This is a genomic window from Dickeya oryzae, from assembly GCF_020406815.2.
Taxonomy (GTDB): Bacteria; Pseudomonadota; Gammaproteobacteria; order Enterobacterales; family Enterobacteriaceae; genus Dickeya; species Dickeya oryzae.
Window position 1 is genome coordinate 1,211,101 of record NZ_CP162670.1, and the last position, 115,343, is coordinate 1,326,443.

Below are 115,343 nucleotides of genomic sequence, written 5' to 3' on the forward strand. Positions count from 1 at the left end.
CGTTCCGTGATGCATTGGGTAAACTCAGCCTGAATGACGCATCGTTGTTCTACGAGCCGGAAAGCTCTACCGCGCTGGGCTTTGGTTTCCGTTGTGGTTTCCTGGGGCTTTTGCACATGGAAATCATTCAGGAACGTCTGGAGCGTGAATACGATCTTGACCTGATCACCACGGCACCGACGGTGGTGTACGAAGTGAAAACCACCAGCAACGAGGTTATCTATGTCGACAGTCCGTCCAAACTGCCGCCAGTCAATAACATCGAAGAACTGCGTGAGCCGATAGCCGAGTGTCATATGCTGTTGCCGCAGGAATATCTGGGTAATGTGATCACCCTGTGCGTGGAAAAACGCGGCGTGCAGACCAATATGGTCTATCACGGCAATCAGGTGGCACTGACCTATGAAATTCCGATGGCAGAAGTGGTACTCGACTTCTTTGATCGCCTCAAGTCCACCTCACGTGGTTATGCATCGCTGGATTACGGTTTCAAACATTTTCAGGCATCAGACATGGTGCGAGTGGATGTGTTGATCAACGGCGAACGTGTGGATGCGCTGGCGCTGATCACCCACCGTGATAACTCAATGTATCGCGGTCGTGAGCTGGTGGAAAAAATGAAAGATTTGATTCCACGCCAACAGTTCGACATCGCGATTCAGGCGGCGATCGGCAACCATATTATTGCCCGTTCTACCGTCAAACAACTGCGTAAAAACGTTCTGGCGAAATGTTACGGCGGCGACGTCAGCCGTAAGAAGAAACTGCTGCAGAAACAGAAGGAAGGGAAGAAACGCATGAAGCAGGTAGGGAATGTCGAGCTGCCGCAGGAAGCGTTTTTGGCCATTCTGCATGTTGGAAAAGAAAGCAAATAACCCTGAGGAGTTGGCATGGCCAATATGTTTGCCCTGATTTTGGCATTGGCAACGCTGGTGACCGGCGTTGTCTGGTGTCTGGAGCGGTTCAAATGGGCGCCGGCTCGGCGTGCCAAGATTTCTGCGTTGAGCCAGCAGGTGGGTGGTGCTCTCGACGAGAAAGCGCTGGCGAGCAGCATCAAACAGCCGGGATGGGTGGAAACGTTCGCATCAGTCTTTCCTGTGCTGGCGTTGGTGTTTGTCGTGCGTTCATTCATCTTTGAACCGTTTCAGATCCCTTCCGGTTCGATGATGCCAACACTGCTGATCGGGGATTTCATTCTGGTCGAAAAATTTGCTTACGGCCTCAAGGATCCGATAACGCAAACGACGCTGATTGAAACCGGGCATCCGAAGCGTGGCGATATCGCGGTATTTAAATACCCGGAAAATCCGCGTCTGGATTACATCAAACGTGTGGTGGGGTTACCGGGTGATCGTGTGAGTTATGACCCTATCGCCAAGCAGGTTACCATCCAGCCGGGATGTGGCGATAAGTCGAGCTGCACCAGCGCGTTACCGGTGACCTATAGCAACGTTGAACCCAGCGATTTTGTACAGACGTTTAGCGGCAGCGGACGTGAGATGACCAGCGGTTTCTACCAGATTCCGGTGGGCCAGAAAAGCGAAGGCATTCGCATGGCGACCCGTAAGGAAACGCTAGGCGATGTGACGCACAATATTCTTGCTGTACCCGGCGCTCAGGACCAACTGGGAATATACTATCAGCAACCCCGTCAGCCCCTGGGGAGTTGGGTGGTGCCCGCTGGTCATTATTTCATGATGGGGGATAACCGCGATAACAGTGCCGACAGCCGTTATTGGGGATTCGTTCCAGAAAGAAACCTGGTGGGTAAAGCAACGGCTATCTGGATGAGTTTTGAAAAACAGGAAGGTGAATGGCCCACAGGTGTGCGTTTAAGTCGCATCGGTGGTATTCATTAATCGAATGTAAATAAACTCGCAGCATATTTGCGACTTCCGTTGTAGAATATTTCTGAATAATAAATGCTGGCTCCCGGGCGGGAGCCACTGCAAACGAAACAGTTTTGACTTAAGTGTAGTGGCAAGGCAGGGCTGTTCCGTATGCTGTTGTTTAAAAAGGCATTATAGATCTATTGGTAGCACATGAACCCCATCCTGATAAATCGTTTACAAAAAAAGCTGGGCTATACTTTCCAACAATATGACCTTTTATTGCAGGCACTGACGCATCGTAGCGCCAGCAGTAAACATAACGAGCGACTGGAGTTCCTGGGGGATTCCATTCTGAGTTTCGTTATTGCCAATGCGCTGTATCACCGTTTTCCCCGCGTGGATGAAGGTGATATGAGTCGGATGCGTGCAACGCTGGTGCGTGGTAATACGCTGGCGGAAATTGCCCGAGAGTTCGAATTGGGCGAATGCCTGCGTCTTGGTCCTGGTGAATTGAAAAGTGGTGGCTTCCGCCGTGAGTCTATTCTGGCGGATACCGTCGAAGCATTAATCGGCGGTGTATTTCTGGACAGTAATATCCAGACTATCGAGAGGCTTATTCTGTCGTGGTATCAAACCCGTCTGGATGAAATAAGCCCTGGAGACAAACAAAAAGATCCGAAAACCCGCCTGCAAGAGTTCTTGCAGGGACGCCACTTACCGCTGCCGACCTATCTGGTGGTGCAGGTACGTGGCGAGGCGCACGATCAGGAATTTACGATTCATTGCCAGGTCAGCGGGTTTAGCGAGCCGGTAGTGGGTACTGGGTCTAGCCGTCGTAAAGCCGAGCAAGCGGCGGCGGAGCAGGCCCTGAAAAAGCTGGAGCTTGAATGAGCGAAGAACAGACCTACTGCGGCTTTGTCGCGATCGTTGGCCGACCGAATGTCGGTAAATCCACCCTACTGAACCAGTTGTTGGGGCAGAAGGTGTCTATTACCTCGCGTAAGCCGCAGACGACGCGTCACCGTATTATGGGGATCCACACTGAAGGGCCGTATCAGGCTATCTACGTGGATACTCCAGGGCTGCATATCGAAGAAAAACGCGCTATCAACCGCCTGATGAACCGGGCGGCCAGTAGTTCAATCGGTGACGTGGAACTGATCATCTTCGTGGTGGAAGGTACCCACTGGACTGACGATGATGAAATGGTAGTGAACAAGCTGCGCGATCAGAAAACGCCGGTGCTGTTGGCTATCAATAAAGTGGATAACGTCACGGATAAAACGAAGCTGCTGCCGCATATCCAAATGCTGAGTGAAAAGATGAATTTCCTCGATGTGGTCCCGATCTCTGCAGAGAAAGGCACTAATGTCGATACCATCGCCGCGATTGTGCGTAAGCATCTGCCGCAGGCCATTCACCATTTCCCGGAAGACTATATCACCGACCGTTCACAACGTTTCATGGCATCGGAAATCATTCGCGAAAAGCTAATGCGTTTTCTGGGTGAAGAACTGCCGTATTCGGTGACGGTGGAGATTGAGCGTTTTGTCGCCAATGAACGTGGTGGCTACGATATCAATGGCCTGATTCTGGTAGAGCGTGAAGGCCAGAAAAAGATGGTGATTGGCAACAAAGGCACCAAGATTAAAACCATCGGTATCGAAGCGCGTCAGGATATGGAACAGATGTTTGAGGCCAAGGTTCATCTGGAATTGTGGGTGAAGGTTAAATCTGGCTGGGCGGACGATGAGCGTGCGCTGCGTAGCCTGGGTTACATTGACGACCTGTAAGGCATACGCCGATGGAAGGCTGGCAGCGCGCATTTGTCTTGCATGGGCGACCTTACAGTGAAACCAGCCTGTTGCTGGATCTGTTTTCTGAGAATGAAGGCCGTGTTCGGGTGCTGGCAAAAGGTGCCCGGGCGCGGCGTTCCAGCCTTAAAGGGGCGCTTCAACCCTTTACACCGCTGCTGGTACGCTGGGGTGGACGAGGTGAAGTGAAAACGCTTCGTAACGCTGAGCCTGTTTCTCTCGCATTGCCGTTGAGTGGTTCATTGCTCTATAGCGGTTTGTATGTGAACGAGCTACTGACGCGTGTGCTGGAGCTGGAAACCAATTATTCCGCCCTGTTTTTCGATTATCTCCACTGTTTACAACAATTGGCTGCCACCAACGGATCGCCAGAACCGGCATTGCGTCGTTTCGAGTTGGCGTTGCTGGAGCATCTGGGTTATGGCGTCGATTTTCTGCACTGTGCCGGTAGCGGCGAACCCGTTGCCGATACCATGACCTATCGTTACCGTTCGGAGAAAGGCTTTATTGCCAGCCTGGTGGTAGATAATGTCAGCTTTACCGGGCGTGAATTGCAGGCGCTGGCGTCAAGAGAGTTTCCCGACACCGATACATTGCGTGCTGCCAAACGTTTTACTCGTATGGCGCTGAAACCTTATCTTGGCGGCAAACCACTGAAGAGTCGGGAGCTGTTTCGCCAGTTCATGCCGAAACCCTATAAAGCGGTACCGGATGAAAAGATCTAGAACCGGCCGGGTACCGCCAGCGCTGGCCGGGGTGTACACTGCGGCGAAGACTTAATTATTGAAGGATGGATCATGGCTGAGTTGTTGTTGGGCGTAAATATCGATCATATTGCCACCCTGCGTAATGCTCGTGGTACGGCGTATCCCGATCCGATTCAGGCGGCATTTGTTGCAGAACAGGCGGGAGCAGACGGTATCACCGTGCATTTGCGTGAGGATCGCCGCCATATTACCGATCGCGATGTGCGTTTATTACGTCAGACCATCCAGACCCGCATGAATCTGGAGATGGCCGTAACGGATGAAATGCTGGCGATAGCCTGTGAGCTGAAACCGCATTTCTGCTGTCTGGTGCCGGAAAAGCGTCAGGAAGTGACGACGGAAGGCGGGCTGGATGTAGCGGGGCAGCTTGCGCGTATTACATCGGCGGTAGCGCAATTACGTGAAGCGGGGATTCAGGTTTCGTTATTCATCGATGCTGATCGCACACAGATAGATGCCGCCGTTGCCAGTGGGGCACCTTATATTGAAATTCATACCGGCGCTTATGCTGATGCGCAAGACGATGTGGCCCGGCAACAGGAGTTTGAACGCATCCGCGATGCGGCGACCTATGCGGCGTCTCGTGGCATCAAGGTTAATGCCGGTCATGGTCTGACTTATCATAATGTCCTGCCGATTGCGGCGCTGCCGGAAATGCATGAACTGAACATCGGTCACGCGATTATCGGGCGTGCGGTGATGAGCGGGTTGGCACCGGCGGTGGCTGAGATGAAAACACTGATGCGGGAAGCTCGTGGCTAATGGCAATTTTGGGTCTCGGTACGGATATTGTTGAAATCACCCGTATTGAAGCGATCGTCGGTCGTTCCGGCGATCGCCTGGCTCGGCGAGTGCTCAGTCCCCAGGAATGGATACAGTATCAATCCCACTCTCAACCGATTCGCTTTTTGGCTAAGCGCTTTGCGGTTAAAGAAGCCGCCGCAAAAGCGTTAGGCACCGGTATTCGCGACGGTTTGGCCTTTGCCCAGTTTGAAGTGGTAAATGATGCGTTGGGTAAACCCTGTTTGCGGTTTCTGGCGCGTGCCGCTGAACTGGCGCAAGCCTTGGGAGTGCAGCATGTGCATGTGTCGCTGGCGGATGAGCGACACTACGCCTGCGCTACGGTGATTATCGAAGGGTAAAGTTGAATGGCATTATGCTGAGCGGGTATTACAGCTGGTCGGCATGGTGCAACAGGACAAATTTTTCCCACAACTGCTCGTGATTTTCTGGGTGATTCGCGTCTTTGATAATGGTGTTGTCGATAGGGCAGACCTTTTGGCAGGTCGGCGTATCGTAATGCCCGACGCATTCGGTACAGCGTAGTGGGTCAATTTCATAGATCTCATCCCCCATCGAGATGGCTTGATTGGGGCATTCCGGCTCACACATATCGCAGTTAATGCATTTCGCGGTAATCAGTAGCGCCATGTTTTCTTTCCTTTCATCAATCAGCCGCCGATTATACTCTTCTACGGGCCAGTTACACAGCGTGGTTATGGTATAAACAATGCCGCTAGAGAAGGGCTCAAAAAGCGAGTTTATTCGATTGATTGACGGACTATACGACAAAGACATTAATCACTATTATGCGATCGTAGTGCATAATTTCTCATAGCTTTTTGATATAAAAAAACAAAAAAGTCCCATGCAATGTGTCCGTCATATTCGCTTTGTACTGTAACTTGCATTACAGTCAACCCAGATGAAGATTGTCGGGGTGAAGCCGATAAACTCATGCGTGCATGTGGTATACTTGATCTGTAAGCATCTCCTTCAATGGCGGAACACATAGTGCAGCAAAACAGTCACTTTAATCAGCCCGGCTCTGCAGCCTCTATTTCCGGGGAGACACTGCTTACAGATGCTGATTACTGTCACGGCTGCCATCGGCGATACAGATTTCAGCCCATTTATCGCACGTCAGGTCGTTTAATGGGCATTGAGTTACTGACCGCCGTTTTTCATCCATCCATGCCGCAGACGTTTTTATCTCCTGAACAGTATTTTGCCCGCTTGAGTGTTGAAGAGCGCTTGCAAATTGTCATTGAACAGCTTCAGCTACTTAACCAGTGGCACGATCGCTTTGTTCGTGATGGGTTACGCGCCTCTGTCAATATTGATGGTCTGACGCTACTGGCTTTGCAGGAAAGTCGCGAGGCTAAAGCACTGTTGGCGACCATGCCCTGGCTGCGTTTTGAGTTAGTTGAGAGTCTGGCTGTATTGCCCCATGACGTATTGGCATCACTCCCCGAAGCGAACCAGCTCTGGCTGGATGATTTCGGCTGCGGTGTCGCGAATTTTTCCTCGTTGGCGCAAGTAAAATACGATTGCATCAAGATTGCTCGTGAGCTTTTCATTATGTTGCTACAAAGCGAAGAGGGCAGAAAGCTGTTCCCATCGTTGGTTTCTTTGATCGCCACTTACTGTAACGATGTGGTGATTGAAGGGGTTGAAACGCAAGAAGAATGGGAGATAGTCAGGCAATCGAATGCTTCTGCCGCCCAAGGGTATTTCCTGTCTCGACCTCAACCGTTTGAAAATATAGAAGATCTTCGTTTAGAACTGTAATTACGTCTGCTTAATATTACTGAGTCACTACTGCTTATTTGATTAGAGTAAGTCCTCACAACTCCCGCAAACCCTATCTCCGGCTCAATAATCCCTTGAGGGGAAAAGAAAAATTCATCTTCCCAAAATATACCGTATAAAATAAATGATTAGATTGCTAGCCATGGACTTTTCATTTTTTATGCCTTGTTTTTTATATAAAGATAGTGTTTTATGTGGCCGAGGCGCTGTTTTCTGAATAGGCAAACTGTGATGATAGCTGAAAAAAACAGCAATCATAAGAGAAAGAATTGGCTAAATTTTAAAGATATAACCATTTGATTTATAAATACAAAAAAATAAATGTTTGCTACCAACGATCAAAAATCGTCTGGTGATAGTTTTTTTTGATTAAAATGATGTGACTTATCGGTATAATTGATTTGCTTACGAAAAATTGATAGTCAAAATACTGCGCTACGAAATCTGTAAAGAGCTGTATCAAAATATTAGCCAGGCTTATGTCTATAACGATCATTAATATAACTGATTAAGCTAATTCTCTTGATTTTATTATTTAGGTCTGCACACAGCGATATAATGGAGGCTTTATGCTGTCGTTTTTATGGCTATGAACCTGTCCTGCAGAGCTGGATAGTTTTTTCATTCATCCTTTCTACTCTCCGGAAATGTGCCAACCCTGAAAATCCATACGAGGGGAGTTATTACCGGGATTTTTCGTCTTCAGTGATGCGATTTGTTCGTTCAGGACCGCTCCGGGCCTGAGGAGAGTGTTATTGTGTATGAAATTATAATAACCCTATTAATAGTGCTCTTGGGGATTTCTACTGCAAGAAGCCGTAAATTTCAGGAAAAAGCCGACTCAGAACAAAAAAAGCAAGACTTCCTGAATATGGTGTTCTTCGCCGCCGAGTACAGCCCATCATCCATTATGATCGCTAATGAGAGCTGTGAAATCGTGTACGTGAACCGTCAGTTCACCGTGATGTCGGGTTATGAAGCGGAAGAAGTGATCGGTCGTAAAACCAATATATTAAGTTCGGGCATGACCAACGCCAGCGTGTATGAAGAACTGTGGTCTACCCTCAATAAAGGTGAGATTTGGAACGGCGAGTTCGTCAACCGTAAGAAAAACGGGCAGTTATATTGGGAAAAAGCCAGCATCGTCAAAATATATAATAAAGCCAGCGATGCGCTTCAATACGTCAGCATAAAAATGGATATCACTGAGCGCAAGACTCAGGAACACCATGACAACTCCTATAACCGTGCGCTGGAGCTGCTCTCGAGCGGTGCACCGTTGAAAGATATCCTGGACGCGATCATCTTCAGCGTTGAGGAGAAAAACCCTGGGCGGATCGTCTGTTCCGTGCTGTTGGTTGATAAGGAAAAGAAATGCCTGACGTTGGGGTCTGCGCCCAGTTTGCCGGGCTTTTACAAGAATGCGATTCACAACGTGAAAATTGCCGATGGGGCGGCGTCGTTTGGTTCGGCTGCGTACTCTGGTAAACGTGTGATTGCCGAGGATATCTCCACGCATCCGCATTGGGCGTTGTATAAAGGTCTGGCATTGTATGCTGGCCTGCGTTCTTGCTGGTCTGAGCCCATCTTCGGGCAGAACAAAGAGATTCTGGGGGTACTGAGTGTTTATCACCGTAAAGTGTATTCCCCAACGGAGGATGAAATCGCCTCTATTGAGAAATCGGCACAGTTGGTGGCTGTCGCCATCGAGCGTTATCGGGCGATTGATATGCTGCGTCGTAGTGAAGAGCACTACCGGCAGCTGGCTCATTACGATTCGCTGACCTCGCTGGCTAACGGACTGACCTTCGCTGAGCAGATGGAGCAGGCTATCCAGTTATCACGGCAGACGGGCCGGAAGATCGCACTAATGTTCCTCGACCTGGATAAATTTAAGCAAATTAACGACACCTTTGGCCATGCGACCGGGGATTTACTGCTCAAAGAGGCGGCAGCACGTATGCGTGGTGCGGTACGTGAAACGGATACGGTGTACCGCCGTAGCGGTGACGAATTTATTATTCTGCTGCAGGGAATCAAGGAAGTTGAAAATACGTTGTATGTCGCGGACAAGATTCACCATGCCCTGAACGAACCTTTTTATATCGAGGGCAAGAAACTGGATATTTCATGCAGTATTGGGATCGCACTGTATCCTGAACATGGAACGGATTCGCTGACATTAGCCATTAACGCAGATGCGGCAATGTATCAGGCGAAGGCATTAGGACGAAGCCAGACCCAAATCTACCATGATCTGAATACACACCAGTAGCGCCGAGGCGTTATCTCTCCCGCAAGGCTTCCATCCGGGCCTGTCGTATTGGCTTTAGCAGATAGCTGAGCAATGTCTTCCTGCCAGTAATAATATCCACATGCGCTATCATGCCAGGAAGGATCAGTAGTGGTTTGTCGATAGTCCCCAGGTAGTTGCTCTGTGTGCGTAATCGAACCATGTAGAAGCTGTTACCGGTTTGGTCTGTCATTGCATCCTGGCTAATCTGTTCGATATATCCTTTCAGGCTGCCAAATGTGGTGTGATCATAAGCGGCGAAAGTGATTACCGCCTCCTGACCTGGGCGTAAAAACGCCATATCCTTCAACGAGACTCGGGCTTCTATCAGTAGCTTGTCATCCAACGGTGTAATTTCCACCAATGTGCGGCCCGGTAACACTTGCCCATTAGTGGTATCGACCAAAATATGTTTGACCATACCCCGCACGGGCGATACGACCAGTGACAGCTCATCCGGGGCATTTACTGAGGCCTTTTCCTGTTGTGGGCTATGATCCAGCCGCATCAGTGGGTCGCCGATGTTAACGATTTGCCCTTCTCGGATGTATAGCTCATTCAATTCACCCGTAACTGTTGCCTGTACCCGGTATTGTGGTGATTGACTGAGAGTCTTGCCCGTCGCACTGACGACTTCATCCACTTGTGCTATGCCCGCCCAGCCAACCAGAAACATGGTGAAGGCCAGCATAATCCAGATCGATAACCGAATGAGGCGGGGCGTATCTTCCACCAGTGCCTCCCCGATTGCGGGCAGTGCGTGCGAGTCATGCTGGTGATGGTTGGATAAATACGCGTTGAAATAGCGAGTGAATTTAGCGAGACGCATTGATCTGCCCCTTCTTTAATGCATCCAGCACGATAGCTTTGGGACCGTCGGCGATAATACGTCCTTTATCCACGATAATCAGTCTATCCACCAGCGTCAGCATGGATACCCGGTGTGTCACCAGCAACAATGTTTTGTTGGTAAGGATGGCTTGCAGGGCCTGTTTAAAGCGATCTTCACTGCTGTTATCCATCGCACTGGTGGGCTCATCCAGAACCAGGATAGGTGGATTAAGCAGCAGAGCTCGGGCAATGGCTACCGCTTGCTTCTGTCCTCCCGACAGGTTCATTCCACGCTCGCCAACCTGCAGGTTATAGCCATCCGGGTGTAACCGGGCGAAATCATTGACACCCGCGATATCGGCGACCTTCAGCATGGCGTCGTCCTCAACGTAGCGGGCACCACAAATAAGGTTATCCCGCAGCGTACCGCTGAAGAGATGGATATCCTGCGGCACGTAACCGACATGATGGCGGAGATCGGCAACATCGAGCTGGCGTGCATCGACACCGTCAATCAACAGGTTGCCGTGGGTGGGGGGATAGAGGTTGACGATTAACTTTTCCAGCGAGCTCTTGCCCGAGCCGGTCCGGCCTATGATGCCGACTTTTTCACCCGGCTGAATAGACAGGTTAATATCGATCAGAGCACGGCTTTTCTGTTCGGGGTAACTAAACGTGACGTCACGAAATTCGATACCACCCTGGATGTTTTCTCGTTTTAGTGCCGCGTGTTGCTCGCCACGCTCCTGCGGCAGCATCATCAATTCCTGGGTGTCTTCCAGCGTTAGCCTGGCGTGCTGATAGCGGATAACCCACTCGGATAGTGGCCCCAGGGTCAGCAATGCACGACTATTGAGCAGGTAACAGGCAAACAGCGTACCCAGCGTCAATTGGGCGTTTTGCAACTGGTAGACCCCAACGACTATCACGATGACACTGGCGAGGTGTTGGCAGGCTTGTGTCAGATGCAAGGTGCAGGCTGACAACGTTTTCACCCTTAACTCCAGTCGACTAATCTCACCGCTGATGTGTTCCCACCGGTGCTGGCGTTCGCCTTCTGCGTTATTGATTTTAATAGCGTCCAACCCACTCAGTGTCTCGGTCAGCAGCGCCTGGCGTTCATCCGTTAGTTGTCGGGAATGGACTTGTGCTGTCAGTATGGGTTTTTGAAACAGCCAGTTAATCACCAATACCAGTGGTATCGTCAGCAATGGTACCCAAAGCAGTTGGCCACCTAAGATACCGAGTAAGATCAACATCAGCAGTGCGAAGGGAAAGTCTATCAGGCTACTGAGCGATTGCGACGATAACGTATCACGCAAGGCATGAAACTCCCGCACCCGATGCGCTACAGCACCGATTCGTGCCGGGAACGCTGAGCGCATCATGCCGGTCAGCCGTTCGAATAGCGTGGCAGAAAGAATTAAATCGGTTTTTTTACCTGCAATATCCAGGCAGACGCTGCGCAATATGCGCAGAATAAGGTCGAATAGCAGTGCAATACCGAGGCCGGAGGCCAGCACCCATAAGGTGGCTGCAGTTTGATTGGGGATAACCCGATCGTAGACCTGCATAACAAAGAGCGGAATGAATAGCGCGATGATATTGATGAGCAGACTGGCGGCGATGGCATCAAGATAAAGAGGGCGAGACAGTTTCAGTGTGTCACGCAACCAGGCTTTGCTGCGTGCCAGTCGTGTCGCCGTCGGGGCATCGAAACGATGGGCCGGCTGCGCGAACATGACCAATCCCAGATAGTTCTGCTGCAGCGTATTGTGGTCGACCATGATTTCGCCGCCTTCGGTTTCGCCGGTCATCAGCCGGGCATTGCCGTCTTCAGTCCAGCCCAGCAGGATGGCTGCCCGACCTTCACGCAGCAGCAACATCGCTGGCAGCGACATGCTGGGTATCGCGCTTAACGAGCGTTTGAGTATGCGGGCGCGTAAACCGGCACGCGCTGCGGCACGGGGCAGCAGACTGGTGGATAAACGCAGATCTTCCAGGGGTAATCCTGCCGTCAGTGTGGCGCGACTGGTCGGCTTCCCCTGCAATTGGCACAAGGCCAACAGACAATCCAGCAAGGGATCATCATGACGGGCGCGAGGGTCTTGATGTTGTAGAGAATGCGGACATTCTCCGCCGCCTGGTGGCTGCTCATGGTGCGTATTCATGTCGCTGCACATTCCTTAGCTATCGTGACTGCTTGCAGGCAAGGCGATCACAGATAAAAAATAACAATAAACAAAAGTGAGCAATATGGCCTGATTTTGTTGTTTTTTCTGGTTTTGACTGGCAAGCATTATTCATGGCGAACCTTATCAGGCGCAACCTTTCATTTCAGTTGTATCAGGCCGTTTGACGAGGCAGAAAGATGCCAGCCAGTTTCTCTGCTCAGGTCCGAACTCTCTGGTATTGGTCAATATAACTGACATTTTGATGCGATATAATACGTCCATTAATTCTTGTATTGATCACATTTTAGCGGGCTATCGACTCTACTCGATACGTGAATAGCGACGGATAATATTCTGGATAGCTTGCCGGGGGCTGGCGAAAATGCCATTCTGATAGGTGGCCTGACGGTGTAGCGGTAGAAAATCGTAGTCACACCGTCAGGCTTAGTCGCCGGGTATATCGCCCATGCGGCGTGACAAACTCCATCCAGCGGCGGTGCGTTATCCATTGATTCGGCTGCCTTGCTCGGGTGAAGACGATGGATTCTCGTGTCGGTATCCTCTGGCAGACACAGCAGTAATACGGGCTTAGCAAGGTTGCGCCAGTGCGCAGCCCTGTGCACCGTGGGCGTGTGTTTGAAGCCGTTATGTCTATCGGCTTGCAGCGTGGTAATAAAATGAAATCCTAATCAAGAGCGGAGGTTCCTCCTGTCGTGGGATTCTCTTCTATTGCTAATAAAAAAGGGCTTGGTATGTTTTACATTTTGCGTGACAGCAACGGGCATCTTATCAGGGTAGAAAGATCGCCGTTTCCGGAAATGAATGGTGAACTGCCGGATAATTCAGTCGAGGCAGCGGCATGGCTGCATAACCAGCGGGCTATTCTGGCTAAAATCGAGCGCTTGCGCAGCAGCGATCTGGAAATGGTACGCGTACTTGAAGACTTGATTCAGGTGCTGATCACCAAAGGACAGATTAGTATCACGGATTTTCCAGCGGCGGCGCAGCTTAAACTCGTCAACCGGGCACGGGCGCGTGAAGAGCTGGGTAATCTGGAGTCACTGATCCGTGAGGATGAAGATAAAATCTTCTGATGCTGATAAGTACCGACAAAACGGCTTGCCAGTTACCTTGCAAGCCGTTTTTTATTGGTCCGACAAACGGCAGAGTGATGATCACCTGCCGATGACACGGAGCAAACCGCTAATCAAGGTGGCTGATAATGGTAAACGATGAGAAAAGTATCGATTTTGGTACGCTGGTTTCGGAGACACGTCATCCTGCATCCATGAATTTGGATCAGTTGTCCACGCTGGAAATGGTCTCCTTGTTCAATCAGGAAGATCACCGGGTACCGGAAGCGGTGCGCAAAGTCCTTCCCGCTGTTGCTCAGGCAGTGGATGCGGCTGCAGGTTGCCTGAAGGCGGGAGGACGAATGATTTATCAGGGCGCGGGTACCAGCGGTCGCCTTGGGGTGCTGGACGCATCCGAATGTCCACCTACCTTTGGCGTGCCGCATGGAGTGGTGGTGGGATTGATAGCTGGTGGACCCGGCGCGTTGCTAAAGGCGGTGGAAGGGGCGGAAGATAACCCCGCACTCGGTGAAGCGGATTTGGTTGCGCTGACGCTGACTTCTCGCGATATCGTCATCGGCATTGCCGCCTCAGGGCGAACACCCTACGTGATTGGTGGCTTACGTTATGCCCGGACGTTGGGTTGCCGTACCGTTGCCATTTCCTGCAATCCCCATTCACCAATTGCACAAGAGGCGGAGATTGCGATTTCCCCATTGGTGGGGCCTGAAGTGTTAACCGGTTCCACCCGGCTGAAATCCGGTACAGCACAAAAACTGGTATTAAATATGATTTCCACCGGTGCGATGGTGCGACTGGGGAAGGTATATCAGAACCTGATGGTGGATGTGAAAGCCACCAACGTAAAACTGGTCGATCGAGCCTGCCGTATTTTGATGGAGGCCACCGGGGTTGATCGGGAAACAGCACAGCGATGTCTGGCGCAAACCGATTATGACGTCAAACCGGCGATAGTCATGGTGGTGGCCGGATGTGATGCACAACAGGCCAGGCAACGGTTAGTACAGAGCGATGGGTACCTGCGTGATGCGTTATATAAAGAAAATGCGAAAAACCAAGAGGAATAATGAGTAGTCCGATGGATGATGAATTCTGGATGCGCCACGCCTTGTCATTGGCACAACGAGCCTGGGATGAAGGTGAAGTGCCGGTTGGCGCGGTGTTGGTGCAGGGAAATCAGGTGATTGGCGAGGGCTGGAACCGGCCGATTGGTCGCCATGATCCCACTGCCCATGCAGAGATTATGGCGTTGCAGCAAGGGGGACAAGTGCTGCAGAACTATCGCCTGTTAGACACTACCCTGTATATCACGCTGGAGCCATGCGTGATGTGTGCTGGTGCCATGATTCATAGTCGTATCAGTCGGCTGGTGTATGGCGCGGCGGATGCCAAGACAGGTGCCGCTGGCTCGCTGGTGGATATTTTGCGTCATCCAGGAATGAATCATCAAATAGCCATAACCGACGGTGTGTTGGCGGAAGAGTGCTCAGCACTACTGAGTCGTTTTTTCCGTATGCGCCGCCAGCAGCAGCGTGAAGCGCGTGCCGGGCGTGATACTTCCGCCTGAATGGGGCCGCGCAGAATAACAAGGTCCGAATCGTAGCGACCCGAACCGTAGTGAATAGGGTTGCAGGAACCGCTTAGCGGGAGCGTGTGGCAGTCAATTGCTCTGGTGGTACGGCAGGGTAGGCGCTGCCGGCCAGTTGCTGTTGTAACGCCCGGCTTTCTTTCTCTGAAAGATACCCCACCAGACTGACCATGTAGCGTCGGATATTTTCCACATAGTCGTAAGCTTCCTGACCACGTGCATAACCGCTGGTGGTCTGGGTGTAGTAGCGTTTTTGGCTCAACATCGGCAGACGTATTTTAACGTCTGCCCAACTGTCTGGATTTCCCTGCTGTTTTTCTGTCAGTTTACGGGCATCCATCATATGCGCGTACCCCATATTATAGGCCGCCAGCGCAAACCAGATACGCTCGTCCACCGGGATAGTGGCAGGGACTTGCTGCATCATTTGGCTTAAATATCTGGCACCGCCGCGAATGCTTTCCTCCGGATTGAGTCGGTTGACCACATCCAGACTTTCAGCGGTATTGCGCGTCAGCATCATCAAACCACGTACCCCGGTTGGCGAGGTAGCCAGTGGGTTCCAGTGCGATTCCTGATAAGAAATCGCTGCCAGCAGTTTCCAGTCGATTTCCCGGGCGTATTTCTCGAACAGCGGACGTAAACCCGGCAATGTGTTGTCGATAGCGCTGAGGAACGTGGTGGTATCCACATAGTCGAATCCACCGACATGCCCCAGATACTTCTCTTCCAGACGGGCAAGGGTGCCGTCTTCCATCACCTGACTAAAGAAGTCGAGCAGTGCGGCAGAAAGACTGTCATCGCGGTTTTGCCGCATATACCAGGTCACCGGTTCTTCGTCGCTAAGATCGAATGACACCGCTAACTGAGGGTGGATTCTCTGCATCAGACCAATGTTGATTGAGTCAGCGATGGTGTAATCCAGCTTCCCCTCAGCGACCTGTTTTAGCAGATCCAGTTCAGATACATCGGTGGCAACTTCCCAGCTCAGTTGCGGATATTTTTCGGCTTTCAGATCACGCAAGGTAGCCGCATGTGCCGAGCCAGACAGTACGGTCAGTTTACCCTGCAATTTGTCCAACGAGGTGGGACGCGCGCTCCCCATTCGGTAGACCAGTTGCTGCGATACTGAATAATAGGAAGGGCCTGCCTGGAAGCGGTTCAGACGCTCCTGGTTATAGATGAGGCCTGCCGCCAACAGGTCAGCATTGTCGTTATCCAGATCGCTGAATAAATCGTCAACATTTTGACGCGCCGAAACCACCAGCCGCACGCCGAGGTAGTCGGCGAATCGCTTGGCCAGTTCATAATCCAGCCCGGTGGGGGAACCGTTGCTGAGGGTATAGGTCAACGGAGAGGTCACGGTGCTGATGCGTAGCTCGCCACGTGAAAGGATTTGCCTTAACTGGACGTCCTGATGACTGCGCCAGGGAATATTTGGCCACAGTGCCAGCGTCAACAGCAAAGCGATTACCCCGATGAAAACATAATTTATCGTTAAACGCTTCAATGAGTTGTCTCTCGGCGGCCAGTCGGCCTGTCTGTCTGTAACGGCAGTTTCTTATTACGTCTGTCCCAGAGTCGGGGGGCATTTTGCTTAACAAACCGCCAGTGTGCAACTGTTATTCGTTTGTCTATTGTTTGACCATAGAACCTCTGCAATGTTTAACAATCGCTACGCAAACGGTTTCGTCACGCGTCACTATTCTCTATAATAGCCCGCGTTTCCCCCCTGTAGCGCCCTGACGCACTGTCTCCGGTGCCTCGAAGACGAGAGAAATTTAGATGATGGAAATACTGCGTGGTTCACCGGCCTTATCGGCTTTCCGTATCAATAAACTGTTGGCCCGGTGCAAGGAATACCAACTGCCCGTTAGCGACATTTATGCCGAATACGTCCACTTCGCCGATGTGAACGCTCCGCTAAACCATGAAGAACAGTCACGACTGAGCCGCCTGCTGAAATACGGGCCTTCTCTCGCTGAGCATGAGCCTACCGGGCGGCTGATTCTGGTGACCCCGCGTCCGGGCACCATTTCTCCCTGGTCTTCCAAGGCTACCGACATTGCGCACAATTGCGGCCTGCAGAAAATTCGTCGTCTGGAACGTGGCCTGGCGTTTTACATTCATGCACCGACATTAAGTGATGTCCAGTGGAAAGAACTGGCGGCACTGCTCCATGACCGCATGATGGAAAGCGTTTTTGACGACCTGCAACAGGCTAACCTGCTGTTCTCTCAGCACCAGCCGACCGCGCTTAAGCGAGTCGAAATTCTGCTGCAGGGCCGTCCGGCGCTGGAAGAGGCCAACCTGCGTTTGGGACTGGCGCTGGCTGATGACGAAATGGATTATCTGCTGGAAGCCTTTACTAAACTGGGGCGCAATCCAACCGATATCGAACTCTATATGTTTGCTCAGGCGAATTCTGAGCACTGCCGCCATAAAATCTTCAATGCCGATTGGGTCATCAACGGTGAAACACAGCCGAAGTCGCTGTTCAAGATGATCAAAAACACCTTTGAGCATACACCGGACTATGTGTTGTCTGCCTATAAGGACAATGCGGCAGTGATGGAAGGATCGGCTGTAGGCCGTTTCTTCCCTGACCCACAAGGCGCTTATGCCTACCATCAGGAAGACGCACATATCCTGATGAAAGTGGAAACCCATAACCATCCGACAGCTATTTCACCGTGGCCGGGTGCTGCGACTGGCTCCGGCGGTGAAATCCGTGATGAAGGCGCTACTGGGCGAGGCGCGAAACCGAAAGCCGGTCTGGTCGGGTTCTCGGTATCTAACCTGCGTATTCCCGGTTTTGTTCAGCCGTGGGAGCAGGATTTCGGTAAGCCAGACCGTATCGTCAGCGCGCTGGATATCATGACCGATGGCCCACTGGGTGGCGCGGCCTTTAATAATGAATTTGGCCGTCCGGCATTGACCGGCTATTTCCGTACCTATGAAGAAGCGGTAGACAGCCATAACGGCGTTGAAGTACGCGGTTATCACAAACCTATCATGCTGGCAGGTGGGATCGGCAACATCCGTGCGGAGCATGTCAAGAAAGGCGAAATTAGCATTGGCGCCAAGTTGATTGTGCTGGGCGGGCCTGCAATGAATATCGGTCTGGGGGGCGGTGCTGCATCGTCTATGGCATCAGGCCAGTCTGACGCGGATCTGGATTTTGCCTCGGTGCAACGTGATAACCCGGAAATGGAGCGCCGTTGTCAGGAGGTTATCGATCGCTGCTGGCAGCTTGGCGAGCAAAACCCGATCCTGTTTATCCATGACGTTGGTGCCGGTGGCCTGTCCAACGCCATGCCGGAACTGGTCAGCGACGGTGGTCGCGGTGGTCGTTTCGAACTGCGCGATATTCTGAATGATGAACCTGGGATGAGCCCGCTGGAAGTCTGGTGCAACGAATCACAGGAACGTTACGTGCTGGCAGTGGCTCCGGAACAACTGGCGCTGTTCGATGAGATATGCCGTCGTGAACGCGCGCCTTATGCCGTCATTGGTGAAGCGACGCAAGAGCAGCACCTGACACTCAGCGATCGCCACTTCAACAATAAGCCGATCGATATGCCGCTGGACGTACTGCTGGGCAAAACGCCGAAAATGCTGCGTGATGTCGAGCGTAAAGACGTTGAAGGTACCCCACTGAATCGCGAAGGCATTTATCTGGCGGAAGCGGTTGAACGCGTGCTGCACTTGCCTGCGGTGGCTGAGAAAACCTTCCTCATTACCATCGGTGACCGTACGGTGACCGGGATGGTGGCGCGTGACCAAATGGTTGGGCCGTGGCAGGTACCGGTGGCAGATTGCGCCGTGACAACCGCCAGCCTGGATAGCTATTACGGTGAAGCGATGTCAATTGGCGAACGTGCGCCGGTGGCATTGCGTAACTTTGCCGCATCGGCACGTCTGGCGGTAGGTGAAGCGCTGACTAACATCGCCGCGACGCATATTGGCGACCTGAAGCGTGTGAAATTGTCTGCCAACTGGATGGCTGCGGCTGGGCATCCGGGTGAAGACGCTGGTTTGTACGAGGCGGTGAAGGCTGTTGGTGAAGAACTCTGTCCGGCGCTGGGGTTGACGATTCCGGTGGGTAAAGACTCCATGTCGATGAAAACCCGCTGGCAGGAAAATGGCGAAGATAAATCGGTAACTGCGCCGTTATCGCTGGTGATTTCTGCGTTTGCCCGCGTAGAAGATGTACGCCATACCGTTACACCGCAGTTGCGTACCGACAAAGACAACGCACTGCTGATGATCGATCTGGGTGCCGGACATCACGCATTGGGCGCAACAGCGTTGGCTCAGGTTTATCGTCAACTGGGTCGTAAAACGGCGGATGTGCGTAATCCGGCACAGTTGGCTGGCTTCTTCAATGCAATGCAGACATTGGTGGCGAACAAGGCACTGCTGGCATACCACGACCGTTCAGACGGCGGTTTGCTGGTCACGTTGGCTGAAATGGCGTTTGCCGGCCATTGTGGTGTTAAAGCCGACATCAGTTCTATGGGTGAAGATGCGTTGGCCGTGCTGTTTAACGAAGAGCTGGGCGCAGTTATCCAGATAGAGGCTTCTCGCCGTGCCGAAGTTGAACAGGTGTTGGCTGAGCAGGGTCTGGCTGAGTGCGTGCACTATCTGGGACAGGCACAAGCAGGTAACCACTTCATCATCCACAGTGGCAATGAGGTGGTGTATCACGAAAGCCGCACTACGCTGCGTAACTGGTGGGCAGAGACGACCTGGCAAATGCAGCGCCTGCGTGATAACCCACAGTGCGCGGATCAGGAGCACCACGCGAAATCTGATGACAGCGATCCAGGGCTGAATGTCGCACTGACTTTCGACCTGCGCGAAGACATTGCCGCACCATTTATCAGCCGTCAGGCGCGTCCGAAGGTGGCGGTCTTACGTGAGCAAGGTGTCAACTCGCATGTAGAAATGGCGGCGGCGTTCCATCGCGCTGGGTTTGATGCCATTGATATTCATATGAGCGATCTGCTGGCTGGTCGCCGTAATCTGCAAGACTTCCAGGCGCTTGTTGCGTGTGGCGGCTTCTCTTACGGTGATGTGCTGGGGGCAGGTGAAGGCTGGGCGAAATCCATTCTATTCAACGATCGGGTGCGTGATGAATTCGCCGCATTCTTCCTGCGTCCGCAAACGCTGGCGCTGGGGGTCTGTAACGGTTGTCAGATGATGTCCAACCTGCGTGAGTTGATCCCAGGGGCAGAGCACTGGCCGCGTTTTGTTCGTAATAAATCTGACCGGTTTGAAGCACGTTTCAGCCTGGTGGAAGTGACCAGCAGCCCATCACTGTTCCTGCAGGATATGGCGGGTTCCCGTATGCCGATCGCTGTGTCACATGGCGAAGGTCGTGTAGAAGTCCGTGACGACAGCCATTTGTCTGCACTGGAACAGCATCAGTTGGTGGCACTGCGCTACGTGAATAATTATGGCCAGGCAACGGAAGATTACCCGGCTAACCCGAACGGATCGCCGAATGGTATCACGGCGGTGACCAGCGTGAGTGGGCGCGCCACGGTGATGATGCCACACCCGGAACGCGTGTTCCGCACCGTGAGTAACTCATGGCACCCGGAAGAGTGGGGCGAAGATAGCCCGTGGATGCGTATGTTCCGTAATGCTCGCCGCCAGTTGGGGTGATGTGTTCACATACTCTGTTATAAGAAAGGGGCTTTGGCCCCTTTCTTTTTTGTCTATAGAAAACCCCAGTTAGGCTGTGGGTTCTGTTTGTCTCAAATCAGCGACAACAGCATGATAGTCTGTCTCCAAAAGGTGACATTTATTTTATTGATTCTAAAGTGTTATTTTTAATGGGCATTAGGGTGTCTTTTTTTAGCGACAAAAAGGCCTGATTTCACTGAGTAGTGGGAGAATAGCGAGAACAGTTCAGGCCGTATTTTTAATATCTTCGCTGTATTATTTTTATTTTTCCTTTTATTTCAATTAATTGGTAATTTTTGTTGATAACTGGCACGATGAGTGCATAATGGGTGCGCTGCTCATTCAACTGGTTATGATGCCAATCTAACAGACATGCTCATAACACCCGGAATGATGCCAAAAGATAAGGTGCCTATCGTCCACATTATTGATAACTGCCCTTGGGCTTTATCACACATCGGGCGACACGTTGAGTGAGGCACCGCCTATTCAGAGACCCGGTCAGACAGTTACTGTGTGACCGGGTTTTGTTTTTAGGGCGACTTCACCGTGTCACTCCCTGCGCCTATTGCGCGCTCGTTCCTTTCTGGCTACCGCATGTTGCAAGGTTACATGGCATGATTGCGGCCATCTTCCCAAGATATTGATGGTCTGCATTTGAGCTGATACTGATAACGCGTACAATGGCGGGCGAGGTATCAGACGGTGTACTTTCGCAGGTAACGATATGATTTCGTTGAAACGTTGGCGGTTTTTTCCACGCTCTTTGCGGCAATTGGTCATCATGGCATTCCTGCTGGTGTTGTTGCCGTTGCTGGTATTGGCTTATCAGGCCTATGAGAGTTTGGATCACCTCAGTGAACAGGCGGCGGGGATCAATAGCACCACACTGGCAGATGCACGGCGCAGCGAAGCCATGACCAGTACGGCTATCAGCATGGAGCGCAGTTATCGTCAGTTCTGCGTACTGGGCGATCAGACCTTGTCGCAGCTGTATCAAAATCAGCGTAAGCAGTATTCCCAGATGCTGGACGTGCATGCACCGATTTTGCCTGACCCTTCTTATTATCAAAACCTGCGGCAATACCTGACGGAACTGACCGATATCCGTTGTCAGAACAACGGCCCGGCAGCCGCGTCTATTACCGTACTGGATAACTTCTCTCGTACCAATGCTCAGATGGTACAAGCCACACGTGAAGTCATTTTCTCACGGGGGCAGCAGTTGCAGCAGGATATTGCTGAGCGTGGCCGCTTCTTCGGCTGGCAGGCACTGGTGTTGTTTCTGGTCAGTGTGCTGTTGGTGGTGCTGTTTACCCGGATGATCATCGGGCCGGTAAAAGGCGTCGAGAGAATGATTAATCGGCTGGGGGAAGGGCGTCCACTAGGCCAGCTCGTCAATTTTAAGGGGCCGACGGAAATTCGCTCTCTGGCACAGCGGATCATTTGGTTAAGCGAGCGCCTTTCCTGGCTTGAAGCGCAACGTCATGAGTTTTTGCGTCATTTGTCTCATGAGCTAAAAACGCCTCTGGCGAGCCTGCGTGAAGGCGCGGCGTTATTGGCTGATGAAGTGGTAGGCACGCTGACGGACGACCAGAAAGAGGTGGTCGCGATTCTGGATAATAGCAGCCGCCACTTGCAGCAACTGATCGAACAATTGCTCGACTATAACCGTAAACTGGCAGATGCACCGGCTGGACTAGAGCAGGTTGATGTCAACGATATCGTTAATATGGTGGTTGCCGCGCATAGCTTACCGGCTCGCAGCAAGCTGATGCAAACGCATGTTGAATTGAATGCGAAGACGTGTCGGGCGGAAACGACATTGTTGATGCGGGTGATGGATAATCTCTATTCCAATGCGGTGCACTATGGTCAGGAATCCGGTAACATTTGGATCCGCAGCCGTCAGATAGAGAACCGGGTTCAGATTGACGTCGCTAACAGCGGTACTCCCATTCCTGAATCAGACAAAAGTATGATCTTTGAACCTTTTTATCAGGGAGCCCACCAGCGTAAAGGTGCGGTAAAAGGCAGTGGTCTGGGGTTAAGCATTGCACAGGATTGTATCCGCCGTATGCAGGGTGAACTGAATCTGGTGGCGGTGGAGTATGCCGATGTCTGTTTCCGTATTGAATTACCATTAAACACTGAGAATTAACCATGATTGCACGGTTGTTGAGCCTTCTGCCGTTACGAAGCCTGGTGGTGCTGTTACCCGGCCTGGAGGTGATTGCTGTGCTGAAAAAACTGCTGACCGGTTTACCCTTGCTGTTTTTGCTTGCCGGTTGTGCTCAGGACAGTGATAACCCACCTGTTGGTCGGCGAGAGGCTGAAATCGTCAGCCCGCCTAAAGCACAAGTTGCAGACTATCGCACCATGTCATGTGAGCAGGTGTGGCAGCTTCACAACACCGAGGCGATGAATAATGCGCTGTACTGGTTGCGCGTCATGGAATGTGCCTCACGTATGACGCCGATGCAGGCCCGGCAACAGACGCTGCTGGTCGGTGAAAATGACTGGAGTGGGTTATTCCGTCAGGCCATCTTGCTGGACAATGCCGAAACCACCCTGCAAGAACGTCAACAGATTATTGAACAACTGAATCGTCAGCGGTTGAATGTGCCGCTGACGTTATTGCCGCTGTTTCAGGTCTGGCTGGATAAACAGAATTTGATATTGACCCTGGCGGATGAGCGTCAGCGTTTTCAGCGTGCGCAGGAAAACAGCGATAAACAGCTGGAAGCGATGCACGAGCAGCAGACGCAATTACAGTCACAACTGGAAACTACGACACGCAAGCTGGAAAATTTGACCGATATTGAACGCCAACTGTCATCGCGTAAACCGACACAGGGGGATTTGCCTGATGGTGAAAGCCGTCGGGGGAAAAGCGCTGAGAGTGACGCACCGCCGGCTGTGGCGAAAAAAGGAATGAAAAGCGAATGACCACCAGAAAATCCGCCACCCTGCTGTTGGTAGACGATGACCCCAGTCTGCTGAAATTACTGGGGATGCGCCTGACCAGCGAAGGATTTACCGTAATTACGGCAACCAGTGGTCAGGAAGCGCTGCGATTGCTGCTGCGGGAAAAAATTGATCTGGTGATCAGTGACTTGCGCATGGATGAAATGGATGGATTGGCGTTGTTTGCTGAAATTCAGAAGAATCAGCCGGGTATGCCAGTGATCATTTTAACTGCCCACGGGTCTATTCCTGAAGCGGTGGCGGCAACACAGCAAGGGGTGTTCAGCTTTCTGACGAAACCGGTCGATCGTGATGCGCTGTATAAAGCGATTGATGATGCACTCAAGCTTTCACCGCCGACCAGCGACGAAAGCTGGCGCGCCGCGGTGGTGACTCGCAGCCCAATTATGCAACGTCTGCTCGAACAGGCCAAAATGGTGGCACAGTCAGATGTCAGCGTGCTGATTAACGGCCAGAGTGGTACGGGGAAAGAAGTTCTGGCACAGGCGATTCATGCCGCCAGTCCGCGTGCGGGACGGCCATTTATCGCCATCAACTGCGGTGCGTTACCGGAGCCTCTGCTGGAATCTGAATTGTTCGGCCATGCCAGAGGCGCTTTCACCGGTGCTGTCAGCCAGCGCGAAGGGCTATTTCAGGCGGCGGAGGGCGGGACGCTGTTTCTGGATGAAATTGGTGATATGCCGCTGGCACTGCAGGTGAAGCTGCTACGTGTGTTGCAAGAGCGCAAGGTCAGGCCGCTGGGAAGCAACCGGGATCAGGATATCAATGTGCGGATCATCTCCGCTACGCATCGGGATTTGCCCAAGGCGATGGAAAAAGGCGAGTTCCGTGAGGATCTTTACTACCGGCTCAATGTGGTGAATCTCAAGCTTCCGGCATTGAATGAACGTGCAGAAGATATTCCATTGTTGGCGAACCATTTGCTGCGTGAAGCCGCGACCCGGCATAAGCCTTTTGTGCGCAGCTTTTCGACCGATGCCATGAAACGCTTGATGGCGGCCAGTTGGCCTGGCAATGTGCGGCAACTGGTCAATGTCATTGAGCAATGCGTCGCGCTGACCAGTGCGCCGGTCATTGGTGATGCACTGGTAGAACAGGCGCTGGAAGGGGAAAATACGGCGTTACCTACGTTTGCTGAAGCGCGTAACCAATTTGAGCTCAATTATCTGCGAAAATTGCTGCAAATTGCGAAAGGCAACGTCACGCAGGCCGCACGTATGGCCGGGCGTAACCGTACCGAATTTTACAAATTGTTGGCACGGCACGAACTGGACGCCAACGATTTTAAAGAATAGTGTTAAGTTATTGTGAATTGCATGGCCGATCATGATTTCGCCGTGCTGGCTTTTGCCGCTACATAGTGATGATTAGGATTTCACCATGAAAAAAATTGATGCAATTATTAAACCGTTCAAACTGGATGATGTACGCGAGGCGTTGGCTGAAGTTGGCATCACCGGGATGACCGTAACAGAAGTAAAAGGATTCGGGCGCCAGAAAGGCCATACCGAACTGTACCGCGGTGCCGAATACATGGTGGACTTTCTGCCGAAAGTAAAAATCGAGATCGTTGTGTCTGACGATATCGTGGATACCTGTGTGGAAACGATCATGAATACGGCACAGACCGGTAAGATCGGTGATGGCAAGATCTTTGTATTTGATGTCGCTCGCGTGATCCGTATCCGTACCGGTGAAGAGGATGAAACCGCTATCTGACCGGTTACTTTCGGCACATCGAAAGTCAAACAGCCAGCCGTTATCGGCTGGCTGTTTGTTATCAGCAACACGGTAATCGGTCAGGGGAGTGTTGGCGTCCAGTCACCCAGTATTTTGCTTTGGGTGTACTCTGCTGCCTGCGCGTCGGTCAACTGCCGACGAGCTGAGCTTTTTGCCGCACCGGCACCATAAGACTTGTACTCGAAGAAACGGGAGTCTTCCGGATAGAACCAGATGGTATTACCGTCTTTGTCTTTGCCAGACATCTTGTCCCAGCTGTAAATATGGTTATCCATGCTGGTGTTCAGGAATACCGTCTGTCCAATGGCGTTCGGGTCTGCGTAACGTCCATCAGAGAAGGTCGTTGTCGGATGCCAGGGCCGCCCCAGCCCGTAGCTCTGTGCGGGAACCGAGTCGCTTTCTTTAATTACGCGGCTGTTGGTGATCACCAGACCATACTTCTGATTGATGTTGGTGCTGGGTGCGGTCAGGTAGCCAGAAACGCCACTTTTCACATCGGCACGATAGCGTGAAACCAGGTCGCAGTTATTGAACAGAGCCGTGCCGTCGCCAAAGATAAAGTCAACGGTGCCGCTGATTCGACAGTCAGAGAAGAAGCTGCGCCCACCAGACACATACAGCGTGTCCTGATAGCCGACCAGGCTCACATCGTTGAAGTAAGTGCGGTCGCCACTTTTGGTCACGTAAAGCGCAACGGCCTGAGTATCCTTGATTTTAGTGCTGTCACTGTCACTTTTGGCCTGGTTGGCCGGAAAGTCAAAGTCGTTGCGGATAGTCAGTGATTGGGCGCTGAAATCTTTGGCGCTGATGGTCACCGTGCTGCTGCCTGCGGTTCCCCATTTGCTGCCATCCGACTTCAGTGTTCCTGCGGCTATCGCTGCGGCGATAATGGTGCCGTTACGGCTTTCCCCTTTCAGATGCAGGTTATTACGGGTAATGGTCAGGCGCTCGTTATAGACGCCATTTTTGATCAGAATGACAAATGACGAGCTGCCAGCCGGTGCGCTGGCGATAGCATCGGCGATGGTTTTAAACGTTTTGCCGTCGCTGGCGGTTTTCGACACCACGGCATTGTAGGTGGTGGCGGCCTGAGCCTGATGAACGCTGATGGCGACCATCAACGATAGCGCAAGGGTTCCAGAGAGCGTTTTTAACATACACATATTCCTTTAAGTGGTAGGTAACAGAAGTCCAGATGTTTTATGAACAGATAACATCCAATAAAACGTTGCTTTGCCTAAAGCGTGATTTCTCCGTGTTACTGAGTAGTTGCCTGCAGCTTACCGGCCAATTCCCGTAGTGAAGGGGTCGCTTTGATCTGGTCTGCGACTATCGCGGCGACCGCCTGTGCGCCTTTCTGCTGGAAATGGGTGGTATCGGGTTGGGTCAGGCTGCCAGCCTGATTACGGTAATAAGGGTAGCGATCCGGATCGACGGCCAGCCAGTATTGTTGCCACTGCTGTCCATCACCCTGATTCGCCAGCGCCAGTGTTGCGGTTTCGACATCCAATAGCGGTACCTTGTTCTTGCTGGCGGTATCGCGGATGCTCTGGCTGTAATCACCAACAAAGGCATAGCCGCCGGCTTTGTTCTGTTTTGTCAGATGGCTGTGAACCGCCGGTGTTCCATTTTTTCCGTCAGCGTTTTTAACTCGAGCCGTCGGGGTCAACAACACCGGTATCATACGATGCGCCCGGGCGTAACGGATGTAACGTTCCAGCGAAATCTGGAACGACATATCCGGTTTACCCTGTGGGTATTGCGGTTTGCCATCTGCACTGTTGGGATAGGTGCAAAGGTTGGCGACATCGGCAGCTCCGCGAACGGCTTTCTGGCTATCGCAGTTTTGATCGTTATGCCCCATACCGATGAACAGGTAATCACCTGGCCGCATGAATGGCTCCATCTGACGGAACCATCCTTCGTAATAAAAATCGCGCGAACTGCGTCCTGAACGAGCACCGTTGACGACGGCGACATGGCTGTCTGGACGCAGTTGTTGTTCAAACACCTGTCCCCAGCCCATGCGCGGAAAGCGCGCTGTCTCGTAGGTTGCCGCCGTTGAGTCACTCACAATGAAAATACGGGTGCGAGCCTGTTCCAGTGCTTTGCGCTGCTGGCTGGCCCTGGCGAGATCCAAGGGTTCATAACTGCCGGAGGCGTTTAGCCCGACAATCGGGTGGAATCCAATATCGGTCAGCACCGTGTGACCAGCCTCGCCGCTATCATTGTGATAATTACGGGCATGGTTGGTCACCTGGAGGATCTTGGTAAAGGCCGGTGTCAGGGGATTCGGATAGGTTAATGGATCGAACTGGTTAGGGTCGGTAATACCCGCCTGTTTCAGTGCATCATCAAACCCGGTATGGAATTCACGATAAGCGGTTTCCCAGGAGGCGACTGACAAGGGGGGCAGCATGGTGGCATTGAGCAGTTGCTGCGGGCCAATATAGCCGGCTGATGCAGCGATGTCAGATAAAATACGATCGGTCAGCGGATTGATATTGATACGATTTTCATGGCCGTCACGCAACTGAGGTACCAGTGCGCCCAGGCAAACGGCGCGAAGCTGATTACTCGTCAGGCAATTCTGTCCGCCCGCTTCTATAGCGGACAGGCGTAGCGGGGTGACCATTGAAGAAACATCGGCATAAAACCGTCCCTGGATATCGGTTTTCAGGCTGCGCTCTGCGCCACGCTGGTCTTTGATAAGCAAGGTGGCTGGAAAGCGTATGTCACGATGCATCACCTGACCGCTAATCAGCGTGTTGGGGGCAAGCGTCGTGACAGTTAACACCGGCTGCGTGGAAGGAGACGGGGTTTCTGGTGCGGTGGCTGCCGCCAGCACAACAGCAGAGGGCATACAACAAAGCAGCGTGCTGAGAAAAAGCGTCCGTTGCCAGGTAGTGGTAAACATGGTGGTGACCTCTTCTGCCTGCGATTGATGCAGTAAGCGGCCACTAGCTGGAGTGGCCGCTGTTGTTGGCAAGGGAATTACAGTTTGCCGTAGCCTGCGCTGCTGGTGATGCTGCTAGCCAGACTGCTGGTCATGGTCTGAGCCGAATATTTGTACGGCAGAGTCGGTTTGTACGCCGTCAGACCACAAGTATCCAGTTTAGTGGTGGTCGAGCCGTTAACCAGCGAACCTTTATCGGAGAACACCTTGCTGTTGAATTGCTTCACGATGCTACACTCAGGGTTCTTACCGTCAATGCTCTTCAGGTTGGAAAGCGTAAAGGAGTTTGACTCAGACAGGATGCTGCCGCTGGTACCCAGGCCGAAGCTGTACAGGTACGGATAGACGCTGTGCTTCACGTCACCCAGATAAACGTTGTTATAAGCGTGGATGCTACCGAAACGTACGCGTGGAGTACGTTCGGTTACGCGGTCAAACACGTTGTTGTGGAAGGTGACGCGCAGTTTGCCGGAATCCTGAGAGCCGTTACTGTCGCTGTGGCCGATCAGGATGGTTTTGTCGTGCAGTTCGAAGCGGCTGTAAGAAATAGTGACGTAGTCAGACCCTTTCTTGATATCCAGTGCGCCGTCGTGTTGAACGTATTTTTCACCATCTTTGGTGGTGTATTTATCGTCAGTGAAGCTGCCATCGCTGATGGTGACATGGTCAACCCAAACGTTGGTTGAGTTGTCGATAACGGCTGCATCCCACTCGGCGTTCCAGCCATCCCCACTTTCATAATGTGGAGCGACGTCTACCGGCGTTTCGATATACAGGTTACGCAGGATAACGTTGCTTACGCCTTTGATTACCAGCGAACCGTTGGTGAATTTACCATTGCTACCAACACCGATAATGGTGGTATTGGATGGGATACTGATCTGGCTACGGGCCTTCTGGTCGTCAAAGCTGGTGTAGGCTTTGCCACCGCTGATATCAATCGGTCCGGTTACTTTGATGATTTTGGGTGATGAGTCAGTTCCATTCAGGGCTTTTTTAAAGTCGCTAATGTTTTTTACTTCAACTGCTTTTGCTGCCTTCGCTCCACCGGTAGTGCCGCCGTTTTGCGTTGCCCAGCCAGTTGTTGCAGCATCAGTTTCTACTGCCGCATAAGCAGAGGTAGCCATCAGTGCGGCTGTGACAATGGCAGCCAGTAAACTTTTTTTTCCTGCAGAAGACACACGAGAGTTATTCATAGACCGTTTCCTTGCGCTGTAGGCGCTAATCCAAAGTGCATTGTTGAAAATCGAAAAACCGTTTGTGAAAAAATGAAATGCCATTTTGTCCTTCGGCAAGGCGGATTTTTAAGCATTTTTGATTGTATGTTTTGAGATCAAAATCTCGTTTTTTTTATGAGACTTATTAATTTTGTCTAAAGTGTGATCGAGACCGGTAACTTTCACCAATAGATGTTGAATTAATTTTTCTATTAAATTCAGTGATATAATTTGGTGTTTTTGTCTGTGGTAAGGGGGGCGGTTAACAATAGATTCGATTTTTATTAAATATAATTTCATTGATATGAGGGGCTTATGTCAGGCTGAGCCCGCCAACGCTAATGGTGAAAATCGGACCGGCGTGTGCAAAACACCGTTGTTGCAGAACTGAAAAATGTTGGAGTGAGAAAGGGCGATATTCTTACTGAGGCAATGCGATGGGTAGATAGGGAAGCGGGGAAGAAACTGAGAGGCCACTGATGAGTGGTGGCCTCCATGATTGAGCGGAGAATTACAGTTTGCCGTAACCCGCGTTGCTGCTGATGCTGTTTGCCAGACTAGTCGTAATGCTCTGAGCTGAGTATTTGTAGGGGATTTTAGCGGTATAAGCGCTGAAACCAAAACCGCAACCGTTTAGATTGTATGCCGCACCGTTGATGATTGAGCCTTTATCGGAGAAGATCTTGCCGTTAAAGGCTTTGACCACGCTGCATTCTTTATCACGGCCACTGATCTTTTTGAGATTATCAATAGTAAAGGCGTTGGATTCAGACAGCAGGCTACCGCCGGTGCCGATGCCGAAGCTGTACTGATAACGGTAGGCTTTGTGGTTAACGTCGCCGATGTAGACGTTGTTGTAAGCATGCACGCTACCGAAACGTACCCGAGGCGTTCGTTCACCGACGCGGTCAAACACGTTGTTGTGGAAGGTGACGCGCAGTTTGCCGGAATCCTGTGAGCCGTTGCTGTCGCTGTGGCCGATCAGAATGGTTTTGTCATGCAGTTCGAAACGACTGTTGGAAACGGTAACGTAGTCAGAGCCTTTCTTGATATCCAGCGCCCCGTCATGCTGGACATATTTTTCGCCATTTTTAGTGGTGTATTTGTCATCGGTAAAGCTGCCATCGCTGATGGTCACGTGGTCAACCCAAACGTGATCCGAGTTATCGATCACGGCGGCATCCCACTCGGCGTTCCAGCCATCACCGGTTTCATAATGTGGCGCGACGTCCACCGGGGTTTCGATATACAGATTACGCAGGATGACGTTGCTCACGCCTTTGATAACCAGCGAACCGTTGGTGAATTTACCTTTGTTGCCGATACCGATAATGGTGGTATTGGACGGAATGCTGATCTGGCTGCGGGCTTTCTGGTCGTCAAAGCTGGTATAGGCTTTGCCGCCGCTGATATCGATAGCGCCGGTTACCTGAATAATCTTGGGTGACGAATCGCTTCCATTCAACGCAGCTTTAAATTCGCTGATACTTTTCACGGCATAGATTTTAGACGATGACGCTTTAGCGCCGCCGGTTGTACCGCCGCTTTGTGTTGCCCAGCCGGTAGAAGCGGTTTCTGTCGCTTTGGTGGTTTGCAGGCTAGCGGCAGACGCAGTGGATACCATCAGCGCAGTGGCGATGACGGCGGCTAACACGTTTTTCGTGGTGCTGAGGGCAGAACGTCCGGTTATTTTCTGTCTCGAAACAGAAGACATAGATAAGTTGTTCATCACGATTTTCCTTATTCCTTGTTCACGCTGTGACTGTTCCAGGGGTATCGATGGATAACGGTGTCTCAGAAAACGGAATAGCATTTCATCTTTTGGTTTGGCGACTATTCGTGTGTTTTCAGTGCCTATTTTGTGAACTGTTTCACGATGATGGTAATCGCTTTTGTTAACAAAAAATAATCTATTGACTGAATTTGTAACCTTGTGTTACGTACGCGATTTTTATATTTCAAATAATATCAATGAGTTGATTGGGTGATTTTCGCTATTTAGCGTAGGTATGATTAAATAAATTGCGTATTGGTGAGTGGGGGATACAACGCTGTTCTAACCGGCGTGGAAGGACAGGATAAGCGATGAAAAGCAAAAGTGGTGTAAAAACGGCTGCTAATGCAGCCGTTGAAAACACGAATCCGTTGAAAAAACGAAAAGGGAAATTACAGTTTGCCTGAGCCGGCTTTATCCGTAATGGATTGTGCCAGTGCGGCAGTCATTGGCTGAACGGTATAAACGTAAGGAATTGCACTGGTATAGGCGCTGAAACCACAACCGGATAGATCAACCGCGCTGCCGTTTAGTGTGGAACCGCTATCGGAAAAAATGGAGCCGTTGAATTTCTTCACAATCTTACAGGCTTTGCTGGCGCTCAGATTCGCAATAGTGAAGCTGTTGCCTTCCGATAATACGCTGCCGCTGGTACCGATACCAAAGCTGTATAAGTAGCGGTAAACCGGATCTTTTACGTCACCTTTGAAAACGTTATTGAAACTGTGGATGCTGCCGTAACGTACGCGAGGAGCGCGTTCGGTGACGCGGTTGAACACGTTATTAAACAGGGTGACGTGTAGCTTACCTTTGTCCTGAGCGGAGTTAGTGTCGCTATGGCCGATCAACATGGTTTTGTCGTGCTGATCGATAAGGCTGTTGGAGATGGTCACGTAGTCGGAGCCACGTTTGATATCCAGTGCGCCGTCATGCTGCACATAGGTTTCGCCATCTTTGGTGGTGTACATGTCATCAGTGAAGCTGCCGTCAGTGATGGTGACGTGATCAATCCACACGTGGTGCGCACCATTGGTGATATTCATGCCGTCCCACTCGGCATTCCAGCCATCACCTGCTTCATAGTGCGGCTCAACATCAATCGGCGTCTGAATATAGACGTTACGAATGATGACGTTGTTGGTACCGTCGGTGCCATCAATAATCAGCGAACCGTTGAGGAATTTTGCGTCGCTACCAATCCCGATAACGGTGGTATTAGCGGGAATCATAATCTGGCTGCGGGCTTTTTGATCGGCAAAGTCTTTGTAAGGTGTACCGCCGCTGATATCAATCGTCCCTTTTATCTGAATAATCTTTGCAACTGTACCAGCGCTCAATGCACTAGTGAATTCGCTGATATTCGTGACGATGTAGATATTGTTGCTGCTTGCGGCCGCCCCGCCAGTGGTCGTGCCGTTTTGCGATGCCCAGCCGACAGAAGGGGCCGATTCCAACGCTTTATTGTTAATCAGCTCAGCGGCGGACACGCCAGAGGTCATCACGCCAGCTATCAGGGTAGCCAGCAGATAGGTTGAAGAGCGGGTAAAAGAACGTCCTGATGATGTGTTCATCATATTTTCCTTAGTTGACGCTTGTTTGAGTATTAAAAATTTCCATATATATCGAAAGGCATTTTTTATTTATTGCCCGCAAAGACATCACGTCATGAATTTCACTATTTATTAACTTTACTGCATTAACAATAATGAATATGTGTTGCTGATGTCGCTGAAGGGCTGCCAATGAATACGATCTATTTATTTATTTTTCAATTGAAACAAATAATGAAACACCGTTTTAAATGTAACATTGTATTTTTTATCTCTGATTGGAATAGATTACTATGGCTTTCTTTTTATTCGGGAATAAAGCAAGAAATGATAACTCGCGTTATTTTTCTGTGTGGCGAGTAGGGAGATGAAAAAGTTCTTAAAAAAGCTGTGATGAGTTTATTTGGAAACACGCTTCCCGTATTTTCTTTTAGAAAATAAAACAGGCCGGATGATCGGCCTGCTGACATTGTAGAGGTAAAAATATCGTCGGTGTGAGCTATATCACTTTGTGTGGACCAAAACATTCGTAATGAATGTGTGACTCGGTCATTCCCGCTTCCAGCAATTGCCGGGCGGCAAATTGCATAAAAGCAACCGGACCGCATAAATAACACTGTAGGTCTGCCACCGGCAGTGATGTGGGAAGGTCCTGCAACGCCATTAAGCCGTGGAAAATTGCAGGGTGTGGTGTCGCTTGTGGTGGCGTTTCCCGATACCAGATATAGGATTGCAGTTGCGGCAATGCCGTACCAAGGTTGGCGACTTCATCCGCGAAAGCGTGTACTTCTGGGTTTTCTGCCGCATGCAGCCAGAAGATGTCACCCTGATGGTGTTGCTGTTTCAGGCTATGCAACATGCTGAGCATCGGCGTCTGGCCGACCCCCGCGGAAATCAGCGCCACCGGTGTTGATGGCGCAACATCCAGAAAGAAATCGCCGTGCGGTGCAGCCAGTTCAATGATGTCACCTTCACGGGCTATCTCATGCAGGTAGCCCGATACACTGCCCATGGCTTCACGTTTGACCGCGATACGGTAGTAGCATCCATTGGGTTCAGTAGTTAGTGAGTACTGACGAATTTCCTGATGCTCAAGGCGCTTATCACGGATATAGACCGCCAGATACTGACCCGGACGGTACGCAGCGATAGGGCCGCCGTCCGCCGGTTCCAGCGTGAAGCTGGTAATCAGGCTGCTCTGAGGCTGTTTTGATACGATACGAAACGGTCGCGTGCCATACCATCCCCCGTGTTGTTCGGCGCTGTGCTGATAAATGCCACTTTCCCGCTGGATAAAGACTTCTGCCAGTACATTGTAGGCTTTGCCCCAGGCATCCAATACCGCCTGACCCGGCTTTAGCATTTCTTCAAGTGTTGCCAGCAGGTGAGTACCTACTATCTGATATTGCTCCGGGCGGATGGTAAAGCTGGCATGTTTCTGGGCGATTCGCTCGACAGCAGGCAGCAGCGCAGGCAGGTTTTCAATGTGTGTCGCATAGGCACAAATCGCATTGAATAACGCTTCGCGCTGATCGCCGTTACGCTGATTGCTCATATTGAAGATATCTTTCAATTCCGGATTATGCTGAAACATCCGTTGGTAAAAGTGCGCGGTTAACGCCGGGCCAGTTTCGGCCAGTAGCGGTATCGTGGATTTAATGGTGGCGATGGTTTGTTGATCCAGCATGGTGAACCCCTTCGTTATTGTCATTAAGTTGCATTTAAAATGCATGTTATTAGAAAGGGCTCTGCCTGTAAATACCTCGGTGCAATGGGGCAAAGGGAAGGGCGACGATGGTGTGAATGAAAAAAATGCAGGTGACGAATGAGAAAAAATCAGCCAGAACGATAAATCCCAGCAGGATGGGAAGCCTTGTGTAGCCTGTAGCTAATCGTTTGCGTAAAAACCTCTGTCAAGCTCTATCATCCCCAGTCCAAAACGGTTTACACTATGCACCCACGGCCCCCTGGGGTGATTTTAATAAAGAAGCAAGTTAGCTGAGTCAGGAGATGCGGATGTTAAAGCGTGAAATGAACATTGCCGATTACGATGCCGAGCTATGGCAAGCAATGCAGCAAGAAGTGGTGCGTCAGGAAGAGCACATTGAACTGATTGCGTCAGAAAACTATACCAGTCCACGCGTCATGCAGGCCCAGGGGTCTCAGCTGACTAACAAATACGCCGAAGGGTATCCGGGCAAACGCTACTACGGCGGTTGCGAATACGTCGACGTGGTTGAACAACTGGCGATCGATCGCGCTAAAGAACTGTTCGGCGCTGATTATGCCAACGTTCAGCCGCACTCAGGTTCTCAGGCTAACTTTGCTGTCTACACCGCATTACTGCAACCGGGCGATACCATTCTGGGTATGAACCTGGCGCACGGTGGCCACCTGACTCACGGCTCCCCGGTTAACCTGTCCGGTAAGCTGTATAACGTCGTGCCTTACGGCATTGATGACAGCGGTAAGATCAACTACGACGAAATGGCTGAGCTGGCACGCACGCACAAGCCGAAGATGATCGTGGGTGGCTTCTCCGCTTACTCCGGTATCGTTGACTGGGCGAAAATGCGTGAAATCGCTGACAGCATCGGCGCTTACCTGTTCGTCGACATGGCGCATGTCGCGGGTCTGGTTGCGGCGGGCGTTTACCCGAACCCGGTTCCGCATGCGCACATCGTGACGACCACGACGCACAAAACCCTGGCGGGCCCGCGTGGTGGCCTGATCCTTGCGAAAGGCGGCGACGAAGACCTGTACAAGAAACTGAACTCTGCCGTGTTCCCGGGCGGACAGGGCGGCCCGCTGATGCATGTTATCGCGGGTAAAGCGGTAGCGCTGAAAGAAGCGATGGAGCCAGAGTTCAAGACCTACCAGCAGCAGGTCGCGAAAAACGCCAAAGCGATGGTGGAAGTGTTCCTGTCTCGCGGCTTCAACGTGGTGTCTGGCGGTACCGACAACCACCTGTTCCTGCTGGATCTGGTCAGCAAGAATCTGACCGGTAAAGAGGCGGATGCTGCACTGGGTCGTGCCAATATCACCGTCAACAAAAACAGCGTGCCGAACGATCCGAAGAGCCCGTTCGTGACCTCCGGTATCCGTATTGGTACACCAGCGGCAACCCGTCGTGGCTTCAAAGAAGCGGAAGTCCGTGAACTGGCTGGCTGGATTTGCGATGTGCTGGACAATATCAATGACGAAGCGGTTATTGAGCGCGTCAAACAGAAAGTGCTGGATATCTGCGGCCGTTTCCCGGTTTACGCCTGATAATCCTGCCTGATCTGCCCGGCCTTGTCGGGTATCTTGCCAACGCCAGCCTTAGGGCTGGCGTTTGTTTTTCTGCTTCCCGTTGCGTCTGTTCCTGCTCTCTGACAGAGTAACCGACCGTAGAGGGGAGACAACATGGTTTTACAATCCACATATTGGCTGGCACTCAGCTATTTCACCTATTTCTTCAGCTATGGCATTTTTTTGCCTTTTTGGGGCGGCTGGCTCAACGGCGAAGGGCTATCTGCTGAGGCGATCGGCATTCTGCTGGGTGCCGGGCTGGTGGCCCGATTTATTGGCAGTCTGTTCATTACCCCGCTGGTAAAAGACCCTGCCCGGTTGATTAGCGTATTGAGATTGTTGGCATTGCTATCGGTGCTGACATTCATTGGGTTCTGGTTGGGCAGTGCCTGGCTCTGGCTCCTGATAGTCATGGCAGGGTTTAACCTGTTTTTCGCGCCCTTGATTCCACTTACGGATGCGCTGGCAGCGACCTGGCAAAAACAGATTCCGCTCGATTATGGCCGGGTGCGCGTCTGGGGCTCCATCGCGTTTGTGATAGGCTCTGCCGTAACCGGGCAACTGGTCGCCGTCTGGGGGCATCAGGCGATTTTAGTCACCCTGGCGGTGGGATTGCTCTCAATGCTGCTGGGGATGATGTTACGACCGCATGTGATGCCTGCTTCGGTAAAACGTCACCAGACACACACTGCCGCTACGCCATGGCGTGTTTTGCTGCGTGAGTCTGCGGTCTGGCGTTTCTTATTGTGTGTGTCTTTGTTGCAGGGGGCGCATGCCGCTTACTACGGCTTTAGTGTGATTTACTGGCAGCAGGCAGGGTATTCGGCGGCGGTTATCGGCTATCTTTGGTCGCTGGGTGTGGTCGCGGAAATCGTGGTTTTTGCATTGAGTAAGCGCCTGTTTGGGCATTGGAGTGCATCTGGGCTGCTGATATTGTCTGCATTGTGCAGCGTGGTACGCTGGAGCCTGATGGGCGCGACGGTGTCGCTACCGTGGTTAATTGTGATGCAGATTTTGCATTGCGGCACCTTTACGGTTTGCCATCTGGCCGCGATGCGGTTTATCTCTTCCCGTCACGATGCTGACGTACTGCGCTTACAGGCGGCGTATTCCGCGCTGGGCACGGGGGGCGCGGTTGCGGTGATGACGGTAGTATCAGGGTTCCTGTTTGAGCATTTGCAAGGTGGAACCTTTTGGATAATGGCAGTGCTGGTGTTACCTGCGTTCATGTTGCGTCCGCAGGTGAGTACTCGCTCTCGCTAAGTGAATGGGCGTCAGTGTCAGGTGAAACGGTCAGGATAAACAATGTTACATTATAACAATTTAGGCTTTTCATTCCGTTGGGTAAGCTGCCTGTTATTGACACTGCTAGCGTTATCCGGCCCGGCATTGGCCCATCCACACAGTTTTATCGATATGAAAACGACGGTGGAAGGGAAAGACGACCTGATAACCGGATTGCGTATGAACTGGACGATGGATCCTATTACTTCCGCCGATTTGCTCTATGATGCCGGTAACGCGGCGAAAGATTCCGACGTGTGGAAAAAACTGGCGGCGGGCGTGATGGCGAATGTGCTGGGGCAGCATTACTTCACCGACGTTTATCGTAACGGAAAGCCAGTGAAATACCTGCCGCTGCCAACGGAATATCATCTCTCCCGTGCGGGTAATAAGGCGGTACTGGAGTTCGTGTTGCCGCTGGCTCACCCGCAGCCGCTGGCCGGCGCACCGCTACTGATTTCCACCTATGATCCTTCCTACTTCGTGGATATGTCGTATAAAGACGATAAAGCGATTCAGATTAGCGCGGCGCTGGCCGCACGCTGTAAAACCACGCTGATGACACCTAAACCCGATGCCTCGCTTCAGTCCTATGCGTTGTCGCTGGATAAAAACGCGCAACCCTCTCAGGACATGGACCTTGGAAAACAATTTGCTCAACAGGTTACATTGCAATGTCAGTAAATCGCTCGCGAGTTTTCCCTAATTATTTGCACTGGTGGCCGCTGGCGTTGTTTGTGCTGCTACTGGGGGTTGCAGCATGGCAGGCGTGGGTCTGGTGGCCATCGCTCTTGTTGCAAAGTGTTGAATGGCAGCGATCTTTACATCAACAGATGTCGGATTTGATGGAGCAGGTGCATGCCAGACCTCAACAGGCTGGCTGGACGCTGGTGATGTTTAGCCTGGTCTACGGTGTGCTGCATGCTATTGGTCCCGGTCATGGCAAAGTGGTGATTGCCACTTATCTGGCGACGCACCCGTCCCGACTGAAAAGCAGCCTGCAACTTACCCTGGCAGCCGCGTTGTTACAGGGGCTGGTGGCGATTATTTTGGTGACCGTCGTGCTGGCGGTATTACAACTTTCCAGCCGGACTTTGCATATCAGCAGTTTCTGGATGGAAAAACTCAGCTTTGTGTTAGTGACAGGGCTTGGGGGATGGCTGTGTCTGCGTGCGCTTCGACGCCTGCTGACGGTGTTGTTCCCCCAGTCTAAACCACGAATTCACGCATTAACGCCGCTGAACGCACCGGTGCCGGGTCGTCGGCTGACACCGCCTGCCACACGCCATCAGCATGACGCGCATTGCGGGTGCGGCCATCAGCATGTGCCGTCGGCAGACACGTTAAACCACAGTGATGGCTGGCGAACCCGCCTGATGGTTGTATTGGCGATGGGAATGCGCCCGTGTTCTGGTGCTATTCTGGTGTTGTTATTCGCCAAAGTGCTGGATGTGTTTGTCTGGGGTGTGATCTCTGCGTTGACCATGGCGTTAGGAACGGCGCTGACAGTTTCCCTGTTAGGCGTGACGGTATTGTTCTGCCGTCGTCAACTGGAGCGTTTAAGCCGTGATGGGACACCTTCCCGTTGGCAACCCTTTCTCTGGTCAGCCTTATCGCTAGCCGGTGGCATGATGCTGACCTTTGCCGGTATTGTGCTTTATCTCACCAGCCAACCCGATGTTATGGGCGGCATTCGACCATTGATAGGGTAAGTACCGTTATCTCCCTTCGCATCGTCATCTGGTCCACAGTTTTCCAAATAGCAGTTCTCTAACGCCCAGTTTCCTAACATTCTATGCGTTAAGCGCACTGCCATTCTGTAAAGCATAAGGGGGGCGTTCATACCGCGCTATGTTGTCTTCCTGTTTGTCCGCATCTTCTGTTCACTTCCTGTCCACATGGCTACTTATCCTGTTCTTTTCCTGTGAAAAATATTGCTCCCAAGCCGAGGCAACTTTATTATTTCCATGAATGATAATCAATCTCATTATCCATTAAGTGATCAGGGAATTGCAGAATGAAAAAGTGGTTGTGTGCTGTTGGCATGGTATTGGGGTTGGCGTCTGCCGTCAGGGCGGCACCGATAATGATTGAAGATGTTAGCGGCAGAACGGTTGAGATCAAATCTGAAGTCAAACGGGTGATTTTGGGGGAAGGGCGGCAGATTTATCTGCTGGCGGCTTTTGATACCGATGCGCCATTCCAGCGCGTGGTCGGCTGGCGGGATGATTTGCCGAAAGCAGACTACGATGGTTATCTGGCTTATGAGAAGAAGTATCCGCAGATTAAGCACTTGCCGACCTTCGGCGGTGCTAAAGACGGTACGTTCAACGTAGAACAAGCCGTGAATCTGAGGCCGGATTTGGTGCTGATGAATCTGGAAGCGAAAGCGGCGACCGATGAGGCTAAGCTGATTGAAAAGCTCGGCGGTTTGGGCATCCCGGTGGTCTTTATCGATTTTCGGGAAAAGCCGTTTGAAAACGCAGAGAAAAGCATTCGCATCATGGGGCAACTGCTGGGTAAACCAGAGCGTGCTGAGGCCATTATCCAATTCCGTCGCCAGCAGATTGATGTTGTGACCGAACGCCTCAAACAGTATCAGGGGCCACGTCCGAAAGTTATGATCGATCGCGCAGGCGGGTATGACGAAGAGTGCTGCATGTCATTCGGCAATGAGAACTTCGGGAAAATGGTGGAAGCCGCCGGTGGCGTGAATATCGCTAAAGGTATTATTCCAGGTACATTCGGTACGCTAAACCCGGAGCAGATCATCAGCGCGCGCCCGGATGTGGTGATCGTCACTGGTGCTAACTGGAAAAACTACAATACCGCCAACGGTTGGGTCGGTGTTGGCCCCGGTGCTGACAAGTCGCAGGCGTTGCAGCGTTTGCAGAAACTGATGGAGCGCCCTGCATTTAAAACCTTGCCAGTTGCCACCAACGGTAAGGCACATGCCATCTGGCATCAGTTTTATGACAGCCCGTATCAGTTTGTCGCGATTCAGGTGATAGCGAAGTGGCTGCATCCGGATTTATTTAAAGATATCGATCCCGATGCGACTTTCCGCACCTTCCATGAGAAATTCCTGCCGCTGCCGTATCAGCCAGGTTATTGGGTGACGCTACCGGCGAAATCCTGACAGACAACTGCCGCCTTCATCGGGCGGCTGACAGCTCAATAAAAAGCCCCGAACCGGTAACTGTTCGGGGCTTTTTCAGTGTTTATTAGACGGGTTAGCGGGTTCGCAGCGGGAATATTACAGCTGTGGTTCAGTGACCAGCCCGTCGATCATCACTTGTGGAATACCGCGCGAGCAGCGTTCAATGCGGCCACGCACGCCATACACCTGAGCCAGACTGTCTTCACTGATCACGTTAGCGGGTTCGCCATCTGCGATCAGTTTGCCATCTTTGAGCATCAACACATGGTCGCCATGACGCAGCGCGATATTAATGTCGTGCACGACGACTACTGTCACAATATTACGCTTACGGGTTTCCTGGCGGACCAGGTCCATGACGTGATACTGGTAATTGAGATCCAATGCGCTGAGTGGTTCATCAAGCAATAGCAGTGAAGGCTGGCGGATCAGCGATTGTGCCAGCCCGACCAGCTGTTTCTGACCACCAGAGAGCTGATCCAGATAGCTCATTGCCAGATGCGAAATACCCAGTTGCCTGAGCAGCGCCAGCACTTCATCTTCGTGACTGCTGTGATGCAGCCCACCGGATGCTCGCTGAGCGACGATAATCGATTCCAGTACATGGAGATGTACGCCTGCGGGCAATGATTGCGGCAGATACACCACTTTTTCCGCCCGTTTGGCGAAAGGTAACTGCATCAGGTTGACGTCATCCAGTAACAGGTCGCCTTGCGCCTGCCCTAAACCGGCCAACGCGCGCAGCAGTGTCGATTTACCGCTACCATTTGGCCCCAACAATACCGTGATCTTACCGCGTGGCAGGAGTGGCACCGACAGGTCGTTAATGATGTTTCGTTTGGTGTAACCTGCAGAAAAACGTGAAATCGACAACCCATTGTGACTCATACGTTCCCCCGGTTACGCAGAATAATACTCAGGAAGAAAGGAACCCCTACCAGCGAGGTGACAATCCCAACCGGAATAATGACGCCGGGCAGCAGGTTTTTGGACGCGACTGACGCTAGCGACAACACCAACGCCCCCGTCAGGGCACTAGCCGGTAGATAAAAACGGTGGTCTTCACCGAAAATCATACGGGCGATGTGCGGGGCGACCAGGCCGATAAAACCAATCGGCCCGACGAACGCGACCGATAGCGCTGACAGTAAACTAATGCGCAGCAACGTCGTCAGACGCAAACGGCGTACGTTGATACCAAAGCTGATGGCGCGATCTTCACCTAAACGCAGTGCGGTCAACTTCCATGAGCTCATCATGGACAGCGGCATCACCACAGCCAGAACGGCTAGCAGAATACCGAGTTTCTCCCAGGAGGAGCGGGCCAGGCTACCCATCGTCCAAAACACCAGCCCTTGCAGCGTATCTTCGTTGGCGACGAACTGCAAAACGGAGACCAGCGCGTTAAACGTGAATACCAGTGCTATACCGAATAACACCACGCCTGAGGTCGCCACCTTCGTCCAGCGGGTAATACCATCCAACAACAGAGCCGCCAGTAGCGCGAACAGGAAGGCGTTCGCCGAAATGAACCATTGCGCTGGCACGCCGGGAATACCAATCCCCAGTACGATTGCCAGCGCCGCGCCAAACGCCGCCGCCGAAGAAACCCCCAGCGTGAATGGGCTGGCTAGCGGGTTATTCAAAATGGTTTGCATTTCTGCACCGGCCAGCCCCAGCGCCAAACCGACCACCACCGCCATTAAGGCGTAGGGCAGACGGATGTCCCAGACGATGACCCGGCTACCAGCATCGGCGTTAGCCGGGTCGGTCAGTGTCTGCCACAGCACATCAAGAGGCAGGCCGGAAGGGCCGAGCATAAAGTCCAGCAGCAGGGAGGCCACAATCGCGACCGCCATCACCGCCATGATCACCAGCCGATGGCGGATGACGGCGTTGTACTGGGCTATCGCGCTGTTTTCAGCCGTGCTGACACGGCTGATGGAGGATTCGGTGGTTACACTCATGGGTTAATTAGCCAGTTTACGGGCAAACACAAAATTGTCGTCAGGCAAGGTGGTGAAATGGCGAACGATGTAATGATAGGTATCGTCCGGGTTCAGATTGCTGAACTGCTTCGGGTATACCGCTTTGGCCAGATATTCCATACCAACGATGTTGTACGGATGGTTATAGAAATGGTGGTAAATCCCATAGATCTGACCTGCTTTAATGGCAGGAACCTGGTCAATACCGGTACGGCTCAGCAGTGCTTTGGCTTTTTCCTGGATATCGCTGTCGCTGGCACCATAGCCAAATGGCAAAATTTTGCTGGTACCGTTACCACGTTTGGAACCGGTCATGATGTAGGTATCCGGTTTTTCACTGATCACTTTTTCCAGTGAGACAAAACCCGATGCTCCCGGCAGCAAACCAGATCCGATGTTCTTCGCGCCGATGGCTTCCAACAGGCCACCCCAGCCATTGTGGGCGTGAGTGAAGCAGCACGCATCAGAGTTGCCAGCGATAGGTTCGATAAAAACGGTGGGTTTGGGGGTGATACCGGCGGTCACTTTTTGAATATCGTTAAAGTGCTGGCGGTAAAAATCAGTATAGGCTTTGGCGTTTTCTTCACGGTTTAACACCTTGCCAAGCAAGTCAACGCTGGGAGCGGTGTTTTGAGCCGGGTTGATTTCATAGTCCACAAACACCAGTGGAATGTGCAGCGCGTTCAGTTTGCTGATGACTCCATTTTCCATCAGCGCCGGTTTAGCGCGCAGTTGGGCAATCATCAGGTCTGGTTTTTTAGCCAGGATACTTTCCAGCTCCACGTCACCTTTGTCGCTGAACCCCATGTCGAGGATGCCCTCAGACTGTGGCCATTTTCCCTTCAACAGATCCCAGGTGGCGGTGTCTTGTTTCTTGGGCAGATTGTTCCAGGCAACCAGTCGGCGGAACGGATTGTCGCGATCTAACAACGCCATCGACATGATGTCGCGCCCGTCCTGCAATACAACGCGCTGCGGTTCCTGGTTGATGGTGACGTGCTGTCCGTCGATATCGGTCACGGTGAGGGGATACTGGGTGGCCAGGCTGGCGAAAGAGGTGGTCAGTGTGGTAGCCAAAAAAAGAGAACGCCATGATTTCTTTAACATAACTTATCCTGTCATTAACCGCTGTGTGTAGGTCAATCCTGAGTCAAGTGAATGAGAAATGAATGAGTTTAATAATTATTATCATATAAGGTTAAACTCTCACTCAATAGGGTTGAGTTGTAAAGAAAAATAACAGAGAAAAATCATAGCGTGGGCATGGCTGATGACATGCCCACAGGAAGGGTTAGCGCTTGAGTGCGTCGCTTAACTGGTCGCGGATGGTGGACAGCAGGGATTTCACTACGCGCGGGTTACCCGCAACAATGTTACCGGAAGCGAGGTAGTTATGACCGCCAACGAAATCGGTCACGATGCCGCCAGCTTCACGCACCAGCAGTTCGCCGCCAGCGAAATCCCAGGGTTTCAGGCCGATCTCAAAAAAGCCATCTACGCGGCCTGCTGCCACATAGGCCAGGTCGAGCGCGGCGGAACCGGTGCGGCGGAAGTCGGCGCACTGGCTGAACAACGCTTCCAGTACACGCAGGTAGCTGGCGCTATGTTGCTTGTGTTTGAACGGGAATCCAGTAGCAAGAATAGTGCCGTCCAGATCGCGGGCGTTACCGCCGCGCAGGCGATAGCCGTTTAACTGTGTGCCCTGACCGCGAGTAGCGGTAAACAGTTCATTACGCATGGGGTCGTAAACAACCGCGACTTCGGTGCGGCCTTTGACGCGAACAGCGATGGAAACAGCAAAATGGGGGAGACGTTTGATGAAGTTGGTCGTGCCATCCAGGGGATCGATAACCCATTGCACGTCCTGATCTTCACCCACCATTTCACCGCACTCTTCACCAATGATGGTGTGCTGCGGGTAGGCTTTACGGATTACCTCGATAATCAGGCGCTCTGCATCGCGATCAACGTTAGTGACAAAATCGTTAGTGCCTTTCTGGCTGGCCTCAACGGCGTCAGGCGTTTCGTAGTTTTTTGCAATCAAGTTGCCGCCTTTGCGCGCTGCGCGCACGGCGATGTTAAGCATCGGATGCATGGTATCGTCCACAAGAATGTTAAAGAACAGAAAACGGCGCGAAGTATAGCAGATTGCAGGAGAAAGAGAAAACAGAGAAGTTTGTGTTAACATACGCCGGTTTTCCGTTTCGTATGACAGAGTCCGCATGTTAGAGAATATACGCATTGTGCTGGTGGAGACGTCGCATACCGGCAATATGGGGTCAACGGCCAGGGCGATGAAAACCATGGGCCTGACTAATCTTTGGCTGGTTAATCCGCTGGTCAAACCCGATTCGCAGGCAATCTCCTTGTCTGCTGGTGCCAGTGATGTCATTGGCAACGCTACTATTGTTGATACTCTCGATCAGGCGCTGGAAGGATGCGGTCTGGTGGTGGGTACCAGCGCCCGTTCCCGCACGTTACCCTGGCCGATGCTGGAGCCACGCGAATGCGGTGTGCGCAGCATTCAGGAAGCGCAGCACGCACCGGTGGCTATCGTGTTCGGTCGCGAACGCGTGGGGCTGACGAATGATGAACTGCAAAAATGCCACTATCATGTGGCGATCCCCGCTAATCCTGAATACAGCTCGCTCAATCTGGCGATGGCTGTACAGATCCTGTCTTATGAGGTGCGTGTCGCCTGGCTGGACCGCCAGCAACAGGGCGAAGTGGCACACGAAGAGAGCCCTTATCCGCTGGTAGATGATCTGGAGCGCTTTTATCAGCATCTGGAAGAAACGCTGTTGCATACCGGTTTCATCCGTCAGTCCCATCAGGGACAGGTGATGAACAAGCTGCGCCGGTTGTTTACCCGTGCTCGTCCTGAAACGCAGGAGCTCAACATTCTGCGCGGCATTCTGAGCGCCATTACTAAAACGACGCCATCGGATCCGTCGCAGAATAATCATTGAATAAGAGCGGCTTGAGAGCGGTTATTGGGAATACGTGCTGTGCCGGAGTAATAGTTGAGTTATTTACTTGGTTAAATAGTTGACTGAAACACTCGGGAATGTCAGACTTATGACTGTGCTATGTATACTTGACTCATAATACTTGTCTTAATAATACATGTTTATCTTACGGATACCACTAACATGAGACTGACATCTAAAGGCCGCTACGCCGTTACCGCCATGCTTGATGTGGCGCTGCATTCAAAGGAAGGCCCGGTTCCGCTGGCGGATATCTCCGAGCGTCAGGGTATTTCGCTTTCTTATCTGGAACAGCTGTTCTCTCGCCTGCGTAAGCATGGGCTGGTTGCCAGCGTGCGTGGTCCAGGTGGTGGTTATCTGTTGGGCAAAGACTCTGCCGAAATCGCTGTCGGCTCGGTTATCTCGGCGGTGGATGAATCTGTGGATGCCACCCGCTGCCAGGGGAAAGAAGGGTGTCAGGGCGGTGATCGCTGTCTGACCCACACGCTGTGGCGTGATTTGAGTGACCGCATCAGCGAGTTTCTCAATAACATCACCCTGGATGAATTGGTCAATAACAAAGAGATTCTGGACGTCGCGGATCGTCAGGATGCTGACGTGCGTCGTACCGCCAACGGACGCATACAAGAAACCATCAACGTCAACTTGCGTGCCTGAAAGAAAAAAGAACGAAACGCCTTGAACGTTTTGAAGTGATGTACGGAGTTTAAGAGCAATGAAGTTACCCATTTATCTGGATTATTCCGCTACCACACCGGTCGACCCGCGCGTAGCCGAAAAAATGATGCAGTTTCTGACGCTGGACGGTACGTTCGGCAACCCAGCCTCACGCTCTCACCGTTTTGGTTGGCAGGCGGAAGAGGCGGTAGATATCGCCCGTAATCAGGTGGCTGAACTGGTTGGTGCGGACCCGCGCGAGATCGTTTTCACTTCTGGCGCTACCGAATCCGACAATCTGGCTATCAAAGGTGCGGCGAATTTCTATCAGAAAAAAGGCAAGCACATCATTACCAGCAAGACAGAACACAAAGCTGTGCTGGATACCTGCCGTCAGCTTGAGCGCGAAGGGTTTGAAGTGACTTACCTGGCACCGCAGCGCAACGGCATCATTGATTTGAAAGAGCTGGAAGCGGCTATGCGTGATGACACTATCGTGGTATCCATCATGCATGTGAATAACGAAATCGGCGTGGTACAGGACATCGCGACCATCGGCGAAATGTGTCGTAGTCGCGGCATTATTTTCCATGTCGATGCTACTCAGAGCGTAGGCAAGCTGCCGATTGATCTCAGCCAACTGAAAGTTGACCTGATGTCTTTCTCCGGTCACAAGATTTACGGTCCGAAAGGGATTGGCGCGCTGTATGTGCGTCGTAAGCCGCGTGTGCGTATTGAAGCGCAGATGCATGGTGGTGGCCACGAACGTGGTATGCGTTCTGGTACCCTGCCGGTCCATCAAATTGTCGGTATGGGTGAAGCCTATCGCATCGCTAAAGAAGAAATGGCTGAAGAGGCTATTCGCCTGCGTACTCTGCGTGATCGCCTGTGGAACGGCATCAACGATATCGAAGAAGTGTACCTGAACGGCGATTTGGAGCAGGGCGCACCGAATATCCTGAACGTCAGCTTCAACTATGTGGAAGGTGAGTCGCTGATCATGGCGCTGAAGGATCTGGCGGTGTCTTCCGGTTCGGCTTGTACTTCTGCCAGCCTGGAGCCTTCTTATGTGCTGCGTGCACTGGGGATGAACGATGAACTGGCGCACAGCTCCATCCGCTTCTCTCTGGGTCGCTTCACGACTGAAGAAGAAATTGACTACACCATCGATCTGGTTCGTAAATCCATCGGCCGTCTGCGTGACCTGTCTCCGTTGTGGGACATGTTCAAGCAAGGCGTGGATATCAACAGCATCGAATGGGCGCACCATTAATTCGCAGGAATCAGGACGTATATTATGGCTTACAGCGAAAAAGTAATTGATCACTATGAAAATCCGCGCAATGTCGGCTCGTTCGATTCGTCTGATCCGAGTATCGGCAGCGGTATGGTGGGCGCACCGGCCTGTGGTGACGTGATGAAACTGCAAATCAAGGTCAACGAGCAGGGGATTATCGAAGATGCCCGCTTTAAAACCTACGGTTGCGGTTCCGCTATCGCTTCCAGCTCGCTGGTCACCGAGTGGGTGAAAGGCAAAAGTCTGACGGAAGCCGAATCGATCAAGAACACCCAAATCGCCGAAGAACTGGAATTGCCGCCGGTGAAAATTCACTGCTCTATTCTGGCTGAAGACGCTATCAAAGCCGCCATCGCCGATTACAAGAGCAAACGTAGCGACAAATAACAGGCAGATGAATTAGAGGTTTGCTATGTCGATTTCCCTGAGCGACAGTGCTGCACAACGTGTTAATGCTTTTATGGCTAACCGCGGCAAAGGTATCGGTTTGCGTCTGGGGGTGAGAACTTCTGGTTGCTCCGGTATGGCGTATGTGCTGGAATTTGTTGATGAATTGAACACCGATGATGTGGTGTTCGAAGACAAGGGCGTGAAGGTCATTATTGACGGTAAAAGCCTGGTCTACCTTGACGGCACCGAGTTGGATTTCGTCAAGGATGGGCTGAACGAAGGTTTCAAATTCAATAACCCTAACGTTTCCAGCGAGTGCGGTTGCGGCGAAAGCTTTAATGTTTAATGTCTGACCGCTGGCCGGTCTGTTGACTGGCTCCCGCCGTGTGGTGTGCTTGTGTATATAGCACGGCGGGCGTGCATGAATTGTCTGCGAACTCAGAGCACACTATGGATTACTTTACTTTATTCGGGCTGCCGATTCGCTATAAGGTGGATGGCAGCCTGCTTGCTTCCCGGTTTCAGGAACTGCAGCGCCAGTTTCATCCTGACCGCTTTGCCGCCAGCCCGGAACGCGACCGTATGATGGCGCTACAACAGGCAGCCACCATCAATAATGCCTATCAGGCGCTAAAGCACCCACTGAAACGCGCCGAGTATATGCTATCTTTGCACGGCTTCGATTTGAGCAGCGAACAGCATACGCTCCATGATACTGCATTCCTGATGGAGCAGATGGAACTGCGCGAAGAGCTCGATGAGATTGAGCGCCGACCGGATGCGGAAAGTGCGCTGGCAGCATTTGCACTGCGTCTGCAAGGGATGACCCGCCAGCGTAGCGAGCAAATGGTGAGCGAGCTGGATGCTGAGTCCTGGTCGGATGCAGCGGATACCGTGCGTAAACTACGCTTTTTTGATCGACTCCAGCAGCAGGTCGAACAACTCGAAGAACAATTGCTGGAACGATAAGTCACATTCAATCCGGTAGGGCAATCATGGCCTGGTGTCATCGTTGCCCGCCCGCCAATTGATGGAAGCTCAATATGGCCTTATTACAAATCAGCGAGCCAGGACTGAGTGCAGCGCCGCATCAGCACCGTTTGGCTGTTGGCATTGATCTGGGAACCACCCACTCTCTGGTTGCCACGGTCCGAAGTGGTGAGGCACAGACGTTGCCTGACCATAACGGGCGTCACCTGTTACCGTCCGTTGTGCATTATGACGCTGACGGGCATACCGTTGGTTGGGAGGCGCGTCAGCAGGCGGCCATTGACCCGGTTAACACCGTCAGCTCCGTCAAGCGCTTAATGGGACGGTCACTGGCTGACATCCAGCAGCGTTATCCTCATCTGCCTTATCAGTTTACTGCCAGCGAAAATGGCCTGCCGGTGTTGCAAACCGCTGGTGGTGCACGCAATCCGATTCAGATCTCGGCCGACATTCTGTCTGCGCTGACCCGCCGTGCTGAAGAAGCACTCAATGGGTTACCTGACGGCGTGGTGATTACTGTGCCGGCTTATTTTGATGACGCCCAGCGTCAGGGCACCAAAGACGCCGCCCGTCTGGCGGGTCTGCATGTGCTGCGCCTGCTCAATGAGCCGACGGCGGCGGCGATAGCCTATGGTCTGGATTCTGGTCAGGAAGGCGTGATTGCCGTATATGATCTGGGCGGTGGTACCTTTGATATCTCTATCCTGCGTCTTAGCCGTGGGGTATTTGAAGTGCTGGCGACCGGCGGTGACTCGGCCTTGGGTGGGGATGATTTTGACCATCTGCTGGTTGAGTGGATCCGCGAACAGGCCGGGATCGTCGTGCGTGATGATCATCAATTGCAACAGGTGCTGCTGAATACCGCCATCCAGACCAAGATTGCCCTGAGTGAGTCGCACTCTGTGCCGGTATCGGTCGCGGGCTGGCAAGGCGAGATGACCCGCGAACAGTTCAACACCCTGATTGCGCCGCTGGTGAAACGCACGCTGTTGTCTTGTCGTCGCTCGCTCAAAGACGCGGGTGTTGAACTGGACGAGGTGAAAGAGGTGGTGATGGTCGGCGGTTCTACCCGTGTCCCGTTGGTGCGTGAGCAGGTCGGCGAATTTTTTGGTCGCACGCCGTTGACCTCCATCGACCCGGATAAGGTGGTGGCTATTGGCGCGGCTATCCAGGCGGACATCCTGGTCGGTAACAAGCCTGACAGTGAAATGCTGTTGCTGGATGTGATCCCGTTGTCACTGGGACTGGAAACCATGGGGGGACTGGTCGAGAAAGTGATTCCGCGTAATACCACGATTCCGGTAGCGCGTGCGCAGGAGTTCACCACCTTCAAGGATGGCCAGACCGCGATGATGATTCACGTGTTGCAGGGTGAACGCGAGCTGGTCCAGGATTGTCGTTCGCTTGGCCGTTTCACGCTGCGTGGCATTCCGCCAATGCCTGCAGGTGGTGCACATATCCGGGTCACGTTCCAGGTGGATGCCGACGGGTTGCTGAGCGTTACCGCGATGGAGAAATCCACCGGGGTGGAAGCCTCAATTCAGGTCAAGCCGTCTTATGGTCTGAGCGATGATGAAATCGCCACCATGATCACCGACTCTATGCAGAACGTGCAGAGTGATATTAGCGCGCGCAGGCTGGCGGAGCAGCGGGTGGAAGCCACTCGCGTGCTCGAAAGCCTCAGCAGCGCGCTGGCGGCTGATGCCGCGTTGCTCACTTCGCAAGAGCGCGCGGCGATAGACGCTGCCAGTTTGCATTTGCAGCAAGTTGCACAGGAAAGCGATGCCTCATTGATTGAGGCCGCGATTAAAAAACTAGATCAACAAACCCAGGAATTCGCTGCCCGCCGGATGGATGAATCTATTCGCCGTGCGCTGGCGGGGCATTCCGTGGACGAGGTATAACATGCCCAAGATTGTTTTTCTGCCGCATCAGGATTTGTGTCCGGAAGGGGCGGTTTTAGAAGCGAACAGTGGTGAAACCATTCTGGACGTGGCATTGCGTAATGGTATTGAGATAGAGCATGCCTGCGAGAAATCCTGCGCTTGTACCACCTGTCATTGCATTGTTCGGGAAGGGTTTGATTCGTTGGCGGAAAGTACTGAAGACGAAGACGACATGCTGGACAAAGCCTGGGGACTGGAACCGGAAAGTCGCCTGGGGTGCCAGGCGCGTGTCACCGATGAAGATCTGGTGGTAGAAATTCCGCGTTATACCATTAACCATGCACGCGAACATTGATGGGGTAACTCATGGGACTAAAATGGACCGATAGCCGCGAAATCGGCGAAGCGCTGTACGACTTGTATCCAGATACCGACCCAAAAACCGTGCGTTTCACCGATCTACACCGCTGGATTTGCAAATTGGATGAGTTTGACGACGAACCTGATGCGTCAAACGAAAAAATTCTGGAAGCCATCCTGCTGGTGTGGCTGGATGAAGCCGAATAACTAAATTAATCGACGGGCTGCCTTGAGGTGGCCCGTTTTCTCTTTTTTCATCATGGCGATAGTGGGCTGACAAGAACAAGGCCCAATTTGGAGTAGATGTATGACAACTGAAGCGATGCTGATTACCCTTTCTCATCAGCCAGCAGACTCACGCTGGGGTGAGAAAGCCTCGTTAACCGCCAATGAGCAGGGATTTACCATTCATCTGTCCGGCAACAAGCCGCAGACCATCATTCAGCGCGCTGCCCGTAAAATCGATGGGCAAGGTATCAAACACGTCAAACTGGCTGGTGATGGCTGGGATCTGGAAAGCAGTTGGGCGTTCTGGCAGGGATACCGTGGGCCGAAAGGCAAACGTACGGTGGAGTGGGCCACGTTACCTGAAGCTCAGCAGCAGGAGCTGGAGCGCCGTCTGAAAATCGTTGACTGGGTGCGTGATACCATCAACCTTCCTGCGGAAGATTTGGGGCCGGAGCAACTGGCTACCCGTGCTATTGATCTGCTGTGCAGCGTGGCAGGCGACGCTATCTCCTATCGCATTACCAAAGGCGAGGATCTGCGCCAGCAGAACTATGCTGGCCTGCATACCGTTGGTCGCGGTTCAGAACGTTCACCGGTACTGCTGGCGTTGGATTACAACCCGACTGGTAACGCAGACGCACCGGTGCTGGCCTGTCTGGTTGGTAAAGGCATCACCTTTGATAGCGGTGGTTACAGCCTGAAAGGCAGTAGCTTCATGGATTCCATGAAGTCGGACATGGGCGGTGCGGCGCTGGTAACCGGTGCACTGGCACTGGCGGCAGCCCGTGGTTTGCAACAGCGTGTGAAACTGTATCTGTGTTGTGCCGATAACATGGTCAGCGGCAACGCGTTCCGTCTGGGTGACATCATTCGTTATCGTAATGGTAAAACCGTCGAAGTCATGAATACTGATGCGGAAGGGCGTCTGGTTCTGGCCGATGGTCTGATTGATGCCTGCGAGCAGAATCCGCAGTGGATTGTGGATTGTGCCACCCTGACCGGTGCGGCTAAAACGGCGTTGGGGAATGACTACCACGCACTGTTTAGCTTCGACGATGCGATGATTGATTCGCTGATGGATAGCGCCCGTCGTGAAGACGAGCCGTTCTGGCGTTTGCCGCTGGAAGAGTTCCATCGCCAGCATTTACCGTCTAACTTCGCTGAACTGAATAATGTGGCGGGTGCAGCCCATACTGCCGGTGCCAGCACTGCGGCGGCGTTTCTATCTCACTTTGTGAAAAACTACCAGCAGGGCTGGTTGCATATCGACTGTTCTGCCACCTACCGTAAGTCGGCGGTGGAACAATGGTCTGCTGGTGCGACCGGTTTAGGTGTGCGTACGCTGGCTGATTTCCTGTTGCATAAAGCGGGTTAACCAGATTCAGGCAACGTGAAGACGACAACAGGGAACCGATGTTCCCTGTTGTCGTTACTGTGCTGACTGCTCATGTTAAGCATTGAGGAGAGTTATGGAGTTTTCACCCCACAATCGGCTGGAAGAGGTGTTAACGCTGGCGGCATCGGAACCGGCGCACCGTCCTGAGTTTTTCAGTGAATTGCTGGAAGCCACGGTGTATGTGCTCGGTCACAGCGAAGAAAACGAAATATCTGGTGACGTTGTCTCGGCAGACAGCGGCCTGGAATTGCAGCATTGGGAGAAGCCCGATGGTGATTCCGCTATCCCGTTTTTTTCTTCACTGGAAGCGTTACAACTGGCGGTGACCGATGAACAGGCATTTCTGGCGTTACCGGCCAGAACGCTGTTCGATATCACCCGTGGTGCCACGCTGTTTCTGAACCCGAAGTTACCGTATGGCAAAGAGTTTCTGCCGCAGGAGATTGAGCACCTGTTGTCCGCTGAGGGTAATGGTCTGGTGGAACAGCATGTTCTGGATGGCGATACCGAACTGAAAATCGGTATTCCGGCAGAGATGCCAACACAGATGATTGAATCGCTGACCCAATTGTTCAGTAAGCACCGTAACGTCAAGCGGGCGTTTCTGGCGCAGATTCAGGAACCCGATGAAGAACAACCGCATTTGCTGATTGGTCTGGATATCTATGGTGATGAGGTGGAGGCGTTGATTCAGGCTACCGGTTCGGTGGCAACGGATACGCAGCCCGATGACCGTCCGATTGATATTTGTCTAGTGAATAATGAAGAACCCGGTATCAGTCATTTCCTGATTCGTCACACTACGCCGTTTTACGAACGCAAATGGGGCAGCTTCCTGCGCGAATTCAAAAATAACGTGCAGGCCTAGCGGGAACGCCGTGATAGCGGATTCGCAGTAAATGTAAATGCAGAGCACATAAAAACGGCACAGGCTGATAGGGCCTGTGCCGTTTTTTTATGCATCGAATGTCTGTATTGAATGTCTGTTTAGCGGGTCATCATCGCTAGCCGGTAACGACCGGCACGTCATCACGTGCGCCCCATTCACTCCAGGAACCGTCATAGAGCGAAATGTGCGGTGCATTGAGTACAAACAATGCCAGTAGCACGACGGATGCCGTCACACCGGAGCCGCAACTGGCGACAATCGGACGCTGAATATCAACACCAGCCTGATGAAAGATGGCCGCCAGTTCATCCGCTGGTTTTAGTGCGCCCTGGTCAACCAACAGGTTCCAGGGAACGTTGAAACTGCCAGGAATATGCCCACGGCGTAACCCCGGCCGGGGTTCATCCACTTCACCGAGAAAGCGCGGCGCAGGGCGAGCATCAACGATTTGTTCATCACCGGTGTGGCAAAGCTTTAGCACGTCATCAAACGAGCGGATGGTGCCAGCGGCTGGCGTTTGGGCGTGGAATACGTTGGCAACCGGCGACACGTTTCCTTGTTCCAGCGCGAAGCCCTGCTGTTTCCAGCCGGCCAGACCGCCACTGAGGATAGAAATGCGTTGAGCGCCCACCAGTCGCAGCATCCACCAGGCCCGTGGTGCGGAAAACAGGTTGCCTTCATCATAAACCACCAGATGCTGTTGCTCGCTCAGCCCCAGCTTGCCCAGCGCGTCAGCAAAGGTCGTGGTATCTGGCATCATGTGCGGCAGAGAGGTGTGGTGGTCAGAAAGGGACTCAATATCGAAAAACACCGCGCCCGGCAGATGTTCTGCACGGTATTCGGCGGTGATATCACGCGTATCGTTGCCCACCGGCAGCATACGAGCGTCAATCAAGGCGATATCGGCATCGTGACGATGCGCATTCAGCCAGGACGCGCTAACAAACAGCCCAGCGGTAGATGTAGACATAAAACCTCCCCGTATGGATCGATTCGACCGATCCTGCATGTGTCAATTGATGGCATTGTCAGTAATATTCCTGCGCTGAGCAAGGTGTCTGATACAGCGGCATGGCTTGGGCCAGATTTGTTATCACCGTGCAGGTAGCGTACCGACAAAGAGGATAATTTTTTTTTACGAAAATGTTATTTTCCTGATGGGAAAGTCATGACAGTGCCTCTATAATCGGCGCCACTTTACACGGGCTGGTATTATAACTTTATCTATACCCGTCATACTTCATGTTGCAGATGCGTTGGCTTTCCTTGCTCACCCCGGTCACTTACTGATGTAAGCTCCCAGGGATTCACTGCGTCGCCGCCTTCCTGCAACCCGAATTATTTAGGGTATGACCAGCTGTTATGACATGTTATTGGATGAGGCCACTATGACGGTAGAACGTACCTTCTCTATTATCAAACCAAACGCAGTTGCCAAAAACGCGGTCGGTGCGATTTATGCCCGTTTCGAAAGCGCGGGTTTCACCATTATTGCTTCTAAAATGCTGCACCTGAGCCGCGAACAGGCAGAAGGGTTCTACGCTGAGCATAAAGGCAAACCGTTCTTTGACGGTCTGGTGGATTTTATGACCTCCGGCCCGATCATGGTGCAGGTGTTGCAGGCGGAAAACGCTGTACAGCGTAACCGCGATATCATGGGCGCTACCAACCCGGCTAACGCGCTGGCGGGTACCCTGCGTGCTGACTATGCTGACAGCTTCACCGCGAATGCGGTACATGGTTCAGATTCTGTGGAATCTGCCGAGCGTGAAATCGCTTATTTCTTCAGCGCTGACGAAATTTTCCCGCGTAGCTAATCGCTATAGTCGGCCAGACACGCGCTTCCCGGTGAAATAATCAGGCTGAGGTAGCGCGGGTGTTATAAAATTTGTACAATGCCGCGCCCTGGGTGAGCACGCGCTTAACCAGGGCGTTTCTTTATCCGTTTCCCTTTCGCGCCATAACGTGTAACAACGAGGCCATGAGTCAATTTATGTCTGAGCAAACCGTATCTTCCGCCGTTGCTGTATCCGACGCTATCGCCGTTGCCGCCAGCAGCAATGAAAAAATCAACCTGTTAGATTTCAATCGCCAGCAAATGCGCGCCTTTTTTGCGCAACTGGGTGAAAAACCGTTCCGTGCCGATCAGGTCATGAAATGGATCTATCATTACTGCTGTGATGATTTTAACCAGATGACCGACATCAATAAGGTACTGCGCGGTAAGCTGCAGGCGATCGCGGAAATTCGGGCACCGGAAGTCGTGGACGAGCAACGCTCTTCTGACGGCACCATCAAGTGGGCGATTCTGGTTGACGGCCAGCGTGTGGAAACGGTGTACATCCCAGAAGATGACCGCGCCACGCTGTGTGTGTCCTCACAGGTGGGGTGTGCGCTGGAGTGCAAATTCTGCTCTACCGCGCAGCAGGGGTTTAACCGCAACCTGCGCGTATCTGAAATTATCGGGCAGGTGTGGCGTGCGGCGAAAATTATCGGTGCCGCTAAAGTGACAGGGCAGCGCCCTATTACCAACGTGGTAATGATGGGGATGGGGGAACCGTTGCTGAACCTGACCAATGTTGTACCGGCGATGGAAATCATGCTGGATGATTTTGGTTTCGGTTTATCTAAACGTCGGGTGACGCTGTCAACGTCTGGGGTTGTCCCTGCACTGGATAAACTGGGCGATATGATTGATGTGGCGCTGGCGATTTCCCTGCATGCGCCAACGGATGAAATCCGTAACGAAATCATGCCGATTAATAAAAAGTATGATATCGAGACTTTCCTGGCGGCGGTACGACGCTATCTGGACAAATCCAACGCGAATCAGGGGCGTGTGACGGTAGAATACGTGATGCTAGATCACATCAACGACGGCACCGAGCATGCGCATCAACTGGCAGAATGCCTGAAAGACACGCCGTGCAAGATAAATCTGATCCCCTGGAACCCGTTCCCCGGCGCGCCTTATGGCCGCAGCTCCAACAGCCGGGTTGACCGTTTTTCCAAAGTATTGATGGAGTATGGTTTTACGACTATCGTGCGTAAAACTCGCGGTGATGATATCGATGCGGCATGCGGTCAGTTAGCGGGAGAAGTGGTGGATCGCACCAAGCGCACGCTGAAGAAAAAGATGGAACGCGACACGATTGCGGTAAAAACCGTCTGAAAATGATGTCAAATCAACCTGCTTTCTGAGGAAAGCAGGTGATAAATACGTTTTCGGGGCTTATCATACGGTGGGGTCATTGAAGGCCCGGCGGCAGCGTTATACCGTTGCTGGTTGATGACAGGCTGTGGTAGGTCATCGATTGCGTTAACATGTCACAGCGGTGACGAGCCAGGATGGCTGTAAGGAGTATCAGGGATGAAACGGATGTTGCCGGGAAAACGTGCGGCGTTGGTCGCAGGTAGTGTATTACTGGCTGGGTGTGTGCACTCGCCGTCGAAGCAGGCTAACCCTGCTGCGGCACAAACGCGGTTGCAACTCGGGCTGGAGTATCTGGCCCGGAATAATCTTGATGCGGCGGGTGATAATCTGCAAAAAGCAGAGCAACTCGCACCGGATGATTACCGCACCCAGTTAGGTATGGCGCTGTACGAACAGCGTATTGGCGAAAACCCGGCGGCGGAAAAACGCTATCGACGTCTGTTGCGACAGGTGCCCGCTAACGGCGGCGTGATGAATAATTACGGTGCGTTTCTCTGTGGTTTAGGGCAGTATGTAGCGGCGCAACAGCAATTTGCCGCTGCCGCGCAACTCCCTGATTACCATCAGGTTGCCGATGCGCTTGAGAATGCGGGATATTGCTTTCTCAAAGCCGGGCAGTCAGATGAGGCAGGCCAGTGGCTCAGTCGTGCACTGAGATACGATCCTGCGAAAGGCAATCGGCTTCTGGCGGAGGCGGAAAATCGTTTCAACGCCGGGCGCTATGATCAGGCGCGATTGCTCCTGAATATGTATCAGTCACAACTTGCGGCAAGCGCCGAAAGTGTGTGGCTACAGATTCGTTTCGCCGCGCTGGCGAATCATCATGACGAAGTAGAACGTTATGGCGGATTGCTGGCGCGAAGTTTTCCACAATCCAAACAGTACCAGCAGTTCTTAGCTAATGAATACTGAAGCCACTCAAGATAATACTGCAGCAACAATAATGACTCCTGGCGAACGTTTGCGTGAGGCGCGTGAGCAACTGGGATTGACGCAACAGGTTGTTGCTGAACGGTTATGCCTGAAACTATCGACCGTTCGTGAAATAGAAGATAACAATACGCCTGCTGGTCTTGCTCCTACTTTTCTTCGCGGTTACATCCGCTCCTATGCCCGACTGGTTCACCTCCCCGAAGATGAATTATTGCCGATGCTGGAAAAGCAGGTTATGCCAAGCCGCGTTTCCAATGTGGCACCGATGCAGAGTCTGGCATTAGGTAAAAGCCGCAAAAAGCGTGATGGCTGGTTGATGTTGTTCACCTGGCTGATTTTGATCGGCGTGTTGGGTCTGACCGTCGCCTGGTGGTGGCAGAATCATCAGGCCCAACAGCAGGAAATCAATTCGATGGTGGATCACGCCACCGCTTCCCAGAACCGTAACGGCGGGCAGGCAAGCGATGTAAATACTGATCCGGAGCCGGTGGATACCGATGACAATACGGCGGTGAATAATACAGCGGTGAATAACGCGACGGCGAATAACGGGCAGCCTATAACACTGAACTCACCGGCCGCAACACCGTCTCAACCGGCTGCGTCGACGCCGGTTGCACCGACAGCGAATAATACGCCTGCAGTGGCGGGGGGCGCGTCTCAGGCTCCTGCGTCGTCTGATCAGCCTTTGTTAAACCAGACCGCTACCGCACCGGCCAGCGCGGCGACCACGTCGGAAGCACCGGGCGCTATCGTGATGCGCTTTAGCGCGGATTGTTGGTTGGAAGTGGTGGATGCCGCCGGTAAAAAGCTGTTCAGCGGCGTACAGCATAACGGCAATGTGTTGAACCTGACCGGCCAGGCGCCGTACCGGTTGAAAATCGGCGCGCCGGGTGCGGTACAAGTCGAGTTTCAGGGCAAACCGGTTGATTTGAGCCGGTTTGTCAAAAGCCATCAGGTGGCTCGTATTACGCTGACGGCAGAGTAATCGTGCCGTCGCACTGGCAATTGTGGAGAAGAAGTGATGCATAATCCCGCACCCATCAACCGCCGCAAATCAACCCGGATTTATGTCGGCAAGGTGCCTGTCGGTGACGGTGCACCGATTGCAGTGCAGTCGATGACCAATACCCGTACTACCGATGTTGACGCGACAGTCAGACAGATTAAGTCGCTCGAGCGGGTCGGTGTGGATATCGTGCGTGTGTCGGTGCCGACGATGGATGCCGCAGAAGCATTTCGTCTGATTAAACAACAGGTGGATGTACCGCTGGTGGCGGATATCCATTTTGACTACCGTATTGCGCTAAAAGTAGCGGAATACGGGGTTGATTGTCTGCGTATTAATCCTGGCAACATCGGTAGCGAAGAGCGTATTCGTTCGGTGGTGGATTGTGCGCGCGACAAAAATATTCCGATTCGCATCGGCGTCAACGCCGGTTCTCTGGAAAAGGACTTGCAGGAAAAGTATGGCGAGCCGACGCCGGAAGCGTTGCTGGAATCCGCCATGCGCCATGTGGATATCCTCGATCGCCTTAATTTCCATTCGTTCAAGGTCAGTGTGAAGGCGTCGGATGTCTTTCTGGCGGTGCAGTCCTATCGCTTGCTGGCGTCCCGTATTGATCAACCGCTGCATTTAGGCATCACAGAAGCGGGTGGGGCGCGTAGCGGAGCGGTGAAGTCAGCGATTGGCCTTGGCTTGCTGCTTTCTGAAGGCATCGGTGACACTCTACGGGTGTCGCTGGCGGCGGATCCGGTGGAAGAGGTCAAAGTCGGTTTTGATATCCTCAAGTCACTGCGTATTCGTTCACGCGGCATTAATTTTATTGCCTGCCCGACCTGCTCACGTCAGGAGTTCGATGTTATCGGCACCGTGAACGCGCTGGAGCAGCGACTGGAAGATATCATCACGCCGATGGATGTTTCCATTATCGGTTGCGTGGTCAACGGCCCAGGTGAAGCGCTGGTCTCGACGCTGGGTGTGACCGGCGGCAATAAGAAGAGCGGTTTTTACGAAGATGGCGTACGCCAGAAAGAGCGCTTTGACAACGACGATATGATCGATCAACTGGAAGCCAGGATCCGCGCCAAGGCGTCTATGCTGGATGAAAAACAGCGTATCGCCGTCAATATGGTGGATAAGTGATCCATCCGGCAAGTCTGGATGCGATCCGGTACGAATTCCTGAACTGAAGCACCCGATGATGGCGGCAGCGACATTGAAGACATTGCGTCGTTGCTTCTATAATCGGGTCTATTTTTTAACAGCGCATTACTTTCTGAAAACGCATAGAGAACTGACGTGGCAAAGAATATTCAAGCCATCCGTGGCATGAACGACTACCTGCCAGCCGAAACGGCACTGTGGCAGCGTATTGAAGATAGCCTGAAACAGGTACTCCGCGGGTACGGCTATAGCGAAATTCGTACCCCGCTCGTCGAGCAGACTTCGTTGTTCAAACGTGCGATCGGCGAAGTGACCGATGTCGTTGAAAAGGAAATGTACACGTTTGAAGACCGCAACGGCGACAGCCTGACATTGCGTCCCGAAGGGACTGCGGGGTGTGTTCGCGCCGGGATTGAACACGGTATTCTGTACAATCAGGAGCAGCGGTTGTGGTATACCGGCCCGATGTTCCGTCATGAGCGTCCGCAGAAAGGGCGCTATCGTCAGTTCCATCAGTTGGGTTGCGAAGTGTTTGGTCTGAAAGGACCGGACGTGGATGCGGAAATGATTCTGATGACCGCCCGCTGGTGGCGTGTATTGGGGATCGATCAGCATGTTAGTCTGGAACTGAACTCCATTGGTTCTTTGGATGCCCGTGCGCGTTACCGTGATGCGCTGATCGCGTTTCTGGAACAGCATAAAGATCTGCTGGATGAAGACTGCCTGCGTCGTATGTATACCAACCCGTTGCGGGTACTGGATTCCAAGAATGCGCAGGTGCAGGCGTTACTGGATAACGCACCGGTACTGACCGACTATCTGGATGATGATTCTCGTGCGCATTTCGATGAATTGTGTGAACTTTTAACGCAGTCAGGTATCACATATAAGATTAATCCACGGCTGGTTCGTGGGCTGGACTATTACAACCGTACTGTTTTCGAATGGGTGACCACCAGTCTGGGATCGCAGGGAACGGTGTGTGGCGGTGGTCGTTATGACGGCATGGTTGAGCAGCTTGGTGGTTCCAGTACCCCGGCGGTAGGTTTTGGCATGGGGCTGGAGCGTCTGGTGCTGTTGGTGCAAGAGGTCAATCCGGCGTTTGCCGCGCCACCTGCCGTTGATGTCTATCTGATTTCATCGGGTGCGGGTACGCAACATGCGGCGATTCGCCTGGCGGAAAACGTGCGTGACGCGCTGCCGCAACTGAAATTGATGACCAACTACGGTGGCGGTAACTTCAAAAAACAGTTTGCCCGTGCGGATAAGAGTGGGGCTCGGGTTGCGTTGGTGCTGGGTGAAACCGAAGTAGCGGCCGGGCAGGTCGTGCTGAAAAACCTGACCAACGGCGAGCAGGAAACTCTGTCTCAAGCGGATGTAGCGGCGCGTCTGGCGGCGTTACTGAATTAAGGAGAAAGGCAGCGTGGAAGTTTATACCACTGAGAACGAACAGGCTGAGGTAATTCGCCGCTTCTTTGCTGAAAACGGCAAGGCGCTGGCTATCGGCGTGGTGCTGGGTGTCGGTGCCCTGGTCGGTTGGCGCTTTTGGCAAAATCATCAGGAAAGTAGCGCGATGGCGGTTTCCGCTGCCTATCAGCAAGTTACCGAATCGCTGTCTGCCGGTACGGCGGAAGGCGTTGCTGGTGCTGAAAAATTTGCTGCCGGTGATCACGGCAATTATGGCGCGCTGACGGCACTGGCGCTGGCGCACCAGTTTGTTGAAAAAAATGATATCGCCAAGGCTGAGCAGCAGCTCCGCCTGGCATTGAGCCAAACCAAAGATGGCGATCTACAGGCGATGATTAACCTGCGTCTGGCTCGCGTATTATTGCAGCAGAAGAAGCCGGATGAGGCGTTGAAGACGCTGGATGCCATCAAGCTGGAAGGTTGGGCGGCGATGGTCGCTGACGTTCGCGGTGATGTGCTGGCGAGCAAAGGCGACAATCAGGGCGCTCGAGATGCTTACAGTAAAGGCATGGCGGCAAAACCTTCTCAGGGGCTGCAATCCCTGTTGCGTATCAAACTGAATAATCTGCCCAGCTAAGAGGGACTTCATGCAACTGCGTAAAACACTTTTGGTCGGACTGGTCTCTATTACCCTGCTGAGCGGCTGTTCGCTGTTTGATCGCGAGGAGGACGTTGTCAAAATGTCTCCTCTGCCGCAGGTGACCGACCAGTTTACCCCCACCAAAGTCTGGAGTCGCTCCGTTGGGGACGGTACGGGGGAGTTCTACTCCAATCTGCATCCGACCTGGCAGGACAGCCGTGTCTATGCCGCTGATCGTCACGGTACGGTAAAAGCGTTGGATCTGAATAGCGGTGAAGAGAAATGGCGCGTCGATCTGGCGGAGAAAACCGGTCTGCTGTCCAGCAATCGTCCGGCATTGCTGTCAGGTGGCGTTTCTGTATCGGGTAACCATGTTTATGTCGGCAGCGAGCGTGCGCAGCTTTTTGCTCTGAATGCTGATGATGGCTCGTTGCAGTGGCAGACCAAAGTAGCGGGTGAAGTATTATCCAGCCCGGTGGTCAGCGATGGTGTGGTCATTATTCACACCAGTAATGGCATGCTGCAGGCGCTTAGCGAATCTGACGGTACCATCAAATGGACGGTAAACCTGGATATGCCGTCACTGTCGTTGCGTGGTGAATCAGCGCCGACAACCGCGTTTGGTGCCGCTATTGTCGGTGGTGACAATGGCCGCGTAAGCGCAGTCATGATTAATCAGGGGCAGTTGATCTGGCAGCAGCGCATCTCTCAACCTGGCGGCGCAACTGAAATCGCTCGCCTGAATGATGTCGACACCACCCCAGTTGTCGTGGGTAACGTCGTGTATGCGCTGGGATATAATGGCAACCTGACGGCACTGGATCTGCGTTCGGGACAGATTACCTGGAAGCGTGAAATTGGGTCGGTAAACGATTTTATTGTTGATGGCGATCGCATTTATCTGGTGGATCAGGATGATCGCATCATCGCGCTGAATACCAATGGTGGTGTGGTGCTCTGGCGCCAGAGCGATCTGTTGCACCGCAATGTAACCGCACCGGCGCTGTATAACGGTTATCTGGTTGTTGGTGATGCCGAAGGCTATATGCACTGGGTGAATACCACCGACGGTCGTTTTGTGGTTCAGCAGAAAGTCGACGGCTCTGGTTTATTGAGCAAGCCAGTAGTGGCCAGCGACAAACTGCTGGTGCAAGCCAAAGGTGGCGAGGTTTACGCTTTTACCCGTTAACCGCTGCGCATGTTCGGGACTGATGGCGACGCCATCGTCCCTGTAACGGCTCCTGATGCTGTCAGGGGCCGTTTCGTCTTTTATCTTCAGCAGCGTTTTCTGCTGTAACGAATTGAACTATAAGCAATAGAGGTTGTAACAATGATACCTGTCGTCGCGCTGGTCGGGCGCCCGAATGTGGGGAAATCCACGCTGTTTAATCGCTTGACGCGTACCCGTGACGCATTGGTGGCGGATTTCCCTGGGCTGACGCGTGACCGCAAGTATGGTCGTGCCGAGGTGGAAGGGAATGAGTTCATCATCATTGATACCGGCGGTATTGACGGTACTGAAGATGGTGTGGAAACGCGCATGGCCGAGCAGTCGCTGCTGGCGATAGAAGAAGCGGATATTGTGCTGTTTCTGGTGGATGCCCGCGACGGCCTGATGCCGGCGGATCACGCCATCGCTCAACACTTGCGCTCGCGTGAAAAAGACACGTTTCTGGTAGCTAACAAAGTTGACGGTATTGATATCGATACCGGCATTGCCGATTTCTATTCGCTTGGTCTGGGTGACGTCTACCCGATTGCCGCATCCCATGGCCGTGGCGTGACCTCGTTGCTGGAAAAAGTACTGTTGCCGTTTGCCACTGAGCCGCTTCAGGAAGCTCGTGAATTAACTGAAGAAGAAGCCAATGCGGCTTACTGGGCGGAACAGCTTGGTGAAGGCGATGATGATGGTCTTGAGGGCGATGATGTCGATGGCGAGGCGCCAAATTTCGAAGGACTGCCGATTAAACTGGCGATCGTGGGGCGTCCAAATGTCGGTAAATCGACACTGACCAACCGTATTCTCGGGGAAGATCGGGTGGTGGTATACGACATGCCCGGCACCACGCGTGACAGTATCTATATCCCGATGGAGCGTGATGGCCGCGACTATGTGTTGATCGATACCGCCGGGGTGCGCAAACGCGGCAAAATTACTGACACTGTAGAAAAGTTCTCGGTGATCAAGACATTGCAGGCAATTGAAGACGCTAATGTCGTGTTGCTGGTGATCGATGCCCGTGAAGGGATTTCTGATCAAGACTTGTCGTTGTTGGGCTTTATCCTCAACTCGGGCCGTTCACTGGTTATTGTGGTGAACAAGTGGGATGGGTTGACACAAGAGGTTAAAGATCAGGTAAAAGAAACCCTCGATCTGCGCCTTGGGTTTATCGATTTTGCCCGTATTCACTTCATTTCAGCATTGCACGGCAGTGGCGTGGGTAACCTGTTCGAATCCGTCAATGAAGCCTATGAGTGCTCCACCCGACGGGTAGGGACGGCAATGTTGACCCGTATCATGCAGATGGCGGCAGACGATCATCAGCCACCATTGGTTCGTGGCCGTCGCGTGAAGCTGAAATATGCACATGCTGGGGGGTACAACCCACCGATCGTGGTGATCCACGGTAATCAGGTCAAAGATTTGCCGGATTCCTACAAGCGCTACTTGATGAATTACTACCGGCGCTCACTGGATGTGATGGGAACCCCCATCCGTATTCAGTTCAAGGAAGGGGAAAACCCGTTTGCCAACAAACGTAACACATTGACGCCAAATCAGCTGCGTAAACGTAAACGCCTGATGCAGCATATCAAAAAAGGCAAATAAGCCGTGATAGCAGGGCCGTGTTAATCCGCCGGGGCAGAAGCAATTTTGCCCCGTTTTTCATACGGGGAACGGGAGGGATACGATGGACGCTTATTGTCCCGATTGTCAGCAACCGATGACATGGCGCGCGAGCGATCAACATCATGGCGCTCAACACAGCCACAACGACCAGTATTATTGCGAGGCGTGCCAGCGTGATTTTCTTCGTCTGACGCTATGCCCGGAATGTGAACAGCCATTACAGGTGCTACGTGCCTGTGGTGCAGAAAACTATCTGTGTGCCAACGGTCACGGCCTGATTTCGCGCTCCCGCGTGGTGAGACGTTATCAGCCGCTGTCGCTGTCAGGGGATTAGCTCGTCATCCAGTCCATTACGCCATAGGGCTTCCAGTTCGGATGACGCATGCTGTTCAGGGAGCAGCACTATCCAGTCTGCCTGGCGGCTATCCTGCGTATTGCAGTAGTGAATATGGATTCGGTAATAGAACTGATCACCACGACCAGGGGAACCAGGTTGACCTGGCTCCTGTGCTGCAGACAACGCGTCATCCAGCACGGCACGGATTTTTTCTTTTTGTGTAGAGGGTACATCTGCCAGCGCGAAGCGCCGCGGGCCAGCCAGTCTGGGAACCCAGGCGAAACCACCTTCGCGTGCCAGCTCAATAATCACATCGTCCGTTAAATCCGGCAGGTTATTCCTGTTCGTGTTCATTGATGATTCCCGTATCAATCCCAACCTGATGCCAGGCTCGCAGCACGGCGTCAGCAACCGCTTCATTGAAGCGCCGCTTCGCGTGCTCTACGGTAAATCTGGCAAAGATGGAGAAATCGGCGTTCTGCGGTAGCTCTTTGTCGCACACGGTGTCATACCAGATTTGACCGGCTTTTTCCCAGGAATAGCCTCCCAGCGCCATTGCGGCGAGGTAGAAGGCACGGCTGGGGATCCCCGAATTCAGATGCACACCGCCGTTATCTTCACGGGTGTTGACGAAGTCACGCATATGGGCGGGTTGTGGGTCGGTACCCAGCAGCAAATCGTCATAGGCGGTGCCGGGTCGGGACAGCGAGCGTAGCCCTTTACCGTCAATACCTTCGGCCAGTAGCCCTTCGCCAATAATCCAGTCTGCCTGCTGTACTTTCTGGTTGCGGTAGTATTGTTTGACCATTGAGCCAAATACGTCGGCGAGCGATTCGTTGAGTGCACCGGATTGGCGGAAGTACAGTAAATTGCATTCGCTTTCTACCACACCGTGCGACAGCTCATGGGCGATGACATCCAGTGCGATAGTGAAACGATTGAAAATCTTACCGTCGCCGTCGCCAAATACCATCTGCTGTCCATTCCAGAAGGCATTTTGGTAATCTTTACCGTAATGAACGCTGCCGGTCAGCGATAACCCTTTATTATCCAGTGAGTTGCGACCAAATATTTTCCAAAAAAAGTCGTAGGTGATACCCAGATAATTGTAGGCTTCATCAGCAGCAACATCCCCGTTTCCTGGTTGACCCTCTGCCCGAATCCGCTTGCCCGGTAACGCCTGCTGGTGCTCGGCATCGTAGATGTCGCGCTGTACCTGACCCGCGGGGCGCTCCTCATGCTCATCAGGATGGACGACCGGAGCCACCATCAGAGATTGCACGTGCATCAGAGTGTGTTGCGCACAACGACGCTCTTCATCTGATCCATTATTAATGATGCGATGCAGAATGTAGGGCGGAATGATGCTACGGGCGGATTGCATACTTCATCTCCTTATGCCTGACAGTATGGTGCAACATATGATTAACACTGATCTACCACAATTACGACACGATAAGTATAGCCTAATCACTGAATATTTTTCGGCTGACGTTTTGCACGTGGTTTAGTAGATTCTTTTTTTATTTCAGTTACCTGACTCTCGACCCAGCCATCCTGTAACCGGGTTTTTAGTTTATCGCCTTTGGTGACCTGAACCGTTTGCTTCATGACCTTGCCGTCCGAAGTGGTGGTGACACTGTAGCCACGGGCCAGCGTCGCCAGCGGGCTGACGGCTTCGAGATGAGAACAGGCTTCACCAAACTGTTGTTTATACTGGCTAAGTTGCTTTTCCAACGCATGATGCAGACGGTAGCGTAGCTGCTGTATCTGCTGTTGGGCGCGATGCAATCGTGACTGTGGCTGGTATTGCTGCAAACGCTGGGCGAGACGTTCCTGACGGCGCGTTTGTTGGCGCAGTTGCAATTGGATTGCGTCATCCAGACGTTGGCGTAGCCGAATCAGTTGGGTTTGCTGCCGTGCCAGACGGAGTTGTGGATGCTGCTGATGTAATCGATGTTGTAACCGGACAAATTGCTGTTGGCGCTGTGCCAGATAATAATCCATCGCCATTTCCAGCCGTTGGCGCTGGGCGTTAATTTGCCGCAGCAGCTCCAACTGGTTACGGCTGACCAGTTCTGCGGCTGCCGAAGGCGTCGGCGCTCGCAGGTCTGCCACAAAGTCGGCAATAGTCACATCGGTTTCGTGGCCGACCGCGCTGACAATCGGGATTCGGCTGGCAAAGATGGCCCGTGCCACCCGTTCGTCGTTGAAACTCCACAGGTCTTCCAGTGAGCCGCCGCCGCGACCGACGATCAGCACATCGCACTCTCCGCGCAGGTTAGCCAGCTCAATAGCCCGCACAATCTGACCCGGTGCATCCACACCTTGTACCGCTGTCGGATAGATGACGACCGGTAGCGACGGGTCACGACGCTGTAGAATGTGTAAAATGTCATGCAATGCCGCACCGCTGGCAGACGTAATCACACCAACCTGACGGGCGGGTTTGGGAAGTGGTTGTTTGTAGTGTTGGTCAAATAGCCCTTCGGCCGACAAACGCTGTTTCAGCTGTTCGAACTGTTGTTGCAGTAACCCATCCCCAGCCGGGTGCATGCTTTCCGCCAGCAACTGGTAGTCGCCACGCGGTTCATATAGTGTGATGGTGGCGCGAATCAGCACCTGTTGTCCGTTTTGCGGCCGAAAGGTCACCCGGCGGTTGCTGGTGCGAAACATGGCGCATCGCACCTGAGCGCGCTCATCTTTGAGCGTGAAATACCAATGTCCTGAGGAGGGTTGGGAAAAATTGGAAATTTCTCCGGACAGCCAAATCTGGCCCATCTCACCTTCCAGCAACTGTTTTACTGTCTGATTAAGGCGGCTGACGGTAAATATGGCGGATGACGGCAATGAAGACATTGTGACCCGGATCAAATAATAAAACAGAGAGTTAATCCATCAATACTACCGGTCAATGGGCCGTTCGCAAGCGTTTTTATAAAAAAATGCTGGAGGCAATCGATTTCGGCCTGTATAATGCCGCGGCAATATTTTATCTAATTCCCATCCTCAATCCCGGTGAGATATTGCCATGCTACGAATCGCTAAAGAAGCACTGACCTTCGATGATGTTCTACTCGTTCCTGCCCATTCCACCGTTCTGCCCAACACGGCTGATCTGAGCACACAACTGACTCAACGTATCCGTTTGAACATTCCTATGCTGTCTGCCGCCATGGACACCGTGACCGAATCTGGTCTGGCAATTGCGCTGGCACAAGAAGGCGGCATTGGTTTCATCCATAAGAACATGTCCATTGAGCGTCAGGCGGAAGAAGTGAGCCGCGTAAAACGCCATGAAAGCGGCGTGGTGGTTGACCCGCAGACGGTAACGCCAGAAACGACACTGCGTGAAGTCAAAGCGCTCACCGAACGTAACGGTTTTGCCGGTTATCCGGTGGTCACGACCGGTAATGAGCTGGTCGGTATCATCACGGGTCGTGACGTTCGCTTCGTTACCGATCTGGACCGCCCGGTCAGCGCGGTAATGACCCCGAAAGAACGTCTGGTGACGGTCAAAGAAGGCGAAGCGCGCGACGTCGTGCTGCAAAAAATGCACGAGCGCCGTATCGAAAAAGCGCTGGTGGTGGATGCGCAGTTCCGTCTGGTTGGGATGATCACAGTAAAAGATTTCCAGAAAGCGGAACGTAAACCGAACGCGTGTAAAGATGAGCACGGCCGTCTGCGTGTTGGTGCGGCAGTCGGTGCGGGTGCGGGTAACGAAGAGCGTATTGACGCGTTGGTTGCCGCTGGCGTGGACGTCTTGCTGATTGACTCCTCACACGGTCATTCTGAAGGGGTGTTGCAGCGTATTCGTGAAACCCGTGCCAAATACCCGGATTTGCAGATCATCGGTGGTAACGTCGCGACGGGTGCCGGTGCGCGTGCGCTGGCCGAAGCCGGTGTCAGTGCCGTGAAAGTCGGGATTGGTCCTGGCTCTATTTGTACTACCCGTATCGTAACCGGTGTGGGCGTACCGCAGATTACGGCGATTGCGGATGCAGTCGACGCACTGGAGGGTACCGGGATTCCAGTGATTGCTGACGGTGGTATCCGTTTCTCTGGCGATATCGCCAAAGCGATCGCCGCGGGTGCCGCCTGCGTGATGGTCGGTTCCATGCTGGCGGGTACGGAAGAATCGCCGGGTGAAATCGAACTGTATCAGGGCCGTGCGTTCAAATCTTACCGCGGCATGGGCTCGCTGGGTGCGATGTCTAAAGGTTCGTCCGACCGTTACTTCCAGTCTGACAATGCGGCTGACAAGCTGGTACCGGAAGGTATCGAAGGTCGTGTGGCTTATAAAGGCCGCCTGAAAGAGATCGTGCATCAGCAGATGGGCGGTTTGCGCTCCTGCATGGGCCTGACCGGTTGTGCGACCATTGATGCGCTGCGTACCAAGGCTGAATTTGTGCGTATCAGTGGTGCCGGTATTCAGGAAAGCCATGTCCACGATGTGACCATTACCAAAGAGTCGCCGAACTATCGTATGGGCTAAGCGCTTACCGGCTGATTTACTGTTACGAACCCGGTAAACTTACCGGGTTCAATTTTTCTTTCGCTCCGTAGTGGAATACGCCTCTCATGACAGAAAACATTCATCAACATCGCATTCTTATTCTGGATTTCGGCTCGCAATACACGCAACTGGTGGCACGTCGCGTACGTGAACTGGGCGTATACTGCGAACTGTGGGCATGGGATGTCACCGAAGCGCAAATTCGCGAGTTCAACCCGAATGGCATCATCCTTTCCGGCGGCCCGGAAAGTACCACCGAGTTTAATAGCCCGCGTGCGCCGGAGTATGTTTTCCAGGCTGGTGTACCGGTACTGGGCGTCTGTTATGGCATGCAGACCATGGCGATGCAGCTGGGCGGCAAAGTGGAAGGTTCCAGCGAGCGTGAGTTTGGTTATGCTCAGGTTGAAGTCAAATCCAACAGTGCGTTGGTTCGCGACATTCAGGATGCTGTCAGCGCCAGCGGTGCACCATTGTTAGACGTATGGATGAGCCACGGCGATAAAGTGACCGCTATTCCGGCGGATTTCGTCACCGTTGCCAGTACCGATACCTGCCCGTATGCCATCATGGCGAACGAAGAAAAACGCTTCTATGGCGTGCAGTTCCACCCGGAAGTGACCCACACCCGTCAAGGCCAGCGCATGCTGGAGCGGTTTGTCCGTGATATTTGCCAGTGTGAAGCGCTGTGGACACCGGCCAAAATCATCGACGATGCCGTTGAGCGTATCCGTCAGCAGGTTGGTGGAGATAAGGTGATTCTTGGCCTGTCTGGTGGGGTTGACTCGTCGGTGACGGCGTTGTTGCTGCACCGTGCGATTGGTGAGCGCCTGACCTGTGTGTTTGTGGACAACGGTCTGTTGCGTTTGAACGAAGCCGAACAGGTGATGGAAATGTTTGGCGACCAGTTCGGCTTGAACATCGTGCATGTTCCGGCGGAAGAGCGCTTCTTGTCAGCTCTGGCGGGTATTGATGACCCGGAAGCCAAGCGTAAAACCATCGGTCGTGTCTTCGTTGACGTGTTCGATGAAGAAGCCGGTAAGCTGACCGATGTGAAATGGCTGGCGCAAGGCACTATTTATCCGGATGTGATCGAATCCGCCGCTTCCGCTACCGGCAAAGCGCATGTGATTAAATCGCACCATAACGTCGGTGGTTTGCCGGATGATATGGCGCTGGGTCTGGTTGAGCCGCTCAAAGAGCTGTTCAAAGACGAAGTACGCAAGATTGGTCTGGAATTGGGCCTGCCGTATAACATGCTGTACCGTCATCCGTTCCCGGGACCGGGCCTTGGCGTGCGTGTGCTGGGTGAAGTGAAGAAAGAGTATTGCGACCTGTTGCGTCGCGCCGATGCCATCTTCATCGAAGAACTGCACAAAGCGGAACTGTATGACAAAGTCAGCCAGGCGTTCACGGTGTTCCTGCCGGTACGCTCCGTTGGTGTCATGGGTGACGGTCGTAAATATGACTGGGTTGTTTCGCTGCGCGCAGTCGAAACTATCGACTTCATGACCGCGCACTGGGCGCACCTGCCGTATGAATTCCTCGGCCGTGTTTCCAACCGTATTATCAACGAAGTCGACGGTATCTCCCGCGTGGTATACGACGTTTCTGGTAAGCCGCCAGCAACGATTGAGTGGGAATGATTCCACGTCTGGCAACAGCCTGCACGTAAAAGCAGTAAAGTACCTCTAAGTCCGCGTAACTGCGGGCTTTTTTGTTTTTGTATCTGGCACTTTCTGGCAGCGGTTAGCAACGGGAAGCACGGTTTTTTCCATGGAATTTTTGATGGTACTTTCCGCCACGGTAGCGTTGGTGGCGCACGCACTGGTAGCAGCACACTGATAAAAAAAACCGTTTAGGCACGATGCGCAGCAGGGAAATGAAAATGCAGCCCTGCTTAATATCAAAAGGCTGGTTCTGGTTTTCCCACATCGATTGGATGGTGCGTTGCTTCGGGTACTGTTCGGTATTGAAATCCAGTGTTGGAAACACCCCGCGCGGTGCTTCCGGCACCCTCTATACCAGCGTGGGAGCAGAGATATCAATGACGGATCGGAACGATTCTGTCTCTTCGACGAGTACCATTGGGCATGGTCTGTCGCCTCCTCACACACCCACTTTAGTGAAGGAGGCTGCAGGGAACTATTACAGCGCTAGCGCATTGGTTACGGCTTCAGGCATGGACGGACGTCCATTGTTCAGGCAGGTCGCGACAAATGTGGCTTCTGCATACGTGGTGCCATCAACTTTAATGTGTTGAACGAAGTTGACGCGGTTACGCTTCTCATTTTTTTCTAACTGGCAGGTAACCTCTAACCGGTCACCTTTTTGCAGGCTTTTACGAAAACGCAGGGAATACTCAAGCACCATGTAGACTTTTCCTTGTTTAAATTCCTCTTCAATATCAATACCCAACGATTCTTTCATGAACGCGTGGCGCGTCCATTCCATATAGAATGGGTAATAGAGGCCATCGACGACGCCCTGGAAATCGATATGGCTATCTTCAACGTCATAGTATTTTGAAAACATGTCTCGTCTCATCCTGATCTGATGGTTACTTTGGTCGTCCCGTTGATATACCTTACTTCTGCCGTAGAAGAAATGAGAATGTGTATCGAATGACAAAAGCAGGGATGTGATTGGGCCAGTGCTGGCTGAGGCCATCGGTCATCACCACCCGGTCGGGCAGGTAATCGAAGCGGGCGGTCAGGAAACCGTCGGCGCAGGTGGTGTAGACGCAGCGCCCCTGTGCGTCGTATTCGTAGCGCGCCCAGGTCTGGTCGTTATCGTGCCAGCCGGCCAGCCGATGGGCGGTGTCGTACTCGTAATAGAGGTGATAGGCGTGAGCGCGTCGGGCTGGAGCCTTATTTGAACGCATAGGCCAGACCGGCACTGACGCCATAGTCCTCTTTTCGGGTATTACCGCCAAACTGGCTGGAATACTGCAACCAGGTATGCCATTGGGGGGTGATATCGACCGCGATCCCGGCATTGGCCGTGCCCCAGTTTTTCTCTGAAGCCGCACCTGGCATCGTGAAAGCACCGTTCATGGTATTCAGCCCGGCCGTTATCTGTGGGGGATGGGTCATATAATCGTGATTCCAGGCCACGTCTGCAAAAGGGCTGATTCCTAAACCAGACAGGTTCCATAACGCCTGCACTCGCCAGCCAAGACTGGAAACCAGAGATTGGCGATGTTGTGATGAAAACCACATGGCGGAGCTGTCATCACCGCGTTCACTGTAGCCATCGACCTTAACGAATTGACGTTCAAGACGGGCAAAGGGGCCGGTTTTGACGTGGCCCAGATTGAACCACCAGCCACCATTAATACCACCGCCAACATGATACCCGTCTACTGAGCCAGACTCCCGACGATTAGCCGGGCCAATATGCAGGGTGCGATAAGCATTATCGAAGCTGGAACGTCCGGTGTTGGCAAATGCACTCAGCCAGGCGTGGTCCTGATGATAAACTCCGTAAAGTGCGAGGCTGCTGTCATACAGTGTGTAGCCCGCGTCATCTCCGTTCGTGCGTTGGTGAGACTGGGTTACCACTACGCCAGTGTTAAGATTCTCGCCCCATTTCATGTCACCGCCGAGGGAGATAAAGCGATTATTTCCTGTGCTGGACGGTGAGGTACTGCTTGAGCCAGCATGATTGTCATCGCCACTCACAAATACCCGTGTGTCACTGGCATTGGTATCAGCCAGAATTTCATTGTGCAATAAACGGTACTGGGACGCTGTGGCGGCGAGTGGGCCTTTACTCAGTAATGAAATTTTACCGGGTGCGGCAATTTCAGAGAGTACGATGCTGGCCAGCATCTTGTACCCCCCGGTCGTGGGATGGACCGTATCAGCAAAAAGATAGGTATTTTCCGTACCACTGGCGTAATCGCCAGGTTCACAGATAAGGGAGGAGAGAGCATTACACGCGCCACTACTGGTGTTGATAATGCCATAGGCTGACGGGTTGGCCATGATTTCAGCGAGAATGGCATAGGTATTGACCGGGATGATATTGAGCCCCCGCTGGCTTAATGTGGCAAGTCCGGCATTTAATGTCTGATTATATTGATTAACCACTTCACGGTATTTATTTTGCAGATTGTGACTGACACCATCCGGTGTCGCGCCAAGATTGGGAAGGTTATATACCACGACATATCGCCCACCGGCTTCATACAGATTATTCAGCAGTGACAGTTCAGCATTGGCGACCGGGATAATTTCCGACGTGGCCGTTGAGGGAGCTGACTCATAAATGGCATAGATATCATTAGAGCCACCCCACATTTGATAAAGTGTTGATGCGCTGGCTCGATTGTTTTTCAGATAACTGTCAACCTGAGACTGAATGGTTGGTGAGAAAAAAACACCCAACGAATAATTATTGAGAATACCCGCACCACCCCAGGCATAGTTATTTCCACCTGAGGTGGAGTCGGTCGCAGACAGGCCCAGACCATCGGCAACATACATCACTGTATTTTCACCGGGGTTGGTCGTAAATCGGGAAACACCAAGCCCTAACGCCTGCGAGAGGTTCCCCGCGTCACTCAGGCTATCACCAAAAACCACCACACTATTGAACGGTTCTGCTTCTACAGCCAGGGTATAAACCAAGAGTAACGCCAGGAGGGGGATAATCCCGCGACGAATGACAGACCAAGGGTAACCGTGCGCGATGGCATTGGCTACATAATATGTATTGAAGGCTTTTCGATACAGTGACATATACGTGATGGACATATACGTGATGCTCCTGATATTGGCATGAAAATGCTGATCACTATCGTGCTAGTGGAGACCATCGTGTTAATGGATATAACGATTGAAAATAACTCCACTCACTTTTTATAAAATAAAATGCGATAACAGGCGCTACGGGACTTATTCTGTTTTTTTATGTGTATTTTTAATGAGTATCATTGAATGTCATAATGACAGTGATATGTCAGTAGTTATATATGAGATATATCCTATCGTTGTGTTATTCCTCCTATGATGTTGTTTTATCTGTCTGTCTCGTTTTTGTATTTTTTTTATGAAACAATTAAATCGATAATAAAAGAAGGTTTGCTGGCGGGTGCGATTATTTAAAGCGGCTTTTTTCAGTATGAATAATTATATTTCGGTGTTTTTGATTTTGTATTTTTTTATGGATGAATATGAGGAAGAGGACAGCGGGGCGATTCATGCCCTGGGCCGGCAGGCCGCAGGGCAAGTTTACTGACGACCAGAAGGGTTATTCGAAATAAACGTGCGGGTTTTCAGCCAGCGAAACGAATGTCTTGCTGTTTTTATCCAGCGCGCGAATGACCCCGCTCTCAATGTCGTATACCCATCCATGCAGGCGCAGTGCATGGTCACGCAGTCCGACAGCGACGGAAGGGTGGGTTTTGATGTTATTCAACTGTGCGATGACGTTTTCTTCCACCATCGCATTCACTTTATCGATTTCATTATCCCAGGTTTTTTTCTCCACCACTGCTTTCGCGGCGTCCGAGTAACGTAACCAGTGTGCCACGGCGGGCATCGGGTCAAGGCACTGACAGGAGGCGATGGCTTTCATCGCTCCACAGTTGGAATGACCACAGATGACGATATCGGTAACACCCAGCGCGACAACCGCATACTCAATCGTAGCGGAAACCCCGCCGGGTTCCGGACCGAAAGAAGGCACGATGTTACCGGCGTTACGGATAACGAACAGCTGTCCGGGTTCCTGCTGGGTAACCAGTTCTGGTACCAGACGGCTGTCGGAGCAGGAAATGAACAGCGCTTTAGGATTCTGGCTGGACGCCAGACTGCGGAAGAGTTCCTTGCGTTGAGGAAATATATCTTTTTGAAAGCTGAGGAAACCCTCAATGATATGTTGCATAGCACGTTCTCTTTTTTGGCAGTGATCACGACATCATATACTCGTCAGGTTCTAAATTGCAGGTGTTGCGATAGTGTGACCTGACTCGTTTCCTGGCCGCCATGTCTTGACGGCCAGCAACCTTCTGCTTATTGGTAAGTATGTTATTGATAAGTTTGCGATTGATAATCATGCAACCGCTAAACGCAATCCTAAATCTTGCGGGTAGGGGTCGAAATAGTTTTGTGTCAACAGGTAACTGTCAGGGTGTTCCGCCAGATAGTGTTTCAGCAGTGTGATCGGCGCGAGAATGGGCAAGCGTCCTGCCCGATAGCCGATAATCACCTCGCGCAGCTCTGCGCGCTGGCGATTGTTGAGCTGTTTACGGAAATAGCCCTGAATGTGCATCAGCACGTTGGTATGGTTTTTACGCGAAGCGGGTTGTCTTAGGATTGCCATCAGTTTGTAACGGTAGGCAATGAAAAACGCATCAAGGTCGTCCCACTCGTGAAGGCGGGCGACAAAAGGGCCAATCTCGCGGTAACCAGCCTGATGGTGCGCCAGCAACTGGAGTTTGTAGCGGCTGTGGAATGCCAGCAGGTTGTGGCGGGTTAATCCACCGGCACGCAGCTGGTTAAGCTCATGCAGCGCAAACAAACGCTCGACGAAGTTCTCGCGCAATACCGGGTCGTGCAGGCGGCCATCTTCCTCGACAGGAAGCCAGGGGTAGGCTTTCATCAGGGCGGCGGTGAATAACCCAACGCCTGCTTTACGGCCACGGTGGCCTTGCTCATCGTACAGTCTTACCCGTTCCATACCGCAACTGGGGGATTTGGCACAGACGATGAACCCGGCAAGATTCCCGAGCGTGGGCAAATACCGGGCGGTGAAGTCGTGCATTTTTTCCGTCATGTCTTGCTGGGTGTCATGGCTCATGCGCATGCGGATATCACCGCTGGTGGTCTGAATAAGGCGCAGCGCCGGACGAGGAACCGGCAGGTCGATAGACATTTCCGGGCAGACGGGCCTGAACACTATCCACGGCGACAGTTCATCCATCACGAAACGCAGCCGTTTATGCCCGCCGTCAAAGCGTACCGCTGAGCCAGTCAGACAGGCGCTAATACCCAGAACGGGTTTGCTGTCGATGCTGCCTGTCATGGCATGATTCGTGTGATTGTTGATGGCGTGATTGTTTTCTGAGTGATTGTTCATGGCGTTGCCCCTTTACTAAAAAACAGGGTGACGTAACCTGCGGTGAGGCCGAATTTCGTCATTTCTGTTTTATTGAACAGGTGGCTGTCGTCTTGCTGGAACATCCAGTCATCAAAGTTGAGCAGCCAGGTTGCGCCGTCTGCCTTGACGTTCATGCTGTACTGCCAATGAAAGGCATTGCCTGATGCCTGGCCGTAGGCAACCCCTTCAATATCTCCTGCAGTGCCTTCATACCGATCATCGCCCACCCGGCGGATATGCCAGACGCGTTGCTGGCGTTCACCGTCGTCATAGATAAATTGTTCGTTGAGTGTCAGCGTATCGCCCGCGACATCACCACGAATGGCGACGTGAAAGCGGCGTAGTTGTTTACCGTGGCGGTCCTGTACCATTCCCCAGGCTTGCGTCTGGCCCTGAAAATAGTGGAAGAGATCGAAGCGTGGCTGCTGGCTACGGTAGTCGGTGATGTCTGTGCTACAACCGGTGAGCAGCATCGTCATCGTCAATACGAAGAGCAAAAAGCGTTTCATCGTTCACCCCCAAGTAATTGCTGGCGTAATTCGGGATAGTGGGTCTGTGGGCTCAGCCAGATAGACAGAAAACACGCGCTAAACGCGGCGGGCTGAACCGGGCCAAGCGGCATAAACTGGCCCTGCGACGAGGAAGGGCGATACCAGAATTGCCCTTGCCGGTTGCTGGTCACAAAAGCCAGTTGCGACCCGTCATCCACACTGGGCCATAACTGCGCCAGCATGTGCAGCCATTCTTCGCTCTGCGGTTCTCTGTCCAGAATTCCCAGCGCCTGCCACTGTTCACGCGTGGCATCGACCAGTGTTTCACTGTCGATATGCCGCTGATAGGTAATAATCAGCGCCTGATCCTGTTGCAGTCCGCTGTAGCGCCCATCTGGCGTACGCAACTGCGAGCGATAGACCGCAAACGGGCCGAAGCGCAGCGTCGCGTCGCCGACGTTGCGCCAGTGTGTCCAGTCGGCGGCCTGTGCTGAGGTGAGATACAGCGCGGCAACCAGCCAGGCCAGCAAGGGCACACGCGGTTTCATCGTTGCCTCCCTGCTTATCCGTAGCGCCTGCATGTCACACCCGCTCGGCGGTCAATTGCACCACGCTGATGGTGCGCGCGTTAAATCCAGCTTCGCAGTAGCCGAAGTAGTACAACCACATGCGACGAAACCGGGTGTCGAACCCCAGCCGTTCTATTTCCGGCCAGGCCAGCAGGAAGCGCTGTCGCCAGTGTGCCAGTGTTTTGGCGTAGTGCGGGCCCATATCGAACAGGTTACGCAGTACAAAATCGGTATGGCGCGTCATCAGAGAACTGATGGCGGTGACGCTGGGTAAAAAGCCGCCGGGGAAAATGTAGCGCTGAATGAAATCAACGCTCTTGCTGTAATCGTGATAGCGCTGATCCTGAATGGTGATGGCCTGAATCGCCATTTTCCCACCTGGACGCAGGCGTGCCTGACAGGTCTTGAAAAACTGTGGCAGAAACGCTTTGCCGACTGCTTCAATCATTTCGACGGACACCAGTTTGTCGAACTGACCGGTGAGATCGCGGTAGTCGCACAACAGCACCGTCACCCGGTCTTGCAGGCCTGCCTGGGCGATACGTGCTAGCGCATAGTGATACTGCTCCTGAGAGAGTGTGGTGGTCGTGACCCGACAGCCGTAATGACGTGCCGCGAACTCCGCCAGCGCTCCCCAGCCGGTGCCGATTTCAAGCAGGTGATCGTCCGGCGTCAGTGCCAGCTCTTCGCACAAACGCCGCATTTTGGCTTGCTGCGCACTGGCGAGATCCGGCGTGTCGGGGGTGAATAACGCGCTGGAATAGAGCAGTCCTTCATCAAGAAACTGCTGGTAAAACGTATTGCCGAGATCGTAATGGGCGGCGATGTTCTCGCGTGCCTGCTGGCGACGATTGCGACGCGTCCAGTGCCATAGTCGCTGAAAGGGCTGGCCCAGCACACGAAAGCCATTTTCCAACCGACTTAGCACCCCGGCATTCGCAGCCATGATCTGCAGTAGTTCGGTGAGCTGATCGGTTTCCCACTCACCCTCCATCCAGGACTCCGCCGCTGCGATGCTACCGCCGGTCAGCAGGCGTGCGTAAATGCCGGGTGAAAGGATGTTGACCTCGGCACGCAGGGGCGAGGCGGTATCACCAAAATGAACGCTCTGGTTGCCTTCGTGGAGGGTCAGCGACCCTTGCTGTATACCCGCCAACAGGCGGAACAACAGCCAGCGTGCAAAGCGAATCGTTGCTGTGCGCGGTACATCGGACTCAAGCGCAAAAACGGGGTCAGTCATGAGCGTTCACTCCTGCTGGTGGGATGGTTATGAATTGGCACACGCTTGAGCCACAACAACAGCGCCTGCCAGTAAATCGCCACCACGGTCTTCAGTGTCATGACGGGGATGCTAATTTGCATCTGGCGCAAGTGCAGGGGGGTTAATGGCTTACGCGATAGCGTCAGCGTGGCATCGAATACTTTTTCATCCCGCTGGTTTTCATCCACGGTTTGATGATTTTCGATATGCATATGCAGCGTTTTACCGGGGCAGTTGAACCGCCAGTGATAGACCATATCCATCGGGTTGAACGGAGAAACGTGAAACGCTTTGGCGATGGGGCGGGTCTCTTGCGCGTTAACCGCGTAATAGTGACGTTCATTCCACGGGGTGTTGCGCACTTCAGCCAGGATCCAGCGCAGGGTTTCGCTGGCGTCAAAGCAGTAATAAAAGTTCACCGGGTTAAAATGAAAGCCCAGATAGCGCAACTGGGTTAACAGCATCACTTTGCCGTCAGGGTGTTCACCGGTCAGTGCCGCCAGCCGATTCAGGGCGTTTTCTTTGAGCGGCGTACCCAGCGGGTAGTCGCTGTCGTAAAAGGCGACGGTGGCAAATTGATTACGGCGGATGCCTAATGACGGCAGATTATCCAGGTCGTCGAGATCCAGATACGCCAGAAAGACGTCATAACAAAACTGATGTACGCGCGGCTGCCAACGCCGGTGGCGCAACACGCCGGGATAGAGACAGCTATTCATCGTTCCTCCCATCAGCGATGCCCTTAACCACATCCAGCGCGCTGCGTACTCCATCTTCGTGGAATCCGTTGTACCAGTAGGCCCCGCAAAACCAGCTACGTCGCTGGCCGTTAATTTCGGCGCGCCGTGACTGCGCCCGCCAGCTTTTCGGCGTAAACAGTGGGTGCTCATAGACAAAGCGCTGCCACACATCGCGTTCATCAATCGGGGCATCAGGATTGAGGGTGACGCAGAACAAGGGGCTGCCTTCCGGCAACCCTTGTAAAATATTCATGTTATAGGTGACACAGGCGCTGGCCTGATCGTCGTGAGGCAGGCGATAGTTCCAACTGGCCCAGGCGGCGGGCCGCACCGGTAGCCAGCGTTTATCGCTGTGCAGTACCACCTCGTTACGTTGCCAGCCGATATCCCCCAGAATCTCCGTCTCTTCGCGGCTGGGTTCATCAAGCAGGGAGAGTGCCTGCCCGGAGTGGCAGGCGAAAATCACCTGATCGACGGTCATGGTGTTGTCCGCCAGGCAGATATCCACCCCCTGGTCGTGGCGTACGACGCGTTGCACCGGTGAGTTGACGCAAAGCGTGAAGCGGTTTTCCAACTGGTTGAGCAGGGCGCGAACGTATTCCCGTGAGCCGCCGGGTACCACGTACCACTGAGGGCGCTGCGTAATATCCAGCAGCCCGTGGTTTTCAAAAAAGCGCAAAAACAGGGCGAGTGGAAAACGGCGCATTTCCTGCAAGGAAGAGGACCAGATCGCCGCCCCCATCGGCAAAATATAGTGACGGGCGAAAAAGGCGTTAAATTTGTGGCGTGACAAAAAGCTGTGCAGTGTTTCGTCATCACCGACTGGTTGCGTCACCGCCTGTTTCGCCAGACGATTAAACCGGACGATGTCTTTTAACAGCCCCCAAAATCGGGGGTTAACCAGATTGCTGCGCTGCGCAAACAGTGAGCGCAGTGAGTGGCCGTTATACTCAAGCCCACTCGCCGGGTTATGCACCGAAAAACTCATCTCCGTTTTCTGCCCGCTGATACCCAATTCGCTCAATAGCCCCATAAAGCGTGGGTAGGTGCGATCGTTATAGACGATGAAGCCGGTATCGATGGCATAGGTACCCGAGGGCGTGGTGACATCCACCGTGGCGGTGTGACCACCGGGGATGGGGCCTGCTTCCAGCATGATGACGTCATGGTGCCCGGCCAGCCGCCATGCGCAGGTCAACCCGGCGATGCCACTGCCGATAATAGCGATTTTCATGGTCTTACCATCCTGCGCAGCAGTGCGCGTTGAGCGATGCCGGGGAGCCACGACAGCAGACGCAGTAGTGCGCCAAACCCGGCTGGAAAGGCGATATGTGATTTCCCTGCCGTAATGCCGCGTCGTATCGCCGTTACTGCCTGTTCAACGGTGACGAGGCCGGGCATCGAAAAATCGTTCTTACGGGTAAGCGGGGTATCGACAAAGCCTGGCGAAACGACGGTGACGGCGATGCCCTTGGGTTCCCAGTCCAGCCGCAGGCTTTCAGCAAACCAGCTCAGCGCGGCTTTCGACGCGCCGTATGCCTCCGCCCGCGGGAAGGGGAGCCAGTGCGCCATGGAACTGACCAGCACCACACGGCTGCCGGGATCCAGTTGTCTTTGCAAGGCTGACAGGCAATTGATTGGGCCGATGAAATTGGTGTTCATAACCCGTGATACCCGTTCCGGGTCGATAACACCGTTGTCGATATATTCACAGGTACCGGCGCAGAGCACGGCCAGATTGACGCGGCAATCGGCCAGTGCCGCATGGCAAGCCTGACTATTTGTCATATCGAATTGACGAATGGTGATATGCGGACTGTACTGACTCAGTGCGCTCAGGCGTTCGATATCTCTGCCGCAGGCAATAACGGTGTGGCCATCATCAGCAAAGGATTTCGCCAGCGCTTCGCCAATGCCCGAACTGGCACCGGTAATCAGTACGGTTGTCATGATGAACGAACCTTCTTCTTCACGTGGCGAAGCGCCCACCCCAGTACCGGAAGATGTTCGTAGAGCATTTCTCCGGCGTCGTAGTAATCACGCTGATATGTGATACGGGCTTGTTGATGGTGTTGATGGTTGTGTTGGTGTTCTACATCGATGAGGGAGCAGCCGGCCAAAGACAACATGTTTCCACCTGCGATACGCGGGTGTGACCAGTGCATCGTCCAGCTCACGGCGAAGCGCCCGATGTCGAAGAGCGGGGCATCAACGATGAAATAACAGTAGCGGGTGTTTTCCAGCAGATACGAGAAATAGCGCTGGATGGCTGGTAGCCCTTGATGCTGTCCAAATGGATCGGTCAGTACCGCATCCGGGTGATAGAGCGCAGACAGCCTCTCCAGAGGTTGGGTAGCCAGCGAGGCATAAAAGTCAGCAAACTCATCGAATACAGGTTGTAGTGTGCTCATGCGCGTTACCCTTGTCGCGGGCAATCCTGAATCAACATGGTATAGATATAAAACTTACACAAACTTAAATTTTTGTCTAAGTTTTTTCGAAATTAATTTTAATATCAATTTAAAATCAATAAATTAAATTTACACCATAACCGATGATCTTGATGGGTGATGAGAGGTGGCTTGTCGGGGGATACCCTGTCCACGTGAATCGTTAACCGTGAAACGCTGGCGGTAGACGAATGCGGCAGGGTTTTTTAATACGAGGTAAGGCAGCGTTTACGCGGCTGAGGTGGCCTGTAATAAGATAATCTCCAGTGACGCCACGTGTTCACGCCACTTGTCGATTTGCTTTTTTCGCGCCACGGTGAGCTTCCCGCTAGTGACCAGTAACCATTGTCTGTCCGGGAAAATTTCCGGTGCAGGTATGGCAGGAGAGAGCGGCAGGACATGGATGCGGTGACCCTGTCCGGTACGTTTTAGCGCTTCCAGCCAGATTTCGCACGGGTCGGTCAATTGCCAGCCGCCAATCAGGTAATTGTCGCCAGGCGCTTTTCTGTCACCTTCGAGGCAAAACGACGTGTAGGAAATAATCAGGCCATCGAGTATTTCGCGCAGCGTCATCATAGCGGGGGTATTGGCCGATACCTGGCGTCGTAGCGGGCGTAGCACCTCATCGACCATTTCCGGCCTGGGGTATTCGCGGCCCGTGTCGTAGATAAGCTGGCGCAGCGATTCGATGCGGCCTTCTTTAAGGCGCAGGAGCATCGTTTCCTGCAAGGTCGCCCAGTTATTGCTTCGCCGCGCTTGCGGGCGTTCCAGCAATGGTTTGACCTGGCTGACCGGAACCCCTTTTTTTACCCAGTCGAGGATTTTCAGCGCTTGTTGGACATCCGCATCGCTATATAACCGATGCCCACCTTCGGTGCGCAGCGGCTTGAGCAGACCGTAGCGACTCTGCCATGCCCTGAGCGTCGTGGCGTTAATACCGCAAAGTCTGGCAAATTCGCCGATGGAGTAGGACATAGAGGGCATCCGCTGAAACTATATTATTTAATATATTACGAATATTTTCGCATTGAATGAAGCGGGGCAGGCGCGCGCGATAGTCGCAGCGCGTGGCCCTCACTACTCTTATAAGTCCTGATGGCGGATTTGTCTGGACAATTCGGTTAAATAATTTGTCTTAATATGTTGACCACCATTACGTCGCGGTCTTCCCGTTAGGGTTATGGCGCAGGGTTTTTTCTCCCGATGACCGAGGCCAGAAAGGCTGCTATCACCGGCACCAGCGAGCCCCACAGTACAGCATTCCAGCCAAAAAGGTTCAGCAATGCGCCGGAGGAGAATGACCCGACGATCATGACGCCAAAGACGATGAAATCGTTAAACGACTGCACCTGCGTTTTTTCCTCCGGGCGGTGATAGTCGATGATTTTCGCCGACGCGCCGGTAAAACCAAAGTTCCAGCCAATGCCCAGTAAAATCAGCGAAAGCCAGTAATGCATGACATCCGTTCCGGCCAACCCTGCCATGACTGACAACCCGGTGATAACTAAACCCGCTGCGCCAACACGTCTGGCATCGAAGTGATGGATCAGTTTGCCGGTAAAAAAGCCTGGCGCGTACATAGCAATCACATGCCATTGGATACCCAGATTCGAAGCGTGTTGGGAAATGCCGTGCATGTGCATGGAAAGTGGCGCTGCCGTCATCAGAAAATTCATCACCATATAAGAAATGGCACCGCTAAATACCGTGCGGGAAAAACCGGGCTGGCGAACAATATCACGCAGCGGGCGGCCACCGGCTTGGGTATGTGCTACCGGTTCGGGTGAGGTGACGCCAAGCAGCACCAGCGCGGATACGGCAGCAACCAGCGCCTGCGCGATGAAGGTGATGGCAAAGGTATGAGGAGGCCAGAAATTCATTGTGCTGGTAACCAGCATCGGACCGATAACACCAGCCAGCACACCGCCGCCCATGACCAGAGAAAGGGCACGTGCCCGCCGCTCTTTCGCCACGCCGTCCGTCGCGGCAAAACGAAACGAGAGCGCTACTGCGGCATAGGCTCCGCCCATAAATGCGGCCAGACAAAACAGCCAAAAAGAGCCAATGACGACCGCCAACGCGGCCGTCAGCCCCGTTGCGATACCGGCTCCTGTCCCTGCCATAAACACGGCTTTGCGGCCCTGCTTTTTGGCCAGCGCCCCGAACGGCAAAATGCACGCCGCCATCCCCAAAACAAACACCGTTATCGGCAGTGTCGCCAGCGTGCTGTCAGGGGCAATGGCATTACCGACAATCGCGCCCGTGGTGTAAAAGACAACTGAGTTGGCACCCGCCAGCGCCTGAGCGGTGGCAAGGCGCAGAATATTGCTATTTTGCTGGCTGGCGGATAACGCTATCTCAGTATTCATCAATGATTTTTCTCTTGGTTATTGGTGCCTGGCACTCTATGTTACCGCAATGATGGTTATCGCAATGATGGTTATCGCCATGACCATTGCACTCTTGCCCGTGCACTTGCCCGCCTGTTTCTGGAGAAAACCGCATCGATGAATTATCTCAAAGTATTGGGTTTCGTTTTTATCGCCATCGTGGTGTTGTCGTTTGGGCGCAGTCTGGCACAAGTTTCATGGAGCGAAGAGAAGGCGCGTTTCTCCAGTCAAGGGGTTTGGACGGCACGGCGTGATTCTGCCGGTATTGCGCCGGATCCTGTGGCGTTGAGTCATATTGCCATCGTACAGGTCTATACCGCACCTACTTACGGCTGGCGCGGCCTGGTGGCGGTTCACCCCTGGATCATCGTTAAAAAAGCCGGTGAAACCCGTTACCAACGTTATGAAGTGATCGGCTGGGGTGGCGATGATGTCGTGCGTCGTAACGATTCCGTGCCTGACGGGTTTTGGTTCGGTTCAATGCCGCGGCTACTGGTTGAACATCGTGGGGCGGGAGCCGCCGCGATGATCCCGAAAATAGAAGCGGCAATTAGCAGCTATCCCTGGCCGCATACTTATCACGCCTGGCCCGGCCCGAATAGCAATACCTTTATGGCGCATATTGGCCGCGAAGTCCCTGAATTGAAACTGGATCTGCCAGCCAATGCCATCGGTAAGGATTTCCGCGCGTTGACACACCCGGTTGGATTACCGCCGTCAGGAAGGGGGTTGCAGGTATCGTTACTGGGCATATTGGGCCTGACGGTAGGTGCGGAGGAGGGTATCGAAATCAATATATTAAGCGCCAATCTGGGCGTGGATTTCAACCCGCCAGCCTTGCGCTTGCCGTTTATCGGCCGCCTGGGGTACGACAAAGCGACAAAGCATGAGGGGTGAGCACTAACGCCGCCACATCTGCGCAGGTTGCTGTTCTCTGGCAATGGAGCAAGGGGTAGTGGCAGTGATGTCATGGTGGTGATGGATAAATAAAAAATCACTTTTAATGAATAAATAGGCGATCTTTATAGATCTGGATCATCTTTCCTCGCTGTTAACGCGATTATGTTGGTACTTCCGCGTCGTGCAGGATGCGAACGGGAGCGAAAAACCACAGAACTCAATCGCCAGAGGGAGGAAGTATGCTGGATCATTTGAGTATTCCAGTGTCTGATCTACGGCGTAGCCGTCAGTTTTATGAACAGGCGTTAAAGCCACTCGGTTATGAGCAGGTCAAAGACATGAAATTCGCCGTGAGCTTTGGCGTGTTGATGGGATATGGGCAGTCTTCCGATCCGGGTGGTGAATTCTGGATTTTTCAAGGTGAGCTGTCATCACCGCCGACAACACATTTTGCTTTCAGTGCCGAATCACGAGCCGGGGTCGATGCCTTTTTTGCCGCAGCGGTAGCGGCGGGTGGGGTGGATAATGGCCAGCCCGGCGTGCGTGCTCAATATCATCCTGATTATTATGCCGCTTTTGTGCGTGACCCCGATGGCTACAACATCGAAGCGGTCTATCACCATGCCGTGTGAAACGGCGGGGCAGCGTTGTACCCCGCCGGTAGCTGAATCTTGATGATATAGCGATGCCCTCAACAGGCAACGTAACCGATACGGTAGCGCTGTGTGCTGTCATCCGCCGTGGTGGCAGCCGCGGGCAAGGGCAAAAAATCCATCTGCAATTGACGCCAGTGGCTGACATCCCATGCCATTAACATCGCTTGCGTGTCGCCACTCAGCCAGTCCGGCAGGTGGCTATAAGACGGAATCGGTGTGATGACACGCTGAGCGATAGCCCCCGCTTTCACCTCGCTGGGTTGCGGTATTTTGCCCGCCAGCCAGCAATCGATCTGCGGCCAGCCAAAGTCTCGCGTCAGCGCGGCAAAACCGGGACTTTGCAGAAACGCCGCCATCCCCTGACTGTGTTTCCAGACATAAAGCGGTGCGTACAGGTTGGCAACCGAGGGAATATCCGGATCGTGACGTTTTGCGTACAGATAGGCTTTAAACAGTAATCCGGCAAACCCATCCAGCTTCGCCCCATTCCTGGCAATGCGTTGTTCGATGGTTTCCATATCGTAGTCCGCTGGCAGGACAAAACTGTATTGCATGACGATCATCATGCCTCCTGTTGATACATGACGCCACGGCTGAAACTCCAGTCGTCCGGCGTGGTGAACTGGATAACGACCATCACATCATCGGGTGGCAGTGCGAGTTGCGTGTGCAACAACTGTTGCAATCGCTGGTAAAAACCGCGTTTTTGCTCGCGGCTGCGTGGCTTGCCTGCCGTAATGTGAAAGAGCGTGTAACGTTCGGAGCGCGTACCGGCCTGGTAATGCGATGCGTAATGCAACATCCCGGCGGGTTGTTCTTCGATAACCTGGAAGCGGTCATCGGCGGGAACGTCAAATTCTTCTACCAATGCCTGATGAAACAGGTCGGCAATCTGGTGCAATTCATGCGAGGGACGCCCAGCCTGAACGATAATGCGGGTAAACGGCATGTTTTATCCCTCCTGTGACAGGCATTCCAGCGCCGAGACAGCGGCAGGCCAGCCTGCATAAAACGCCAGATGCGTGATGGCTTCCACCAGTTCATCATGGTGCAAGCCATTGCGGCTGGCGAAATCAAGGTGCCAGGACAATTGGTTCGGGCGGTTCAGCGCTATCAGTGCAGCAACGGTAATCAGGCTGCGGTCGCGTGCAGAAAGGTTTGGCCGTTGCCAGATATCGTCAAACAAGACGTCATTGCTGAGTTGTGCCAGTTTCGGGGCGACATGTTGCAGTGTTTCGCGGGTAAGCGGCTGTGACATAGCATTCTCCTGTGGTGTTCTGTTCATGGCGATGAAGGGATTGTGTCTTTGTGCTATGGTTTTTAAAATCGAAATATTCAGCACTAATCATCCTGAAAATCAGGATTAAAAACATGAAAAGACTCGTCACGTTGGATCTGGATGCACTGCGCAGTTTTGTCGCCGGAGTGGAGTTAGGCAGCTTCGCGCTGGCCGCGCAACAGCTTAGCCGTTCAACATCCGCGGTCAGCGCACATCTGAAAAAACTGGAGCAGCAATGTGATGCCACCTTACTGCGTAAGGATGGGCGTCACCTGAAGCTCACGGATAGCGGTGAGATTTTGTTGAATTACGCCCATCGCATTCTGGCGGTCAATGACGAGGCCATGCATGCCGTGCGCGGAGCGCGTGTTGAAGGGGAAGTGCGGTTTGGTATGCAGGAAGATTTTGGTGAAAGTCTGATGCCGGATGTGCTTGGCCGTTTCGCCCGCGCTTATCCGGGAGTGCAGATCAGCGCCCGTATTGCCCGCAACCGCGAGCTGTGTGAGGCGATAAGCCAGCAACAGCTCGATTTGGCGTTAAGCTGGCTTGATGAGGAGAGTATGCCGGGTATTGCCGCACTGGCGCATCTGCCGATGCGCTGGATTCGTCATCCCTCGTTTGAGATAGCGGACTATCTGGAGACCGGACGGCCGCTGCCACTGGTGATGTTTGAAGCGCCATGCCTGATGCGCCGACGAGGAACCGACGCACTGGATAAGGCCGGTATCCCCTGGCGGGTGGTGTTTGTCAGCCGCAGTCTTAGCGGCATCTGGGCGGCGGTGAATGCGGGATTGGGCGTTACGGTACGCTCTGCGATAGGCATGCCGTCATCTCTCACGGCGGCGACCCATAACCGATTGCCGCCATTGCCCGAAATAGGCGTCGCCTTGTTGCAGGCACCCGCCAGTCTGCCTGATGCCACGGCGCGCTTGAAACAACTGCTGGAGGAAGAGCTATCGCACCAGTTGCCTCAGGTATTATCCGTATGAATCGCAAAGCCGCTACCATCCGGCTGAATCTCTGGTTTTAGCGTCAGCGCCGGGATGGTGTAGTCCCCGGCGTTTTGCCGCCGAAAACGAATGGGTGCGTCATGCCACAGGGTGTCGAGACGCTGCTTCAACGCATCGCAGGTGTGTTGGTAGCGGGCTTCATCCATACGGCTGGTGTGGTAGACCACAAAGGGTGGCATCACCTCAAAACCGGGGTAATACAATATGCCGTGCTGGATGGGAAATAGCACATCATCAATAGGCCCGTTGATGCCACGAGGCCCATAGTGTGATTCCCACCCTCCGGTGGTGACCAGCAACATGGCGCGTTTGCCTGCCATCATCCCTTCGCCATAGCGATCTCCCCAATGTGTCTGCGAGTGTTCCCCGACACCGTAGGCAAAGCCATAGGCGTATACCCGGTCTATCCAGCCTTTCATAATCGCGGGCATGGTGAACCACCACAGTGGAAATTGCAGGATAACGGTGTCGGCCCAACGTAATTTATCCTGCTCGGCGGCGATATCCGGCGACTGTGTTCCTTGTGAGAAAGCGCGCTGCGAATCCAGCGATGGATGGAAAGGCGCATCAGTGTGGGGATCGGTGTTGTCATCGGCGTCCAGCGTCGTTTTCCAGCACATGGCGTACAGATCGGACACCTGAACCTGATGCCCGGTATTTTCCAGATGGCTAACGATGATATTTTTCAGTGAGCCGTTGAGTGAACGGGGCTCCGGATGAGCATAAACCAGTAATACTTTCATTATCGATTCTCCTTTATTGGCGCAAGCACAGCATAGGAGGTGGTCTGATATAGTTAAAATGAATGTTCACTATATTGGGTATAGCCATGAATAATATCAGGCGGTTGGATCTGAACCTGCTGCTGACGCTGGATGCACTGTTGGAAGAACACAATGTCACCCGTGCAGCGCGACGACTTAACCTCTCTCAACCGTCGGTGAGTGTACAACTGGCGCGATTGCGCGCTATTTTTGATGATCCGTTACTGTTGCCCGGTGCCAGAGGAATGACACCCACCGCCAGAGCGGATGCATTACGGGAACCACTGCGGCTGGCGCTGGAGTCCCTTGAGCAGGCTATTGCGCCTTCCGCGCCGTTTAATCCGAAGACTGCTGAAAATACCTGGCGGATATCGGCGTTCGACTATGGCGAGTCGACGATTCTGCTGCCGGTCATGAACCAACTGCGTCAGGATGCACCCCATACCCGGCTGGCGATTCTGGAAACACCACCGTCCGCTATGTTGCAGCGAATGGAACAAGGCGATATCGAGCTGGCGTTGCATACCAGTGACATGGTGCACCCGGCGATGCGCAGGCGTGTGCTCTTTCGTGAACACTATGTCTTGGCTGGCAGGGTTGGGCACCCGCAGCTATGTGGCCCATTAACGCTGGAACAGTTCAGTCAGTTAGAGCATGTGATAGTGTCGCCGGATGGCGGTGGTTTTCACGGTACAACTGATGTCGCACTGATGGAGAGAGGGGTAACACGAAAAGTGGTGCTATCAGTGCCGCATTTTCTGTTCATGATGTCAGTACTGACCACTACCGACCTTGTAGCTATGCTGCCATCCCGGTTGCTACGCGGCCAGACCGGTCTACAGGTTGCGACAGCACCCATCGAGCTTCCGGGATTTGAGATGGCGATGTACTGGCATGAACGCTGGCATCGCGATCAGGCACACCAATGGCTGAGGGGATTGATCGCCCAGGCGGCGTTATGAATACCTGTTCAGGTATGAGGTGGTGATGTGAGTGGAGCGGTTTTAGCTCCACGCACTCTTTGCAGTTTACGGGTTGCGATCTCTGACCTTTGTTCGGATCACTGATTTAGCCTGGTGCTGGTATTGGGCGGAGATCATTTATGGTGTCAACCAGCCCATTTCCCGGCAATAAACATGGGCTGGCTAAAGCGTAGCGATATTAGGTGAAGCTATTTAGGGTTTTCCCGCCATTGACAGGTCATCATCCTAATAATTCACTTCCTGTAACTGGAGTTATTTTAGATATAAATGAGGGGGGGAGGGGAATGCCGTAGGAATATTCTAATTATTTATCTCACCCTACCTTATTAATTTTTGGTAAAAAATGATGGTCTATTGTGAATTTAATTCGCCACTTGTAATTATATTGGTTAAATAAACTTCGTTTAAGTGAGTCTTATTTTTAATATAGTCTCTTTTATGATTGTGATCATCGTAATTAGTAGCTTGTTTTTGTAAATAACTCTTGTTGACACCTGTGATTCTGTAAATTATTATTTTTTGAAATTCTTTAATTTGCAGTATTTTTCTATTCAAATTTTTCGTTATTTTACTCAAGATTTCTTGAGCAGGGAAATGTAGCTGTCTTTCAAAAGGGGAATGACAACGGGTTGTATGATACGGAAAGTGAGCAATCTGCGGTGTTAGGGGTGAATTTCTCCTGTATCAATACGACTTAATGTGAAGTGGATTAAAGGAATTTCGCTTGAAAAGTTTTTATGATAGTAAAAATATCCAGTTCTGGAATGAGTTGGCACGTATTCATTCTGTCCAATCAGACTATGATGTTAATAATTATGACCCGTGGCAATATCAACTTAAAGACATTGAGTTATCGGAGTTAGGTGATCTGCGGGGTAAAAGAGTACTGCATTTACAATGCCATATTGGGCTGGATAGCTTTGCTCTTGAGATAATGGGTGCAGAGGTCAGTGCGATTGACTACTCTTCTGACGCTATTGATACTGCTAATTCGATAAAGAATAAGTTTGGTCTTAACACCCAATTTTACTGTGCCAGTGTCTATGATATCTCCACGTTAGCACTCGGTGAGTTCGATATTATCTTTACCTCCTACGGCGTTTTGGTCTGGCTCCAGCATTTGGATTTGTGGGCGAGTACTGTTGCTTCTCATCTGAAATCTGGTGGTGAGTTATTGTTGATTGATGAGCATCCGATTGCGAGAATGTTCAGTAACCCCCTCCAGGATAATTCACCATTTGATAGTAATGCATTATTCAACACCATCCGAACAGATGCACCAGTAAAAGCGAATTATAAATATTCGTATGCCAATGAACATCATCAGATAGAAAATCAGGAGCAATATGTCTGGTTTCATACTCTGTCTGAAATTATTACCAGCCTGACAAATAAAGGCTTGTGTATTACAGCATTTCAGGAATTCGATAAGGGCTTTTATAAAGCATTCTCACAATTATCACTGCATGAAGATGGTTGGTGGCGTTTCAGTAATGGTTTTTCATCAATACCACTGACGTTTTTTCTACGGGCAAGAAAATTTTAGAAAAAAGGATGGTTATGCAAGAGTTAATTTTAGCCGTTAATCTCCCGGTGCTAGCCGACGGAACCGTAACCTACGATGGTAATGTGGTGCTGGCCACCCGAGATAAAGTGATAACAGCAATCGCAGAAGAACGCGTTTCCAGAAAAAAATACGATGGTCATGTCACTTGTGCGGTGAGGGAAATACTGCAGCGTAATAAACTGACATTGAGTGATATTTCCGCTGTCTCGGTGGTGAGTTTTGGACAGTCAATGAATGGCAAGTCTGGGCTTGATGGCACGCTTAAACAAGAGATTGATTCCCTGTTTCCCGGAGTGGAGCACATTCATGCGGTGACATCGCATCATTCAGCTCATGCGTTAAGTGCGGTTAGCCAGACTGATATTCAGCGTGCCCTGGTCATTGTTGCCGATCACACCGGAAATATTATTGGTGAACGAGTGGACGCCGATGTGCTGGAAAATAATGCGGCGGAACAGGTCAGTTATTATTTGTACGAAAATAATGATCTGATACTTCTCGCCCAGGATAATACACAACCTTGTGATCAGGGATATGGCCGGTTTTATGGTGATATTACCTGCTATTTGGGCTTTGATAGTTATCGTGAGTCAGGTAAAACTATGGGGTTGGCCTCTTTCGGTAATCCAACGATTTTTGCAGACTATTCGCCGTTTATTGAAACACCGCAGGGTGAAGTCTCCGCTCTGAAAGATGAGCCTTATTCTGATGATTGCACTAAGGATCTTAAGCGTTGGTTTAAAAAGCAAGGGCTTGATATTCCAGAACGTCGCCGCAAAGGGGATGTGATTCGTCCGTTTGATATGCATTTGGCTGCCTGGGCTCAGGATCAACTACAAAAATCAATCATTCGTCGAGCGAAAGCACTGCTTGAGCAACATCATATCGATGCGTTGTGTGTGGCGGGCGGCGTAGCCATGAATTCGGTGATGAATCGAAAATTGGAAGAAGAATTAGGCATTACGGTATATGTGCCGCCGTCTCCAGGAGATGCCGGGTTGGCGTTAGGTGCTGCCGCGGAGTACTTCTGGAAAAAAGATCATCGGGTACCTAAGTTTGACAGTTCTGCTTATCTGGGGCCGGTTTATACTGAAGATGACATTACCGGCAGCTTACGTGCTTGTGAGAATGAATTCAGTATTCAACGCGTCAGCCAGCCAGAGCAATTAGCTGCCCGCTTTATTGCCGAAGGGAAGATTATCGGTTGGTTCCAGGATCGCAGCGAGTTCGGACCTCGTGCGCTTGGAAACCGTAGTATTCTCGCCTCACCAACCAATAGCTGGACAAAAGAAATCCTCAATAGCCAAATAAAACTGCGTGAATGGTTCCGCCCTTATGCACCCGTGGTGTTGGAGGAGGCTGCTGATAAGTATTTTGATATGCTATCGCCTGTTCCTTATATGATGAAGGTGGCCCCAGTGAAAACGCAGGCTAAAGTGGATATGCCCGCCTGTATTCATGTCGATGGCACAGCCAGATTGCAAACCGTTTCTGTTGCGTCGAATAAAAAATTCTACCAGTTGATTAAGACACTGGGGAGCCTGACCGGCATACCGGTAGTACTCAATACTAGTTTTAATCTCGCGGGAATGCCTATTGTTGAATCACCGGATGATGCGATTGAGTGTTTCAGGAACGCCATCGGTATGGATGCTTTGTTTATCGGTAATTATTTGCTGGAAAAGAAACAGAGCCTTTAACGCAAGGAGGTAAGCGATGACGATGTTGACGAATAATGATGCTGTCAATTTGTTGCTGATCGGATTTGGTCCTCATGCCAAGAGAATTTATTACCCTTTGCTTGAAATATCTTGTGAGGATCCAACATTAAATCTATGTGCTGCAGTGGATTTTATTTCGACCAAACCAGGAATAGAGGCTTATCTTGCAGGAAAAAAATTACAGCCTGAAGTTATTTACTTTAATGATAGTGATAATAGTCAGGCTGAATTGGGCGTCGATGTCATAAAGAAACTCAATGATGTGGTGGACAGATATGCAATCAATGGTGTGATCATCGCCACCGAGCCGCTTGCCCATATGGCTTATGCTCGCTGGGCATTAGCATCAGGTTTGTCTATTTTAATGGATAAACCGATTTCATCTTATGAAGGTATTTCAACCTCAATTGAGAAATCGATACAGATTGCGGAAGATTATTACGCGCTGAATACCTTGTATCAAAAAAAACGGCGTGATAATCCTCGTCAGGTGTTTTCGCTTATGGCCCAACGACGTTATCAGACGTCGTTTAACCTGATTAAACGTTATATTGCCGAGTGCTTTGCACAAACCCATTGCCCGGTCACTAATGTGCAAACCTTCCACTCAGACGGCCAGTGGCGTATGCCGACAGAAATAGTAGAACAGCATTATCACCCTTACCATCAGGGATACGGGAAATGCTCGCATAGTGGTTATCACTATTTCGATATTGTACCTTTTGTCCTCGAATCTGGTTTTGGCGAAGGTAAACAGTTCGATAACATTGATGTCTTTTCGATGGCGATTAGGCCAGATGATGTGCTTAGCCAATTGGCGCTTGATGACTATCGTGCTCTGTTTGGGCGGCGTCGTTTCGACGAAGCTAACCATTATGATGAAAACCAGTTAGGGTTGCTGCTAGGAACATTTGGCGAAGTGGATTGCAGCAGTAATATCTGTTTTAAACGCGGTGATAGAACGCTGACAGCGGTATCGATTAACCTGTGTCATAATGGCTATTCGCAGAGAAATTGGGTAACGGCTGCAGGTAGAGACTTGTATAAAGGTAATGGCCGTGTTTCCCATGAATCACATATATTTCAGCAAGGGCCATTCCAGTCGATTCATTTCCATTCCTATAAGTCGGATGCTTTGCCTGATGAGACTTCAGAGGAAAGACATCACATCGGTACGAAAGAGCATTTGGAAATCTATATTTTCCGCAATGACAAAATGCTTGGCGGGAAACATGTGGAAGTGTTCGATATTGACGACATTATTGCGCTGGAAGGCGGACGCAAAGGATTGAGAGGGAAATCTAAAGCCAAAGCCTTCTATGAATTTATTGCGGGCATGCGGGGCGAGATCGCCGCGGGTGATATGGTATCTGACTTTAGTAAACATGAGGTGGGTGCGGCGCTGACATCGGCGATTTATCAGTCAATCAGCCATCGTTATCACCGGCTTAATCCATTGATTAATCGTTGCCTAAAAAGCCGGGAACCGGCTCTACAGCCAGAGGCATTCATACTTTGATGAAGATTGGAAAGGAGAATCTGGGGCGGATAGCGGGCCTGTTTCCATTGGTGGTCGCGGCTCCGTTAGGGTTGGATATCTGCCTTCCCGGTGTACCGTCGATGTCCCATGAGCTAGGCAGCATGCCGGGGATGACGCAATGGATCATCAGCGGGTTTGTGCTGTGTTTGAGTCTCAGTCAGCTTTTCTTTGGTCCACTGGTCGACCGCTTGGGTGCACAGCGCGTATTGATGGTCGGCTGCGTGATTTACTCACTAAGTGCGCTGAGCGTATACCTGACCAATACCATTTCAGAGGTTATCGTACTACGATTGGTGCAAGGGTGTGGGGCTGGAGCGATGGCCGTTGCCGCATCGGCCAGTGTGCCGCTGCGCTTTCAAGGGGCAACTATCGGGAAAGTGTTCAGCCTGCTTAATGGTGTGATCAGTCTGGTACCGGTATTGGCACCAGTGATAGGGGGAATACTGATTGTTCATTACGGCTGGCGTTCCAGTTTCTATGCGTTAGGTTTCTTCGCCTTACTGTGCGGAATGTTGGTTTTATGGAAACCGCTGCCAGCGGTATGCGCCAGCGCCTCCGAGGGGGCGCATTCTCCGGCTGCACCGGTAAACGTGTTTTCTGGGTATCTCACCGTGTTCCGGCATCCCGAATTTCGGTTGGGGTGTTTTGCCGCCAGTTTTGGCTTCGCGACCCAACTGATTTTCTTTTCCAGTTCGCCCCGAGTATTGATAGAAACGCTGCATATCCCGGTAGATCAGTTTGGCTACTATTTTGCTGTTAACGCCCTGGCCATCACCACGGGTAGTCTGCTGACCGTCCGGTTGCTGGGACGTGTGAAAGAAACGGCGATTTTGTATGGCGGTGCGGTGTTGATATTACTGGCAATGGCCGGTTTTATTCTGACGATGCAGGTGTTGACGGTGTCAGTATGGCCTTATCTGATTTCGGCTACGCTGGGGAGCCTGGGGTTTGCTGTACTGATTGCGACCGGCGCGTCGATAGCCTTGTCTGCGTTCAAGTCGCTTGCCGGGCAGGCTTCCGCTCTTATGGCAGCGATACAGATGTCGTTCTCCTCACTGGTTGCCTGGGCTGTCATGAACCATTGGCGCGACGATTGGTTGCCGATGATCGCCGCCTATTTTCTGTTGGCTGTCGCGTTGTTAGTGCAATTACAGGTTTATCGGCTGACCCGAACCGGACGGTATCAACCCAAGCCTGCGGTGTTTGAAAAACCTTCACCGAATTCTGACTGATCGCTACAGACGTTATCGTCGTTATAGAAATGGCATAGGGACGTACTACATGGCTTGCCGTTTTGATGAGGTTATCGATTTTTCGCATTCCCATTTATTGAAATGGGAGCATCCGTCTCCCTATCTGCCGCACTCCACCTCACAGGCTCCGTTGCCGTTGTGGATTGCAGACATGGATTTTACATGTCCGGATGAAGTGCGTCAGGCATTGCATGATGCTATTAATAAAGGGGTTTTTGGCTACACACGCGCCAGTGACACGCTATTTGATGCGATTATTCAATGGCAGTCAGAGCATCATGGCTGGAAAATCCAGGAGGACTGGATTATGCAAAGCCCTGGTGTAGTGAATAGTCTGAGTATGATTGTGCAAACATTCACTCTGCCGGGGGACAGTGTTCTAATTCAGCCGCCGGTTTATGGGCCGTTTTATCACAGTGTGACAATGAACGATCGCCAGGTGGTGACGGCACCGCTTACTGAAATTGCATCAGGGTATACGTTCGACCCTGACGCGTTTGAACAGGCGATTACGCCGACGACGCGGCTATTTTTTCTCTGTAATCCGCATAATCCGACCGGGCATGTCTGGCGTCGGGACGAATTACTGGCAATGGGCGATATTTGCCAACGTCATGGTGTGATGGTGATTGCTGATGAAATTCACCAGGATTTGATTGTTAATCCAGCGGCACGGCATCAGCCATTTGCCAGTATTAACGATGAATTTGCCGACAATAGCATTACCTGCACCTCGCCGAGTAAAACCTTTAATCTGGCAGGATTGCAGACGTCAAATCTGTTTATTCCCAGCAAGGCAATACGTGACAGGCTTAAACGCACTTATGCGCGTTGCTCGTTACATATACCAAATATGTTAGGGCTTGCGGCTTGTGAAGCGGCTTACCGGCATGGTGGACCGTGGTTAGCAGCATTACTGGATTATTTACGCGCTAACCGGACGTTGTTGCAGGCGAGTCTCACAGCTGATGTCAGCGTTCGACTGTTTGATGCGGATGCGCTCTATCTTGGCTGGCTGGATTTTCGGGGCAGTGGTATTGCACCGGAGGATTTACAGCCAACGTTGCTCAAACAGGCTGGGGTGTGGCTGGATGATGGTGCGAAATTTGGCCCGGCCTACGCCGGGTTCGCCCGGATTAATTTTGCCTGTCGACGAGAGTTGTTGCGTTCTGCGCTGGCAAGAATAACCGATACGTTCAGGGCGCAGTAAAGACTGGCAGTTACAGCCAGAACAACCTGTTGAAGAGGCGCTAACGTTGCTGACGGGCATCCTGCCATTGACCTTTTTACCCAATACTCCCAATAATAGCGTTCGTTGACTCGGGGTGCCCCTTTATGAAAAGCGGGGCTGAGAAATACCCGTATTACCTGAACTGGATAATGCCAGCGTAGGGAAGTCACGGTATCCCACCGGTACCGCCTTCTTTCACGCCGGTTGGGAGGTTTATGAACGCTCGACCTGTACGTTTCCCTGCCGCGTCCGTCGCGGATTCTCTTGATGCTTTCCGTTTACGCGCACCGCTGGTGCATTGCCTTACCAATGAGGTGGTGCAAGGGTTTACCGCCAATGTGTTGCTGGCGTTAGGCGCTTCGCCTGCGATGGTGGTCGATGCCGGTGAAGCCGCGCAGTTTAGTGCGCTGGCCGATGGGTTACTGATTAATCTGGGGACGCTTGAGGCTGACCGTGCGCAGGCGATGCGCGCCGCGGTAACCAGCGCCATCAACGCCGGTACACCCTGGGTGCTGGACCCGGTCGCGGTCGGTGGCCTGCGTTTTCGTACCGAGTTTGCCGTTGAATTACTGGCGATGAAGCCAACGGCTATCCGTGGTAACGCCTCCGAAGTCATGGCGCTGGCGGGCGAACAGTCCGCCGGACGTGGCGTGGACAGCGGCAACGATGTGCTGGCGGCCTTGCCTTGCGCCATAGCACTGGCACAGCGCTGGGCCACCTGCGTGGTGGTCACCGGCGAGGTGGACTATGTGACCGACGGCGATCGGGTGCTGGCGATACCGGGCGGCGACCCGCTGATGACCCGGGTGGTTGGCACCGGGTGTGCGCTGTCGGCGGTGGTCGCGGGCTTCTGTGCGCTGGAAGGTGACCGCCTCGGTCATGTGGCCGCCGCCTGTGCGGTGATGTCTCATTGTGGGCAACTGGCGGTGGCGCAGGCACGGGGGCCGGGGAGTTTTATTCCCGCGTTTCTGGATGCGCTCTATACCCTGAATCGGGAGGCGCTGGTATGAACCGTATCAACGCGCTGACGATCGCCGGTACTGACCCGAGCGGTGGTGCCGGTATTCAGGCTGACCTGAAAACCTTCTCGGCACTGGGGGCGTATGGCACCAGTGTGATTACCGCACTGGTCGCACAAAATACCCGTGGTGTGCAGTCGGTTTACCGCATTGAACCGACGTTTGTCGCAGCCCAACTGGATTCTGTGCTGAGCGATGTCCGCATTGACAGCGCGAAAATCGGCATGCTGGCACAGACGGATATTGTGGAAACGGTGGCAGACCGGCTGTTGCGTTACCCGGTGCCTTATGTGGTGCTGGACACGGTGATGCTGGCCAAAAGCGGTGATCCGCTACTGGCGGCGGAGGCGGTGGAAGCGGTGCGTCAGTTGCTGTTACCGCGGGTATCGTTGATCACGCCTAACCTGCCTGAAGCGGCGGCGTTGCTACAGTGCGCGCCTGCCGACGATGAATACGGGATGCGCCAGCAAGGCGAAGCGCTATTGGCGATGGGGTGTCAGGCGGTGCTGATGAAAGGCGGACACCTGAGTGACCAGGAAAGTCCGGACTGGTTGTTCATGCCACATGCCGAGCCCGTTCGGTTAAGCACGCCGCGCGTAAACACCCGGCATACGCACGGCACCGGTTGTACGCTGTCGGCGGCGCTGGCAGCGTTACGACCGCGTCATGATAACTGGCTCGACACCCTGTCTGCTGCGCGGGCCTACCTGCAAGGCGCACTGGAGCAGGCCGATTCGCTGGAAGTTGGCCACGGCATCGGTCCGGTGCACCATTTTCACCGCTGGTGGTAACGATGGCTGCCTGATCAAAGCGATAAGAAAATCAGATAAGTAGTAAAAAATATTGCATAGACAGCTCGCTGATGACCCGGTAATTTTGTGATCTCCGTCAGGTTATTGCCAGATGGCGACACTGACGTCCCCCAGGTCTTCAGGGGCTGTTTTTTTGGGGCGTACTTTCTCTGAATCTAGCGTTGAGGAGAGGTTTATGGCGGGGTCTGCGCGTGCGATCATGATTGCCAGAGGATTGCAGACGATACTCAATTTCGGCCTGCTGGTGCTGGCGGCGATTCTGGTGGTTTTCCTGGCGAAGGAAACCTGGCATTTGGCGACGGTACTGCTGGTCAGTAATGAAAAAGAGTCGTCGTATATGCTGATCGAAAGCCTGGTGATTTATTTCCTCTACTTTGAGTTTCTGGCGCTGATCGTGAAGTATTTTCTCTCCGGTTATCACTTCCCGCTGCGCTATTTCATCTACATCGGTATCACCGCGATTGTACGGCTGATTATCGTCGACCATAAAAATCCGGCGGATACCTTCACCTATGCCGGGGCGATCCTGATTTTGGTGATCACGCTTTATCTGGTGAATAGTCCACGCCTCAAGCGTGAATAGCGCGCAAAGAAAAAGCCAGCTCAAGGGAGATTGAGCTGGCCAAGGAGGTGGTTCCTAGTAGCATTACTACGCTTATTTTTCGTTTTGTATTTTCTCAGCGCTGCAATAATAACCAGTCACCAGTGCCATTGATGTGATCTGATTCTAAAAAATGTCACAATTGGCGCGATTGTGTCACTTTTTTGCTATTTTGCATGCGGGTTACGGGTTGTTGTCCCCGACAGGTTGCGCAGCAGTAACGCGTATGCCAGATCGATATCATCCGGCACAGGCAGATACACGGTGTGGCCGTCACCCGGTGCCACCTCGATAGCCTGGCCTTTTTTATTGATGAGGGTATCAATAGTGAACTGGACGTTGCCGCCCGGCGTCATCATCTCCACGCTGTCGCCGCGAGAGAATTTGTTCTTGACCGCCACTTCCGCCAGACCGTCGCGCCGCTCGCCGGTGAATTCCCCGACAAACTGCTGCTGGTCAGACACCGAGTAACCGTAGTCGTAATTCTGGTAATCCTCATGAACGTGGCGGCGCAGGAAGCCTTCGGTGTAACCACGGTGCGCGAGGCCTTCCAGCGTTTGCAGCAACGTTGGGTCAAACGGCTTACCGGCGACAGCATCGTTAATAGCGCGGCGGTACACCTGTGCGGTACGGGCGCAGTAGTAGAACGACTTGGTGCGGCCTTCGATTTTCAGCGAGGCGACTTGCATGTTGGTCAGGCGTTCTACGTGCTGAATGGCGCGCAGGTCGCGTGAGTTCATGATGTAGGTGCCGTGTTCGTCTTCAAACGCACTCATGTATTCGCCAGGGCGCTGTTTTTCTTCCAGCATGAAGACTTTATCGGTCGGTGCGCCGATACCTAGCGTGGGTTGCGGCTGAGCGCTGTCTATCTGGGTGACCGCAATCGGCTCATGGATATGTACGATGTTACCCACCGCGTCTTCTTTACCTTCCTGCACGTTGTATTCCCAGCGGCAGGCATTGGTACAGGTGCCCTGATTCGGGTCGCGTTTATTGATGTAGCCAGACAGCAGGCAGCGGCCGGAATAGGCCATACACAGTGCGCCGTGAACGAACACTTCCAGCTCCATCTCCGGCACCTGGTGGCGGATTTCCTCAATTTCTTCCAGCGACAGCTCGCGTGACAAAATCACCCGGCTCAGCCCCATCTGCTGCCAGAACTTCACCGTCGCCCAGTTGACCGCGTTGGCCTGTACCGACAGGTGAATCGGCATCTGGGGGAAATTTTCCCGTACCAGCATGATCAACCCTGGATCAGACATGATCAACGCATCCGGGTTCATGTCGACCACCGGTTGCAGGTCACGCAGGAAGGTTTTCAGTTTGGCGTTATGTGGCGCAATGTTAACCACCACATAAAACTTCTTACCCAGCGCATGGGCTTCATTGATGGCTTGCGCCAGCGTCTGGTGGTTGAATTCGTTATTGCGCACACGCAGGCTGTAGCGAGGCTGGCCGGCATAAATTGCATCAGCGCCATAAGCAAAGGCGTAACGCATATTTTTCAGCGTACCGGCCGGAGAGAGTAATTCCGGTTTAAACATGGTGGTTTCTCAAGTCTGATCTCAGGTCAGGCTGTTCCCGGGCGGGAACAGTAAAGGCGGCAGATTCTAACGCCAACGGCGGGAAAAATCAGTAGTCGGCTTACAGAAAGTGCGTCTACTGATGGGCATGATGCTTCACGGCCAGCGTTTTTCTGGCCGTGAATGAAGATTAGAGCGAGCGAATACCGGCTGAGGGGCCAATCAACTCACGCTGGTGCGGGCGTTCGAAGTCCACGTGCGGCCCTTTTGCAATAATACCGGTCGGGTTGAGCCAGCGAATGCTGTAGTAACCGGCTTTGATGTCGTCCAGCCTGACGGTGTCTTTGACGCCCGGCCATTGATACAGCTCGCGCAGATAGCCTGAAAGGTGCGGATAATCCTCCAGCCGACGGATGTTGCACTTGAAGGCACCGTGGTAAGCCGCATCAAAACGCACCAGCGTCACGAACAGCCGCCAGTCCGCTTCGGTCAGGGTGTCGCCCACCAGATAGCGGTGATGTGCCAGGTGTGCTTCCACGGTATCCAGTGCTGCAAACAAGCTCGTTACCGCCTGGTTGTAGTGTGCTTGTGTTTTGGCAAAGCCAGTCTTATACACGCCGTTATTGATGTTGTCGTAAATCAGGCTGTTCCAGTGGTCGATTTCCGCCCGCAGATCCGTTGGGTAAAAATCCAGACGGTTACCGGTCAAATCATTAAAGTCATGGTTAAGCAGGCGGATGATTTCCGACGACTCGTTATTGACGATACGGCCTTCTTTGCGGTCCCACAGTACGGGAACCGAGACTTTCCCGGTGTAATGCGCGTCACTGGCGGTGTAAAGCTGGTGCAGGTAGCGCACCGGCGCGACCTGTTCGCCAGCATCCTGCGGAGTACTGAATTCCCAACCCTGCTCGCCAATACAAGGGTCTGCAACCGATAAGGCAATCACATTGCCGAGATCTTTCAGGTTACGGTAAATCGTTGTGCGGGAGGCCCATGGGCAAAGATACGAGACAAATAACTGATATCGTCCCGCCTCCGGCACCAGCTCGGTGACACGGAATCGGGTTTCCTGGCGATGGAAAGCCCCGCCTTTGATTTCTTCGGCCGCTACATCGCCATCGACCCACTTGCCATTGACTAATCCCGACATGTTTACCCTCATTATCATCATTTTTGTATGTGATTATGCTAGCAGCCACGAGCCAATAGAAAATTGCAAATTTTTAACCGAGTCAGACAGTTTCTTTGACTGCGTACCGCCAATGGGCGAGAGCGTTATATTTCCTGACTGGCGGCGGCTTCCCAGCGGTAACCAATGCCATACACCGTGCGGATGAAAGACGTTTCCTGGTCAAACATTTCCAGTTTGCGGCGCAGATTCTTGATATGGCTGTCGATGGTACGGTCAGTCACCACCCGGTAATCGTCGTACAGATGATCGAGCAACTGCTCGCGTGAAAAGACGCGTCCCGGTTCGGCAGAGAGGGTTTTCAGCAGCCGGAATTCGGCGGGCGTCAGTTCCAGATGACGGCCGAGGTAACTGGCCTGATAACGATTCTGGTCAATCAGCAACGCGGGTAAGACATCATTCGGTAACGGTTCATGCTGCCAGCGACAACGGCGCAACAGGGTTTTCACCCGAGCGACCACTTCACGCGGGCTGTAGGGCTTACAAATGTAATCGTCGGCACCGATTTCCAGCCCCAGCAGCCGGTCAATTTCTTCGGTACGCGCGGTCACCATAATGATTGGCACATTGGAAAAACCGCGAATGGCGCGGCAGAGTGTCAGGCCGTCGCGACCCGGTAGCATCAGGTCTAACAGAATAAGCTGGCAGGGGTGTTCACGCACCCAGGGTTCGACGTCTTCTCCCTGTGTCAGCCAGTGGGTGCGGTAACCTGATGCCTGCAGGTAATCCACCAGTAACTGGGCCAGTTTGGGCTCATCTTCAACGATCAGCACTGGCAGGTTTTCATCACCCACCGTTGCAGAAGAGGATGCGGTCATGTCGGTTCCTGTATCAGGATAGGTGCAATGGAAGCTCGACAGTGATTTGTACGCCGCCGAGCGCTGAATGTTCAGCATACAGGCGTCCATCGTGCGCCTCAACGATATTGGCGCAAATGGCCAACCCCAGCCCGGAGCCACCGCTGGCACGGTTGCGTGAACTTTCCGCACGGTAGAAACGCTCGAAGATCAGCGCCAGTTGTTCGTCGCTGATGCCGGGGGCGCTGTCGCGCCAGTGAATAATCAGCCGCTGCGGACGGAGTTCGGTGTCGACTTCCAGTTGCCCGCCATCGTCCGTGTAACGCAGGCTATTTTCCATCAGGTTGTTGAACAACTGGTTCAGGCGGTCCGGATCGCCAAACACCACCGCTTCGGGATGAAAGTGAGTAGTCAGTTGAATACCTTTGTGTTGAAAACGCTCTCTGAACGCCGCTACCGACACTTGCAGCAGCATGCTGACGTTAATGGCCGATTTACGGTAAGCCAGTGCGCCCAGGTCGGATAACGACAATTGATGAAGATCGTCGACCAGCTTGGTCAGCAGTGCAACTTCCGTCTGCAATGAGCCAAACGCCGCGGTATCGGGCCGCCGAACACCATCCTGTAAGGCTTCCAGTTCGCCACGCAACACCGCCAGTGGTGTGCGTAATTCATGGGAAATATCGGCCATAAACGCCCGGCGTGACTGCTCGTTTTTCTCCAGCGCCGAGGCCAACTGGTTAAAATCTTGCGCCAGCCTGTCCAGCTCGTCGCGCCCGCTGGCGGTAACCCGGGTACTGAAATCGCCGGCGGCCAGTTTATGAATGCCACTGACCAGCCGTTTGACCGGCGACAGCAATCCGCGGGACATCATCCAGGTCACCATGGCTGCCAACAGCGTGGTAAACGCGACGATCAGCCAACTGGTGCGTTGTTGCTGGCGATCGAAATTGATGTCGGCACTACGGGTCAGCCCTTCTACCGGGGCGGCGACCAGCCAGCCAACGATACGCTTTTTCGCCATCAACGGTTGCCAGGTGCTGCCCGCAGGCATCGGGATCGGTGGGCCTATCAGGCGACGACGGTTCTCATCCGTGACCCAAAATCGGGTACGCCAGGCCTGCATGGCCTCGTCGCTATTCTGCTCCATCGCGCGCAGCATCGGGAAAATACCGCGTTCATTGTTGTGCAAAAAATCCCAATTGCCGTACTGCTGGTACTGATCTTCCAGCCAGCCACGAATCTGCACCACCCGTTGTTCATTACCTCGGCGGATGTAGTCGATAAACCCTTTCTCAAAACTGAGTCGGACACCGAAGTGCATGATGATCAGCACCAGCATACAGGTGGAAAAAATGGCCAGAAACAGTCTGGCGGTAATGCCGAATCTCATCATTCACCTCATGAGGGGCGCGTCAGCGTCGCCTGCTGAACAGTATCGGGCGGCACCCGGTTGAAAATCAGCGCCGGGAATGCCATCACCGCCACCATGCACAGATAGGTATAGAGGAAGACGGTATGGGTTTGCGGCGTACCACTCACCAGGTGCTGATTGGCGAAAATGCCGAGCAGCAGACCGGCGATAGTCACCCCCATACTGGTGGAGAGCTGCATCGACATCGACAGCAGGCTGTTGCCGCCGCTGGCCAGGTCATCCGGCAGGTCTTTGAGCGTCAGGGTGTTCATGGTGGAAAAGCGAATGCCGTTGACCATGCCAACCAACAGCAGCACTACCGGCGTCATCCAGTGCCAGTTCATCAGTGCGACCAGCGCGAACAGCAACGTAGCCAGCGCCAGCATCAGTGTCGAGGCGATCAGTACCACACGGTAGCCGAACCGGTTAACTATCAGCACCACGATCCGTTTCATGCCCATGTTGCCCAGTACCAGCGGGATCATCATCATCCCGGCGTGAAACGGTGTATAGCCCAGACCAATTTGTAAAAATACCGGCGTCATAAACGGCAACATGCCGCTGCCGATGCGCGCCAGCCAGCCGCCGAAGAGGCCGATGCTAAAGCTGCGGGTATCAAATAAACGCAGATTGAACAGCGATTGCTCGTTGTCTTTGGCGTGCCACCAGTACCCCAGTAGCGCCAGAACGCCGGTCAGCACCAGCGCGCTCAACGCTAAGGCGGATAACCCCAGGCTTTTTTGGCCGTCTAGCGCCAGTGTCAGGGTGCCCATTGCGATCACCAGACAAACAAAGCCGAGCAGGTCAAAGCGGCGCGGTGGCATGGTGAAATTAGGCATCAGCCACCAGGTGGCGAAGGCACCCACCAGACCTACCGGAATGTTGATCAGGAAAATCCAGTGCCAGCTGGCGTACTGGACGAGGAAACCGCCGAGTGTTGGCCCCATCAGCGGGCCTATCTGCCCCGGCAGGGTAACGAAGGTCATCGCCGCCATGTATTGATCGCGTGGCACCAGCTTCATCACCGTCAGGCGTCCAATCGGCACCATCATGGCACCGCCGATACCCTGAATCACGCGGGAAAACAGTAACTCGTTGAGGGTGGTGGAGCGGGCGCAAAGCAGTGAGCCGAGGCTAAACAACATAATGGCGGAGAAGAAAATATTGCGAACGCCAATCCGGTCTGCCAGCCAACCGCTGGCAGGCAGCAGCATCGCGACGGTCAAAACATAGGCGACGATCACCGCATGCATCCGTAGCGGGCTTTCATTCAGGCTGACCGCCATAGAAGGCAAGGCTGTGTTGACGATGGTGGTATCCAGCGCTTGCATAAAAAAGCCGAAGGCTACAATCCACAATTGCCAGCGAACGGAAGCGGGCTGATGGGTCATGCGTGGTATTACTCCCGGAAATATCCTGTCCCTTGCAGGCGCCGGGGCGAACCCCGGCGACGATTACAGATACGGCAATGGCGACTGACGCGGCATCATGCCGACGGTTCAGTATGCGTAGCGGCGTCAGTGCGTTCACGACGTCGCCAGCGCAGGCTGTCAAAGAACAAGTACACAACTGGCGTGGTGTACAGTGTCAGTAACTGGCTCATCACCAGCCCACCAACGATAGTGATACCCAGCGGCTGACGCAGCTCTGAGCCGTCACCGCTACTGAGCACCAACGGTAATGCGCCGAACAACGCCGCCATGGTGGTCATCATGATCGGGCGGAAACGCAACATGCAGGCGCGGAAAATCGCTTCGCGTGCCGAGAGTTTCCCTTCTCGTTGCGCGACCAACGCAAAGTCCACCATCATGATGGCGTTTTTCTTCACGATGCCTATCAACAGCAGAATGCCAATAAGTGCAATCAGACTGAACGGCTTATTGAACAATTCCAGCGCCAGTAACGCGCCAACCCCGGCGGAGGGTAGGGTAGAGAGAATGGTCAGCGGGTGGACGACATTCTCATACAGCATCCCCAACACGATGTAGACCGTCACAATCGCCGCAATAATCAGCACAACCTGCGAATGCTGCGACTGCTGGAACGCCAGTGCGGTACCGGCGAACTGACCTCGAATAGTGGGCGGTACACCCAGTGAGGTCATGGTGCGTTCAATCGCGGTGGTTGCCTCTGACAAGCTGGCCCCTTCCGGCAGGTTGAACGAGATGGTCGCCGCAGCCGATAACCCCTGATGGTTAACCGCCAGCGGTGCGTTAGCCGGTTGCCAGTGAGTAAAGAACGACAACGGTATCGGCTTGCCGTCGTTGTTGATGATGAACATTTTCTCCAGCGAGGCAGGATCCTGGGTATAGGCCGGGTCAACCTCCATGACGACTTTATACTGGTTCATCGGCTGGTAAATGGTGGAGATCTGGCGCTGCCCAAAGGCGTCGTTCAGTAGCGTGTTGGCGCTGGAAACATTGATACCCAGCCTTGCCATGGCATCACGATCATAGACCAGCCTCAGTTCAGCCCCTTTGTCCTGCTGGTCAGAACTGACATCCGCCAGTTGTGGCAACTTGCTCAGCGCATCGCGAATTTTTGGCTCCCAACTCCTCAGCACCGAGAGGTCGTCCGATAACAGCGAGAACTGATAGCCCGCATTCGCTTCACGGCCACCGATACGCACGTCCTGCACCGCCATCAGATACAGGTTGGCACCGGGCTCTTTCGCCAGTTTTGCGCGTAGCCGGGTGATGACCTGTTGCGCGTTGACGTCACGCTGGGCGAGCGGTTTCAGGCTGATGAACATCGAGCCGCTGTTGGTCCGCATCCCGCCAGTAAAACCGGTGACGTTATCCACCGCCGGGTCGGCACGCACGATGGTCATGAAATCCTGTAATTTGCGTTTCATCGCCTGGAAGGAGATGCTCTGGTCGGCCTGAATGAACCCCATCAGCCGCCCGGTATCCTGCTCCGGGAAGAAGGTTTTGGGGATGGTGATATAAAGCCAGACGCTCAGGCCAATCGTCCCCAGCAACACCATCATGACCCAACGAGAGTGGTTCAGCACCCAGCGTAAACTGCGACCATAACCTTGCTGCAAGCCGAGTAGCAGGCGGTTGAAACCACGCGCACGCGGCTGGCTGCGTGCGGTGTGGGGGCGCAGCAATCGGGCGCACATCATCGGCGTTAAGGTGATGGAGACCAGCAATGAAATCAGTATCGCTACCGACAGCGACACCGAGAACTCGCGGAACAGACGCCCGGGCAGGCCATCCATGAACAGCAGCGGTATAAATACCGCGATCAGCGATAAACTCATCGAGACGACGGTAAAGCCGACTTCCCGTACCCCTTGCAGCGCGGCCTGCAACGGTTTCATGCCGGCCTCAACATGGCGAGAAATGTTTTCCAGCACCACGATGGCGTCATCCACCACAAAACCGGTAGCCACGGTCAAGGCCATCAGCGACAGGTTGTTCAGGCTAAAGCCGCACAGGTACATAGCAGAGAACGTGCCAATCAACGACACCGGTACCGCGATGGCCGGGATAAGCGTGGCGCGACCAGAGCGCAGGAACAGGAACACCACCAGAATCACCAGCGATACCGCGATAGTCAGCGATCGCTCCACGTCACGCAGTGAGGCACGAATGGTGGGCGAGCGGTCCTGTGCGATATTCAGGTTGATTGAGGCGGGCAACATGGCTTGCAATTCGGGCATGGCGGCGCGAATTGCATCAACGGTGGAGATGATGTTGGCATCCGGCGCGCGGCGAATTAACACCAACACCGCCGGTTTGGCGTTGGTCATCCCTGCGTTGAGGACGTTCTGCACCGAGTCTTTTACCGTCGCCACATCGCTCAGACGCACTGGCGCGCCATTGTTGTAGTGGATGATAAGCGAACGGTAAACGTTGGCCGTTTTCAGTTCGTCATTGGTCTGAATCTGGTAGTGAGTGCTGCCACTGTCCACACTACCAAGCGGCTGGCGCACGTTGGCCTGGGCGATAGACTGGCGAACGGTATCCAGCGACACGCCCTGATTGAACAGTGCTTGTGGGTTGAGTGCGACCCGGACTGCCGGTAACGAGCTACCACCGATGGTGACATCGCCAACCCCATCAATTTGTGAAACGCGCTGGGCCACCTGGGTCGAGGCGTAGTCGTACAACTGGCCCGGACCGTAGGTATCCGACGTCAGCGTGATGATCATGATCGGCGCGTCAGACGGGTTGACCTTCCGGTAATAGGGGCGGCTTGGCATATTGCTCGGCAGCAAGCTCTGGGCGGCGTTGATCGCCGCCTGTACGTCACGGGCCGCGCCGTTAATGTCTCTATCCAACGCAAACTGCAGGATGATGCGGGTGTTACCCAGCGAACTCATCGAGGTCATTTCATTGACACCGGCAATACGGCCCAGTGAGCGCTCTAACGGCGTCGCGACCGACGACGCCATGGTTTCCGGTGATGCGCCGGGCATGGTGGCGGTGACCGAAATCACCGGGTAGTCCACCTGTGGCAACGGCGACACCGGCAGCAACTGATAGCCGAGCAGCCCGCACAGCGCTATCGCCAGCGCCAGCAATGTGGTGGCGACTGGCCGATGGATAAACAGCGCGAAGAACTTCACTGTGCTTCCCCTTCCTGCGGCTGGCGGCGGCGCAGGCGATGTGCCAGACGATCAAACAGCAGGTAGATAACGGGTGTCGTAAACAGCGTCAGCACCTGGCTCATCACCAGGCCACCCACCATACAAATCCCCAGCGGTCGGCGTAGTTCCGCACCGACGCCGGTACTGAACATCAGCGGAATGGCGCTGAGTAGCGCTGCCATGGTGGTCATCAGAATGGGGCGAAAACGTAGCAGACAGGCCTGATAAATCGCCTGATACGGCGTCATCCCTTGTTCACGTTCGGCAGCCAGCGCAAAGTCGATCATCATGATGGCGTTCTTCTTCACGATACCGATCAGCAAAATGATACCGATGATGGCGATGATGTTCAGATCGCTGCCTGCGGCCATGAGTGCCAGTAACGCGCCAACGCCCGCGGTCGGTAGCGTAGACAGGATAGTGACCGGGTGGATAAAACTTTCATACAGCACACCCAATACGATATACATCGCCACCACCGCTGCCACCACTAACCAGATAGTGCTGGTTAGCGCTGACTGGAATGCCAGCGTACTGCCCTGGAAGCGGGTGATGATATCGCTGGGTAACTGCATGCTTTGCTGCGTTTGCTGAATGACTTTTACCGCATCACCCAACGCGTAGCCCGGCGCGACGTTAAAGGAAATGGTCGTCGAGGGGAACTGATCGATATGGTTGATGGATAACGGCCCCTTGCGCTCCTCCACGGTCGCAATACTGCTGAGCGGTACCACGCCGCCGCTGGTGTTGATAAGCCGGATATCATCCAACGACCCCAGCCCGTTGTTGTGGTCCTGATGCTGCTCGAGCACCACGCGATACTGGTTGGATTGCGTATAGATAGTGGAGATCAGGCGCTGGCCAAATGCGTTGTACAGGGCGCTGTCCACCTGGGACATGGTGATGCCGAGGCGGCTGGCGCTATCCCGGTTAACCTTCACGTAGGCGACAGCGCCGCCATCCTGCCAGTCACTGCTCACATCCTGCAATTGCGGCAATTTCTGTAGCTCGGCGATCAGTTTTGGCACCCAGGTGCTGAGTTCATCCAGCGACATGGTTTGCAGGGTGAACTGATATTGGGTACGGCTGACTTGTGTATCGATGGTCAGGTCCTGTACCGGCTGCAGATAGAGCTGGACGCCCGGCAGCGCCGATGTGCGTTGCTGTAGCCGTGTAATCACCGCCTGGATACGGTCACTGCGTTCATCCAGCGGTTTGAGGTTGATCTGTAACCTGCCACTGTTAAGCGATGCGTTAGTGCCATCCACGCCGATAAACGAGGTCACGCTTTCCACCGCCGGATCCTGCATGATAAGCGTGGTAGCCTGCTGCTGCTTGTCCACCATACCGGAGAAGGAGATAGTCTGTGACGCCTGCACCGTACCTTGAATAATGCCGTTATCCTGTATCGGGAAAAAGCCTTTGGGGATGACGATATACAGCAAGACCGTGAGCACCAGCGTACTCAGCGCGACGCCAAGGGTAATCCACGGATGACTCAAGACACGTGTTAATCCACGACCATACCAGGCGATCACGGTGTCAAAAAAGCGCTCGCTGGCACGGGTAAAGCGGTTTTGTTGGCTCAATGAGTGGTGGCTTAACAAACGGGCGCACATCATTGGCGTGAGCGTCAACGACACCACGGCAGAGATAAGGATCGACACCGCCAGTGTCACCGCAAACTCACGGAACAGACGACCGATGATATCCCCCATGAACAGCAAGGGGATCAAGACGGCAATCAGCGAGAACGTTAGCGAGATGATGGTAAAGCCGATTTCGCCCGCGCCTTTCAACGCGGCCTGTAGCGGTTTTTCGCCTTGCTCGATATAACGGGCGATGTTCTCGATAACAACGATGGCATCGTCAACCACGAAACCGGTGGCGATGGTGAGCGCCATCAGCGTCAGGTTGTTGACAGAAAAACCGAGAAAATACATGGCGGCAAACGTACCCACCAGCGATAGCGGTACGGCGATGCTGGGAATCAGCGTCGCGACGGCGTTGCGCAGGAACAGGTAAATCACCATCACCACCAGCGCGATAGCCAGAATCAGTTCGAACTGCACATCATCGACCGAGGCTCGGATAGTGGTCGTGCGGTCAGTAAGCAGGGCGACATCCACCGATTTTGGCAGGCTGGCTTTCAGCGACGGCAGCAGACTGCGGATATGGTCAGCGGTGGCTATCACGTTCGCGCCTGGCTGACGCTGAATGTTAAGCACAATAGCCTGATGTTGATTAGCCCAGGCGGCCAGACGGGTATTTTCCGCTGCCTGTTCCACCGTGGCGACATCCTGCAACCGTACCGGTGCATTATTTTTCCAGGAGATGATCAACTGACGATAGTCGTCGAGTGAACGCATCTGATCATTGGCGGAGAGCGTGACCGAACGCGCCGGGCCGTCAAAACTGCCTTTCGGGGTGTTGACGTTGGCGGCGGTAATGGCCGTACGCACGCTTTCGCTGCTCAGGCCATAGGAGGCAAGCGCCCCAGGATTGAGCTTAATGCGCACCGATGGCCGCTGACCACCCGCTAGTGTCACCAGCCCGACGCCTTCCACCTGCGAGATTTTCTGCGCGATGCGCGTTTCAATCATGTCCTGCACCTGCGTCAGTGGCAGGGCAGTGGAGGTTACCGCCAGTGTCATAATCGGCGGGTCCGCCGGGTTCACCTTACTGTAGGTGGGGGGGAAAGGCAGATCGGTGGGCAGCAGGTTGGTGGCGGCGTTAATCGCTGCCTGCACATCCTGTTCTGCCACATCCAGCGATAACGATAACTGGAACTGCAATGTGATCACTGATGAGCCACCGGAGCTTTGGCTCGACATCTGCTTGAGGCCGGACATGCTGCCGAACTGATGCTCCAGCGGTGCGGTGACGGCTGAGGTCATCACATCCGGGCTGGCACCAGGGTAAAGCGTCACGACCTGAATCGTCGGGTAGTCCACTTCCGGTAACGCGGAAACCGGCAACGCTCGATAGCCCACAATCCCGGCCAGCAGAATCGCGATCATCAACAGGGTGGTGGCTATCGGCCGGAGAATAAACAGGCGCGACGGCCCACCACCTGTATTTAGCGTGGCATCCTGTAACGGCGTCGTTTCCTGCATCAGGATTTCTCCGCTTTATGCTGAGATTTGTCATGCTGGGGCTTCTCGGTACCGGCGGTAGATTTGCTGTCTGCGGCAGCGGGGGCCAGCACTTCAACGCGAGCGCCTTCGGTCAGGCGGTCGATCCCGTCGGTCACCACTCGCTCGCCCGCATTCAGCCCGTTGGAAACCACAGTTTGCTGGCCGTATTGAATCCCCGTGGTGATGATGTGCTTGCTCACCTGATCTTTATCGTTCAATACCCAGATAAAGTGCCCTTCGTTACCCATCTGAATCGCGGCTGAAGGGGCGATCACCACATTTTGCAGCGTATCGACTTTCATCTTGATGTTGACGAACTGATTGGGGAACAGCGCATCATCGGTGTTATCGAAGCGGGCTTTCAGTTTGATAGTGCCGGTGGTGGCGTCTATCTGGTTATCCATACTCAGCAGCCGCCCCTGAGAGAGAATGCGCTGACTGCCCCGATCCCAGGCTTCCACCGGTACCGGTTGGCCGGATTTCTGTGCTTTCAGTACGGTGGCGATATCACTTTCCGGTACGGTGAATATCACATCGATCGGGTGGGTTTGCGTTAATACCAACAGGTTGTCAGTACTGGTCACGTAGTTACCGATATCAATCTGACGCAAGCCGACGCGGCCGCTGAACGGCGCGGTGATACGGCTGTAATCCAATTGCAATTGTGCGCTGGCGACAGCGCCCTGATCGGATTTCACCGTCGCTTCATATTGGCGCACCAGCGATTCCTGCGTATCCAGTTGCTGGCCGGACACCAAATTGGTTTTGGATAACTGCTGGTAACGGACTAAATCCTGGCGGGCATTGACCAGCAATGCCTGATCTTTGGCCAACTGCCCTTGTGCTTGTATCAGTGCTACCTGAAACGGGCGCGGGTCTATCTCTGCCAGTAACTCGCCTTCCTTAACTTGCTGCCCTTCCTGAAAGTGGATAGCCATCAACTGGCCGCTGACGCGGCTGTGGACCGTGACGGTATTGGCGGCGGTAACCGTCCCCAGACCAGAGAGGTAATAGGGCACCGAAGAGGATGAGGAGAGTGCAGCCTGCACCGGCGGTGGCGCGGTAGAGCCGCGCCGTCCACTGCCGCTACGATTTTGTCCTTGTCCCTGAGGTGATGCATGCTGTGCGGTTGTTGCCTCGTTGGCAGAATCTGATTGTGAGGGGCGGAAATAACGCCAGGCGAAAAACGCCGCGGCAATGACAACAAGCAGTACCAAGAAACGAAATAAGCGTGCGGCGTTCATAGTTATGGACGGAACCTCCAATCAGCACAGGCTAAGATAAGCCCATGAAACACTGAATATAATAATACTAGTGTAAACAGCTAACGGAGGACAAAAATGGAGGAAATATGGAACATATGTCAGGGTTTGTAGAAAAAGAATCCCCGGCGTCATTTAACGCCGGGGAATGGTGCTGAGTATGTCAGCACGGTGTCACTATCAGGACAAATGCGTTACAGCACCAGTCCGGCGATAGCGGCAGACAGCAGGCTGACCAGAGTAGAACCATAAACCAGTTTCAAACCGAAGCGGGAAACCGTGTTGCCTTGTGCTTCATTCAGGCCTTTGATAGCCCCTGCAACGATACCAATCGATGAGAAGTTGGCAAACGACACCAGGAAGACAGACAGAATACCTACGCTGCGTGGTGACAATTGACCGGCTACTTTTTGCAATTCCATCATGGCGACGAATTCGTTGGATACCAGTTTGGTGGCCATGATACTGCCTACCTGCAGCGCTTCGGCTTTCGGAATACCCATCACCCAGGCTAACGGATAGAACACATAACCCAGAATTTCCTGGAAGCTAAGGCCAAACACCGCGCTGAACAGTGCGTTGATACCGGCGATCAGTGCGATGAAACCAATCAGCATCGCGGCGACGATAACCGCCACCTTGAAACCGGCCAGAATGTATTCACCCAGCATTTCAAAAAAGCTCTGGCCTTCATGCAGATTGCTCAGGTGCAGTTCTTTTTCTTCACTGGTGTCGTAGGGGTTGATGAGCGACAACACGATAAAGGTGCTGAACATGTTGAGCACCAGTGCCGCGACCACGTATTTTGCGTCCAACATCGACATGTAGGCACCGACGATGGACATGGATACCGTCGACATCGCAGTTGCTGCCATGGTGTACATACGTTTTTCAGACATCTGCCCCAGAATGTCTTTGTAAGCGATGAAGTTTTCAGACTGACCAAGAATCAGTGAGCTGACCGCGTTGAACGACTCCAGTTTGCCCATGCCATTAACTTTGGACAGAACGGTACCGATCAGTCGGATAATGAACGGCAGAACTCGGATGTGCTGCAAAATACCGATCAGTGCGGAGATAAACACGATCGGGCACAGCACTTTGAGGAAGAACACAAAGCTGTTGTTACCGATATTGCCAAAGACGAAGGTGGTACCTTCACCTGCGAAGCCGAGCAGTTTGTCAAACAAGCTCGCAAACCCTTTCACAAAACCTAACCCTGCACTGGAGTAGAGGAAAAAATAGGCGAGTAGAATTTCAATGACTAAAAGTTGAACAATATACCTGACGCGAATGCTTTTGCGA

102 protein-coding genes and 1 riboswitch (2 of these 103 only partly in view) are annotated in these 115,343 nt (G+C 52.9%); of the genes, 57 read left to right on the top strand and 45 right to left on the bottom strand.

Features of this window, described 5'->3' with window-relative positions; translation table 11 throughout:
* The 7 genes from lepA to acpS form a co-directional block, all read left to right on the top strand.
* Positions 1-875, top strand: partial view of a translation elongation factor 4 gene (lepA, locus tag LF929_RS05235; RefSeq protein ID WP_016941797.1) — the 3' portion only. Its footprint begins 925 nt before the window's first position; 875 of the gene's 1,800 nt are visible here — the last part of the coding sequence; its start codon lies beyond the left edge, outside the window; it ends in the stop codon at positions 873-875.
* Positions 876-890: 15 nt separating this feature from the next.
* On the top strand, positions 891-1,859 hold the full coding sequence (gene lepB, locus LF929_RS05240; RefSeq protein WP_226092664.1) for a signal peptidase I: 969 nt from the start codon (positions 891-893) through the stop codon (positions 1,857-1,859).
* Between the two features lie 183 nt (positions 1,860-2,042).
* Positions 2,043-2,723 (top strand): ribonuclease III, encoded by a 681-nt coding sequence (gene rnc, locus LF929_RS05245; protein WP_012885750.1) that lies wholly within the window; start codon positions 2,043-2,045, stop codon positions 2,721-2,723.
* On the top strand, positions 2,720-3,625 hold the full coding sequence (era, locus tag LF929_RS05250; protein ID WP_019845897.1) for a GTPase Era: 906 nt from the start codon (positions 2,720-2,722) through the stop codon (positions 3,623-3,625). Before rnc ends, era begins: the two co-directional genes overlap by 4 nt.
* Before the next feature lie 11 nt (positions 3,626-3,636).
* Positions 3,637-4,371, top strand: coding sequence for a DNA repair protein RecO (gene recO, locus LF929_RS05255; protein WP_038905274.1), 735 nt, complete (start codon positions 3,637-3,639; stop codon positions 4,369-4,371).
* A gap of 72 nt (positions 4,372-4,443) precedes the next feature.
* Complete coding sequence (pdxJ, locus tag LF929_RS05260; protein ID WP_038905273.1) at positions 4,444-5,175, top strand: pyridoxine 5'-phosphate synthase; 732 nt, start codon at positions 4,444-4,446, stop codon at positions 5,173-5,175.
* Complete coding sequence (gene acpS / locus LF929_RS05265) at positions 5,175-5,555, top strand: holo-ACP synthase (protein WP_019845900.1); 381 nt, start codon at positions 5,175-5,177, stop codon at positions 5,553-5,555. The genes pdxJ and acpS overlap by 1 nt, the downstream gene beginning before the upstream one ends.
* A 28-nt stretch (positions 5,556-5,583) precedes the next feature.
* Here the strand turns inward: acpS and LF929_RS05270 are convergent, their stop codons facing one another.
* The gene (locus LF929_RS05270) at positions 5,584-5,844 is read right to left on the bottom strand and encodes a YfhL family 4Fe-4S dicluster ferredoxin (protein ID WP_019845901.1); all 261 of its coding nucleotides are present in this window, start codon (positions 5,842-5,844) and stop codon (positions 5,584-5,586) included.
* A 348-nt stretch (positions 5,845-6,192) separates the two neighbouring features.
* On the opposite strand from LF929_RS05270, the gene pdeH reads away from it, so the two are divergent.
* Both pdeH and LF929_RS05280 read left to right on the top strand, forming a co-directional pair.
* Positions 6,193-6,984, top strand: coding sequence for a cyclic-guanylate-specific phosphodiesterase (gene pdeH / locus LF929_RS05275; RefSeq protein ID WP_071603303.1), 792 nt, complete (start codon positions 6,193-6,195; stop codon positions 6,982-6,984).
* Positions 6,985-7,762: 778 nt separating this feature from the next.
* Positions 7,763-9,280, top strand: coding sequence for a bifunctional diguanylate cyclase/phosphodiesterase (locus LF929_RS05280; protein WP_038908765.1), 1,518 nt, complete (start codon positions 7,763-7,765; stop codon positions 9,278-9,280).
* A 10-nt stretch (positions 9,281-9,290) separates the two neighbouring features.
* Here LF929_RS05280 and LF929_RS05285 read toward each other — a convergent pair whose 3' ends face one another.
* Together LF929_RS05285 and LF929_RS05290 are read right to left on the bottom strand one after the other, a co-directional pair.
* Positions 9,291-10,127 carry an HlyD family efflux transporter periplasmic adaptor subunit gene (locus LF929_RS05285; RefSeq protein WP_226092665.1) on the bottom strand — a complete coding sequence of 279 codons (837 nt, stop codon included), beginning with the start codon at positions 10,125-10,127 and terminating at the stop codon, positions 9,291-9,293.
* Positions 10,114-12,300, bottom strand: a complete 2,187-nt coding sequence (locus LF929_RS05290) for a type I secretion system permease/ATPase (RefSeq protein ID WP_226092666.1) — start codon at positions 12,298-12,300, stop codon at positions 10,114-10,116. The genes LF929_RS05285 and LF929_RS05290 overlap by 14 nt, the downstream gene beginning before the upstream one ends.
* A gap of 755 nt (positions 12,301-13,055) precedes the next feature.
* Between LF929_RS05290 and LF929_RS05295 the strand changes: the two genes are divergently transcribed.
* From LF929_RS05295 to tadA, 3 genes are all read left to right on the top strand, one after another.
* Positions 13,056-13,397 carry a tryptophan synthase subunit beta gene (locus tag LF929_RS05295; protein ID WP_019845907.1) on the top strand — a complete coding sequence of 114 codons (342 nt, stop codon included), beginning with the start codon at positions 13,056-13,058 and terminating at the stop codon, positions 13,395-13,397.
* Between the two features lie 128 nt (positions 13,398-13,525).
* The gene (gene murQ, locus LF929_RS05300; RefSeq protein WP_226092667.1) at positions 13,526-14,464 is read left to right on the top strand and encodes an N-acetylmuramic acid 6-phosphate etherase; all 939 of its coding nucleotides are present in this window, start codon (positions 13,526-13,528) and stop codon (positions 14,462-14,464) included.
* Complete coding sequence (tadA, locus tag LF929_RS05305) at positions 14,464-14,964, top strand: tRNA adenosine(34) deaminase TadA (RefSeq protein ID WP_226092668.1); 501 nt, start codon at positions 14,464-14,466, stop codon at positions 14,962-14,964. The genes murQ and tadA overlap by 1 nt, the downstream gene beginning before the upstream one ends.
* A gap of 73 nt (positions 14,965-15,037) precedes the next feature.
* Here the strand turns inward: tadA and mltF are convergent, their stop codons facing one another.
* On the bottom strand, positions 15,038-16,495 hold the full coding sequence (gene mltF, locus LF929_RS05310) for a membrane-bound lytic murein transglycosylase MltF (RefSeq protein WP_038905267.1): 1,458 nt from the start codon (positions 16,493-16,495) through the stop codon (positions 15,038-15,040).
* A 278-nt stretch (positions 16,496-16,773) separates the two neighbouring features.
* Here mltF and purL point away from each other — a divergent pair, with 278 nt between their 5' ends.
* The 5 genes from purL to glnB all read left to right on the top strand — a co-directional run bounded on the left by purL (position 16,774) and on the right by glnB (position 25,386).
* Positions 16,774-20,658: a phosphoribosylformylglycinamidine synthase gene (purL, locus tag LF929_RS05315; protein WP_226092761.1), complete on the top strand. Its 3,885-nt coding sequence runs from the start codon at positions 16,774-16,776 to the stop codon at positions 20,656-20,658.
* 748 nt (positions 20,659-21,406) lie between these two features.
* On the top strand, positions 21,407-22,840 hold the full coding sequence (locus LF929_RS05320; protein WP_226092669.1) for a sensor histidine kinase KdpD: 1,434 nt from the start codon (positions 21,407-21,409) through the stop codon (positions 22,838-22,840).
* A 2-nt stretch (positions 22,841-22,842) separates the two neighbouring features.
* Positions 22,843-23,628 carry a two-component system QseEF-associated lipoprotein QseG gene (gene qseG / locus LF929_RS05325; protein ID WP_038905265.1) on the top strand — a complete coding sequence of 262 codons (786 nt, stop codon included), beginning with the start codon at positions 22,843-22,845 and terminating at the stop codon, positions 23,626-23,628.
* Positions 23,625-24,962 carry a two-component system response regulator GlrR gene (gene glrR / locus LF929_RS05330; protein WP_012885733.1) on the top strand — a complete coding sequence of 446 codons (1,338 nt, stop codon included), beginning with the start codon at positions 23,625-23,627 and terminating at the stop codon, positions 24,960-24,962. The genes qseG and glrR overlap by 4 nt, the downstream gene beginning before the upstream one ends.
* 85 nt (positions 24,963-25,047) lie before the next feature.
* Positions 25,048-25,386: a nitrogen regulatory protein P-II gene (gene glnB, locus LF929_RS05335; protein ID WP_012768836.1), complete on the top strand. Its 339-nt coding sequence runs from the start codon at positions 25,048-25,050 to the stop codon at positions 25,384-25,386.
* Positions 25,387-25,466: 80 nt separating this feature from the next.
* On the opposite strand, the gene pemA is transcribed toward glnB, so the two are convergent.
* From pemA to hmpA, 6 genes are all read right to left on the bottom strand, one after another.
* Positions 25,467-26,564, bottom strand: a complete 1,098-nt coding sequence (gene pemA / locus LF929_RS05340; protein ID WP_226092670.1) for a pectinesterase PemA — start codon at positions 26,562-26,564, stop codon at positions 25,467-25,469.
* Positions 26,565-26,665: 101 nt separating this feature from the next.
* Positions 26,666-28,324 carry a pectin acetylesterase PaeY gene (paeY, locus tag LF929_RS05345; RefSeq protein ID WP_226092671.1) on the bottom strand — a complete coding sequence of 553 codons (1,659 nt, stop codon included), beginning with the start codon at positions 28,322-28,324 and terminating at the stop codon, positions 26,666-26,668.
* Positions 28,325-28,401: 77 nt separating this feature from the next.
* Complete coding sequence (gene pelE1 / locus LF929_RS05350; RefSeq protein WP_038905262.1) at positions 28,402-29,559, bottom strand: pectate lyase PelE1; 1,158 nt, start codon at positions 29,557-29,559, stop codon at positions 28,402-28,404.
* Between the two features lie 532 nt (positions 29,560-30,091).
* Positions 30,092-31,309 carry a pectate lyase PelE2 gene (gene pelE2, locus LF929_RS05355; RefSeq protein ID WP_226092672.1) on the bottom strand — a complete coding sequence of 406 codons (1,218 nt, stop codon included), beginning with the start codon at positions 31,307-31,309 and terminating at the stop codon, positions 30,092-30,094.
* A 437-nt stretch (positions 31,310-31,746) separates the two neighbouring features.
* Positions 31,747-32,928 carry a pectate lyase PelA gene (gene pelA / locus LF929_RS05360; protein ID WP_318841883.1) on the bottom strand — a complete coding sequence of 394 codons (1,182 nt, stop codon included), beginning with the start codon at positions 32,926-32,928 and terminating at the stop codon, positions 31,747-31,749.
* A gap of 475 nt (positions 32,929-33,403) precedes the next feature.
* On the bottom strand, positions 33,404-34,591 hold the full coding sequence (hmpA, locus tag LF929_RS05365) for an NO-inducible flavohemoprotein (RefSeq protein ID WP_210174059.1): 1,188 nt from the start codon (positions 34,589-34,591) through the stop codon (positions 33,404-33,406).
* A 329-nt stretch (positions 34,592-34,920) separates the two neighbouring features.
* On the opposite strand from hmpA, the gene glyA reads away from it, so the two are divergent.
* From glyA to LF929_RS05390, 5 genes are all read left to right on the top strand, one after another.
* On the top strand, positions 34,921-36,174 hold the full coding sequence (glyA, locus tag LF929_RS05370; RefSeq protein WP_012885725.1) for a serine hydroxymethyltransferase: 1,254 nt from the start codon (positions 34,921-34,923) through the stop codon (positions 36,172-36,174).
* Positions 36,175-36,309: 135 nt separating this feature from the next.
* Positions 36,310-37,458 (top strand): 3-phenylpropionate MFS transporter, encoded by a 1,149-nt coding sequence (locus LF929_RS05375; protein ID WP_226092674.1) that lies wholly within the window; start codon positions 36,310-36,312, stop codon positions 37,456-37,458.
* A gap of 42 nt (positions 37,459-37,500) precedes the next feature.
* A complete protein-coding gene (locus LF929_RS05380) occupies positions 37,501-38,163 on the top strand; it encodes a DUF1007 family protein (protein WP_038905255.1) in 663 nt (220 codons plus the stop codon).
* Positions 38,154-39,191, top strand: a complete 1,038-nt coding sequence (locus LF929_RS05385; protein ID WP_226092675.1) for a nickel/cobalt transporter — start codon at positions 38,154-38,156, stop codon at positions 39,189-39,191. The genes LF929_RS05380 and LF929_RS05385 overlap by 10 nt, the downstream gene beginning before the upstream one ends.
* Positions 39,192-39,496: 305 nt before the next feature.
* The gene (locus LF929_RS05390) at positions 39,497-40,618 is read left to right on the top strand and encodes an ABC transporter substrate-binding protein (RefSeq protein WP_226092676.1); all 1,122 of its coding nucleotides are present in this window, start codon (positions 39,497-39,499) and stop codon (positions 40,616-40,618) included.
* Between the two features lie 117 nt (positions 40,619-40,735).
* On the opposite strand, the gene LF929_RS05395 is transcribed toward LF929_RS05390, so the two are convergent.
* The 4 genes from LF929_RS05395 to suhB all read right to left on the bottom strand — a co-directional run bounded on the left by LF929_RS05395 (position 40,736) and on the right by suhB (position 44,722).
* Positions 40,736-41,527, bottom strand: coding sequence for an ABC transporter ATP-binding protein (locus tag LF929_RS05395; RefSeq protein ID WP_038908748.1), 792 nt, complete (start codon positions 41,525-41,527; stop codon positions 40,736-40,738).
* Positions 41,524-42,606, bottom strand: a complete 1,083-nt coding sequence (locus LF929_RS05400) for an iron ABC transporter permease (protein WP_210174063.1) — start codon at positions 42,604-42,606, stop codon at positions 41,524-41,526. Before LF929_RS05400 ends, LF929_RS05395 begins: the two co-directional genes overlap by 4 nt.
* A gap of 3 nt (positions 42,607-42,609) precedes the next feature.
* A complete protein-coding gene (locus tag LF929_RS05405; RefSeq protein ID WP_226092677.1) occupies positions 42,610-43,734 on the bottom strand; it encodes an ABC transporter substrate-binding protein in 1,125 nt (374 codons plus the stop codon).
* A gap of 184 nt (positions 43,735-43,918) precedes the next feature.
* Positions 43,919-44,722, bottom strand: coding sequence for an inositol-1-monophosphatase (suhB, locus tag LF929_RS05410; RefSeq protein ID WP_038906433.1), 804 nt, complete (start codon positions 44,720-44,722; stop codon positions 43,919-43,921).
* A 127-nt stretch (positions 44,723-44,849) separates the two neighbouring features.
* Here suhB and trmJ point away from each other — a divergent pair, with 127 nt between their 5' ends.
* From trmJ to sseB, 11 genes are all read left to right on the top strand, one after another.
* Positions 44,850-45,596, top strand: a complete 747-nt coding sequence (gene trmJ, locus LF929_RS05415) for a tRNA (cytosine(32)/uridine(32)-2'-O)-methyltransferase TrmJ (protein WP_016941829.1) — start codon at positions 44,850-44,852, stop codon at positions 45,594-45,596.
* 183 nt (positions 45,597-45,779) lie between these two features.
* A complete protein-coding gene (gene iscR, locus LF929_RS05420) occupies positions 45,780-46,274 on the top strand; it encodes a Fe-S cluster assembly transcriptional regulator IscR (RefSeq protein WP_016941830.1) in 495 nt (164 codons plus the stop codon).
* Positions 46,275-46,332: 58 nt separating this feature from the next.
* Positions 46,333-47,547 (top strand): cysteine desulfurase, encoded by a 1,215-nt coding sequence (gene iscS / locus LF929_RS05425; protein ID WP_226092678.1) that lies wholly within the window; start codon positions 46,333-46,335, stop codon positions 47,545-47,547.
* A 24-nt stretch (positions 47,548-47,571) separates the two neighbouring features.
* Positions 47,572-47,958 (top strand): Fe-S cluster assembly scaffold IscU, encoded by a 387-nt coding sequence (iscU, locus tag LF929_RS05430; RefSeq protein ID WP_012885713.1) that lies wholly within the window; start codon positions 47,572-47,574, stop codon positions 47,956-47,958.
* A gap of 25 nt (positions 47,959-47,983) precedes the next feature.
* Positions 47,984-48,307 carry an iron-sulfur cluster assembly protein IscA gene (iscA, locus tag LF929_RS05435; protein ID WP_016941832.1) on the top strand — a complete coding sequence of 108 codons (324 nt, stop codon included), beginning with the start codon at positions 47,984-47,986 and terminating at the stop codon, positions 48,305-48,307.
* Between the two features lie 104 nt (positions 48,308-48,411).
* Entirely contained in the window at positions 48,412-48,930 is a 519-nt protein-coding gene (gene hscB, locus LF929_RS05440; protein ID WP_210174065.1) for a co-chaperone HscB, read from the top strand.
* 74 nt (positions 48,931-49,004) lie between these two features.
* The gene (gene hscA, locus LF929_RS05445) at positions 49,005-50,855 is read left to right on the top strand and encodes a Fe-S protein assembly chaperone HscA (protein ID WP_226092679.1); all 1,851 of its coding nucleotides are present in this window, start codon (positions 49,005-49,007) and stop codon (positions 50,853-50,855) included.
* 1 nt (position 50,856) lies between these two features.
* The gene (fdx, locus tag LF929_RS05450) at positions 50,857-51,192 is read left to right on the top strand and encodes an ISC system 2Fe-2S type ferredoxin (protein WP_016941835.1); all 336 of its coding nucleotides are present in this window, start codon (positions 50,857-50,859) and stop codon (positions 51,190-51,192) included.
* Positions 51,193-51,203: 11 nt separating this feature from the next.
* The gene (gene iscX / locus LF929_RS05455) at positions 51,204-51,404 is read left to right on the top strand and encodes a Fe-S cluster assembly protein IscX (protein ID WP_210174066.1); all 201 of its coding nucleotides are present in this window, start codon (positions 51,204-51,206) and stop codon (positions 51,402-51,404) included.
* 100 nt (positions 51,405-51,504) lie between these two features.
* Positions 51,505-52,800 carry an aminopeptidase PepB gene (gene pepB, locus LF929_RS05460; RefSeq protein WP_038905246.1) on the top strand — a complete coding sequence of 432 codons (1,296 nt, stop codon included), beginning with the start codon at positions 51,505-51,507 and terminating at the stop codon, positions 52,798-52,800.
* A gap of 94 nt (positions 52,801-52,894) precedes the next feature.
* The gene (sseB, locus tag LF929_RS05465) at positions 52,895-53,689 is read left to right on the top strand and encodes an enhanced serine sensitivity protein SseB (RefSeq protein WP_210174067.1); all 795 of its coding nucleotides are present in this window, start codon (positions 52,895-52,897) and stop codon (positions 53,687-53,689) included.
* A 136-nt stretch (positions 53,690-53,825) separates the two neighbouring features.
* Here the strand turns inward: sseB and sseA are convergent, their stop codons facing one another.
* Positions 53,826-54,680, bottom strand: coding sequence for a 3-mercaptopyruvate sulfurtransferase (gene sseA / locus LF929_RS05470; protein ID WP_210174068.1), 855 nt, complete (start codon positions 54,678-54,680; stop codon positions 53,826-53,828).
* Positions 54,681-55,098: 418 nt separating this feature from the next.
* Between sseA and ndk the strand changes: the two genes are divergently transcribed.
* From ndk to LF929_RS05520, 10 genes are all read left to right on the top strand, one after another.
* Positions 55,099-55,527: a nucleoside-diphosphate kinase gene (gene ndk / locus LF929_RS05475; RefSeq protein WP_210174069.1), complete on the top strand. Its 429-nt coding sequence runs from the start codon at positions 55,099-55,101 to the stop codon at positions 55,525-55,527.
* Between the two features lie 176 nt (positions 55,528-55,703).
* On the top strand, positions 55,704-56,882 hold the full coding sequence (locus LF929_RS05480) for a bifunctional tRNA (adenosine(37)-C2)-methyltransferase TrmG/ribosomal RNA large subunit methyltransferase RlmN (protein WP_016941839.1): 1,179 nt from the start codon (positions 55,704-55,706) through the stop codon (positions 56,880-56,882).
* A gap of 198 nt (positions 56,883-57,080) precedes the next feature.
* Positions 57,081-57,836 (top strand): type IV pilus biogenesis/stability protein PilW, encoded by a 756-nt coding sequence (gene pilW, locus LF929_RS05485; protein WP_210174070.1) that lies wholly within the window; start codon positions 57,081-57,083, stop codon positions 57,834-57,836.
* Complete coding sequence (rodZ, locus tag LF929_RS05490) at positions 57,826-58,845, top strand: cytoskeleton protein RodZ (RefSeq protein ID WP_210174071.1); 1,020 nt, start codon at positions 57,826-57,828, stop codon at positions 58,843-58,845. The genes pilW and rodZ overlap by 11 nt, the downstream gene beginning before the upstream one ends.
* Positions 58,846-58,881: 36 nt before the next feature.
* A complete protein-coding gene (gene ispG / locus LF929_RS05495; RefSeq protein ID WP_012885700.1) occupies positions 58,882-60,003 on the top strand; it encodes a flavodoxin-dependent (E)-4-hydroxy-3-methylbut-2-enyl-diphosphate synthase in 1,122 nt (373 codons plus the stop codon).
* A gap of 156 nt (positions 60,004-60,159) precedes the next feature.
* Positions 60,160-61,434 carry a histidine--tRNA ligase gene (gene hisS / locus LF929_RS05500; protein WP_226092680.1) on the top strand — a complete coding sequence of 425 codons (1,275 nt, stop codon included), beginning with the start codon at positions 60,160-60,162 and terminating at the stop codon, positions 61,432-61,434.
* A gap of 13 nt (positions 61,435-61,447) precedes the next feature.
* On the top strand, positions 61,448-62,068 hold the full coding sequence (locus LF929_RS05505) for a YfgM family protein (RefSeq protein WP_226092681.1): 621 nt from the start codon (positions 61,448-61,450) through the stop codon (positions 62,066-62,068).
* A 10-nt stretch (positions 62,069-62,078) separates the two neighbouring features.
* Positions 62,079-63,260 carry an outer membrane protein assembly factor BamB gene (bamB, locus tag LF929_RS05510; RefSeq protein WP_226092682.1) on the top strand — a complete coding sequence of 394 codons (1,182 nt, stop codon included), beginning with the start codon at positions 62,079-62,081 and terminating at the stop codon, positions 63,258-63,260.
* Positions 63,261-63,401: 141 nt separating this feature from the next.
* Entirely contained in the window at positions 63,402-64,901 is a 1,500-nt protein-coding gene (gene der, locus LF929_RS05515) for a ribosome biogenesis GTPase Der (protein ID WP_210176699.1), read from the top strand.
* Positions 64,902-64,983: 82 nt separating this feature from the next.
* Positions 64,984-65,256: a zinc ribbon domain-containing protein gene (locus LF929_RS05520; protein WP_226092683.1), complete on the top strand. Its 273-nt coding sequence runs from the start codon at positions 64,984-64,986 to the stop codon at positions 65,254-65,256.
* Here the strand turns inward: LF929_RS05520 and LF929_RS05525 are convergent.
* The 3 genes from LF929_RS05525 to xseA all read right to left on the bottom strand — a co-directional run bounded on the left by LF929_RS05525 (position 65,245) and on the right by xseA (position 68,118).
* Positions 65,245-65,613, bottom strand: coding sequence for a protealysin inhibitor emfourin (locus LF929_RS05525; RefSeq protein WP_210174075.1), 369 nt, complete (start codon positions 65,611-65,613; stop codon positions 65,245-65,247). The two genes, LF929_RS05520 and LF929_RS05525, sit on opposite strands and share 12 nt — an antisense overlap.
* On the bottom strand, positions 65,594-66,643 hold the full coding sequence (locus tag LF929_RS05530) for a M4 family metallopeptidase (RefSeq protein ID WP_038905235.1): 1,050 nt from the start codon (positions 66,641-66,643) through the stop codon (positions 65,594-65,596). The genes LF929_RS05525 and LF929_RS05530 overlap by 20 nt, the downstream gene beginning before the upstream one ends.
* An 86-nt stretch (positions 66,644-66,729) precedes the next feature.
* Complete coding sequence (gene xseA, locus LF929_RS05535) at positions 66,730-68,118, bottom strand: exodeoxyribonuclease VII large subunit (RefSeq protein ID WP_226092684.1); 1,389 nt, start codon at positions 68,116-68,118, stop codon at positions 66,730-66,732.
* 172 nt (positions 68,119-68,290) lie between these two features.
* Between xseA and guaB the strand changes: the two genes are divergently transcribed.
* Positions 68,291-69,754 (top strand): IMP dehydrogenase, encoded by a 1,464-nt coding sequence (gene guaB / locus LF929_RS05540; RefSeq protein ID WP_019845942.1) that lies wholly within the window; start codon positions 68,291-68,293, stop codon positions 69,752-69,754.
* Positions 69,755-69,840: 86 nt separating this feature from the next.
* On the top strand, positions 69,841-71,418 hold the full coding sequence (gene guaA, locus LF929_RS05545) for a glutamine-hydrolyzing GMP synthase (RefSeq protein WP_038905233.1): 1,578 nt from the start codon (positions 69,841-69,843) through the stop codon (positions 71,416-71,418).
* A gap of 502 nt (positions 71,419-71,920) precedes the next feature.
* Here the strand turns inward: guaA and LF929_RS05550 are convergent.
* From LF929_RS05550 to LF929_RS05615, 14 genes are all read right to left on the bottom strand, one after another.
* A complete protein-coding gene (locus tag LF929_RS05550; protein WP_226092685.1) occupies positions 71,921-72,307 on the bottom strand; it encodes a thioesterase family protein in 387 nt (128 codons plus the stop codon).
* A gap of 52 nt (positions 72,308-72,359) precedes the next feature.
* Entirely contained in the window at positions 72,360-72,656 is a 297-nt protein-coding gene (locus tag LF929_RS05555; protein WP_226092686.1) for an RHS repeat domain-containing protein, read from the bottom strand.
* Positions 72,643-74,532 (bottom strand): autotransporter domain-containing protein, encoded by a 1,890-nt coding sequence (locus LF929_RS05560; RefSeq protein ID WP_226092687.1) that lies wholly within the window; start codon positions 74,530-74,532, stop codon positions 72,643-72,645. Before LF929_RS05560 ends, LF929_RS05555 begins: the two co-directional genes overlap by 14 nt.
* A gap of 496 nt (positions 74,533-75,028) precedes the next feature.
* Positions 75,029-75,664 carry a carbonic anhydrase gene (locus tag LF929_RS05565; RefSeq protein WP_038905228.1) on the bottom strand — a complete coding sequence of 212 codons (636 nt, stop codon included), beginning with the start codon at positions 75,662-75,664 and terminating at the stop codon, positions 75,029-75,031.
* Between the two features lie 168 nt (positions 75,665-75,832).
* On the bottom strand, positions 75,833-76,792 hold the full coding sequence (locus tag LF929_RS05570) for a DUF523 and DUF1722 domain-containing protein (protein ID WP_038909641.1): 960 nt from the start codon (positions 76,790-76,792) through the stop codon (positions 75,833-75,835).
* Positions 76,793-76,854: 62 nt separating this feature from the next.
* Positions 76,855-77,388 carry a DUF3833 domain-containing protein gene (locus tag LF929_RS05575; RefSeq protein WP_012885682.1) on the bottom strand — a complete coding sequence of 178 codons (534 nt, stop codon included), beginning with the start codon at positions 77,386-77,388 and terminating at the stop codon, positions 76,855-76,857.
* Positions 77,385-77,918, bottom strand: coding sequence for a hypothetical protein (locus LF929_RS05580; RefSeq protein ID WP_226092688.1), 534 nt, complete (start codon positions 77,916-77,918; stop codon positions 77,385-77,387). Before LF929_RS05580 ends, LF929_RS05575 begins: the two co-directional genes overlap by 4 nt.
* 34 nt (positions 77,919-77,952) lie before the next feature.
* On the bottom strand, positions 77,953-79,179 hold the full coding sequence (locus LF929_RS05585; protein ID WP_019844858.1) for a cyclopropane-fatty-acyl-phospholipid synthase family protein: 1,227 nt from the start codon (positions 79,177-79,179) through the stop codon (positions 77,953-77,955).
* On the bottom strand, positions 79,176-79,919 hold the full coding sequence (locus LF929_RS05590) for a DUF1365 domain-containing protein (protein ID WP_226092689.1): 744 nt from the start codon (positions 79,917-79,919) through the stop codon (positions 79,176-79,178). The genes LF929_RS05585 and LF929_RS05590 overlap by 4 nt, the downstream gene beginning before the upstream one ends.
* On the bottom strand, positions 79,912-81,174 hold the full coding sequence (locus LF929_RS05595; RefSeq protein ID WP_226092690.1) for an NAD(P)/FAD-dependent oxidoreductase: 1,263 nt from the start codon (positions 81,172-81,174) through the stop codon (positions 79,912-79,914). Before LF929_RS05595 ends, LF929_RS05590 begins: the two co-directional genes overlap by 8 nt.
* Positions 81,171-81,890 carry an SDR family NAD(P)-dependent oxidoreductase gene (locus LF929_RS05600; protein ID WP_038905222.1) on the bottom strand — a complete coding sequence of 240 codons (720 nt, stop codon included), beginning with the start codon at positions 81,888-81,890 and terminating at the stop codon, positions 81,171-81,173. Before LF929_RS05600 ends, LF929_RS05595 begins: the two co-directional genes overlap by 4 nt.
* On the bottom strand, positions 81,887-82,351 hold the full coding sequence (locus tag LF929_RS05605) for a nuclear transport factor 2 family protein (RefSeq protein ID WP_038905221.1): 465 nt from the start codon (positions 82,349-82,351) through the stop codon (positions 81,887-81,889). The genes LF929_RS05600 and LF929_RS05605 overlap by 4 nt, the downstream gene beginning before the upstream one ends.
* 267 nt (positions 82,352-82,618) lie before the next feature.
* Positions 82,619-83,365 carry a MerR family transcriptional regulator gene (locus LF929_RS05610; protein WP_038905220.1) on the bottom strand — a complete coding sequence of 249 codons (747 nt, stop codon included), beginning with the start codon at positions 83,363-83,365 and terminating at the stop codon, positions 82,619-82,621.
* 203 nt (positions 83,366-83,568) lie between these two features.
* A complete protein-coding gene (locus tag LF929_RS05615; RefSeq protein ID WP_226092691.1) occupies positions 83,569-84,759 on the bottom strand; it encodes an MFS transporter in 1,191 nt (396 codons plus the stop codon).
* A gap of 138 nt (positions 84,760-84,897) precedes the next feature.
* On the opposite strand from LF929_RS05615, the gene LF929_RS05620 reads away from it, so the two are divergent.
* Together LF929_RS05620 and LF929_RS05625 are read left to right on the top strand one after the other, a co-directional pair.
* A complete protein-coding gene (locus LF929_RS05620) occupies positions 84,898-85,677 on the top strand; it encodes a DUF3750 domain-containing protein (protein WP_038905213.1) in 780 nt (259 codons plus the stop codon).
* A gap of 242 nt (positions 85,678-85,919) precedes the next feature.
* A complete protein-coding gene (locus LF929_RS05625; RefSeq protein ID WP_210174088.1) occupies positions 85,920-86,312 on the top strand; it encodes a VOC family protein in 393 nt (130 codons plus the stop codon).
* A gap of 59 nt (positions 86,313-86,371) precedes the next feature.
* Here the strand turns inward: LF929_RS05625 and LF929_RS05630 are convergent, their stop codons facing one another.
* From LF929_RS05630 to LF929_RS05640, 3 genes are read right to left on the bottom strand one after another with little or no spacing between them, the layout of a single operon-like run.
* A complete protein-coding gene (locus LF929_RS05630; protein ID WP_226092692.1) occupies positions 86,372-86,902 on the bottom strand; it encodes a DUF4865 family protein in 531 nt (176 codons plus the stop codon).
* Positions 86,899-87,285, bottom strand: coding sequence for a tautomerase family protein (locus LF929_RS05635; RefSeq protein ID WP_038908718.1), 387 nt, complete (start codon positions 87,283-87,285; stop codon positions 86,899-86,901). Before LF929_RS05635 ends, LF929_RS05630 begins: the two co-directional genes overlap by 4 nt.
* Before the next feature lie 3 nt (positions 87,286-87,288).
* A complete protein-coding gene (locus tag LF929_RS05640) occupies positions 87,289-87,594 on the bottom strand; it encodes a carboxymuconolactone decarboxylase family protein (RefSeq protein ID WP_019844869.1) in 306 nt (101 codons plus the stop codon).
* 113 nt (positions 87,595-87,707) lie between these two features.
* Between LF929_RS05640 and LF929_RS05645 the strand changes: the two genes are divergently transcribed.
* Positions 87,708-88,604, top strand: coding sequence for a LysR substrate-binding domain-containing protein (locus LF929_RS05645; protein ID WP_226092693.1), 897 nt, complete (start codon positions 87,708-87,710; stop codon positions 88,602-88,604).
* On the opposite strand, the gene LF929_RS05650 is transcribed toward LF929_RS05645, so the two are convergent.
* Positions 88,586-89,368 (bottom strand): NAD(P)H-dependent oxidoreductase, encoded by a 783-nt coding sequence (locus tag LF929_RS05650; protein ID WP_226092694.1) that lies wholly within the window; start codon positions 89,366-89,368, stop codon positions 88,586-88,588. The two genes, LF929_RS05645 and LF929_RS05650, sit on opposite strands and share 19 nt — an antisense overlap.
* 86 nt (positions 89,369-89,454) lie before the next feature.
* Between LF929_RS05650 and LF929_RS05655 the strand changes: the two genes are divergently transcribed.
* The 9 genes from LF929_RS05655 (at position 89,455) to psiE (ending at position 100,098) form a co-directional block, all read left to right on the top strand.
* A complete protein-coding gene (locus LF929_RS05655; protein WP_226092695.1) occupies positions 89,455-90,351 on the top strand; it encodes a LysR family transcriptional regulator in 897 nt (298 codons plus the stop codon).
* Between the two features lie 745 nt (positions 90,352-91,096).
* A complete protein-coding gene (locus LF929_RS05660) occupies positions 91,097-91,918 on the top strand; it encodes a bifunctional 2-polyprenyl-6-hydroxyphenol methylase/3-demethylubiquinol 3-O-methyltransferase UbiG (RefSeq protein WP_038905206.1) in 822 nt (273 codons plus the stop codon).
* Positions 91,919-91,932: 14 nt separating this feature from the next.
* Positions 91,933-93,639 (top strand): carbamoyltransferase C-terminal domain-containing protein, encoded by a 1,707-nt coding sequence (locus tag LF929_RS05665; protein ID WP_226092696.1) that lies wholly within the window; start codon positions 91,933-91,935, stop codon positions 93,637-93,639.
* 16 nt (positions 93,640-93,655) lie between these two features.
* Positions 93,656-95,179 (top strand): Gfo/Idh/MocA family oxidoreductase, encoded by a 1,524-nt coding sequence (locus LF929_RS05670; RefSeq protein WP_038905205.1) that lies wholly within the window; start codon positions 93,656-93,658, stop codon positions 95,177-95,179.
* The gene (locus tag LF929_RS05675) at positions 95,179-96,432 is read left to right on the top strand and encodes an MFS transporter (protein WP_071603301.1); all 1,254 of its coding nucleotides are present in this window, start codon (positions 95,179-95,181) and stop codon (positions 96,430-96,432) included. Before LF929_RS05670 ends, LF929_RS05675 begins: the two co-directional genes overlap by 1 nt.
* 49 nt (positions 96,433-96,481) lie before the next feature.
* Positions 96,482-97,663: a MalY/PatB family protein gene (locus tag LF929_RS05680; RefSeq protein WP_226092697.1), complete on the top strand. Its 1,182-nt coding sequence runs from the start codon at positions 96,482-96,484 to the stop codon at positions 97,661-97,663.
* A gap of 101 nt (positions 97,664-97,764) precedes the next feature.
* A riboswitch (TPP riboswitch) is annotated at positions 97,765-97,865 on the top strand.
* A gap of 34 nt (positions 97,866-97,899) precedes the next feature.
* A complete protein-coding gene (gene thiM, locus LF929_RS05685; RefSeq protein WP_226092698.1) occupies positions 97,900-98,694 on the top strand; it encodes a hydroxyethylthiazole kinase in 795 nt (264 codons plus the stop codon).
* Positions 98,691-99,494: a bifunctional hydroxymethylpyrimidine kinase/phosphomethylpyrimidine kinase gene (gene thiD, locus LF929_RS05690; RefSeq protein WP_226092699.1), complete on the top strand. Its 804-nt coding sequence runs from the start codon at positions 98,691-98,693 to the stop codon at positions 99,492-99,494. Before thiM ends, thiD begins: the two co-directional genes overlap by 4 nt.
* Positions 99,495-99,690: 196 nt before the next feature.
* A complete protein-coding gene (gene psiE, locus LF929_RS05695) occupies positions 99,691-100,098 on the top strand; it encodes a phosphate-starvation-inducible protein PsiE (RefSeq protein ID WP_038905199.1) in 408 nt (135 codons plus the stop codon).
* 185 nt (positions 100,099-100,283) lie between these two features.
* Here psiE and yegQ read toward each other — a convergent pair whose 3' ends face one another.
* The 9 genes from yegQ to LF929_RS05740 all read right to left on the bottom strand — a co-directional run.
* Complete coding sequence (gene yegQ / locus LF929_RS05700) at positions 100,284-101,660, bottom strand: tRNA 5-hydroxyuridine modification protein YegQ (protein WP_226092700.1); 1,377 nt, start codon at positions 101,658-101,660, stop codon at positions 100,284-100,286.
* A 169-nt stretch (positions 101,661-101,829) separates the two neighbouring features.
* Positions 101,830-102,792 carry a glutathione S-transferase family protein gene (locus tag LF929_RS05705; protein WP_226092701.1) on the bottom strand — a complete coding sequence of 321 codons (963 nt, stop codon included), beginning with the start codon at positions 102,790-102,792 and terminating at the stop codon, positions 101,830-101,832.
* A 125-nt stretch (positions 102,793-102,917) separates the two neighbouring features.
* Positions 102,918-103,649, bottom strand: a complete 732-nt coding sequence (baeR, locus tag LF929_RS05710) for a two-component system response regulator BaeR (RefSeq protein WP_038908691.1) — start codon at positions 103,647-103,649, stop codon at positions 102,918-102,920.
* A gap of 13 nt (positions 103,650-103,662) precedes the next feature.
* A complete protein-coding gene (gene baeS / locus LF929_RS05715; protein WP_226092762.1) occupies positions 103,663-105,021 on the bottom strand; it encodes a two-component system sensor histidine kinase BaeS in 1,359 nt (452 codons plus the stop codon).
* Between the two features lie 8 nt (positions 105,022-105,029).
* Entirely contained in the window at positions 105,030-106,433 is a 1,404-nt protein-coding gene (locus LF929_RS05720; RefSeq protein WP_210174096.1) for an MFS transporter, read from the bottom strand.
* Positions 106,434-106,528: 95 nt separating this feature from the next.
* Positions 106,529-109,618 (bottom strand): multidrug efflux RND transporter permease subunit MdtC, encoded by a 3,090-nt coding sequence (gene mdtC / locus LF929_RS05725; protein WP_226092702.1) that lies wholly within the window; start codon positions 109,616-109,618, stop codon positions 106,529-106,531.
* Positions 109,615-112,755, bottom strand: coding sequence for an MdtB/MuxB family multidrug efflux RND transporter permease subunit (locus LF929_RS05730; protein ID WP_210174098.1), 3,141 nt, complete (start codon positions 112,753-112,755; stop codon positions 109,615-109,617). The genes mdtC and LF929_RS05730 overlap by 4 nt, the downstream gene beginning before the upstream one ends.
* Positions 112,755-114,020 carry an MdtA/MuxA family multidrug efflux RND transporter periplasmic adaptor subunit gene (locus tag LF929_RS05735; protein ID WP_038905191.1) on the bottom strand — a complete coding sequence of 422 codons (1,266 nt, stop codon included), beginning with the start codon at positions 114,018-114,020 and terminating at the stop codon, positions 112,755-112,757. The genes LF929_RS05730 and LF929_RS05735 overlap by 1 nt, the downstream gene beginning before the upstream one ends.
* Positions 114,021-114,232: 212 nt before the next feature.
* A protein-coding gene (locus LF929_RS05740; RefSeq protein ID WP_012885645.1) for a NupC/NupG family nucleoside CNT transporter crosses the window boundary here: on the bottom strand, positions 114,233-115,343 show its 3' portion. 71 nt of this gene lie beyond the right edge of the window; the window shows 1,111 of its 1,182 coding nt (coding positions 72-1,182); its start codon lies off the right edge, out of view; the stop codon is at positions 114,233-114,235.

Coding starts and splice junctions, on each gene's coding strand:
- LF929_RS05375 (WP_226092674.1), top strand. CDS start 36,310: ATGGTTTTACAATCCACATATTGGCTGGCACTCAGCTATTTCACCTAT.
- era (WP_019845897.1), top strand. CDS start 2,720: ATGAGCGAAGAACAGACCTACTGCGGCTTTGTCGCGATCGTTGGCCGA.
- LF929_RS05270 (WP_019845901.1), bottom strand. CDS start 5,844: ATGGCGCTACTGATTACCGCGAAATGCATTAACTGCGATATGTGTGAG.
- fdx (WP_016941835.1), top strand. CDS start 50,857: ATGCCCAAGATTGTTTTTCTGCCGCATCAGGATTTGTGTCCGGAAGGG.
- thiD (WP_226092699.1), top strand. CDS start 98,691: ATGAACCGTATCAACGCGCTGACGATCGCCGGTACTGACCCGAGCGGT.
- LF929_RS05620 (WP_038905213.1), top strand. CDS start 84,898: ATGAATTATCTCAAAGTATTGGGTTTCGTTTTTATCGCCATCGTGGTG.
- LF929_RS05560 (WP_226092687.1), bottom strand. CDS start 74,532: ATGTCCATCACGTATATGTCACTGTATCGAAAAGCCTTCAATACATAT.
- LF929_RS05645 (WP_226092693.1), top strand. CDS start 87,708: ATGAAAAGACTCGTCACGTTGGATCTGGATGCACTGCGCAGTTTTGTC.
- bamB (WP_226092682.1), top strand. CDS start 62,079: ATGCAACTGCGTAAAACACTTTTGGTCGGACTGGTCTCTATTACCCTG.
- LF929_RS05735 (WP_038905191.1), bottom strand. CDS start 114,020: ATGAACGCCGCACGCTTATTTCGTTTCTTGGTACTGCTTGTTGTCATT.
- pelE1 (WP_038905262.1), bottom strand. CDS start 29,559: ATGAATAACTCTCGTGTGTCTTCTGCAGGAAAAAAAAGTTTACTGGCT.
- pelE2 (WP_226092672.1), bottom strand. CDS start 31,309: ATGAACAACTTATCTATGTCTTCTGTTTCGAGACAGAAAATAACCGGA.
- LF929_RS05615 (WP_226092691.1), bottom strand. CDS start 84,759: ATGAATACTGAGATAGCGTTATCCGCCAGCCAGCAAAATAGCAATATT.
- LF929_RS05605 (WP_038905221.1), bottom strand. CDS start 82,351: ATGAGCACACTACAACCTGTATTCGATGAGTTTGCTGACTTTTATGCC.
- LF929_RS05400 (WP_210174063.1), bottom strand. CDS start 42,606: ATGAGTGTAACCACCGAATCCTCCATCAGCCGTGTCAGCACGGCTGAA.
- LF929_RS05575 (WP_012885682.1), bottom strand. CDS start 77,388: ATGAAACGCTTTTTGCTCTTCGTATTGACGATGACGATGCTGCTCACC.
- iscS (WP_226092678.1), top strand. CDS start 46,333: ATGAAGTTACCCATTTATCTGGATTATTCCGCTACCACACCGGTCGAC.
- LF929_RS05565 (WP_038905228.1), bottom strand. CDS start 75,664: ATGCAACATATCATTGAGGGTTTCCTCAGCTTTCAAAAAGATATATTT.
- pemA (WP_226092670.1), bottom strand. CDS start 26,564: ATGTTAAAAACGCTCTCTGGAACCCTTGCGCTATCGTTGATGGTCGCC.
- LF929_RS05395 (WP_038908748.1), bottom strand. CDS start 41,527: ATGAGTCACAATGGGTTGTCGATTTCACGTTTTTCTGCAGGTTACACC.
- guaB (WP_019845942.1), top strand. CDS start 68,291: ATGCTACGAATCGCTAAAGAAGCACTGACCTTCGATGATGTTCTACTC.
- LF929_RS05585 (WP_019844858.1), bottom strand. CDS start 79,179: ATGACTGACCCCGTTTTTGCGCTTGAGTCCGATGTACCGCGCACAGCA.
- LF929_RS05705 (WP_226092701.1), bottom strand. CDS start 102,792: ATGTCGGGATTAGTCAATGGCAAGTGGGTCGATGGCGATGTAGCGGCC.
- LF929_RS05600 (WP_038905222.1), bottom strand. CDS start 81,890: ATGACAACCGTACTGATTACCGGTGCCAGTTCGGGCATTGGCGAAGCG.
- baeS (WP_226092762.1), bottom strand. CDS start 105,021: ATGAGATTCGGCATTACCGCCAGACTGTTTCTGGCCATTTTTTCCACC.
- hscA (WP_226092679.1), top strand. CDS start 49,005: ATGGCCTTATTACAAATCAGCGAGCCAGGACTGAGTGCAGCGCCGCAT.
- xseA (WP_226092684.1), bottom strand. CDS start 68,118: ATGTCTTCATTGCCGTCATCCGCCATATTTACCGTCAGCCGCCTTAAT.
- sseA (WP_210174068.1), bottom strand. CDS start 54,680: ATGTCTACATCTACCGCTGGGCTGTTTGTTAGCGCGTCCTGGCTGAAT.
- murQ (WP_226092667.1), top strand. CDS start 13,526: ATGGTAAACGATGAGAAAAGTATCGATTTTGGTACGCTGGTTTCGGAG.
- LF929_RS05405 (WP_226092677.1), bottom strand. CDS start 43,734: ATGTTAAAGAAATCATGGCGTTCTCTTTTTTTGGCTACCACACTGACC.
- LF929_RS05675 (WP_071603301.1), top strand. CDS start 95,179: ATGAAGATTGGAAAGGAGAATCTGGGGCGGATAGCGGGCCTGTTTCCA.
- LF929_RS05285 (WP_226092665.1), bottom strand. CDS start 10,127: ATGCGTCTCGCTAAATTCACTCGCTATTTCAACGCGTATTTATCCAAC.
- der (WP_210176699.1), top strand. CDS start 63,402: ATGATACCTGTCGTCGCGCTGGTCGGGCGCCCGAATGTGGGGAAATCC.
- LF929_RS05295 (WP_019845907.1), top strand. CDS start 13,056: ATGTTTTACATTTTGCGTGACAGCAACGGGCATCTTATCAGGGTAGAA.
- ndk (WP_210174069.1), top strand. CDS start 55,099: ATGACGGTAGAACGTACCTTCTCTATTATCAAACCAAACGCAGTTGCC.
- paeY (WP_226092671.1), bottom strand. CDS start 28,324: ATGTTTACCACTACCTGGCAACGGACGCTTTTTCTCAGCACGCTGCTT.
- LF929_RS05385 (WP_226092675.1), top strand. CDS start 38,154: ATGTCAGTAAATCGCTCGCGAGTTTTCCCTAATTATTTGCACTGGTGG.
- pdeH (WP_071603303.1), top strand. CDS start 6,193: ATGGCGGAACACATAGTGCAGCAAAACAGTCACTTTAATCAGCCCGGC.
- LF929_RS05550 (WP_226092685.1), bottom strand. CDS start 72,307: ATGTTTTCAAAATACTATGACGTTGAAGATAGCCATATCGATTTCCAG.
- acpS (WP_019845900.1), top strand. CDS start 5,175: ATGGCAATTTTGGGTCTCGGTACGGATATTGTTGAAATCACCCGTATT.
- LF929_RS05630 (WP_226092692.1), bottom strand. CDS start 86,902: ATGATGATCGTCATGCAATACAGTTTTGTCCTGCCAGCGGACTACGAT.
- LF929_RS05635 (WP_038908718.1), bottom strand. CDS start 87,285: ATGCCGTTTACCCGCATTATCGTTCAGGCTGGGCGTCCCTCGCATGAA.
- LF929_RS05670 (WP_038905205.1), top strand. CDS start 93,656: ATGACGATGTTGACGAATAATGATGCTGTCAATTTGTTGCTGATCGGA.
- yegQ (WP_226092700.1), bottom strand. CDS start 101,660: ATGTTTAAACCGGAATTACTCTCTCCGGCCGGTACGCTGAAAAATATG.
- lepB (WP_226092664.1), top strand. CDS start 891: ATGGCCAATATGTTTGCCCTGATTTTGGCATTGGCAACGCTGGTGACC.
- LF929_RS05650 (WP_226092694.1), bottom strand. CDS start 89,368: ATGAAAGTATTACTGGTTTATGCTCATCCGGAGCCCCGTTCACTCAAC.
- purL (WP_226092761.1), top strand. CDS start 16,774: ATGGAAATACTGCGTGGTTCACCGGCCTTATCGGCTTTCCGTATCAAT.
- LF929_RS05730 (WP_210174098.1), bottom strand. CDS start 112,755: ATGCAGGAAACGACGCCGTTACAGGATGCCACGCTAAATACAGGTGGT.
- LF929_RS05380 (WP_038905255.1), top strand. CDS start 37,501: ATGTTACATTATAACAATTTAGGCTTTTCATTCCGTTGGGTAAGCTGC.
- iscA (WP_016941832.1), top strand. CDS start 47,984: ATGTCGATTTCCCTGAGCGACAGTGCTGCACAACGTGTTAATGCTTTT.
- LF929_RS05595 (WP_226092690.1), bottom strand. CDS start 81,174: ATGAAAATCGCTATTATCGGCAGTGGCATCGCCGGGTTGACCTGCGCA.
- psiE (WP_038905199.1), top strand. CDS start 99,691: ATGGCGGGGTCTGCGCGTGCGATCATGATTGCCAGAGGATTGCAGACG.
- pilW (WP_210174070.1), top strand. CDS start 57,081: ATGAAACGGATGTTGCCGGGAAAACGTGCGGCGTTGGTCGCAGGTAGT.
- LF929_RS05520 (WP_226092683.1), top strand. CDS start 64,984: ATGGACGCTTATTGTCCCGATTGTCAGCAACCGATGACATGGCGCGCG.
- hmpA (WP_210174059.1), bottom strand. CDS start 34,591: ATGCTGGATCAACAAACCATCGCCACCATTAAATCCACGATACCGCTA.
- glrR (WP_012885733.1), top strand. CDS start 23,625: ATGACCACCAGAAAATCCGCCACCCTGCTGTTGGTAGACGATGACCCC.
- LF929_RS05590 (WP_226092689.1), bottom strand. CDS start 79,919: ATGAATAGCTGTCTCTATCCCGGCGTGTTGCGCCACCGGCGTTGGCAG.
- LF929_RS05580 (WP_226092688.1), bottom strand. CDS start 77,918: ATGAAACCGCGTGTGCCCTTGCTGGCCTGGCTGGTTGCCGCGCTGTAT.
- LF929_RS05390 (WP_226092676.1), top strand. CDS start 39,497: ATGAAAAAGTGGTTGTGTGCTGTTGGCATGGTATTGGGGTTGGCGTCT.
- qseG (WP_038905265.1), top strand. CDS start 22,843: ATGATTGCACGGTTGTTGAGCCTTCTGCCGTTACGAAGCCTGGTGGTG.
- guaA (WP_038905233.1), top strand. CDS start 69,841: ATGACAGAAAACATTCATCAACATCGCATTCTTATTCTGGATTTCGGC.
- iscX (WP_210174066.1), top strand. CDS start 51,204: ATGGGACTAAAATGGACCGATAGCCGCGAAATCGGCGAAGCGCTGTAC.
- rnc (WP_012885750.1), top strand. CDS start 2,043: ATGAACCCCATCCTGATAAATCGTTTACAAAAAAAGCTGGGCTATACT.
- LF929_RS05525 (WP_210174075.1), bottom strand. CDS start 65,613: ATGAACACGAACAGGAATAACCTGCCGGATTTAACGGACGATGTGATT.
- baeR (WP_038908691.1), bottom strand. CDS start 103,649: ATGACCGCATCCTCTTCTGCAACGGTGGGTGATGAAAACCTGCCAGTG.
- glnB (WP_012768836.1), top strand. CDS start 25,048: ATGAAAAAAATTGATGCAATTATTAAACCGTTCAAACTGGATGATGTA.
- recO (WP_038905274.1), top strand. CDS start 3,637: ATGGAAGGCTGGCAGCGCGCATTTGTCTTGCATGGGCGACCTTACAGT.
- pdxJ (WP_038905273.1), top strand. CDS start 4,444: ATGGCTGAGTTGTTGTTGGGCGTAAATATCGATCATATTGCCACCCTG.
- LF929_RS05480 (WP_016941839.1), top strand. CDS start 55,704: ATGTCTGAGCAAACCGTATCTTCCGCCGTTGCTGTATCCGACGCTATC.
- LF929_RS05610 (WP_038905220.1), bottom strand. CDS start 83,365: ATGTCCTACTCCATCGGCGAATTTGCCAGACTTTGCGGTATTAACGCC.
- hscB (WP_210174065.1), top strand. CDS start 48,412: ATGGATTACTTTACTTTATTCGGGCTGCCGATTCGCTATAAGGTGGAT.
- thiM (WP_226092698.1), top strand. CDS start 97,900: ATGAACGCTCGACCTGTACGTTTCCCTGCCGCGTCCGTCGCGGATTCT.
- LF929_RS05655 (WP_226092695.1), top strand. CDS start 89,455: ATGAATAATATCAGGCGGTTGGATCTGAACCTGCTGCTGACGCTGGAT.
- LF929_RS05530 (WP_038905235.1), bottom strand. CDS start 66,643: ATGCAATCCGCCCGTAGCATCATTCCGCCCTACATTCTGCATCGCATC.
- LF929_RS05555 (WP_226092686.1), bottom strand. CDS start 72,656: ATGCGTTCAAATAAGGCTCCAGCCCGACGCGCTCACGCCTATCACCTC.
- pepB (WP_038905246.1), top strand. CDS start 51,505: ATGACAACTGAAGCGATGCTGATTACCCTTTCTCATCAGCCAGCAGAC.
- ispG (WP_012885700.1), top strand. CDS start 58,882: ATGCATAATCCCGCACCCATCAACCGCCGCAAATCAACCCGGATTTAT.
- LF929_RS05720 (WP_210174096.1), bottom strand. CDS start 106,433: ATGACCCATCAGCCCGCTTCCGTTCGCTGGCAATTGTGGATTGTAGCC.
- suhB (WP_038906433.1), bottom strand. CDS start 44,722: ATGCATCCGATGCTTAACATCGCCGTGCGCGCAGCGCGCAAAGGCGGC.
- LF929_RS05625 (WP_210174088.1), top strand. CDS start 85,920: ATGCTGGATCATTTGAGTATTCCAGTGTCTGATCTACGGCGTAGCCGT.
- tadA (WP_226092668.1), top strand. CDS start 14,464: ATGAGTAGTCCGATGGATGATGAATTCTGGATGCGCCACGCCTTGTCA.
- sseB (WP_210174067.1), top strand. CDS start 52,895: ATGGAGTTTTCACCCCACAATCGGCTGGAAGAGGTGTTAACGCTGGCG.
- rodZ (WP_210174071.1), top strand. CDS start 57,826: ATGAATACTGAAGCCACTCAAGATAATACTGCAGCAACAATAATGACT.
- pelA (WP_318841883.1), bottom strand. CDS start 32,928: ATGATGAACACATCATCAGGACGTTCTTTTACCCGCTCTTCAACCTAT.
- iscR (WP_016941830.1), top strand. CDS start 45,780: ATGAGACTGACATCTAAAGGCCGCTACGCCGTTACCGCCATGCTTGAT.
- LF929_RS05640 (WP_019844869.1), bottom strand. CDS start 87,594: ATGTCACAGCCGCTTACCCGCGAAACACTGCAACATGTCGCCCCGAAA.
- glyA (WP_012885725.1), top strand. CDS start 34,921: ATGTTAAAGCGTGAAATGAACATTGCCGATTACGATGCCGAGCTATGG.
- iscU (WP_012885713.1), top strand. CDS start 47,572: ATGGCTTACAGCGAAAAAGTAATTGATCACTATGAAAATCCGCGCAAT.
- trmJ (WP_016941829.1), top strand. CDS start 44,850: ATGTTAGAGAATATACGCATTGTGCTGGTGGAGACGTCGCATACCGGC.
- LF929_RS05665 (WP_226092696.1), top strand. CDS start 91,933: ATGCAAGAGTTAATTTTAGCCGTTAATCTCCCGGTGCTAGCCGACGGA.
- LF929_RS05320 (WP_226092669.1), top strand. CDS start 21,407: ATGATTTCGTTGAAACGTTGGCGGTTTTTTCCACGCTCTTTGCGGCAA.
- LF929_RS05680 (WP_226092697.1), top strand. CDS start 96,482: ATGGCTTGCCGTTTTGATGAGGTTATCGATTTTTCGCATTCCCATTTA.
- LF929_RS05290 (WP_226092666.1), bottom strand. CDS start 12,300: ATGAATACGCACCATGAGCAGCCACCAGGCGGCGGAGAATGTCCGCAT.